Annotated in this window: 72 protein-coding genes, 1 tRNA gene and 1 other RNA gene; 29 read left to right on the top strand and 45 right to left on the bottom strand. The window is 73.0% G+C overall.

Going from position 1 to position 87,678, the window contains the following annotated elements:
• Positions 1-205: 205 nt before the first annotated feature.
• The 4 genes from GGD88_RS12060 to GGD88_RS12045 form a co-directional block, all read right to left on the bottom strand.
• A complete protein-coding gene (locus tag GGD88_RS12060) occupies positions 206-355 on the bottom strand; it encodes a hypothetical protein (protein ID WP_184435778.1) in 150 nt (49 codons plus the stop codon).
• 216 nt (positions 356-571) lie between these two features.
• Positions 572-1,195: a methyltransferase family protein gene (locus GGD88_RS12055; RefSeq protein WP_184435776.1), complete on the bottom strand. Its 624-nt coding sequence runs from the start codon at positions 1,193-1,195 to the stop codon at positions 572-574.
• 65 nt (positions 1,196-1,260) lie between these two features.
• Positions 1,261-2,763: a D-glycero-beta-D-manno-heptose-7-phosphate kinase gene (rfaE1, locus tag GGD88_RS12050; RefSeq protein ID WP_184435774.1), complete on the bottom strand. Its 1,503-nt coding sequence runs from the start codon at positions 2,761-2,763 to the stop codon at positions 1,261-1,263.
• Between the two features lie 44 nt (positions 2,764-2,807).
• A complete protein-coding gene (locus GGD88_RS12045; RefSeq protein WP_184435772.1) occupies positions 2,808-3,038 on the bottom strand; it encodes a hypothetical protein in 231 nt (76 codons plus the stop codon).
• Between the two features lie 204 nt (positions 3,039-3,242).
• On the opposite strand from GGD88_RS12045, the gene GGD88_RS12040 reads away from it, so the two are divergent.
• Positions 3,243-3,824 (top strand): DUF2937 family protein, encoded by a 582-nt coding sequence (locus tag GGD88_RS12040; RefSeq protein WP_184435770.1) that lies wholly within the window; start codon positions 3,243-3,245, stop codon positions 3,822-3,824.
• 98 nt (positions 3,825-3,922) lie between these two features.
• Here the strand turns inward: GGD88_RS12040 and GGD88_RS12035 are convergent, their stop codons facing one another.
• Entirely contained in the window at positions 3,923-4,444 is a 522-nt protein-coding gene (locus GGD88_RS12035; protein WP_184435768.1) for a glycine cleavage system transcriptional repressor, read from the bottom strand.
• A 496-nt stretch (positions 4,445-4,940) separates the two neighbouring features.
• Here GGD88_RS12035 and GGD88_RS12030 point away from each other — a divergent pair, with 496 nt between their 5' ends.
• On the top strand, positions 4,941-5,306 hold the full coding sequence (locus tag GGD88_RS12030) for a hypothetical protein (RefSeq protein WP_184435766.1): 366 nt from the start codon (positions 4,941-4,943) through the stop codon (positions 5,304-5,306).
• 187 nt (positions 5,307-5,493) lie between these two features.
• On the opposite strand, the gene GGD88_RS12025 is transcribed toward GGD88_RS12030, so the two are convergent.
• The 3 genes from GGD88_RS12025 to GGD88_RS12015 form a co-directional block, all read right to left on the bottom strand.
• A complete protein-coding gene (locus tag GGD88_RS12025; protein WP_184435764.1) occupies positions 5,494-5,949 on the bottom strand; it encodes a winged helix DNA-binding protein in 456 nt (151 codons plus the stop codon).
• 124 nt (positions 5,950-6,073) lie between these two features.
• Positions 6,074-6,865 carry a RadC family protein gene (radC, locus tag GGD88_RS12020; protein WP_246423721.1) on the bottom strand — a complete coding sequence of 264 codons (792 nt, stop codon included), beginning with the start codon at positions 6,863-6,865 and terminating at the stop codon, positions 6,074-6,076.
• Positions 6,866-7,093: 228 nt separating this feature from the next.
• Positions 7,094-7,780 (bottom strand): septation protein A, encoded by a 687-nt coding sequence (locus GGD88_RS12015; RefSeq protein WP_184435760.1) that lies wholly within the window; start codon positions 7,778-7,780, stop codon positions 7,094-7,096.
• A gap of 266 nt (positions 7,781-8,046) precedes the next feature.
• On the opposite strand from GGD88_RS12015, the gene GGD88_RS12010 reads away from it, so the two are divergent.
• The 4 genes from GGD88_RS12010 (at position 8,047) to GGD88_RS11995 (ending at position 11,989) form a co-directional block, all read left to right on the top strand.
• A complete protein-coding gene (locus GGD88_RS12010; protein ID WP_184435758.1) occupies positions 8,047-8,346 on the top strand; it encodes an acylphosphatase in 300 nt (99 codons plus the stop codon).
• A 24-nt stretch (positions 8,347-8,370) separates the two neighbouring features.
• On the top strand, positions 8,371-9,039 hold the full coding sequence (locus tag GGD88_RS12005) for a LysE family transporter (RefSeq protein WP_184435756.1): 669 nt from the start codon (positions 8,371-8,373) through the stop codon (positions 9,037-9,039).
• Between the two features lie 108 nt (positions 9,040-9,147).
• Positions 9,148-10,149: a sulfur carrier protein ThiS gene (thiS, locus tag GGD88_RS12000; protein WP_184435754.1), complete on the top strand. Its 1,002-nt coding sequence runs from the start codon at positions 9,148-9,150 to the stop codon at positions 10,147-10,149.
• Positions 10,150-10,750: 601 nt separating this feature from the next.
• Positions 10,751-11,989: a flagellar hook protein FlgE gene (locus tag GGD88_RS11995; protein ID WP_184435752.1), complete on the top strand. Its 1,239-nt coding sequence runs from the start codon at positions 10,751-10,753 to the stop codon at positions 11,987-11,989.
• Between the two features lie 25 nt (positions 11,990-12,014).
• Here GGD88_RS11995 and GGD88_RS11990 read toward each other — a convergent pair whose 3' ends face one another.
• Positions 12,015-12,584 (bottom strand): L,D-transpeptidase family protein, encoded by a 570-nt coding sequence (locus tag GGD88_RS11990; protein ID WP_184435750.1) that lies wholly within the window; start codon positions 12,582-12,584, stop codon positions 12,015-12,017.
• 14 nt (positions 12,585-12,598) lie between these two features.
• Positions 12,599-14,110 carry a hypothetical protein gene (locus tag GGD88_RS11985; protein ID WP_184435748.1) on the bottom strand — a complete coding sequence of 504 codons (1,512 nt, stop codon included), beginning with the start codon at positions 14,108-14,110 and terminating at the stop codon, positions 12,599-12,601.
• Positions 14,111-14,446: 336 nt separating this feature from the next.
• On the opposite strand from GGD88_RS11985, the gene GGD88_RS11980 reads away from it, so the two are divergent.
• The gene (locus GGD88_RS11980) at positions 14,447-15,124 is read left to right on the top strand and encodes a LolA family protein (RefSeq protein WP_246423720.1); all 678 of its coding nucleotides are present in this window, start codon (positions 14,447-14,449) and stop codon (positions 15,122-15,124) included.
• A 30-nt stretch (positions 15,125-15,154) separates the two neighbouring features.
• On the opposite strand, the gene GGD88_RS11975 is transcribed toward GGD88_RS11980, so the two are convergent.
• Positions 15,155-16,243 carry an SPFH domain-containing protein gene (locus GGD88_RS11975; protein WP_184435746.1) on the bottom strand — a complete coding sequence of 363 codons (1,089 nt, stop codon included), beginning with the start codon at positions 16,241-16,243 and terminating at the stop codon, positions 15,155-15,157.
• Positions 16,244-16,528: 285 nt separating this feature from the next.
• Between GGD88_RS11975 and GGD88_RS11970 the strand changes: the two genes are divergently transcribed.
• Together GGD88_RS11970 and GGD88_RS11965 are read left to right on the top strand one after the other, a co-directional pair.
• Complete coding sequence (locus GGD88_RS11970; protein WP_184435744.1) at positions 16,529-20,851, top strand: PAS domain S-box protein; 4,323 nt, start codon at positions 16,529-16,531, stop codon at positions 20,849-20,851.
• On the top strand, positions 20,848-21,909 hold the full coding sequence (locus GGD88_RS11965; RefSeq protein ID WP_184435742.1) for a GGDEF domain-containing protein: 1,062 nt from the start codon (positions 20,848-20,850) through the stop codon (positions 21,907-21,909). Before GGD88_RS11970 ends, GGD88_RS11965 begins: the two co-directional genes overlap by 4 nt.
• A gap of 745 nt (positions 21,910-22,654) precedes the next feature.
• On the opposite strand, the gene hpnH is transcribed toward GGD88_RS11965, so the two are convergent.
• Positions 22,655-23,890 (bottom strand): adenosyl-hopene transferase HpnH, encoded by a 1,236-nt coding sequence (gene hpnH / locus GGD88_RS11960; RefSeq protein WP_184435740.1) that lies wholly within the window; start codon positions 23,888-23,890, stop codon positions 22,655-22,657.
• A gap of 77 nt (positions 23,891-23,967) precedes the next feature.
• Entirely contained in the window at positions 23,968-25,038 is a 1,071-nt protein-coding gene (gene ispH, locus GGD88_RS11955; protein ID WP_425502592.1) for a 4-hydroxy-3-methylbut-2-enyl diphosphate reductase, read from the bottom strand.
• A gap of 219 nt (positions 25,039-25,257) precedes the next feature.
• On the opposite strand from ispH, the gene hpnA reads away from it, so the two are divergent.
• The 4 genes from hpnA (at position 25,258) to GGD88_RS11935 (ending at position 31,265) form a co-directional block, all read left to right on the top strand.
• Entirely contained in the window at positions 25,258-26,247 is a 990-nt protein-coding gene (gene hpnA / locus GGD88_RS11950; RefSeq protein ID WP_184435738.1) for a hopanoid-associated sugar epimerase, read from the top strand.
• Complete coding sequence (locus tag GGD88_RS11945) at positions 26,244-28,874, top strand: MMPL family transporter (protein WP_184435736.1); 2,631 nt, start codon at positions 26,244-26,246, stop codon at positions 28,872-28,874. The genes hpnA and GGD88_RS11945 overlap by 4 nt, the downstream gene beginning before the upstream one ends.
• 114 nt (positions 28,875-28,988) lie before the next feature.
• Positions 28,989-29,576: a DUF2889 domain-containing protein gene (locus GGD88_RS11940; protein ID WP_184435735.1), complete on the top strand. Its 588-nt coding sequence runs from the start codon at positions 28,989-28,991 to the stop codon at positions 29,574-29,576.
• A gap of 96 nt (positions 29,577-29,672) precedes the next feature.
• Positions 29,673-31,265 carry a gamma-glutamyltransferase gene (locus tag GGD88_RS11935; RefSeq protein WP_184435733.1) on the top strand — a complete coding sequence of 531 codons (1,593 nt, stop codon included), beginning with the start codon at positions 29,673-29,675 and terminating at the stop codon, positions 31,263-31,265.
• Between the two features lie 87 nt (positions 31,266-31,352).
• Here GGD88_RS11935 and GGD88_RS11930 read toward each other — a convergent pair.
• The 3 genes from GGD88_RS11930 to GGD88_RS11920 all read right to left on the bottom strand — a co-directional run bounded on the left by GGD88_RS11930 (position 31,353) and on the right by GGD88_RS11920 (position 32,901).
• Positions 31,353-31,429 (bottom strand) — tRNA-Asp (locus GGD88_RS11930).
• A gap of 130 nt (positions 31,430-31,559) precedes the next feature.
• Positions 31,560-32,264 (bottom strand): Crp/Fnr family transcriptional regulator, encoded by a 705-nt coding sequence (locus GGD88_RS11925; RefSeq protein WP_343056348.1) that lies wholly within the window; start codon positions 32,262-32,264, stop codon positions 31,560-31,562.
• Positions 32,265-32,487: 223 nt separating this feature from the next.
• Positions 32,488-32,901: a DUF2000 domain-containing protein gene (locus tag GGD88_RS11920; RefSeq protein WP_184435729.1), complete on the bottom strand. Its 414-nt coding sequence runs from the start codon at positions 32,899-32,901 to the stop codon at positions 32,488-32,490.
• On the opposite strand from GGD88_RS11920, the gene GGD88_RS11915 reads away from it, so the two are divergent.
• The 3 genes from GGD88_RS11915 (at position 32,900) to GGD88_RS11905 (ending at position 37,264) form a co-directional block, all read left to right on the top strand.
• Entirely contained in the window at positions 32,900-33,838 is a 939-nt protein-coding gene (locus GGD88_RS11915) for an AraC family transcriptional regulator (RefSeq protein ID WP_184435727.1), read from the top strand. The genes GGD88_RS11920 and GGD88_RS11915 overlap by 2 nt on opposite strands.
• 244 nt (positions 33,839-34,082) lie before the next feature.
• Entirely contained in the window at positions 34,083-35,117 is a 1,035-nt protein-coding gene (dusA, locus tag GGD88_RS11910; protein WP_184435725.1) for a tRNA dihydrouridine(20/20a) synthase DusA, read from the top strand.
• A 341-nt stretch (positions 35,118-35,458) separates the two neighbouring features.
• Positions 35,459-37,264, top strand: a complete 1,806-nt coding sequence (locus GGD88_RS11905) for an ABC transporter substrate-binding protein (protein WP_184435723.1) — start codon at positions 35,459-35,461, stop codon at positions 37,262-37,264.
• A gap of 290 nt (positions 37,265-37,554) precedes the next feature.
• Here the strand turns inward: GGD88_RS11905 and GGD88_RS11900 are convergent, their stop codons facing one another.
• The 3 genes from GGD88_RS11900 to ptsN form a co-directional block, all read right to left on the bottom strand.
• Entirely contained in the window at positions 37,555-37,920 is a 366-nt protein-coding gene (locus GGD88_RS11900) for a DUF1318 domain-containing protein (RefSeq protein WP_184435721.1), read from the bottom strand.
• A gap of 90 nt (positions 37,921-38,010) precedes the next feature.
• On the bottom strand, positions 38,011-38,241 hold the full coding sequence (locus GGD88_RS11895; protein ID WP_184435719.1) for a YnbE family lipoprotein: 231 nt from the start codon (positions 38,239-38,241) through the stop codon (positions 38,011-38,013).
• A 78-nt stretch (positions 38,242-38,319) separates the two neighbouring features.
• Positions 38,320-38,784, bottom strand: a complete 465-nt coding sequence (gene ptsN, locus GGD88_RS11890) for a PTS IIA-like nitrogen regulatory protein PtsN (RefSeq protein WP_184435717.1) — start codon at positions 38,782-38,784, stop codon at positions 38,320-38,322.
• 598 nt (positions 38,785-39,382) lie between these two features.
• Here ptsN and GGD88_RS11885 point away from each other — a divergent pair.
• A complete protein-coding gene (locus tag GGD88_RS11885; protein ID WP_184435715.1) occupies positions 39,383-40,111 on the top strand; it encodes a DUF2459 domain-containing protein in 729 nt (242 codons plus the stop codon).
• Positions 40,112-40,160: 49 nt separating this feature from the next.
• Here the strand turns inward: GGD88_RS11885 and ligA are convergent, their stop codons facing one another.
• The 20 genes from ligA to GGD88_RS11785 form a co-directional block, all read right to left on the bottom strand.
• Positions 40,161-42,278: an NAD-dependent DNA ligase LigA gene (ligA, locus tag GGD88_RS11880; RefSeq protein ID WP_184435713.1), complete on the bottom strand. Its 2,118-nt coding sequence runs from the start codon at positions 42,276-42,278 to the stop codon at positions 40,161-40,163.
• Positions 42,275-44,020 carry a DNA repair protein RecN gene (gene recN / locus GGD88_RS11875; RefSeq protein WP_184435711.1) on the bottom strand — a complete coding sequence of 582 codons (1,746 nt, stop codon included), beginning with the start codon at positions 44,018-44,020 and terminating at the stop codon, positions 42,275-42,277. Before recN ends, ligA begins: the two co-directional genes overlap by 4 nt.
• Before the next feature lie 50 nt (positions 44,021-44,070).
• The gene (locus tag GGD88_RS11870) at positions 44,071-44,925 is read right to left on the bottom strand and encodes an outer membrane protein assembly factor BamD (RefSeq protein WP_184435709.1); all 855 of its coding nucleotides are present in this window, start codon (positions 44,923-44,925) and stop codon (positions 44,071-44,073) included.
• Between the two features lie 155 nt (positions 44,926-45,080).
• Positions 45,081-46,100 (bottom strand): UDP-3-O-acyl-N-acetylglucosamine deacetylase, encoded by a 1,020-nt coding sequence (lpxC, locus tag GGD88_RS11865; protein WP_184435707.1) that lies wholly within the window; start codon positions 46,098-46,100, stop codon positions 45,081-45,083.
• Positions 46,101-46,656: 556 nt separating this feature from the next.
• Positions 46,657-48,642 carry a cell division protein FtsZ gene (ftsZ, locus tag GGD88_RS11860; RefSeq protein ID WP_184435705.1) on the bottom strand — a complete coding sequence of 662 codons (1,986 nt, stop codon included), beginning with the start codon at positions 48,640-48,642 and terminating at the stop codon, positions 46,657-46,659.
• Between the two features lie 221 nt (positions 48,643-48,863).
• A complete protein-coding gene (gene ftsA, locus GGD88_RS11855; RefSeq protein ID WP_184435703.1) occupies positions 48,864-50,168 on the bottom strand; it encodes a cell division protein FtsA in 1,305 nt (434 codons plus the stop codon).
• 5 nt (positions 50,169-50,173) lie between these two features.
• Positions 50,174-51,247 carry a cell division protein FtsQ/DivIB gene (locus tag GGD88_RS11850; RefSeq protein ID WP_184435701.1) on the bottom strand — a complete coding sequence of 358 codons (1,074 nt, stop codon included), beginning with the start codon at positions 51,245-51,247 and terminating at the stop codon, positions 50,174-50,176.
• A complete protein-coding gene (locus GGD88_RS11845; RefSeq protein ID WP_184435699.1) occupies positions 51,235-52,161 on the bottom strand; it encodes a D-alanine--D-alanine ligase in 927 nt (308 codons plus the stop codon). The genes GGD88_RS11850 and GGD88_RS11845 overlap by 13 nt, the downstream gene beginning before the upstream one ends.
• On the bottom strand, positions 52,158-53,129 hold the full coding sequence (gene murB, locus GGD88_RS11840) for a UDP-N-acetylmuramate dehydrogenase (protein ID WP_246423719.1): 972 nt from the start codon (positions 53,127-53,129) through the stop codon (positions 52,158-52,160). Before murB ends, GGD88_RS11845 begins: the two co-directional genes overlap by 4 nt.
• A complete protein-coding gene (gene murC, locus GGD88_RS11835; protein WP_184435697.1) occupies positions 53,126-54,568 on the bottom strand; it encodes a UDP-N-acetylmuramate--L-alanine ligase in 1,443 nt (480 codons plus the stop codon). The genes murB and murC overlap by 4 nt, the downstream gene beginning before the upstream one ends.
• Positions 54,565-55,719, bottom strand: a complete 1,155-nt coding sequence (gene murG / locus GGD88_RS11830; protein WP_184435695.1) for an undecaprenyldiphospho-muramoylpentapeptide beta-N-acetylglucosaminyltransferase — start codon at positions 55,717-55,719, stop codon at positions 54,565-54,567. Before murG ends, murC begins: the two co-directional genes overlap by 4 nt.
• Complete coding sequence (gene ftsW / locus GGD88_RS11825; protein WP_184435693.1) at positions 55,716-56,888, bottom strand: putative lipid II flippase FtsW; 1,173 nt, start codon at positions 56,886-56,888, stop codon at positions 55,716-55,718. The genes murG and ftsW overlap by 4 nt, the downstream gene beginning before the upstream one ends.
• Positions 56,889-56,938: 50 nt before the next feature.
• The gene (gene murD / locus GGD88_RS11820) at positions 56,939-58,408 is read right to left on the bottom strand and encodes a UDP-N-acetylmuramoyl-L-alanine--D-glutamate ligase (RefSeq protein WP_184435691.1); all 1,470 of its coding nucleotides are present in this window, start codon (positions 58,406-58,408) and stop codon (positions 56,939-56,941) included.
• Between the two features lie 22 nt (positions 58,409-58,430).
• Positions 58,431-59,516, bottom strand: coding sequence for a phospho-N-acetylmuramoyl-pentapeptide-transferase (mraY, locus tag GGD88_RS11815; RefSeq protein WP_184435689.1), 1,086 nt, complete (start codon positions 59,514-59,516; stop codon positions 58,431-58,433).
• A 72-nt stretch (positions 59,517-59,588) separates the two neighbouring features.
• Entirely contained in the window at positions 59,589-61,031 is a 1,443-nt protein-coding gene (locus GGD88_RS11810) for a UDP-N-acetylmuramoyl-tripeptide--D-alanyl-D-alanine ligase (protein ID WP_184435687.1), read from the bottom strand.
• On the bottom strand, positions 61,028-62,503 hold the full coding sequence (locus tag GGD88_RS11805) for a UDP-N-acetylmuramoyl-L-alanyl-D-glutamate--2,6-diaminopimelate ligase (RefSeq protein WP_184435685.1): 1,476 nt from the start codon (positions 62,501-62,503) through the stop codon (positions 61,028-61,030). Before GGD88_RS11805 ends, GGD88_RS11810 begins: the two co-directional genes overlap by 4 nt.
• Positions 62,504-62,555: 52 nt before the next feature.
• Entirely contained in the window at positions 62,556-64,331 is a 1,776-nt protein-coding gene (locus GGD88_RS11800; RefSeq protein WP_184435683.1) for a peptidoglycan D,D-transpeptidase FtsI family protein, read from the bottom strand.
• The gene (ftsL, locus tag GGD88_RS11795) at positions 64,328-64,741 is read right to left on the bottom strand and encodes a cell division protein FtsL (RefSeq protein ID WP_184435681.1); all 414 of its coding nucleotides are present in this window, start codon (positions 64,739-64,741) and stop codon (positions 64,328-64,330) included. The genes GGD88_RS11800 and ftsL overlap by 4 nt, the downstream gene beginning before the upstream one ends.
• Positions 64,738-65,754 carry a 16S rRNA (cytosine(1402)-N(4))-methyltransferase RsmH gene (gene rsmH, locus GGD88_RS11790; RefSeq protein WP_184435679.1) on the bottom strand — a complete coding sequence of 339 codons (1,017 nt, stop codon included), beginning with the start codon at positions 65,752-65,754 and terminating at the stop codon, positions 64,738-64,740. Before rsmH ends, ftsL begins: the two co-directional genes overlap by 4 nt.
• Positions 65,751-66,227: a division/cell wall cluster transcriptional repressor MraZ gene (locus GGD88_RS11785; RefSeq protein WP_184435677.1), complete on the bottom strand. Its 477-nt coding sequence runs from the start codon at positions 66,225-66,227 to the stop codon at positions 65,751-65,753. Before GGD88_RS11785 ends, rsmH begins: the two co-directional genes overlap by 4 nt.
• 1,172 nt (positions 66,228-67,399) lie before the next feature.
• Between GGD88_RS11785 and GGD88_RS11780 the strand changes: the two genes are divergently transcribed.
• From GGD88_RS11780 to GGD88_RS11760, 5 genes are all read left to right on the top strand, one after another.
• Positions 67,400-69,448, top strand: a complete 2,049-nt coding sequence (locus GGD88_RS11780) for a vWA domain-containing protein (protein WP_184435674.1) — start codon at positions 67,400-67,402, stop codon at positions 69,446-69,448.
• 280 nt (positions 69,449-69,728) lie between these two features.
• Positions 69,729-70,256, top strand: coding sequence for a TRAP transporter small permease subunit (locus GGD88_RS11775; RefSeq protein ID WP_184435673.1), 528 nt, complete (start codon positions 69,729-69,731; stop codon positions 70,254-70,256).
• Positions 70,253-71,575: a TRAP transporter large permease gene (locus GGD88_RS11770; RefSeq protein WP_184435671.1), complete on the top strand. Its 1,323-nt coding sequence runs from the start codon at positions 70,253-70,255 to the stop codon at positions 71,573-71,575. Before GGD88_RS11775 ends, GGD88_RS11770 begins: the two co-directional genes overlap by 4 nt.
• A 100-nt stretch (positions 71,576-71,675) precedes the next feature.
• Positions 71,676-72,752, top strand: a complete 1,077-nt coding sequence (locus tag GGD88_RS11765) for a TRAP transporter substrate-binding protein (protein WP_184435669.1) — start codon at positions 71,676-71,678, stop codon at positions 72,750-72,752.
• 917 nt (positions 72,753-73,669) lie between these two features.
• The gene (locus tag GGD88_RS11760; protein ID WP_184435667.1) at positions 73,670-74,212 is read left to right on the top strand and encodes a DUF1269 domain-containing protein; all 543 of its coding nucleotides are present in this window, start codon (positions 73,670-73,672) and stop codon (positions 74,210-74,212) included.
• A gap of 61 nt (positions 74,213-74,273) precedes the next feature.
• Here GGD88_RS11760 and purN read toward each other — a convergent pair whose 3' ends face one another.
• Together purN and purM are read right to left on the bottom strand one after the other, a co-directional pair.
• Complete coding sequence (gene purN / locus GGD88_RS11755) at positions 74,274-74,948, bottom strand: phosphoribosylglycinamide formyltransferase (protein ID WP_184435665.1); 675 nt, start codon at positions 74,946-74,948, stop codon at positions 74,274-74,276.
• The gene (purM, locus tag GGD88_RS11750; RefSeq protein ID WP_184435663.1) at positions 74,945-76,087 is read right to left on the bottom strand and encodes a phosphoribosylformylglycinamidine cyclo-ligase; all 1,143 of its coding nucleotides are present in this window, start codon (positions 76,085-76,087) and stop codon (positions 74,945-74,947) included. The genes purN and purM overlap by 4 nt, the downstream gene beginning before the upstream one ends.
• A 58-nt stretch (positions 76,088-76,145) precedes the next feature.
• Here purM and GGD88_RS11745 point away from each other — a divergent pair, with 58 nt between their 5' ends.
• Genes GGD88_RS11745 through GGD88_RS11735 form a run of 3 tightly spaced genes read left to right on the top strand, consistent with a single transcriptional unit; the run spans position 76,146 to position 78,663 of the window.
• On the top strand, positions 76,146-77,354 hold the full coding sequence (locus GGD88_RS11745) for a DUF2066 domain-containing protein (RefSeq protein ID WP_184435661.1): 1,209 nt from the start codon (positions 76,146-76,148) through the stop codon (positions 77,352-77,354).
• A complete protein-coding gene (locus GGD88_RS11740; protein WP_184435659.1) occupies positions 77,351-77,920 on the top strand; it encodes a CDP-alcohol phosphatidyltransferase family protein in 570 nt (189 codons plus the stop codon). Before GGD88_RS11745 ends, GGD88_RS11740 begins: the two co-directional genes overlap by 4 nt.
• Positions 77,917-78,663 (top strand): HdaA/DnaA family protein, encoded by a 747-nt coding sequence (locus GGD88_RS11735; protein WP_221237122.1) that lies wholly within the window; start codon positions 77,917-77,919, stop codon positions 78,661-78,663. Before GGD88_RS11740 ends, GGD88_RS11735 begins: the two co-directional genes overlap by 4 nt.
• Here the strand turns inward: GGD88_RS11735 and GGD88_RS11730 are convergent.
• Positions 78,632-79,150, bottom strand: a complete 519-nt coding sequence (locus GGD88_RS11730; protein WP_184435657.1) for a SixA phosphatase family protein — start codon at positions 79,148-79,150, stop codon at positions 78,632-78,634. The genes GGD88_RS11735 and GGD88_RS11730 overlap by 32 nt on opposite strands.
• Before the next feature lie 310 nt (positions 79,151-79,460).
• Between GGD88_RS11730 and GGD88_RS11725 the strand changes: the two genes are divergently transcribed.
• Both GGD88_RS11725 and GGD88_RS11720 read left to right on the top strand, forming a co-directional pair.
• On the top strand, positions 79,461-81,671 hold the full coding sequence (locus GGD88_RS11725) for an RNA degradosome polyphosphate kinase (RefSeq protein WP_184435655.1): 2,211 nt from the start codon (positions 79,461-79,463) through the stop codon (positions 81,669-81,671).
• Positions 81,672-81,715: 44 nt separating this feature from the next.
• Positions 81,716-83,299: a Ppx/GppA family phosphatase gene (locus GGD88_RS11720; protein WP_184435653.1), complete on the top strand. Its 1,584-nt coding sequence runs from the start codon at positions 81,716-81,718 to the stop codon at positions 83,297-83,299.
• 57 nt (positions 83,300-83,356) lie between these two features.
• Here GGD88_RS11720 and rnpB read toward each other — a convergent pair.
• The 3 genes from rnpB to GGD88_RS11705 all read right to left on the bottom strand — a co-directional run bounded on the left by rnpB (position 83,357) and on the right by GGD88_RS11705 (position 85,578).
• An RNA gene (rnpB, locus tag GGD88_RS11715) (RNase P RNA component class A) lies at positions 83,357-83,787 on the bottom strand.
• 34 nt (positions 83,788-83,821) lie between these two features.
• Positions 83,822-84,349 (bottom strand): D-glycero-alpha-D-manno-heptose-1,7-bisphosphate 7-phosphatase, encoded by a 528-nt coding sequence (locus GGD88_RS11710; RefSeq protein ID WP_246423718.1) that lies wholly within the window; start codon positions 84,347-84,349, stop codon positions 83,822-83,824.
• Complete coding sequence (locus GGD88_RS11705; protein ID WP_184435649.1) at positions 84,346-85,578, bottom strand: glycosyltransferase family 4 protein; 1,233 nt, start codon at positions 85,576-85,578, stop codon at positions 84,346-84,348. Before GGD88_RS11705 ends, GGD88_RS11710 begins: the two co-directional genes overlap by 4 nt.
• A 153-nt stretch (positions 85,579-85,731) precedes the next feature.
• Between GGD88_RS11705 and GGD88_RS11700 the strand changes: the two genes are divergently transcribed.
• Entirely contained in the window at positions 85,732-86,721 is a 990-nt protein-coding gene (locus GGD88_RS11700) for a UDP-glucuronic acid decarboxylase family protein (RefSeq protein WP_184435647.1), read from the top strand.
• Complete coding sequence (locus GGD88_RS11695) at positions 86,714-87,583, top strand: glycosyltransferase (protein WP_184435645.1); 870 nt, start codon at positions 86,714-86,716, stop codon at positions 87,581-87,583. The genes GGD88_RS11700 and GGD88_RS11695 overlap by 8 nt, the downstream gene beginning before the upstream one ends.
• Positions 87,584-87,678: the final 95 nt, after the last annotated feature.

Here is an 87,678-nt window from a genome sequence, read left to right as displayed (position 1 = left end):
TCAAGGTCATCAAGCGGATGGCCTACGGTTTCCGGGATGACGCCTACTTCTTTCTCAAGATCCGCGCCGCCTTCCCCGGAATTCCGTGATGAACCCAAAAAAAGCCGGCGGTCCGCCAGCCTCGTACACGTGCCGTCGGTCCGCCGGCTTCAGGGACTGAGCCGTCGCTGTGGTCTTGCGCTACGCATAGGGCCTCGCGCTTGGGTTACATCGCCGGCTTGGGTGTGCCGGCCGCCGACGCCATCGCGTCGAGCACCCGGCGTTTGAAGGCCTGCTGTTCCGAATCCACATGATCGTCGATGTGGGGCGAACGGCACGTCATCCCGTACCGAAAAAACACAAGGAAGCGCAACATCGCCGCGTCCTCCCCTTTCGAAGTGGGCCATCCGGCGGCACCCGCCGATGACACTAAGGTAACAACGCCCATCGCCCCCCGCAACGAAAAAAGCGCACAGAGTGCGCAGATTCGGCCAACCGCGTTTTAGACCAATCCCCTACTCGTGCGCCCCCTAAAGGTTTAATGCACAAACAAAGCTCTATATGCGCGCGATCGGCCCGCGCCGGGGCGCGCCTACTCGCCGGCCGGAAGCGGCCGTCGACCCAGCAGCGGCGCCGGGATGAAGCCGGGAATGCGGCGGCGGTAGGCCGCATAGGCCGCCCCGTAGCGCCGGAGCAGGCGGCGTTCCTCGACGGCGGCGCCGATCACCAGATAGGCCGAGGCCCACAGCGCGGTTGCCAGCCCGAACGGGCTCAGCGCCAGGCCCCACACGATCAGCAGGCCGCTGGCGTAGAACGGGTGGCGCACGAAGCGGTGCGGCCCGTCCAGGCGCAGCGCCTCGTCCTCCGGCGCGTCGGGCTCGCGGATCTGGCGCAGCCCGGCCAGCCGCGCCATGTCGTAGTAGCGCGACGACCACAGCAGCAGAGCGACCCCGAGCACCGCCCCGCCCAGCATCGCGCCCCGGACGATCCCGGGCAGGTCGAAGGCCGGCGCGTCACCCAGCAACCAAAGGCCGAGCCCGAACACCAGCCCGATATGCACGGTGGCGATGGCGTTGTAGGCCAGCCGGTACCAGCGCCCCAGGCCCGCCAGCCGGCGCTTGACGCCGCGGTTGGCGAACACCGAGTGGCCGAGCCCGAAGCTGGCCCACAGGGCGACGTAAAGGGCGTGCGCGCCCCACGGCACGGTGGCGTCCATGGCGATGTCCTTCCGATGGTTCGCAACGGGCCGGAGCGGACGGCGCCCCGGTCAGGCCGTGACCCTCACGACGGGCGGTCCAGGGTGATCCGTTCCAGGGTCGCCGTGGTGGACTGCCCCGCCTCCAGCCGGGCCAGCAGCACCCGGCCACCGTAGCCCTGCACGACGTCGGCACCCACCACCGTGTCGATCGTGTAGTCCGCCCCCTTTACCAGTACGTCCGGGCGCAGGGCGTTGATGAGGCGCAACGGCGTGTCCTCGCCGAACAGCACCACCCGGTCGACGTCGGCCAGCGAGGCCAGCACGGTGGCCCGGGCCGCCTCGCCCTGCACCGGCCGACTCGGTCCCTTGAGGCGGCGCACGGAGGCATCGGCATTGAGGCCGACGACCAGACGATCGCAGGCTGCGCGCGCCTGCGCCAGCAACGAGACATGCCCGGGGTGCAGAAGGTCGAAACAGCCGTTCGTGAAGCCGATGCGCAGCCCGCGCCGGCGCCAGCGCTCGACGGTCTCCAACAGGGTCTCCAGCCGCACCACCTTGTCCTCGGCCCGGGCCAGATCCTGGTGGTGCAGCGCGGCGGCCAGGTCCTCGGCCCGCACCGCAGCGGTGCCGACCTTGCCGACCACCAGGCCGGCGGCCGCGTTCGCCAGCCGCGCGCCCACCGACAGCGGCGCGCCCGCCGCCTGGGCCGCGGCCAGAGTCGCCACCACGGTGTCGCCGGCGCCCGAGACGTCGAACACCTCGCGCGCCTCGGTGGGCAGATGCTCGGCGGGGCCGTCGGCGGTGACCAGGGTCATCCCCTCCTGACTGCGCGTCGCCAACACCGCGCCCAGGCCGCACGTGCCGATCAGGTGGCGCGCGGCGGCCTCGATGGCGGCGTCGCCGTCGGTCGGGTGCCCGCCCGTGGCCTCGGACAGCTCCGCACGGTTGGGCGTCACCACACGGGCGCCGGCATAGCGACGGTGATCGCTGCCCTTGGGATCGACGATCACAGGCACCCCGGCCGCCCGGGCCAGGGCGATCAGCTCGGCCGTCACCGCCGGCGTCAAAACCCCCTTGCCGTAGTCCGACAGCACCACCGCGCCGCAGCCCGCGAGGTGATCGCGCGCCGCCGCCAGCAGGCGGCCGGCGCCGGCCTCGGTCACCGGAGTCGTGTGTTCCGCATCGGCCCGCAGAAGCTGCTGCCCGCCCGCGACGAAGCGGGTCTTGAGCGTGGTGGGCCGCCCCGGTTCCGTCACCAGCACGGTCTCGACCCCGGGCAGCGCGTCCAGCATCGCCCGCACCTCGGCCCCGGCGGTATCGTCGCCGCCCACCGACAGGAACACGACATCCGCCCCCAGACCGACGAGGTTGCGGGCCACGTTGCCGGCACCGCCGAGCATCGCCGTCTCGCGCTGGATTCGGAGCACGGGAATCGGCGCCTCGGGCGAGACCCGGTCGACGGCCCCGTGCACGTAGCGGTCCAGCATCACGTCGCCGACACACAGAACACGAGCGGCGGACAGGCGGTCGACCCAGTCGATCAGGGCGGCGGCCTCGGTGGGTGCGGCGGGGTCGGCGGCGGGCATGGCGTGGGGGTCCTCGTGATCGGTCGCGGCGGCCGCTGCTCTTATCACAGCCCGCCCGGTCCGCCGAGCCCGCGCGGCGTGATCGGCCGTCCGGTCAGCAGGCTGCCCAGGTGGGCCAGCAGGCCGAGCAGCAGCACCAGCGCCAGTGCCATGACGGCGTGCCAGGGCACGCGCCAGATGCGGCCCGGCTGCCAGGGGCGGTGCGCCCGCCAGACGGCCACGGCCAGCACGCCCGTCACGGCGGCCAGCGCAACCAGCGTCTCGGTCAGGTCCACGGCGAAACGAGCCCCGGGCGGTCGAGCGACCGGAGGCGCCCGCGGGGGTGCCGGGGCTTGCGGGCTTGGGGCCGGGCGCCCAGGGTTGTACAAGGGGCGGCGGCGCGGCCAAAGGCCCGGGCCGGGTCGACAGGCGGCGGCTTGGCGGTCGTCACGAAGCGGAAGGAGCCCGGACCGGCGCGGGGTCGGGCGGGGAGCGAGTCGATGCCAGCGGGCTGGGTTCTGCGCAAGGTGGATTCCCTGGGTGGCGCGGTGGTCGCCGCGCTCGGGGGCGGCGCGGCCTCGCAGTGGCGCGAATTCCTCCAGCAGTACCTTCAGCGCCTCGGCGGTCATCTGGACGAGGCGCGGCGCCAGGTGGAGAGTCTGAATGCGCGGCACGACACTGCGGACCCCGCACACCAGACCGTGTTGGCCGACATGCTCTACGACAGCCAGGCCCGCGCCGCCAGCTTGACCGAGGCGCTGCGGCGCCTGACGGACGCCGATCCGGTGACCCAGCCGCTGGTGTTCCTGCGCCACATGGAGCCGGCGGTGGCCCGGGCCACCCTGGAGACCTTCCAGCCGGCGCTGCCCCTGGATCCCGCCTCGCTGGGCTGGGCAGGCGCCGGCCTGGTGCTGGCCTTGCTGCTCTACGAACTGGCCAAGGGCGTGCTGTGGGCGCCGCTGGCCGTGGCGACGGGGGCCGTCCGGCGCCGCCACCGCAGGCGACCGGCCGGCGGCGATGCCCCGGCGGGGCGGAGCCGCCCGCGCGGCGGACGGCACGACCGCGTGGAGCCACGCCTTTAGCCGGGGAGCCGGGTCCGCTGGTCCGCCGGTCCGCACCCCCTACAGCCGATTGCGACAAACCGGACTCGCGGCGCGATTCTATTTAGGCACTATCTACTTTAAGGAGCCTCCACTCGGTAGTTCAGCCCCAGCGCCTGGGCGGTGTTGGAGACGGTGGCGAGGCAGGCATCGGTCCGCCCGGGCGGGATGGCGACGGCAAACCGGATGACATACTGCCCGGCCTCGCGCGGCACCGGATAGGCGTTCAGCGTCATGATGTTGGCGTCGAAGTCGCCGAACACCTCGGCCAGCCGGGTCACCAGCCCGGGCCTGTCGCCGCCCGAAACGTAGACGTGATGGGTCACGGCCGAGCCGTCGTCCGGCTTCGTCCAGGCATCGTATGCCGTGACGGTGATCTCGGCCTCGCGCGCCTCGGGCGTCCCGGCCAGCGCGGCCTGCACCTGGTCGGCGGTGACGTCGTCGGCCACCGTCACCACCGCCGAGAACTCCGCCCCCTGCCCCAGCACCGAGAACCGGGTGTCGCCCAGGTTGGCGCCCAAGTCGAACAGGGTGCCGGTGAGGCCGGCGACCAGACCCGTGCGGTCGGGACAGAACACCTGGACATGCAGGCTGTGGGGCATAGCGGACTCTCCCTCGACTCGGACAGACGGCGCCACGCCCCGCAGTCCGGACGCGGCGGCGCCATCGTAGAGCGGTTCGCTCCAAAAGGGAATCCTCGCCCGTCAGCAAGCCGGACGCCCCGCCGCCGCCGCGCTTAAGGCTTCGTTAACCGAATGCCATTGACGCCACCGCGCGCCGCGCGCAGACTGGAAGAAAGATGCAGGCTGGTGGGGTGTGCCCGCAGCCGAATGTCTTCTGTGTCCGGACGCAGGCGCCTCGTGCGCCTCTCGGCGCATCGGACGGCGAGGCCCACCGTGACGGCCCCGGGACCGCTCCGGGCCGCGGGGTCGTGTGATCGGGGGGCGCGACACGGCGGGTGCGGACCGTGTCGGGGAGTGAAGAATGGCCGCAACGGCATCGCCAGTCGGATCGGTTCCGGTTCCGTCCTCGGTCTCGCGAGGGGCGACGGTCCGGCCTGGCCCGTCGGCGGGCGGCGGCAACGGCAGCCTCTCCGCCATGGTCGAGGCCATCGTCGGCGGCGCCCCGGTGCACAGCCGCGGCTCCGGCGAGCGTCCGTCGATGGACGACTTCGGCGCCCACGCCGGCGACCATGGCGATCAGGGCGCACACGCGACCCGCGCCCAGGCCCGAGGACGCGACGCCGCACGCGAGGCCGGCGGCGCGGAGCCGGGCGCGTTCGTCGTCACCCCCTTCCTGGTGGACCAGATCGCCGGCCGGACCGCCGCCGGCGACGCGGCGGTGCCCCTGCCGGTGCTCAGCCAGATCACCTACGGCATCGGCGTCTACGACCGGGCCGTCCAGGCCGTGGCCGGCCACCAGTCTTCGGATCTCCTCGGGCGCCGGCTCGACCGGGCGCTGTAAACGCACCCCGCCCGCGCCGCGCCCCTTTCCCCGCGCCTCGGCCTTCGCCCCCCCAGTCCGGCCCCCAGTCCGGCCCCCAGCCCGGCCGCCAGTCCGGCCGCCAGGGCGCCGTCGCGTCGGCCGGTATGACGGGCGGCGTGTGCGGGGATGATCGCGGGTTTCCCCCGCCAATCCAGCCTAGTCCAGCCTAATCCCGGCCGTAGCGGATGTAGTCGGTCCAGGTGCGCTCGATGCAGGCCAGCGCCTCGGCGGCCTCGCGCAATGTCTCTTCGGTCACGTCACGCCGCCTCAGGTTGGCGACGAGCGATTCCTGCAAGGCGCCCACGGTGTGGCAGACCACGAACCCGCGGTCGGTCAGACGCAGGCGGGTGGCGCGCCGGTCGTGCGGACTGCGCTCCTGCGTCAGGTAGCCCATCTCTGTGAGCTTCTTGATGTTGTAGGAGACATTCGACCCATGGTAGTAGCCGCGATCACGCAAATCGCGGATCACGACGTCCTCCTGCCCGATGTTGAACAGCAGGAGAGCCTGGACGGCATTCACGTCATCGTTGCCGACCCGCCGCAATTCCGTGCGCAAAACGTCCAGAAAGTGGCGGTGCAGGCGCTCAACGAGCTGGACGATGGAAGAGTAGGCCTCGTACACGCGCGCCGCGCCCCCTGCCGGATCATGGTGTCAAGTGATGTTGGTCGAGAGTGTCCATCCAAATCCGGCCACAATTCAAGCAAAACCTTGCGGTTTCATCCCGTAATACGTGTACTCTTCCGATCTATAGCAAGCCTTGCGCCTTGAACGAGACGTGGCCGCCACGACCCACGATCACGTGGTCGTGAACCGTAATCCCCACCGCGTGCGCGGCATTGCGGATCTGGTGCGTCATCTGGATGTCGGCCTTGCTCGGCGTCGGGTCGCCTGAAGGGTGATTGTGGACCAGGATCAGGGCGGTGGCATGCACCTCCAGGGCCCGGCGCACCACCTCGCGCGGATAGACGGGGGTGTGGTTGACCGTGCCCTTCTGCTGCGGGTCATCGGCGATCAGGCGGTTCTTGGTGTCCAGGAACAGGATGCGGAACTGCTCGACCTCGCGATAGGCCATGGCGGCGCGGCAGTAGTCCAGCAGGCGGTCCCAGGAGGACAGCACCGGCTGCTCCCGCACCCGCTCGCGCAGCAGCCGCACCGCGGCCGCCTCCGCGGTCTTCAGCGCCGCCACGCCGGCCTCGCCGAGCCCCTTCACCGTCCGCAGGTGCGCCGGGTCCGCCGCGATCACCTCGGCGAAGCTACCGAACCGCGCCAGCAAGGCCTTCGCCAGCGGCTTTACGTCGCCGCGCGGCTGCGCCAGAAAGAGCAGGAGTTCCAGGACCTCGTAGTCCGGCAGCCCCTCCGGATTGGCCAGGAAGCGCTCGCGCAGCCGGGCCCGGTGGCCGGCGTAGTGCGGCTTGCCCACGCCCGGCGTGCCGGCGCCCGATCCCGGCTCGCCGTCGGCGCCAGGTCGGCGCCGCGCCGCCCCCTCCAGAGGCAGCGCGGGGTCATCGGAGGGGGAGCGGCGTCGTGACGAGGGCATGGCCTGGCGTGCCGGCAAGAGGAGCGCGGACAGGGTCGGGCTCCGGCCCGCCCGCCCGCAAACCGTCAGGGGCGGGGTCATGGGATCCGCAGGCGATGGCCGGCGGGCTCCAACGGCCCGGTCGGAGTCCGCCCATTCATCGCGCCGTCGCGCCCGCGCCCCCTTATCCGCGCACTGTGGCACATCCGCCCGCACCCGTACAGGGACGGCGGAGACGGCGGCGGGGGATCAGCCCGCCGGGGCGCGCGCGCCGGCCGCCGCCTCGCTGCCCTCGGCCGGCGCCGCGCCCTCCTGCGCGTCCGGCGTGCCGGCTCCGTCCGCCTCCTCCAGCCGGTGGCGCAGCAGCAGCGGGATCTGCGACAGGCTGAACAGCACGGTCAGGGGCAGGATGCCGAAGACCTTGAACGCCACCCAGGTGTCGCTGGAGAAGCCGCGCCAGACCACCTCGTTGATCACCGCCAGCACGACGAAGAACAGGCTCCAGCGCAGGGTCAGGACGCGCCAGCCGCGCTCTGTGAGCTGAAAGGCGCCGTCGAACACCAGCTTCAGGAAATGCCGCCCGCTCGCCAGTCCCACCGCCAGGATGGCCGCGAACAGCAGATTGACGATGGTCGGCTTGATCTTGATGAACAGGTCGTCGTCGAGCAGCACCGTCAGGCCGCCGAACACGATCACGAACACGCCGCCGACCAGCGGCATGACCGGCACCCGCCCCATCAGCAGGCGCGAGGCGATCAGCGACGCCACCGTCGCCACCACGAAGGCGGCGGTGCCCGGGATCAGGCCGAAGGCGGCATTGGCCACGAAGAACACCAGGAGCGGCCCGGCTTCCAGCAGCAGCTTGAGCCACTGGCCGGCGCCTTGGTCGGCCCCCTGTGCGGTTGAAGAGGCCGCGTCGGTCGGGGCAGCGGTCATGGTGGGGTCGCCTCCTGGCGCGAAAGGGAAAACAGAGGGAGGACGGAACCACAGCCCACCCGGATTCGTCCAGCGCATCGGACGGCCGAGGGAACGCCCCGGGCGGACGCGGCGCCACGCCTCGGCGCGCGCCCCTGTTGCGCGACCGATGCCGAAGGATGTATGGCCTGGGGGCTGCCACGTCCAGGGGCGGAGCCGGCGGACGTCGGTCGCCGAGCCCTTCACCGCCGAACCCTTCACGCTCACCGCCGTACCCGGGAGGCGCCATGACGGAGCAGGCCGACGACACGACCACCGTGCGGGTGTCCATCACCGGGCGCGTGCAGGGTGTCGCCTACCGCGCGTGGACCGAGCAGACGGCCCGGCGCCTGGGCCTCGATGGTTGGGTGCGCAACCGCGCCGATGGCTCGGTTGAGGCGGTATTCCAGGGACCGCCGCCGGCGGTCGGCCGCATGGTGGCGGCCTGCCATGACGGCCCGCCGGCCGCCCGCGTGACCGGGGTCACCCAGACCCAGGCCGCCCCGCTGACCGAGCGCGGATTCCGCCAGCGCGCCACCGCCCCCTAGAGGCCGCCACAGGGAGGATCGCCCATGGAGTCCATCGCATCCGGTGCGTCGGCGCTGGCCGGGGTGGACTGGTCGGCCTGGGCCATGATCGCCGGCATCAACCTGGTGGCCATCCTGAGCCCGGGGCCCGACTTCGCCATCACCCTGCGCACCGCCATGGCGCGCGGCATCCGGGCCGGCGTGCTGACCGCGGCCGGCATCGCCTGCGGCCTGTCGGTGCACGTGCTCTACACCCTGGCCGGGCTGTCGGTGGTCATCGCCCAATCGGTGGTGCTGTTCACCGTCATCAAGGTGCTGGGCGCGGCCTGGCTGATCTGGATCGGCACCCAGGCCCTGCGCGCCCGTCCGCAGACGGTCAGCGCGGCGGCGCCGGACCCCTCCCCTGCGCCGCGCGCCCGCGCCGCCTTCCTGGCCGGGTTCCTGACCAACGTCCTGAACCCCAAGGTGGCGCTGTACTTCCTGGCCCTGTTCACCCAGGTGATCGACCCCACCACCTCGCTGGTGGAGAAGGGCCTCTACGGCGCCACCATGATGACCCAGACCTTCCTGGTGTTCAGCACCGTCGCCGTGCTGGTGGGGCAGGCGCCGATGCGCCGCGCCTACCAGGGGGCGGCGCACTGGATCGAGCGCGTCGTGGGCGTTGTCTTCATCGGTCTGGGCGTGCGCCTGGCGTTCGCCAAGGCGCTGGAATAGCCCGGCCGGGCGCGGTTGAATCCGCCCCGGCCGCGACCCATACTCTCGGCCGGTGGTCGCCGCGGCGACCGCCCCCCGTTTCCTTTTGCCCTGGACCCCGACAAACCCATGCAGGTGACCATCAACGGCGAACCCCGCCCCCTCGACGCCCCCATGTCCGTCGACGCGCTGCTGACCACGCTCGGCCTCGATGCCCGCAAGGTGGCTGTGGAGCGCAACCGCGAGATCGTGCCACGCGGCCAGTACGCCGACACCGCCGTGACCGACGGCGACGCGCTGGAGATCGTGCACTTCATCGGCGGCGGCGCGCCCGACACCACCGCCGGGCCGGTGACGGAGGACGACGACGGCTTCGTCGTGGCCGGGCGCCGGTTCCGCTCGCGCCTGCTGGTGGGGACCGGCAAGTACAAGGACTTCACGGAGACCGCCCGCGCCCTGGAGGCGTCGGGGGCCGAGATCGTCACCGTGGCGGTGCGGCGGGTCAACGTCGCCGACCCGTCCCAGCCCATGCTGATGGATTACGTCGACCCCAAGGTCTACACCTACCTGCCCAACACCGCCGGCTGCTTCACCGCCGACGACGCCGTGCGCACGCTGCGCCTGGCGCGCGAGGCCGGCGGCTGGGATCTGGTCAAGCTGGAGGTCCTGGGCGACCAGAAAACGCTTTATCCGGACATGCCGGAGACCTTCAAGGCCGCGGAAGCCCTCATCAAGGACGGCTTCCAGGTGATGGTGTACTGCAACGACGACCCCATCGCCGCCCAACGCCTGGAGGAGATGGGCTGTGTCGCCATCATGCCGCTGGGCTCCATGATCGGCTCCGGGCTGGGCATCATCAACCCGGTCAACATCCGCCTCATCAAGGAGAACGCATCGGTCCCGGTGCTGGTCGACGCCGGCGTCGGCTGTGCCTCCGACGTGGCGGTCGCCATGGAACTGGGGGTGGACGGTGTGCTGCTCAACACCGCCATCGCCGGGGCGAAGGACCCGATCCTGATGGCGCGGGCCATGAAGCTGGCGGTGGAAGCCGGACGGCTGTCCTATCGGGCCGGCCGCATGCCCAAGAAGCGCTACGCCGATCCCAGCTCGCCGCTGGCGGGGTTGATCTAGGGGTTGGGCGCCCCCGCGGGAGCGGGGGCGCGAGATCCCCTCTCTCGGTCCCACGCTCCCGCGTGGGACAGCACACACACGCCCCCGCGGGAGCGTGGGCGTAAGAAGACCCCCCTTTTCTCTCTCGGTCCCACGCTCCCGCGTGGGACCGTCTCTCCAGCCCGAGCGCCCCCGCGGGAGCGGGGGCGCGAGATCCCTTCTCTCGGTCCCACGCTCCCGCGTGGGACAGCACACACACGCCCACGCGGCAGCGTGGGCGTAAGAAGCCCCCCCTTCTCGGTCCCACGCTCCCGCGTGGGACCGCACGCACACGCCGACGCGGGAGCGTGGGCGCGAGATCCCCTCTCTCGGTCCCACGCTCCCGCGTGGGACCGTCCCTCCAGCCCGGGCGCCCCGCGGGAGCGGGGGCGCGAGATCCCTTTTCTCGGTCCCACGCTCCCGCGGGGGACCGGTCGGCCCGGCCCGGCAAGTCCGGCCCCGACCCGGCAGAGTCTGCCGGGTGCCCGCGAGCGGGGCGGCCGGAGTCCGGGCGGTCCCGCCTGGCACGCCGCATGCTTCGGTCCGGCTCGGAAGAGTCCGCGCCGCCATTCGGAGCCCGACCATGAGCGTGTTCGCCGCCCTGCATACGTCGTCCCAGGCCATGAGCACCCAGTCTCATGTCATGGAACGCATCAGTGGCAATGTCTCCAACGTCAACACCACGGGCTACAAGGCGTTCGACGCCCACCTGCGCGAGTCGGTCAACCACGTCACGCCGAAGGGCAGCTTCGTCGGCGTCAATGCCGTCGATATCCGCCACATGGACCGGCAGGGCTCCGTCCTCGCCACCGGACGCGGCCTCGACCTGGCGCTGAACGGCCCCGGCTTCTTCGTCACCAACCCGGCCTTCGACGGCTCCGGCACCCAGCACTTCACCCGCAACGGCGCCACGACCGGCCGCGTCGGTGAGGACGGCAACAGCTACCTGGCCACCGTGTCGGGCCAGTACATCCTGGGCTGGGCGGCCGACGCCAGCGGCGCCATCGACACCGAGAGTGCGCTGGTTCCGATCCAGCTCGACAGCACCGAGGGGCTGGCCGGGGAACCCACCACCCGGATCGCGTTCGAGGCCAACGTGGAGGCCGGCAGCACCCAGGGCCATTCCTTCGAGGTCGGGGTCTGGTCCAGCCCCGGCGAAAACGGCGAGAACGCCCGCTATTCCCTGGTCATGTCCTGGACCCCGGGCGCCATCGGCAGCAACACCTGGACGGTCGGCTACGGCGTGCGCGGCCCCGACGGCGCGGTGACTCCGCTGGAGGACACCACCGAGGTGACCTTCAACAGCGACGGCACCTACGCCACCCCGACCGAGACCCCGGTGCTGACCGTGCCGCTCGGCGAGGGCGTCAGCAACGACATCGAGATCGACCTGTCCGGCATGACCCAGTACGGCGAGACCGGCTTCGTCGAGCGCCGCCAGGAGGTGGACGGCTTCCCCTCGGGCCGCGTCTCGAATGTCCAGTTCGACGGCTTCGGCCGCCTGACCGCGGATTACAGCAACGGCCAGACGCGCACCCTCTATCAGCTCGCCATCGCCGATTTCCCGGCGCCGCAGAACCTGACCGACGTCGGCAACTCGATGTTCACCTACGACACCGACGCCGGCGAACCGCTGTTCTTCGCGGTGGAGAATCAGTTCTCGCGGACCTCGGTGCAGCCCGGCTCGCTGGAGGCCTCGACCGTCGATCTGGCGTCGGAGTTCTCGCGCATGATCACGACGCAGCGTGCCTACTCGACCTCCGCCACCGTCTACCGCACCAGCGACGAAATGATCCGCACCGCCGCGGCGCTGAAGCAGTAGCGCCGCGGCGACCGCCCCGCGCGCATCAGGGCGAAGGCGCGGCCGTGACCGTCAGCGCCGGCCGCTCCGGCAACGCGGCCAGCACCGTCAGGAGATCGGCCACCGGCAGCGCCACGCAACCGGCGGTGGGGCGCAGGCCGTGGCGGGCGCCCGCCTCCGGCAACGCGCAATGCAGGAAGATGGCGCTGCCCCGCCCGGGCCGGGGCGGGCTGTCGTTGTGGCCCAGCACCACCACCACATCGTATAGCGCATCGTCGCGCCACAGGACCTCGTGGGAGGCCGGATGCGGCCGCACGATCAGCCGGTTGTAGTCCGGGTGCAGGGGATCGTCGCACCACCCCAGGACCGGGGTGATCGGGCCCACATCCAGCCCGGAGCGGCCCACGGCCGGCGGACCGTCGAGCCGGTCCGGGCGGTAGAACACCCGCCGCAGCGGCCAGGTGCCGGCCGGCGTGGCCCCGTCGCCCTCGCGCTTGGCAACGGCGACGCCGGCACGCCCCAGGGCGCAGGCCAGGCGGTGCGGCCCGAACCGCAGCCAACCATCCGCCGACACCCGCAGTCCGGCCGTCGCCGCAGGGTCGTCCGCGTCGGCCACCACCGCCCCCTCCCCTACGAGGCGGCGGCGCCGGCCTCGCCGGCGCGGGCCGCGTCGTACCGGCGCATGGCATCAAGGACGCGCTGCGAGAACCAGGGCTGGGTCGCCACCGGCCCGTCGCCGGTGCCGGCGGGGCGCCCGGTGGCCTCGGTGGGGGCGCCGCCAACCGGTCCGTCGACCGGGAGGGCGCGGAAGGCCCCGGCCGGCGGGGCGCTGTCCGGCGCCGGCGTGACCGGAATGGTAAGGCGCGCGGCCGTGCCGTCGGCGGCCCGGCGGGCGCGATCATCGGCAGCGGCCGCGACCCGCTCGCCGCGCTGCAACAGCCCCGCCATGGCGGCCGCGTCCGGCAGCACCCCGGCCGGCGCCGCCCCGACCGCCGCCGGCGGCGGCGTTGCGCGCCCCTCGCCGGCGCGCGGATTGGGGCGAGCGCGATAGTCGGCCAGGGTCATGCCGGTGGGCCGGCCATCGGCCGACGCACCGCCCGGCATGCCGTCCGCGCGGGCATCCGACTCGGCGCGGGCGGCCGCCAGGCGGGCACGCAGGGCCTCGCGGCCCTGCCTGATGTCGGCCGGCAGGCCGTCGTCCGCGCGGGCGGCGGCAGAGGATGCGGCCGCGCGGTCGCTGTCGTCGCGGGCGGGGTTCTGCTGCGGGTTCTGGCTCATGTCCTCGCTCTGCTGGTCCATGCTGCTGTCGGTCGGACCGGCGACGCCGGCGCGCGCGGCGCCGTCGAGTGCCGCCGGCGCGGCGATGCCGCCCCCGCGCGCCGCCCCCTCGCCGCGCGGTCCTCCGGTGTGGTGGGCGACGAAGGCGGCCAGCGCCGCCGACTGGGCGCCGTCCAGGGTCGGGACGGGCTCGCGCACGCCGCGCGCGGCCGCCTGATCGGCGGCGACCCGCCCGGCCTCGTTGGCCAGGAGCAGGCCGCCCAGGGGCACCGCGGCGTCCGTCGCCAGCATCGCCGACGCGGTCGCCGGCATGCCACCCACGGTGACCCCGCCGAACACCCCGCCCGGCGCCTGGGTGGCGGCCCCGGCGGTCGCCGGCAGCCCGGCCAGGGCCGGCGCGCCCGTCTGCGCCCCGGCCTGCGCGCCCGGCCCCAGGTCGGCGAGCAGATCGGCGCCGATCGGCGCGGACGCCGCCAGGGTCTCGACATCGGCGGTGCCGCCCAGCCCCGCCGGGCTGTCGAGGTCCTCGGTGAAGGCGGCCATGACGAGTTGCGCCGCGTCCTTGCCGGTGCTCTCGCGGACCACCATGTTGGCGACGCCGAAGATGGCGCCCATGGGGCCGCCGAACAGGGCTCCGCCGGCCACCTGGGCGAACGAGCCGATCTGGTCGCCCGTGATCTCGCGGTAGAGATGGTTGACCAGCGGGATGTGTTGCAGCGGGTTGATAATGTCGACGAGGTCCCAGAAGCTGAACTCCTCGACCACCTCGTCGAACGTGTAGTAAGGCTGGCCCTCGTAGACGGGCCGCGGCGCTTCGCGGTAGCGCGGGGCGGCGGCGTCGGGCGCAACGGCGTCGATGGCCATGGGGCGGTCCTCCTCACCGCCGACGGCAGCAAGCCCCGTGCCACGCGCGCCGGCTCCGGACTCGCACGGCGTCCCGCGGACTCGCTGGAGTCTGGCCGCCCGGCCCGGGCGCCGCAGGGACGCGGGCGGTCCGACACGGCCCCCGCCCCGGCCGCGCCCGGCAACCGTTGCCGGGTCGGCGCCGTCGTCCCGCGCGGACCGTGCCGCTCCCTTTATCGCGCCACATTCGCTGGATAGGGTGGCGGTGCGATGGGGGCCGAGCGCGGAACCCGCACGAGCCCGTCCCGCACGCGGCCCCGATCGCGGCCCTGCAGGAGACTCCCCGAAGGAGACCCGATGCCTCAGTTCACGCGCCGCGCCTGGCTCCGGCATGCCGTCGCCGCCCTCGCGGTCCTCGCCCTGGTCCCGCCGGCGGTCGCGCCGGCCCCGGCCCAGGCCCAGGACGGCCGCCTAAACCCCTACCTAATGACCACACAGGAAGCGGTCCTGCTCAAGCAGGCGGCCGCGTACCTGAACGACATCCAGTCCATGCGGGCCCGGTTCACGCAGACCTCGTCGAGCGGCAACTACGCCAAGGGCACGGTCTACATGAGGCGGCCGGGGCGCATGCGCATCGAGTACGACCCGCCGGCCGAGGTGCTGGTGGTGGCGAACGGCTCCTACGTGATCTACGAGGACGGCGAGCTGGATCAGGTCAGCTACATCGGCTTGGGCGATACCCCGCTCGGCATCCTGCTGCGGGAGCAGGTGGAGTTCACCGACCCGGCGATCACGGTGACCGGCATGCGCCAGCGCGGCGGCCTGCTGGAGATCGACCTGGTCGAGACCGAGGAGCCGGGCCAGGGCACACTCACCCTGGTGTTCTCCACGGGGCCGATGGAGCTGCGGCAATGGAAGGTGCGCGACGCCCAGAACATCGAGGTCACGGTCACCCTCATCACGCCCCGCTTCGGCGTCGACCTCGACCGCGAGCTGTTCACCTATACCGAACGGTCGGGCTTCAGCCGGAACTGACGGCTCGCGCCGCGTCGCCCCCGCGCCCCCTCACGAGGAGGGCGCGGCCCACGGCCCGAAGGCCGGCGTCTCGGGCAGGCCCATCGACGGCACCGACGGCATGACCGACCCGGCCATCGACCCGCCGGCCGCGCCCGCCCCGGGCGGGGTTGGCGGCGCCGACGGCGCCATCGGGCGGCGATCGCGCGCCGGCGGACGCATGCCGCCGCCGCCGTTGCCGGCACCGCCGGCGGGCGGGTCCGGGCGCAGCGCCTCCTTGGCGATCTCGGTGATGCCGGCCAGCGACCCCAGCACGCCCGTGGTCTCCATCGGCAGCATCAGCACCTTCTGGTTCGGGGCCACGGCCAGGCTCTGCAACGCCTCCACGTATTTCTGGGCCACAAAGTAGTTGACCGCGCCCATACCGCCCTTGCCGATCGCCTCGCTGACCAGGGTGGTGGCGCGGGCCTCGGCCTCGGCCAAGCGCTCGCGCGCCTCGGCGTCGCGCCAGGCCGCCTCGCGCCGGCCCTCGGCCTCCAGGATGGTGGCCTGCTTCTGGCCCTCGGCGACCAGGATGGCGGCGCGCTTCTCGCGCTCCGCCTTCATCTGGCCGGCCATGGCGTCCACCAGATCCCGCGGCGGCGAGATGTCCTTGATCTCGATGCGGGTGACCTTGACCCCCCAGGGGTTGGTGGCGAGGTCGACGGTGGTCAGGAGTTGGGCGTTGATCTGATCGCGCTGCGACAGCAGTTCGTCCAGATCCATGCTGCCCATGACGGTGCGCAGGTTGGTCATGGTCAGGTTGAGGATCGCCAGTTCAAGCTGGCGCACCTCGTAGGCCGCCTTGGGGGCGTCGAGCACCTGATAGAACACCACCCCGTCCACGGTGACCATGGCGTTGTCGCGGGTGATGACCTCCTGCTCGGGAACGTCCAGGACCTGTTCCATCATGTTCATGCGGGCGCCGATCTGCTCGACGAAGGGCACGATGAGATGCAGGCCGGGGCCCAGGGTCTTGGTGTACTGCCCGAACCGCTCGACCGTGTACTCCCAGCCCTGGGGGACGATCTTCACGCTCAGGACGATGAACACGAGGGCCAGGACGACCAGCGTGATCACCAGGATCGTTGTTTCCATCATCCGCCGTTTCCCCCACGCGAGGCTTCCCGCTGCACTCTAGCACCGGGCTTCGAACCGGCCCAGCGCGTTACCGGCGCGTTGCAGAATGGCGGTCACGGTGCGCCGAGCCGGCCGCGCGGGACCAGCCCGCCCCCTCCGACTCGGCGGAATCGCGGGTCGGATCAGTTGCTATCGGTGGCGTGACTCTTGCTTGTTGCCGTAGACTCGGCGTCATGGCCCGGGCCCGGGGCAGCCGCGCGTCCGCCCCCGGCCTGATGCCTTCTTTTCCGGCGGCATGAGGACTCCATGGGCAGGGACCCGATCCAAGGCGCACGTGCGGCGGATGATCGCACCCGGCGCGCCCGGCAGGGCATCCTGGTCGCGGCCGCCCTGTTCATGGTGCTCATTACCGGCGTGGTCGGCTATGGAACCTGGCAGAGCTACCATGTCGCTATGACGCGGGCGCGCGAGGTGACCGAGAGCTTCGCGCTGACCTATCGGGCGTTCACCGAGCAGACGCTGGAGAACCTGTCCGGCGCCCTGCACGAGATCGCCACCTTCCGGGAGGGCCGCCGGCCCATCGCCGCCCCACCCGACCTGGGGGCGTTCCTGCGGCTGCGGCGCGACCAGTCGCCGCTGGCGCGCGACATCCTGATCGCCGACGCCGAGGGAACCGTGGAATTCTGGACCGGCGTCTGGCCCCCGCCCGACATCGCCCGCGACCCGGCCTATCGGGCACACCGCGCCCGCAGGCAATCGGTGGATCGCGACTGGCTGAGCCCGGTCTACCGCGACCCGCAGGCCGACGGGCGCTTCACCTTCGCGCTCGCCCACACCATGCGCGACGAGTCGGGCACTCCCACCGGCAGCGTGATCGCCCTGATCGACCAGGCCACGTTCGCGGCCGCCTACAATTCTCTGGTCGAGTCCGAACAGGCCTCTGTCGCCTTGGTACACATCGACGGCACCATCATGGCCCGGCTGCCCGACCCGGGAAACGTCGTCGGCGAGGTCATCGAGTCGGTGGCGAACCGCTCCACCCTGGGGCCGGTGCGGCGCACGCAGCTGCTGCCGTCGCCCGTCGACAGCAAGATGCGCATCATCGCGGAGTGGCGCCTGTCCGGGTACCCACTGATCGCCGCCGCGACCATCACCCGCAACTCCGTTCTCGCCCCGTGGCGCCAGGACGTGGCCTGGGGCCTGGGCGTATTGCTGCTGGCCGGGCTAGGGGTGACCGCGCTCACCTACGGCCTGATGCGCCAACTCCGGCTCCAGGCCGAGGCGCAAGCGGTCGTGCAGCGTCAGAACACCGTTCTGGTGGCACAGCAACAGACCTCGACCGACGGCATCCTGGTGGTCGACCGTCACGGCCGCATCCTGTCGTGGAACCAGCGCTTTGCCGACCTGTGGGGCTTCTCCGACCAGGACATGGCGGGCGGTGATTCGGACCGGCTGCGCGCCCTGGCCCGGGCGCGCGTGGTCGACCCCGACGCCTTCGACGCCCGGGTCGGCGAGTTGTACGCCAAGCTGGACATCGACGAGCTGGACGGCACCGAGATCCGGTTCCGGGACGGGCGGATCCTGGAACGGTACTCGCGCGCCCTGCGCAGCGAGAGCGGCACCGCGTGGGGCCGGGTGTGGTTCTTCCGGGACGTCACCCAGCGCCGCCACGACGAGCAGGCCCTGCGCGACAGCGAACAGCGCTTCCGGGACGTCGCCAACGCCGCCGACGAGTACATCTGGGAGGTGGACGCGGAAGGCCGCCTGACCTTCATGACGGAGCGGGCCCAGGACATCCTCGGCTACCCGGTCTCGGCGATGCTGGGCCGGTACCCGATGGACTTCGTCGCCCCGGAGGATGCCCCCTGGGTCCAGGCACGGCTCGACGACGCCCAGGCCCGGCGCGGCAAGCTGGAGATCGCCGAATTCCGCAGCGTGCGCCGCGACGGCACCACCGTGTGGCAGCGCGCCTGCGCCGTGCCGGTGCTGGACGACGCCGGCAACCTGGTGGGCTATCGCGGCACGTCGATGAGCATCGACGACATCAAGGCGCGCGAACTGGAGGCCCAGGAGGCCTCCGCGCGCCTGGAAGACCAGGCGGTGGCCCTGGTCGGGCTGGCCGAACAGCTCGACACCTCGAACCGAGAGATGCGCCGGGTGCAGGAGCGGTTCGATCTGGCCATGCGGGGCACCACCGACGGCATCTACGACTGGGATCTGCTCACCAACCGCATCTATCTGTCGCCGCGCTGGCGCGAGATGCTCGGGCTCGGCGACAGCGAGGCCGAGGTGTCGCCGGCCTACTGGACCCAGCGCATCCACAAGGACGACTACCTCGCCTCGGTGCGCGCGCTGTCGGCCCATCTGTGGGCGCAAACCCCGCAGTACCGCCATGTACACCGCATCCGCCACCGCAATGGACAATATCTCTGGGTGCTGGACCGCGCCCAGGTGGTGCGCGACGTGGAGGGCCAGGCGGTGCGCCTGGTGGGCACCCACGCCGACATCACCGAGATGCGGCGCTACGAGGAGGCGCTGCACCAGGCCAAGACCGAGGCGGAGGCCGCCAACGCCGCCAAATCGCGCTTCCTGGCGGTGATGAGTCACGAAATCCGCACCCCCATGACCGGGGTGCTGGGCATGGCGGACCTGCTGCTGGCGTCCGACCTGAGCGCGCGCCAGCGCAGCTACGCCGAGACCCTGAAACGCTCGGCCGACACGCTGCTTGGCCTGCTCAACGACATCCTCGACTTCTCCAAGGTCGAGGCCGGGCAGCTCGCGCTGGACGACGTCGACTTCGACGTCCCGACCGTCATGGAGGACGTGGCCCAGCTCTTCTGCGTCAATGCCTCGGAAAAAGGTCTGTCGATGGAGACCGTGCAGGCCGTCGCGCCGCCCCCGGCGGTGCGCGGCGATCCACACCGGCTGCGTCAGATCCTGTTCAATCTGGTCGGCAACGCCATCAAGTTCACCGAGAAAGGCGGCGTCGCGATCGTGCTGGAGGACAGCGACCGGACGCCGGACGGCGGCTACCGCCTCACCCTGGCGGTCCGTGATACCGGCATCGGCCTGTCGCCCGATCAGCGCCTGCGGCTGTTCCAACCCTTCATCCAGGCCGACAGCACCACCACACGCCGATTCGGCGGCACCGGGCTCGGCCTGGCCATCTGCAAGCGCCTGGTCGAGGCCATGGACGGAACCATCAGCGTCGACAGCACCCCCGGCGAGGGGTCGACGTTCCGGTTCACCATCCACGTCGGCGTCGGTGACCCCGCGGCCGTGGTTTCGGTCGCGCCGGGGACGACGCAGGGCCTGCCGAGCCCGCCGCCTCACCGGCGCCCCGCTCCCGGAACCCGCCTGCTGCTGGCCGAGGACACGACGGCGAACCGCCTGCTGATCGCCACCGTGCTGGAGCGGCTCGGCTACGCCGTCGACGAGGTGCACGACGGCGCCGAGGCCCTGGCCGCGGTCAAGGCCGCGCCGGACGCCTATGCCCTGGTGCTGATGGACATGCAGATGCCGGTCATGGACGGCGTGGAGGCGACCCGCGCCATCTGCGCGCTGCCCGGCGATCCGCCGCCGGTTGTCGGTCTCACCGCCGATGCCATGCGCGAAAACCACCCGGCCTATCTTGAGGCCGGCCTGCGCGAGGTGCTGACCAAGCCGGTGGACTGGGCGGCCCTGGAGACGGCGGTGGCCCGCCACGCCCGCGGCGTGACGTGGCTGGACGGCGCCGCGGACGCCCCGCCGACGGAGGACACGACGGCCGCCGCGGAGGCGGCAGACGCGGGGGACGCGCCAGACGCCGCAGAAGCCCCAGACGCCGCAGAAACCGCAGAAGCCGAGGACGACACCTCGACCCGCCCCGCGGTCGCGGACCCGGGCCCCGCCCCGACTCGACCGGCCGCGCCGCCCGGCCCGCCGGACGCGGAGGCGGAGTCCAAGGCGGAGCCCGCGCCGGCGCCGGCACCCGAGCCCGCCCGCGAGACCCCCCGCGAGACCGAAGACGCCCCCCGGGGCGAAACCGACGGCCGGGAGGCATCGGGCGCCGCCCCCCGCGCGGTCGCACGCGACGCGACCGTCCCGACAGCGCCCACCCCACCCGCGGCGCCCGTTGCCCCACCGCAACCGCCACCGACCCGGCCCGAAGGGCGCCAGCATCCGGCAGCGCCGCGCCTGCCGGACGTGACCCCGGCGCCGGGCACCGTGCCGGCGGCCCTGGTGGCCCGCTCGGACGAGATCACAGCGAGCCCGGCCGATGCCTTCGAAGCGGAGGGTCCGGTGTTCGACTCCGCCACCCTCGACGCCCTGCAGACGCGCCTCGGCTCCGCCCGCATCGCCCCGATCGTGCGCTCCATGCTCGCCAACATGGACACCCAGCTCGAGAACCTGCGCGCGGCGGTCACGCACGCCGACGCGGAGGCCATGGCGCGCGCCGGCCATTCCCTCAAGGGGCTGGCCGGTCAGTTCGGGGCGACACGCCTGTCCCGCGTGGGGTATCATATTCAACACGGAACCCTGGATGTCGCCGCGGTGGACCGCCTGCTCCCGGCTCTGGACGCCACCGCCGACTCCACACGGTCGGCCATCGAAGCATGGCTGGACAGCCACTTGGAGCCGTCGGCATGAGACCGGCCCTGCGCGACGCGCCACCCGACGAGGCGGCCATAGAGCCATTGCCGCCGCCGGCTCCCGCCACGGCCCCGCCCTCACCCCCGGCGCCGGGTACGGCGCCGGTCGATCCAAGCCTGCCCGACGCCACGCCGACGCGCATCGTGGTCGTCGACGACGTCGAGCCCAACGCGCAGATCCTGGCGGCGATGCTGGAGACCTTGGCAGGGGCCGGCGTCACCGTGTTCACGGATGCGGAACGCGCCGTGCGGTGGTGCGTCGCCCATGATCCGGACCTTGTGCTGCTGGATTACCGCATGCCGGAGCTGGATGGGCTGGCCTGCCTCGCCCGGCTGCGCGCCGTGACGAGCGAGAGCGAGACGCCGGTCATCATGGTCACGTCCGACGACTCGCGGGAGACGCTACGGGCGGCCTTCGAGGCCGGCGCCACCGACTTCCTGCGCAAGCCGGTGGAGGAAACCGAGTTGATCGCGCGGGCGCGCAACCTGTTGCGTCTGCGCCTGCGTCACCGGGCGCTGGTGCGCGCCAATGAGGCGCTGGCGCGGGCGGCCAACGAAGACGACCTGACCGGCGCGCTCAACCGCCGCCGGTTCATTGAACTGGCGAACATCGAAATAGAGCGGTGCCGCCGCCACCGCCGGCCGGTCAGCCTGATCGTGATCGACATCGACCACTTCAAGAGCATCAACGACACCCTCGGCCATGCCGCCGGAGACGCCGCCCTGACCGATTTCGCCGGGGCCTGCCGCGAGGCGTTGCGGGTCACCGACCTGCTCGGCCGCATGGGCGGCGAGGAATTCGCCGTGCTGCTCCCGGAAACCGCCATGGCGTCGGCCACCGACGTGGCGGAGCGGCTGCGCGCCACCATCGCCGAGCGCCAGGTGGCCCTCGACGGCGTGACGCTGACCATCACCGCCAGCCTGGGGGTGGCCCAGTGGAGCGAACCGGCCGAGACCCTGGATGCGCTGCTGCACCGTTCCGACACGGCCATGTACCTGGCCAAGACCGGGGGCCGGAACCGCGTCGTGGCGACGAAGCCGCCCCCGGAGGAATGACCGCGGGACCGAGACAGGCGAGGAGTCTCGCGCCCACGCGCCCCAGGGAGAGTCTTCTCGCGCCCACGCTCCTGCGTGGGCGCATGGGGGTCACGCTTGGTCCCCCGCGGGAGCGGGGGACCGAGAAGGGAGAGTCTTCTCGCGCCCACGCGCCTGCGGGAGCGCATGCGGGGGTCACGCGCGGTCCCCCGCGGGAGCGGGGGACCGAGGAAGGCTAGCAGTCTCTCTTCTCGCGCCCACGCTCCTGCGTGGGCGCATGCGGGGATTACGCGCGGTCCCCCGCCGGAGCGGGAGACCGAGAAGGGAGAGTCTTCTCGCGCCCACGCTCCTGCGGGGGCGCATAGGGGGGCTCGCGCGGCCCCCCGCGGGAGCGGGGGGACCGAGAAAGAAGGGAGAGTCTTCTCGCGCCCACGCTCCTGCGGGGGCGCATGCGGGGGTCACGCGCGGTCCCCCGCGGGAGCGGGGGACCGAGAAGGGAGAGTCTTCTCGCGCCCACGCGCCTGCGGGGGCGCATAGGGGGGCACGCGTGGTCCCCCGCAGGAGCGGGGGACCGAGAAAGAAGGGAGAGTCTTCTTGCACCCACGCGCCTGCGGGAGCGCCTGGGGGGGGTCACGCGCGGTCCCCCGCAGGAGCGGGGGACCGAGAAGGGAGAGTCTTCTCGCGCCCACGCTCCTGCGTGGGCGCATGCGGGGGACCGAGAAAGGCTGGGAGTCTCGCGCCCGCGGGAGCGCCCCGGCCGCGGCCCTCAGGCGGCGTCCTGGGCGGTCGTCTTGGCCTTGCCGCCGGCCCGATTGACGTGGCTGGCACTGCCGGCGCACCCCTTGGCCCCGCCGCCGGCCGCGGCCTTGGCGGCCTCCTCTTCGGCCTTGGCGGCGTCGGCCCGGCTCATCTGCTGCATCACCAGGTCGTCGAACACCCACTGCGCCGGCCGTTGGTTTTCGAACGACACTTCCGGCGCCATCGGCCCATCGGTGCGGATGCCGCGCAGGGCCACCTTCAGCGCCTTCAGCGGGTTGCGCACCGTGTCCTCGACCGCCGTCGCCTCATACCCGCAGTGCATCATGCAATTGGCGCACTTCTCGTAGCGGCCGGTGCCGTAGCTGTCCCAGTCGGTGGTTTCCATCAGCTCCTTGAAGGTGGCGACGGTGCCCTCGTTGAGCAGGTAGCACGGCCGCTGCCAACCGAACACGTTGCGGGTCGGGTTGCCCCACGGCGTGCAGTCGTAGGTCTGGTTGCCGGCCAGGAAGTCCAGGTACAGCGCCGACTGGTTCCAGCGCCACTTGCGGCCCTTGCCGCGCTGGAACAGGTCGCGGAACAGTTGCTTCGTGCGCTGGCGATTAAGGAACACCTCCTTCATCGGCGCGCGCTCGTAGGCGAACCCGGGGGCGATGGTCACCCCCTCCACGCCCAGGTCGTCGGTGGCGTAGCTGACGAAGTCGGCCACGCGGTCCACCTCCACGCCCTCGAACAGGGTGGTGTTGCACGTCACACGGAAGCCGCGCCGGCGCGCCTCCTTGATGGCGGCCGTGGCCTTGTCGAACACGCCGTCCTGGCAGACGGCGGCGTCGTGGTGTTCGCGGTCGCCGTCGAGGTGAATGGAAAACGTCAGGTACGGACTGGGCTTGAAGTCGTCCAGCCGCTTCATCAGCAGCAGCGCGTTGGTGCACAGATAGACGAAGCGCTTGCGCTTGGTCAGTTCCGCGACGATCTGCACGATCTGGCGGTGCAGCAGCGGTTCACCGCCGGCGATGGAGACGATGGGCGCGCCGCATTCCTCGGCGGCTCCCACGCACTCCTCGACGCTGAGGCGCTTGTTCAGGATGCTGTCCGGGTAGTCGATCTTCCCGCAACCGGCGCAGGCCAGGTTGCAGCGGAACAGCGGCTCCAGCATCAGCACCAGCGGATAGCGCTTGGTGCCGCGCAGGCGCTGCTTCATCAGATAGGAGCCGACGCGGACTTGCTGGATCAGGGGAACGCCCACGGTATCATCACTCCTGGGTCGGGACGGTTCGCGGCCGGGCGGGCGAGGCGGATCGGGGCGGTGGATCGGGGGGCGGCTCAGGCCACGTGCAGGTCGTGGCGGTCACGATCGCGCGGGCCTTCGGGGTCGATGCCGCGCTCGCGCATGGCATCCGACAGCACGCGCGGCAACTTGAACTGCATGTGCTCCTCGATCCCCTGAAGCTGCTCGGCCCGGGCCGGCGCGACCTTGTCGATGCGGGCCACCAGATCGCGCACCAGCCGCTCGGGCGCTGAGGCACCGGCGGTCACGCCCACCACCGAGACGCCGCGGAACCAGGCATCCTCGATCATGGTGGCATCGTCGATGAGATAGCTCGGCACCCCCATGGTGGTCCCGATCTCGGCCAGGCGGTTGGAGTTGGACGAGTTGCGCGCCCCCACCACGAGCAGCAGGTCCACCTGGCTCGCCAGTTCCCGGACCGCGGTCTGGCGGTTCTGGGTGGCGTAGCAGATGTCCTTGACGTCCGGCCCCTGGATCTTGGGGAAGCGGCGCTTGAGCGCCTCGATGACGTCCTTGGTGTCGTCCACCGACAGCGTGGTCTGGGTGACGTAGCCGACCATGTCGGGATCGCGGATCTGGAGCCGCTCCACGTCCTCCACCTGGCTGACCAGATGCACGCCGCCCGGCACCTGGCCGCGCGTGCCCTCGACCTCGGGGTGGCCCTCGTGGCCGATCATGATGACCTCGCGGCCCTTGCGGGCCAGGTTCTGGCCCTCGCGGTGTACCTTGGACACCAGCGGGCAGGTGGCGTCGATCACCGGCAGCGCGCGCCGGTCGGCCTCCTTGACCACGGCCTGCGGCACCCCGTGGGCGCTGAACACCGTGACGGCGCCGTCGGGCACCTCGGTCAGTTCCTCGACGAACACCGCGCCCTGATTGCGCAGGGTCTCGACCACATGCTTGTTGTGCACGATTTCGTGGCGCACGTAGACCGGCGGGCCGTAAATCTCCAGGGCGCGCTCGACGATCTCAATGGCCCGTTCGACGCCGGCGCAGAAGCCGCGCGGGCTGGCCAGGATGACGCGCAGGTGGGTGGGCATGGCATCGGGCGCGGTGCGCTCGGATGCGGCACCAGGGGCGGCGGGAGTGGCGGGCGTGTCGTCCACGGGCGCGATCCTCGGGCTGAGGGCTGGAAAAACTCCGCCATATCTAGAGCTTCGGCCCGGTCCGATGCAAGGTTGCGGTCCCCCCAATCGGTCCAGGGGTTCCGGCCTGCGACCGAATCGCAACAGCAACGGCCCCTTGCCCGCCCGACGGGGGAGCGGTAGGGATGAGCCCTCATCCTCCGCGTCCGCAGCCTCTCCGCCCGTCAGGGAGACCCGCCCATGCCCACGCTCGTCACCGGCGGCACCGGCTTCGTCGGCGCGGCCGTGGTCCGCGCCCTGCTCGCGCGCGGCGCGGCGGTGCGCTGCCTGGCGCGCCCGGGCGGCGACCGGCGCAACCTGGCCGGCCTGGACGTGGAGATCGTCGCCGGCGACCTGACCAACCCGGCCTCGCTGAAGGCGGCGGCGCGCGGGGTCGACGCCCTCTATCACGTCGCCGCCGACTATCGGCTGTGGATCCCCGATCCGGCGGCCATGGAGGCGGTCAACGTCGAGGGCTCCCGGGCCGTGATCCGCGCCGCCCTGGAGGCCGGCGCGCGCCGGGCGGTCTACACCAGTTCCGTCGCGGTGCTGAAGCCGAACGCCGACGGCACCCCGGCGGACGAGGACACGCCCACCACCGAGACCGACATGATCGGCGCCTACAAGGGCAGCAAGTTCCGCGCCGAGAGGGCCGTCCGGGCGCTGGTCGAGACCGAGGGCGCGCCGGTGGTGATCGTCAACCCGTCCACCCCCATTGGCCCGCGCGACATCAAGCCCACGCCCACCGGCCGCGTGATCGTCGAGGCCGCCGCCGGGCGCATGCCGGCCTATGTGGATACCGGCCTGAACGTGGTGCACGTCGACGACGTGGCCGCCGGGCACCTGCTGGCCTTCGATCACGGGACCGTGGGGGCGCGCTATATCCTGGGCGGCGAGAACCTGACCCTGGCCGACATCCTGGCCGAGGTGGCCCGCCTGCGCGGCCGCCGGCCGCCCCGGGTCAGACTGCCGCACGGCCTGATCCTGCCGTTCGCCCATGTCGCCGAGGCCATCGCCCGGCGCACCGGCCGGGAGCCGTTCGCCACCGTCGACGGCCTGCGCATGGCCCGCAAGCGCATGTTCTTCACCAGCGCCAAGGCCGAGCGCGCCCTGGGCTACCACGCCCGGCCGGCGGCCGACGCCATCGCCGACGCCGTCGCCTGGTTCGACGCCAACGGGTACCTGACATGATCGCCCGCCTGATCGCCGCCTGGGTCGAGGGCGCCCGCCGCCGCCGCTGGACGGTGCTGGCCGTGGCCCTGGTGCTCACCGCGCTGTCGCTGTGGGCGGCGGCCACGCGCATCGGGGTCTCTACCGATACCTCGGCGATGCTGGACCCCGACCTGCCGTTCCAACAGCAGAACCGGGCGCTGAAGGACGCCTTCCCGCAGTTCGGCGGCGAACTGGTGATCGTCCTCGATGCCGACACCGCCGCCCTGGCCGACGACGCCGCCCGCCGCCTGACCGCGGCACTGCGGGCGCGGGACGATCTGCTGGCCTTCGTCTCCGACCTCGCCGGCGACCCCTTCTTCCGCCGCAACGGGCTGCTGTTCCTGTCGCTGGACGAGTTGTACGCGCTGTCCGACACCCTGGCCGAGGCCCAGCCGTTCCTGGGCACACTGGCCGCGGACCCGTCGCTGCGCGGCCTGGCCGACTTGATGGACACCGCCGCCGACGGCCTCGCCGACGCCAACGCCGACGCGGGCGGCGGGCCGTTGCCGCTGGCCGACGTGCTGACCCGCATGGCCGAGACCACGGCGGCGCGGCTGGCCGGGGCGCCCGCGCGCCTGGACTGGCAGGCGCTGATCCAGGGCGACGACGGCCCGATGGCGGAGATGGGCGGCGCCCGCCGCCTGATCCTGGCCAAACCCGAGCGCCGCTTCGCCAGCCTGACCCCGGCCGGCGACGCCATGCGGCTGATCCGCACCACGGCGCGCGACCTGGGCCTGACCCCGGACCGGGGCGTGACCGTGCGCCTGACCGGCGCCGCCGCCATGGAGACCGAGGAACTCAAGAGCGTGCAGACCGGCATGGACATCGCCGGCGCCATCACGCTGGTGGCGGTGGTCACGCTGCTGATCGTGGGGTTGCGCGCGCCCCGCCTGATCCTGGCGACCGTGGTCACCCTGTTTGCCGGGCTGTGCTGGACCGCCGGGCTGGCGGCGGTGACCGTGGGCACGCTGAACATGATCTCGGTGGCCTTCGCGGTGCTGTTCATCGGCCTGTCGGTGGATTTCGGCATCCATTTCGCCCTGCGCTACAAGGAGGCCCGCGACACCGGCGCCGACAGTGCGACCGCCCTGGACGCGGCGGCGCGCGGGGTGGGGCCGGCGCTGGCCCTGTGCGCGGCGGCGGCGGCCATCGCCTTCCTGTCGTTCCTGCCCACCGACTACCGCGGGCTGGCGCAACTCGGGTTGATCTCGGGCCTGGGCATGGGGGTGGCCTTCGTGGCCAACCTGACGCTGCCGCCGGCGCTCCTGAGCCTGTTGCCGGTGCGGCCCGGCCGCGCCGGCGGCGCCGGCCTGTCGCGGCTGGCGATGCGGTTGGACGACGGCCTGCGCCGGCATGCCCGGGCGGTGGCCCTGGCGGCGCTGGCGCTGGCGGTGGGCGCGGCGGCGCTGGCCCCGACCGCGCGCTTCGACTTCGACCCGCTGAACCTGCGCGACCCCGACACCGAGTCCGTCGCCACCCTGTTCGACCTGCTGGCGGATCCGCGGGTCACGCCCTACACCATGGACATCCTGGCGCCCGACCTGGACGCGGCCGAGGTGCTGGCCGAGCGGGTCGCCACCCTGCCCGAGGTGGACAGCGCGATCACGGCCCGCGACCTGGTGCCCGACGCCCAGGACGAGAAGCTGTTCGTGATCCAGGACATGGCCCTGTTCCTGGCCCCGGCCCTGTCGCGCGCACCGGCCCCGCCGCCCGACGCAGCCGAACGCCGCGCCGCCCGCGACGCCCTGGTGGCGGCCCTGGACCGGCTGGCGACGGCCCCCGGCGCGGATGCCGAGACCCAGGCGGCGGCACAGCGGCTGGCGGCGGTCCTGGCGCGGGTGCCGGACGACGCCGCCCTGGCCGCCGTCGCAAGCGCGCTGACCGCCGACCTGCCGCCCATGCTGGAGCGGCTGCGCGACTCCCTGCAGGCGGCCCCGGTCGCCCTGGAGGACCTGCCGGACGCCCTGTTGGGGCGCTACCTCGCGCCGGACGGCCGCGCCCGGGTGGAGGTGCGCCCGGCCCTGGATCCGCGCGATCCCGACCAGCTCGCCCGCTTCGTCGACGCGGTGCGCGCGGAGGTCCCCACCGCCACCGGCTCCCCCGTGCTGATCCGCGAGTCGGGGCGCACGGTGATGCGCGCCTTCGCCGAGGCGGCGGCGCTGGCGCTGCTGGGCATCACGGTGCTGCTGGCCGTCACCCTGCGGCGGACACGCGATATCCTGCTGGTCTACGCCCCGCTGACCCTGGCCGGCCTGCTGACGGTGGCGACGGCGGCGCTGGCCGGGCTGGCGTTCAACTTCGCCAATGTCATCGTGCTGCCGCTGCTGTTCGGTCTGGGGGTGGCCAGCGCCATCCACCTGGTGCAACGCGACCGCGACGAGGGCGACGTCGCCCACACCATGACCAGCAGCACGCCCCGGGCGGTGGTGTTCAGCGCGCTCACCACCATCGGCTCGTTCGGCTCCATTGCCGCCTCCAGCCACCCCGGCACCGCCAGCATGGGGATCCTGCTCACCATCGCCATCGGCCTGACGCTGCTCTGCACCCTGGGGGTGTTGCCGGCCCTGCTGGCGCTGTGGCCGAGCCGTGGGCGGCCCCCCAGATAGGGGAGACAGTCGGATCGCCGCCGGGCTCTGGACGCCGACCATACGCCGGCGTATACATCGAGGCTGGTGCCCGCCCCACCGTCCGTGGGGATCGTTTCTCCGAAAGGTCCGCCTATGCCGCTGTCTCCGCCCGAACCGCGCCAGCACATCCACACCCGCCGGATCGACTGCCAGGGCTACCGCCGCGAGGATGGCCTATGGGACATCGAGGCCCGCATCGTCGACACCAAGACCTACACCTTCGCCAACCACGATCGCGGCCGCATCGCCGCCGGCGAACCGCTGCACGACATGGCGTTGCGGGTCACGGTCGACGATGACCTGGTGATCCGCGCCGTCGAGGCGGTCACCGACGCCTCGCCCTTCGGCATCTGCGGCCGGGTCACCCCCAACTTCCAGCGCCTGGTGGGCCTGACCATCGGCGCCGGCTTCTCCGGCAAGGTCAAGCAGGCCCTGGGCCGGGCCGAGGGCTGCACCCATCTGGTTGACCTGCTGAAGCCGCTGGCGGCGACGGCTTACCAGACCCTGCACGCCCGCCGCGAAGAGAAGCGCAAGGCCGGCAACACCGGCGAGCGGCCGCGCATCCTCGATACCTGTTACGCCCTGCGCTCCGACGGCCCCGTGGTGGCGCGCGAGTGGCCCGAGTTCTACACCGGCCCGGCCCTGCCGGTGGCGGCGCCGTCCGCCGGTTCGGAGGGTTAGCGACCGCCCGTCCCGGTTGCCAGCCGGCGCCCGCCTGGGCGATGCTGCCGCGAGGCACCCAGGGTGCACCCGACCGAGGGGGGAGTGCGGCGCGGCATGACGGGACAGACGACGGGCGCGGGCGGACACGCGGCGTGCGGACACGGGGCGGGCGGACGCGGCGCGGTGGCGGCGGGCCACCCGGAGACGGCGGCGGCGGCGGTCGAGATCCTGGAGGACGGCGGCTCCGCCTTCGACGCCGTGGTGGCGGCGCTGGCGGCCTCGTTCGTCGTGGAGCCGGCGCTCAGTTCCCCCGGCGGCGGCGGCTTCCTGCTGGCGCATCCCGCCGGGGCCGATCCGCTGGTGCTCGACTTCTTCGCCCAGACCCCGGGTCGCGCCGCCCCGGCCGACCGCGCCGCACTCGACTTCCTGCCGGTGGACGCGGACTTCGGCGCCACCACCCAGGAGTTCCACGTCGGCCGCGCCGCCGCCGCGGTGCCGGGCATGGTCCCGGGCCTGTGCGCCATCCACGCCGCGCTGTGCCGGCTGCCGCTGGCGCGCCTGCTGGCGCCAGCGGTGCGGCTGGCGCGGGCCGGGGTGCCGGTGGCGCCGTTGCAGGCCCACATCATCGGGGTCATCGCCCCCATCCTGCTGCTGACGCCCGAGGCCCGCGCGCTGTTCGGCGACCCGGCGGACCCGCGGCGCCCGGTGCCGGCGGGCACGGGCCAAGCCATGCCGGCCCTGGCCGACACCCTGGAGGCCCTGGGCCGCGAGGGCGAGCGCCTGTTCCGCGACGGCCCGGTGGGTCAGGCCATGGTAACGCTGTGCGCCGACGGCGGCCTGCTGACGGCCGCGGACCTGGCGCGCTACCGGGTGCTGCGTCACCGGCCGCTGGACCGACGCTTCCGGGGTGCGCGCGTGCTGACCAACCCGCCGCCGTCGTCGGGGGGCGCACTGATCGCCTTCGGGCTGGCCCTGGCGGAGGACGGGCCGCCGCCCGATCCGGTGCGGCTGGCGGCCCTCATGCAGGCCACCGGCGCGGCCCGCGACGCCGTCGGGCTGGCGGAGGGGGTGGACGAGGCCCGCGTCGCCCGCCTGCTGGACGACCCCGCCCTGCGGCGCTGGGCGGCGACCCTGGACGCCCCGCGCGCCCGCAAGGCCGGCGGGACCACCCACGTCTCGGTGCTCGACGCCGCCGGCAACGCGGCCGCCTGCACGGTGTCCAACGGCGAGGGCTGCGGCCACATCGTGCCGGGCGCGGGCTTCATGCTGAACAACATGCTGGGCGAGGAGGACCTCAACCCGGGCGGCTTTTTCCGCTGGCGGCCGGATACGCGGGTCTCGTCCATGATGGCGCCGACCCTGGCCGAGCGCCCGGACGGGACCCTGCTGGCGCTGGGCTCGGGCGGGTCGAACCGCATCCGCACGGCGCTGTTGCAGGTGCTGTGCGGGGTGCTGGCCCACGACCGCCCGCTGGCGGCGGCCGTGCAGGCGCCCCGGCTGCACATGGAGCGCGGCCACCTGGACATCGAGGCCGGCTGGGACGACGCCACCGTGGCGGCGCTGGCGGCAGCCTTCGCCGACCATCGGGTCTGGCCCGACCGCTCCATGTTCTTCGGCGGGGTGCACGCGGTCGCTCGCGATCCCGCGGGGGCCTTCGAGGCGGTCGGCGACGCCCGCCGCGGCGGGGCGGCCCGGCTGGCCGGATAGGCGCCGCCGTTGCCCAAAACGCGAAACGGCCCCGCGAGGGGGCCGTTTCAACAGGGCACATCTGGCGGTGGGTCCAGTGTGCCGATCTGGCGCGAGTGACGGGACTTGAACCCGCGACCTCTGGCGTGACAGGCCAGCGCTCTAACCAACTGAGCTACACCCGCTCGGTGTGTCCGCCATCAGCGGAGGCCGGGTATGTATCAGGGCGGGCGGAGGGGCGCAAGGGCTTTTTCGCCGGCCGGCACCGATTTCCCGGCACCCGTGATGCCCGCCCCGGCGCACCCGGACCCCGTGTCAGGTCCCGGCGATCCGGCCCAGGGCGGCCACGTCGCAGGCATAGCGGTTCGGCCCCAGCTCGGTGAGGATGCCCTCGCGGCGGAACTCGGCCACGATGCGGCTGGCGGTCTCGGTCGTCACCCCCAGCATGGCGCCCATGTCCTCGCGCCCGAACAACTCGCACTCGGTGGCGGCGCCCTCGTCCATCAGCAGCAGGAGCAGGCGCGCCACCCGGGCCTTGGCGCCGCCGGTGGACAGGCTGGTCAGCCACGCGTCGGCCTGCTGCACCGACCGCTGCCACCGCTGCATGAGCTGGGCGTGCATGCGCGGCGTCCCCTCGGCCAGCCGGTTGACCACCTCGCGCGGAATCCGGCACGTCAGGGTGGGACGCAGGGCGATGGCGGTGTGCTCGTACTCCTGGCCCAGCACCGCCTCCAGGCCGGCGGTGTCGCCGGGCCGCAACAGGCGCACGATGCGCTGGCTGCCGTCCGCCAGATAGCGCACGAGTTTCACCAGGCCGGTGCGGACGGTGAACACGGCCTGCCCGGGGTCGCCGACGTGGTACAGGGCCGCGCCGGGCTCGAACTGGATCTCGTCGATCGGAAGATGAATCAGCGCGAAGTCCGCCTCGCGCAACGCGGAGAACAGAGCCGTTTCGCGCACCCCGCAGGCGTGGCATTCCGCCTGACCCCGCCACGCCGCCTCGATTGATTTCCCGCGCACCGCGGTCCCTCTTCCGTTCGCCATCACCGCGCCATCCCGGTGGATGTGGGGCCGGCCGGCGGACGGCGCAATCCGGCCGCACGCTCCCCACCCCGAACGGCTAGCGTAACGGAAGCGCGCGCGCCCGTCCACGCGTGCTACCCACGCGCACGCTGGACCCGGCGCGCGGCCGAGCCGGCGCGTGACGGAGCCGGTGCGTGACGGAGCGGGGGCGCGATCGGGCCTAGCCGTGCAGCGCCAGCCCCTTGACCGTCTTGTCGACATCGGCCCGGGGGCCGTGGACCGCCAGACCCACGAGGTCGAGCGCCGGGGTCGGCACCGCGGCGACCGCCGCCCTGTTGGCGTCGTCGGCCCCGGTCGCGAACAGATCCGCCGTGTAGATCGACGGCGTCAGGCCGCGCCGCACCGCCCGGGCCAGCGCGGTGGCCAGAGCGGCGGCATCGGCGGCGGCGAAGACGAGCACGGGCTGGCGGATCAGCGGGCCGTACAGGCCGCCCGAGGCATCGCTGTAGCGCGCGCCGGCCAGATCCGGATAGGATCCGACCAGGCCGCCGGCCAGGAAGCCGACGACGTTGAGCTTCTGCCACACCCTGAGGTCGTCGCGGACGACGACGGCAATCTTGGTCTCGTGTCGCATGGGAACACCTGTCGCTTCGGGATCGCAGCCCGAGCCCATACGCCGCGCGCTGCCGCCGGGTCTTGAACGATCCTGCGGCGGCGACCGGCTGACCCTGGCCCCGCCCGGCGACGGCCTGCCCCGCCTGGAGGGGGCCTTCTCGGGCCGCGCCTACGGCCCGCACCGCCATGACAGCTATGCCCTTGGCGTGACTCTGGCCGGGGTCCAGGGCTTCCGGTATCGGGGCGCCTGGACCGCCAGCACGCCCGGCCGTCTGATGGTGCTGCATCCGGACGAGGTTCATGACGGCGAGGCCGGCACGGCAGGCGGCTTCCGCTACCGCATGGTGTACCTGGCGCCGCACCGCGTCGCGGCGGCGCTGGGCGCGCGGGCGCGCGGCCTGCCATTCGTTCGCGTGCCGGTGAGCGGCGATCCCCGCCTCGCCCTCGCCGTCGGGGCGGCGGTGGCGGACCTCGATCACCCGCTGGAGCCGCTGGCACGCGATCAGGTGGTCATGACCCTGGCCGAGGCGCTGCTGGCCCTCGACCCCTCGGCGGCGCGCGGCGGCCGCACCGCGCCGACCTGCCCCCGCGCCGTGGAGCAGGCCCGGGCGTTCCTGGAGGCGCACTGCACGCGCCGTGTCGACGCCACGGACCTGGAAGCCGTGACCGGACTCGACCGCTACACCCTGGCCCGCCAGTTCCGCGCCCGCCTCGGCACCAGTCCCTATCGGTACCTGACGCTGCGGCGTCTGGACCGGGCGCGGGCGGCCCTGTGGCGTGGCGCGCCTTTGGCGGACGCCGCCTGCGGCGCGGGGTTCGCCGATCAAAGCCACATGACCCGCCAGTTCACGCGCACCTACGGGCTGCCGCCGGGGCGCTGGCGGGCGTTGGCTGGTGGGGCTGGCGCAGCCGACCTCAGCCGACCAGGGCGTGGCCGACGATCGACCACAGAATGAGCGTCAGGAACAGGGTGGAGAGGGCAGCCCCCTCGCGCAGCAGGACGGCGACGGTCATGGCAGGAGCCTCCGTGAACCGGGAGCCGGGCGCCGGACCGGGCGCGCGTTCCCGTTTTGGTCCCATGCCAGGAATGAGAACATAGAAAGAACGCACGGTCAACCCGCAACGCCACTGCAATGACGGGGCGGGACGGTGCAGCGGTTCGGGGATGCATCGCGGCGCCGGGCGCCCTATCCTTCCGGCATGACCGGACCCGCCGCCGCCCATACGCCCGCGCCGCTCGATCGCCGCCTGTCCGTCGCCCCGATGATGGATTGGACCGATCGGCACGACCGCTACTTCCTGCGCCGCATCACCCGGCGCACGCTGCTCTACACCGAGATGGTGACGACCGGGGCGCTGCTGCACGGCGATGCCGCCCGCCACCTGGATTTCGATGCGTCCGAGCACCCGCTGGCCCTCCAACTCGGCGGCAGCGATCCGGACGCGCTGGCAGCCTGTGCCCGGCTGGGCACCCAATGGGGCTACGACGAGATCAACCTCAACGTCGGCTGTCCGTCGGACCGGGTTTCCAGCGGTCGCTTCGGGGCCTGCCTGATGGCCGAACCCGCGCTGGTGGCGGACTGTGTGGCGGCCGTGATCGCCGCCACCGACCGGCCGGTGACCGTCAAGCACCGCCTGGGGATCGACGACCTGGACAGCGACGATCACCTGCACCGATTCGTCGACCACCTCGCCGCCGCCGGCTGCCGCACCGTGATCGTGCACGCCCGCAAGGCTTGGCTGTCCGGCCTGAGCCCGAAACAGAACCGGGAGGTCCCGCCCCTGCAGCCGGAGCGGGTGCGGCGCCTGAAGGCGGCGTTTCCCGGGGTGAGCGTGGTCTACAACGGCGGCGTGCGCGATCTGGCGGCGGCGGCGGCCCTGATGGCGGGGCCGAACGCCCTTGACGGCGTGATGATCGGCCGCGCCGCCTACGAGACACCCTGGATGCTGGCCGGGGCCGACCGGGTCGTGTTCGGCGATGCCGCCGCGCCGCCCCCGGAGCGGGCCGCCGTGGCCCGCGCCATGGCCGACTATGCCACCCGCCGGCTGGCCGAGGGTGTGCCCCTCCAGGCCATCACCCGCCACATCCTGCCGCTGTTCCACGGCCGGCCCGGGGCGCGCGCCTGGCGCCGCCACCTGAGCGACCACGCCCATCGCCCGGGCGCCGGCCCCGACGTGATCCTGACCGCGCTCGCCGCGGTCGAGGCCGCCGCCGGGGTGGCCGCCGCGGCCTGACCCCCGCCCGGAGTCCGGCCCCGATCCCCACCCCTGGGCGCCGGCCTGTGGCGACGATCACACGATGCCGAGAAAGATGCCGGGACAGCGCCCCGCCCCGGGGCGGGCGCTGGCCGGGCCGCGCCGCCGTCGGTATCCTGCCTCGGCGATCGGCGTCAACGGCTCCGGTTAGAGCGGAACGCCCGAATACGGACTCGCATGGTGATTTCGAATTCGGGCGTTCCGCTCTGAAACCAACTGATCGCGCCGAGTCACGCTCGAAATTGGCCCACCCCGGTGGTTCCGATTTCGAGCGATCGGCGCTAGGCCACGACCCGACCCAAGAGAAGGGAGACGGCGGCATGCTCCAGCACGCGCAGACACCGGACCTGACCGGGTCCCGCCCGCCGCCGGCACGGCCGCGCGGGCCGACCCGGCGCCGGTGGGCGGACCGCCTCCGGCTGCCGGCCCTGGGCTTGGCCACGGCCCTGCTGGCGGGGTGCGCGGCCGCGCCGGGCGGTCCCGGCACGGCCACCGCCCCGATCCCGGACCCGCCACCGCCCCCCGCCCCCGAGGCGGCCGCCCCGGTCCCAGAAACGCCGCGCGGACCGCTGTCCGTCGCCCTGCTGGTGCCCCTGTCGGGGCCCGAGGCCGACACCGGGCGCGCCCTGGAGGCGGCCGCGCGCCAGGCGCTGGGGCCGGCGCGTGCCCCAGGGCGGGCCGAGGTCCTGCGCCTGAGCGTCCACGACACCCAGGGCACACCGGAGGGGGCGCGGGCCGCCGCCGACACCGCGGTCGCGAACGGGGCGGCCCTGCTGCTTGGGCCGCTGTTCTCGGTCGGGGCCCAGGCGGTCAAACCGGTGGCCGCGGCGGCCGGTGTGCCGGTGCTGACGTTCTCCAACAACCGCGCGGTGGCCGGCGAGGGGTTGTTCGTGCTGGGTCACCGGCCCGGGCCGCAAACGACGGCCCTGCTCGCCCACGCCGCCGCCGAGGGGCACGGCCGGGTGGTGGTGGTCGGGCCCGATACCGCCTACGCCCGCCTGGTCGCCAGTGCCGCCGCCTCGGCCGCCCAGACCGGCACGGTCCAGGTCCTGGCCAGCCGCCTGTTCGCGCCGGACACCCCCTACAACAGTCAGGTCGAGATCGTGCGCGCGTTGGCCCGCCTCGACCTCACCGGTGCGGTGATCCCCACCACCGGCATGACGCTGGTCGGCCTGTCGGCGCTGTTCGAGTACTACGACGCCACGCTGCCCCGGGTGCGCCTGCTGGGCACCGACCTGTGGGAATGGCCGGGCACCTTCGCGGAGGGGTCGCTGCGCGGGGCCTGGTACGTCAGCACCAGCCTGCCGCCGGACCAGCGGCCCGGCATGCCGGAACCGCGTGAGACGGAGCCAGAGAGGGAGACCGCCGCGACGGATGCCGCAGCACCGAACGAGGGGACGAACGAGGGGACGAACGGGGGGGCGGCCGACGCGGCCGGGGCCGCGCCGAGCGGACCGCCGCCGCGCGCCGCCCGCAAGCCGGAGGCCCCGGACCGCCCCGCCCCCGGACCCGAGCCGGCCGTGCGGACTGCGGCCGGCCCCGGCAAGCTGGAGCGGCTGGCGATGGACGCCGTGGCGCTGGCCGCCGCCTGGGCGGCCGAGGGCCGGTCCGAAGAGGGGGCCGAAGAGGGGGCCGAAGAGGGAGCCGACGATAGGGCCGATGTCACCGCGTTCCTGACCGACCCGGCCGGCTTCCAGGGCTACGCGGGCCTGTTCCGGCTGCTGCCGTCGGGCCTGAACGAGCGCGCCATGCATGTCCTGGAGGTCACGGCGCAAGGCCCGCGCCTGATCCGGCCGGCCCCCGAAGCCTTCGCCCCCGGCCAGGCCGCGACCCGGCTGGTCGGCCCCGACGACTTCGCCCGCTTCCCGTGGCTCGCGCGTGAATACGGTGTGGACGCGCCTGCGGGGCGGTCCCCCCCGGACTCGCCGGCCTCCCCCGCGGCCCCGGTCGGGCCGGTGGCGGCGCCGGTGGACGGCCCGGCGCCCGGGCCGGACGGGACGCCGGAGGCCATCCCGGCCGCGACGCCGGGCGCTCCGGCGGCGCCGGCCGACGACGGCTGTCGCTGGGTGCGGGAGTGTTCCGGCGGGTCGTGCCGGACGACGCGGGTCTGCCCGCCGGCGTCCTAGAGCCGATCGTTTGAAATCGGAACCGGAACTGCGTTCCGATTTCAAACGTGAATCGGCTCTACATTATTGATTTTACAGCCGATTATCGCGACAAACCGACGTCGCGCCGCGGTTCCGGTTTGTCGCAATCGGCTGTATTGATTCGAGAGCAGATTCACGCACCAAAATGGGATCACGGCGCGATTCCATTTTGGTGCGATCTGCTCTCGGGCGGATCGCACCACCTCTTGATCGTGTTGGTCCTGTCTTTGATCACGAGGTGGTGCAGGATTCCGCGCCGCGACGGACGGCTACGGACAGCCCCCGTACTTGGCCTGGAGCTTCTCGCCCGAAACCACGCGGACCTGCTCGATGGTGGTGTTGGTCTCGCGCGCCAGACGTTCGTAGGCCGCCAGGCGCTCGCGGTTGATGGTGTCCACCTGCTGGCGCACGGCGGCGTCGCCGCTGAGCGCCCGCAACAGGCCGTCCGGCCGCTCACACACGGCGCCGCTGGCGCGGAGCTGGTCGAGGCTCTGCGCCGCCGCCGGGGGCGTGCCGAGCGCGACCAGAGTGGCCAGCGCCAGCACCGCCGCGCCCGCGCGGCGCACGGCGGTCCGGCGGCGGCGTCCGGCGGAGGGGGGAGCGGAGCCGTCGGCCCCGCGCGCTTGCCCTGTCATGACCCGTCTTCCCTCATCCCTTTCGCGACATCCCTGCGGCGGCGTGCGGATCGGCCGGCCTCGGGCCTGCGGACCCGGCGGCGGTCACACTCAGAAGATGTCCGGATTGCCCTCCAGGACCTCCTCGACGCCCTTTTCCAGGCGCACCCGCACATCCTGTTCGATTTTCACGTTCAGGTTGATGACGATGGGTTTGTCGGGCGCCTGCACCTTCACCGACGGCTGGCAGGCGGCGAGCCCGGCCAGCAGCAGCGCCGACGCAAGGGTCGCGCCGGCACGGCGGCACCAGGGGCGGAAACGCACGGTCGGGACGGTGTCCATGCCGCCTCCACATCGGTCGGGGCGTCGCGCCGCCCCACCGGTCAGTGAACGGGGTGATTGTGGCATGGGCGGGGCGGCTCAGGCGGCCTGGCTGGCGCGGTGGGAGATCAGCAGGCCGTACAGCGCCTCCGGGGTATCGGTGCCGCGCAGCTTTTCGCACATCGACCGGTCGCGCAGCAGGCGCGAGACCCGGGCCAGGGCCTTGAGGTGGTCGGCCCCGGCGGACTCGGGGGCCAGCAAGAGGAAGATCAGGTCGACCGGCTGGTCGTCGATGGCATCGAAGTTGATCGGGCGCGCCAGCCGCGCGAACAGGCCGTGCATGCCGGTCAGGCCCGGCAGCCGGCCATGCGGGATGGCGATGCCGTTGCCGACACCGGTGGTGCCCAGCCGCTCGCGCTCCAGCAACACGTCGAAGATGGTTCGCTCGTTCAGCCCCGTGATCTGGGCGGCGCGCCGGGCCAGGGCCTGCAGCGCCTGCTTCTTGCTGGTGACCTTGAGGGGAACCATCACGCTGTCGGGCGTGATCAGATCGGCAATGTCCATCACTGGCCTTTCGGAACAGACACGCGACGCCGCCCGCGACGCGCCGTGGCGCCACCCAGGGGGCTTGACGGATCCGGAGGGACGGCACCAAAGCGCGGCCGACGGCACCCGTCAAGCCTCCTGGCGGCCCCCGGTTCGCGGTCCTGCGGGCTGTCGTCGCGGATGATCCTCGATTCACACGATAGGGACCCGACGGTAACCGGGTCACACGACTGGAGACCGGGCACGGCGACCTCCTCCGGACGTGGATTGATCCGGAAGGTCCGGGGCCGCGCGGTCCCGGGCGGGATCCGGCACCATCCCGGGGGCGTCCGCCTCTCGCGGAACCCGCCGCCAACGCGATCCGGCGGCCGGCGCACGGATGCGGATGCTCCCAGGCCTCCCACGCCACGGCACACCGGGCACCGGACACCAGGAGAAGCCTGGATCCACACTGCGACCGCCCCGTCTTCGGCGCAAGCGAAAAACGCCGCGATGCTGCACTGCGTTCCCTGCGGTCGCGGCCCGGGCGCGGCTCCAGGGGGTGGCGCCCGCCCGCTGGACGGCCGGCCGGTGCCCGCCCACATCTGCGGTCGGACCCCTGAAGCGGGAGCGTTGCATGATCGACCGCCGCCGCCTGCTGACCGGAGTCGGCGCCGTGCTGCTGGCGGCGGCGGCCTCCGGCTGCGCGCCGCCCGGCCCCAAGGGGGCGCCCGCCGCCCCCGGTCCGGCGGGACCGGCGCGCGCCGAGACCCAGCCGATCCACGTGATCGCCACCGGCTGGCACAGCGGCCTCGTGATCCCGCGCGCGGCCGTGCCGGCCGGGCTGTTGCCCGAGGCCGCGGATTTCCCCGATGCGCGCTACCTGGAGGCGGGCTGGGGGGACCGGGCCTATTACCCCAACCCGCGCGCCTCGCTGGCCGACGCGCTGGCCGCGGGGCTGGTGCCGGGACCGTCGATCCTGCACCTGGCCGGTCTCGCCGCCCTGCCCGCGCCCACGGCCGACCGCGCGGTCTGGCGGGTGCCGATCGCGGCGCCGGGCCTGGCGCGGCTGGTGCGGGCGATCCACGACACCGTGGAGCGTCCACCCGGCGGCGGCCGGGTAGCGCCGGTCGCGCCCGGCCTGACGCCGGCCGGACGCTTCTACCCCGCCCACGGCCGGTTCCACCTGTTCAACACCTGCAACACCTGGGTGGCGCGCCAGCTCGGCCGGGCCGGTCTGGCGATCGCGCCCGGCGGCATCATCACGGCGGAAAACCTGGCCGACCGGCTGGACGCGCTGCCCGGCGCCCGGCGCCTGTCGGCCGACGCGGGCGCGGGGGCGAGCGCGGGCGCGGGCGCGGGATGAGGGGGGCGACCCGAGCGCGGCGACCAGGGCCGGCCGGGCCTCGGGGCCGTCAGGACTGGAGGGCCAGGAACTCGTCCTCGGTCAGCGTGGTCACGCCCAGGTCGCGCGCCTTGGCGGCCTTGCTGCCGGCGTCGGCGCCCACCACCACGTAGTCGGTCTTGGCCGACACGCTGCCCGTCACCTTGGCCCCCATGGCCTGGGCACGGGCCTTGGCCTCCGCCCGCGACAGAGTCTCCAGGCTGCCGGTGAACACCACCGTCTTGCCGGCCAGCGGGCTCTCCGCCGCCCCCGTATCCGGTCGCTCGAACGGCTGGACGTCGAGCAGCGCCGCCAGATCGTCCAGCACCGTCTGATTGTGCTCTTCGTGGAAGAACGCCAGCAGATCCCGCGCCACACTGGTGCCCACATCGTTGATGTTGACCAGCGTGCGGTAGGCTTCGGACTCCGGATCCTGCGCCGCCGCCATGGCGTCGCGCAGCGCGTCCAGCGTGCCGTAGTGCGCCGCCAGCAGGCGCGCCGTCGCCTGGCCCACCTGACGGATGCCGAGCGCATAGATGAACCGCTCCAGGGGGATGGTGCGCCGCTCGCGGATGGCGCGGAACAGGTTCTCGGCCGATTTCTCGCCCCAGCCCTCGCGGTTCTTCAGCCGGGTCAGGCCCTGGCGGTCCTTTTCCTCCAGGCGGAAGATGTCGGCCGGCCCCCGGATCAGGCCGTCGGTGTAGAAGGACTCCACCGCCTTGGCGCCCAGACCCTCGATGTCGAAGGCATCCCGGGAGACGAAGTGCTTGAGCCGCTCGATCGCCTGGGCCGGACAGATCAGGCCGCCGGTGCAGCGGCGGATGGCCTCGCCCTCGGGGCGTGGCGCCTCGGATCCGCACACCGGGCAGTGGTCGGGAAAGGCGAACGGTTCGGTCCCGTCGGGCCGGGCCTCGGTCACCACCGAGACCACCTGCGGGATCACATCGCCGGCGCGCTGGATGACGACGGTGTCGCCCTCCCGGATGTCCTTGCGGCGGATTTCGTCCTCGTTGTGCAGGGTGGCGCGCGCGACCACGACGCCGCCCACGGTGACCGGCTCCAGGTCGGCCACCGGGGTCAGGGCGCCGGTGCGCCCGACCTGGATGCGGATGGCCGTCAGCACCGTGCGCGCCTGCTCGGCCGGAAACTTGTGCGCGGTGGCCCAGCGCGGCGCCCGGCTGACGAAGCCGAGCCGCTTCTGCCAGTCCACCCGGTCCACCTTGTAGACCACGCCGTCGATGTCGTAGGGCAGGCTGGCGCGCCGTTCCTCCAGGGCCTCGTAGACCGCCAGCACGGCGTCCAGATCCTGGCACAGCCGGGTCTCCGGGTTGACCGGCAGGCCCCAGTCGCGCAGCCGCTCCAGGAACCCGTGGTGGCTGTCGAACGCGGCACCCCGCACCTCGCCCCAGGAATAGGCGAACAGCCGCAGCGGCCGGCGCGCGGTGACCGCCGGGTCGAGCTGGCGCAGCGAGCCGGCGGCGGCGTTGCGCGGATTGGCGAACGGCTTGGCGCCCGCCTCCACCTGACGCTCGTTGAGGGCCAGGAAAGCGTCGCGGGTCATGTAGATCTCGCCGCGCACCTCCAGCACCGGCGGCACGTCGGCGCCGGTCAGCCGCTCCGGCACGTCGTCCAGGGTGCGCACGTTGGCGGTGACGTCCTCGCCCTCGGTGCCGTCGCCGCGCGTGGCGGCCTGCACCAGGCGGCCGTCCTCGTAGCGCAGCGACACCGACAGGCCGTCGATCTTGGGTTCGGCCACCAGGGCCAGCGGCTCGTCCTCGCTCAGGCGCAGAAAGCGCCGGATGCCGGCGGTGAACTCGGCCACGTCGGCGCGGTCGAAGACGTTGCCCAGCGACAGCATGGGCACCCGGTGCACCACCTTGCCGAAGCCGGACGCGGGCGCCGCCCCCACCCGCTGCGACGGGCTGTCGGCGCGGATCAGCTCCGGAAAGCGCGCCTCGATGGCGTCGTTGCGCGCGCGCAGGGCATCGTAGGCGGCGTCGCTGATCTCGGGCGCGTCCTGCTGATGGTACAGGGCGTCGTGGCGGGCGATCTCGGCGGCCAGCCGCGCCAACTCGGCGGTGGCCTGGTCGCGGCTCAGGGCCTCGACGGCCACGTCGGGGTGGCCCGCGGGAACGGTCTCTTCGGTCATGGGGTCTCGGGTCCGGCGGAATCGGGCAACGGGCTGTCCAACGGCATCTCCATCTGGGACGCCGCGCCGCCCTGCAACAGGGTGGTGGCGGCGGCCCGGGCCTCGGCTGTGATGGTGGCCCCCGAGAGCATGCGGGCGATCTCCTCGCGGCGGTCCTCGGGCGACAGCACCGACACGCGCGTCTCGGTGCCCGCCTCGCCGTCACCGCCGCTCCCGCTCTTCTCGACCCGCCAGTGATGATGCCCGGTGGCAGCCACCTGCGGCGAATGGGTGACCACCAGCACCTGGACGTCGCGCGCCAGCCGGGCCAGCCGCTCGCCGACCGCCGCCGCGGTGGCACCCCCGATGCCGGTGTCGACCTCGTCGAACACCAGCGTGGGGACCGTGGACGCCCGCGCCAGCACCACCTTGAGTGCCAGCATGAAGCGCGCCAGTTCGCCGCCCGAGGCGATCTTGTGGATCGGCCCCGGCGCGGCCCCGGGGTTGGTGGCGACCTCGAAGGCGACGCGGTCCAGGCCCTCCGGCCCCCAGTCGCGCTCGGTCAGCGGGTCAACGCGGGTCTCGAAGCGCGCCTTGTCCAGCTTCAGCGGCGGCAGTTCGGCGGCCACCGCCCGGTCGAGCCGCGCGGCCGCGGCCCGGCGGCCGTCCGACAGCGCCCGGGCGGCGGTGATGTAGGATTCGCGGGCCGCCTGTTCGGCGCGGGCCAGGCGGGCCACGTCGGCGCCGCCGCCCTCGACCGCCGCCAGCCGGTCGCGGGTGGCCTCCATCAGGGCGGGCAGCGCGTCCGGCTCCACCCCGTGCTTGCGCGCCAGCCCGCGCAGCGCGAACAGGCGTTCCTCCACCTGGTCCAGGTGGCGCGGGTCGAGGTCGATGTCGGCCGCCGCATGATCCAGCGCGTTGCGGACCTCGGCCAGTTCGATCGCGGCCCGCTCCAGCCCCTCGACGATCGGCGCCACGGTCGCCCCGGCCAGATCGCTGAGACGTTCCAGGGCGCGCTGGGCCGCACGCAGGGCGGTGTCCACGTCGGCCGGCTGGCTCAGCGCCGCCAGCGCCGCGTTCAGGCCCTCGGCCAGCTTCTCCCCGTTCATCAGCCGGGCGCGCATCTCGGCCAGCCCGGCGTCCTCGCCCGGCTTGGGGTTGAGCGCCTCCAGCTCCTCCAGGGCGGCCCGCAGCTCGGCCTCGTGCGCCTGGGCCTGGGCCAGGTCGCGGCGCGCGTCCGCATGGGCGCGGGCGGCGGCGCGCCATGCCTCCCAGGCGGCGCGACAGTCCGCCCGCGGGGCCGTCAGCGCGCCGTGGGCATCCAGCACACCACGATGGGTCGCGGGATCGAGCAGGCCGTGGCTGTCGAACTGACCGTGCACCTCGACCAGGGTGTCGCCGAGCCGGCGCAACAGGCCGACGCTGGCCGGCTGGTCATTGACCCGGGCCCGGCTGCGGCCGTCGGCGCTCACCGTGCGCCGCAGCACCAGGGTCTCCTCGCCGGTGTCCAGATCCTGCTCGGCCAGGAGGACGTGGGCCGGATGGCCGGCGGGGATCTCGAAGGCGGCGGTGACCGACAGCCGGTCCGCCCCGGCGCGCACCAGGCCACTGTCGGCGCGCGCGCCCAGGGCGAGACCCAGGCTGTCCAGCAGAATGGACTTGCCGGCGCCGGTCTCGCCGGTCAGCACGCCGAGTCCGGCGCCGAACGTGAGATCGAGGTGCCGGATCAGCACCACGTCGCGGATGGACAGGGAGACGAGCATGCCAGCGGGTCCGGCGGAAGACGAAAGGCACCCCGGTCAGGGCGGTGCCACTAGATCCAGTCGAACAGACCGTCGTACCAGGCGGTGTCGGCGTCCGGGTCGCGGATCTGTTCGCCGGTCACGAGTTGATAGGCGTCCACGTACCAGTCGCTGCCCGGGTAGTTGTGGCCGAGGACGGCGGCCACCTTGCGGGCCTCGCCCTCCAGGCCCAGGATGCTGTTGATTTCAACGATGCGGTACAGCGCCTCCGGCACGTGGGTGGTCTGCTCGTACTCCTCCACCACGCGCTTGAAGCGGTTCAGGGCGGCCAGGTAATGCTTCTCCCGCAGGTAGAAGCGGCCGACGCTCATTTCCTTGCCGGCCATGTGGTCGCGCGCCAGGTCGATCTTGAAGCGGGCGTCGCGGGCGTACTTGGTGTCCGGAAAGCGGTTGATGACCTCGCGCAGGCCCTCCATCGCCAGGCGTGTGATCTCCTGGTCGCGGCGCACGTCGGCGATCTGCTCGTAGTAGCTCAGGCCCTTGAGATAGTACGCATAGGCGATATCGCGGTTGCCCGGGTGGAGCTGGATGAAGCGGTCCAGGGCGATGATCGCCTCGTCGTAGTCGTTGTCCTCGTAGTGGCTGTAGGCCGCCATGAGCTGGGCCTTGGTCGCCCACACCGAATAGGGGTGCTGGCGCTCGACCTCGTTGAAGGCCTCGGCCGCGCCGTCGTAGTCCCCCTCCTCCAGCAGGCTGACCGCCTCGTTGTAGAGTTGTTCGACCGGGCGTTCCTGGTAGGCCGGTTCGTCGGAGCCGGTGCCGCAGGCCGCGAGGGCGAGCACCGCCGCCAGGGCGACGGCGGCCGCGGTCGCACGGCGGGCACGCGGGGCGCACGGCGACGGCGGAACGGGAAGCGGGCTCTTCATGGTACGGGCGACGATCCTGACGGTCCGTGGGGGACGAGTCCGGGGGCGCGCGGCAGACAGCCGCCCGCGCGCCGGCCCCGAAGCCTCGCACTATACCATGGCACCCGGATGTGTCACCTGCCCGGCTGACCGGCCGCTGCCGGGCCGGGCCGAGCTCAGGCGCGGCGGCGGTCGCCGGCGTGGCGCGCGGCGTCACCGGCGCCGGCGGTGCTCAGCGCCGGTTCAAACCGCCACGCCTGGGGCTGCGCGAACAGCGCCCGCAGCAGCAGGTTGTTGAGGCGGTGGCTGGGTCGGTGACCGCTGTAGGCACCGATCACCGGATGCCCGGCCAGCGCCAGGTCGCCCAGCACGTCGAGCGCCTTGTGACGGACGAACTCGTCGTCGTGACGCAGGCCCTCGGGGTTGAGGATGGCGTCGCCATCGACCACCACGGCGTTGTCGAGCGAGCCGCCGCGGGCCAGCCCCATGGCGCGCAGCCCCTCCACCTCGTGGCGGAAGCCGAAGGTGCGCGCGTCCGCCAGGTCACGGCGGAAACTGTCGGGGGTGACCGAGACCACGCGGTGCTGGCGGCCGATGGCGGCGCTGTCGAAGTCGATGGTGGCGTCGATGCTCAGGCCGCGCGGCGCCGGCCGCAGACTCGCCACGCTCTCGCCATCCTCCACGGTCACGGTATCGACCAGGCGCACGGCATGGCGCGGGGCGCCCTGGGCGATCGTGCCGGCGGTCTCGACCAGGGCCACGAAGGCGGCCGAAGAGCCATCCATCACCGGCAGTTCCGGCCCGTCGACGACGAGTTCCGCGTTGTCCACGCCGAGCCCGGCCAGGGCGGCCATCAGGTGCTCGACGGTGGCGACGGTGACGCCGGCCGCGTTGCCCAGGGTGGTGCACAGCCGGGTGTCCACCACGTGGTCCCAGCGCGCCGGGATCATGGGGTCGCGGTCGGTCACGTCGGCGCGGCGGATCCAGATCCCGCTGTCGGCGGCGGCGGGGCGCAGCGTCAGGGTAACGTCGACGCCGGAATGCAGCCCGATGCCGGTCACGGTGGCCGGCCCGGCCAGGGTGCGTTGCGCGGCCGCGGTCAGCGGCCACAGGCCGGGACCGGCGCTGATGCCGGCGGGCGCCACGTCCGATGCGGCGGCGAGGGCTTCGGCTTCGTCCAGGCTGGCGTCCTTCATGATCAAGCGTCCCCGTCAGTCTGGGCCGGTCCGGCGCGAACCCCACAGGCGGGGGGGCGCGAGACCCGTGATGGCTGAAGCGGTCGATCCGGGGTGGTCCCGGCGGCCGGTGGACCCGGCCCGGGACCGGACACCGCCACACGGTCTCGGGGTCTCCGTCCAACCCCACCCGCGGCTCGACTATTTGCTTGATCCAGACTTAGCGGCGCAGCGGGGACCGTGCAAATCAATCATTGTTTCAGAATGTTGCGACTGCTCTGTCCGGAATTATGCCGCTCCTGCAATCCCTTGCGCGGCGTCATCCAGGGCTTGCCGGGGTCCGGCCACCAACCGGTCTCTCGCCCGGCCCGCACCCCAACACGACCGCGCAACCCTTTGATAAAAAATATTTTATCCGCGACCCAGCCGACCAACCCGCGGCGGCGACCGGCGCCCGGTCCGCCCGCCTCCCGCACCGGACCCCGGAGGGACCGGACGGGAGGACGGGACGGACGGTCCGGCGCGATGGCAGAGTGTGCGGCTCTGGGACCGGCGGTCACCCGCCGGCCCGACGCCGTCAATTCGCTTGCCGGCGCAGGAAGGCCGGGATCTCAAGCTGATCCTCGCGGTGCGACGACGCCGGGCGGTCCTCCGGATTGACCGTCATGGCGCGCGGCGCGCCCCCCGGCTCCTCGGTCGCGCGGCCCGGCTCGGCGCGCCGCGGCGGCTCGCGCTCCTCCTCGCCGCCGCGCGCGCGACCGAATCCGGTCATGCGCTGGAACAGCGACGGCCGGTCCCGGCGCTCCTCCTCGCCGCGCGGACCGTGCGGCGCCTCGCCGCGGCGGCCGCCGGGATCACCATGGGCCGGATGCGGGCTATGGCTGGCCACCCGGACACCCGGCTGAAGCGTCGGCCGGCGCGTCTCATGGCCCTGGTGGGCCGCGTGCTCATGACCATGATAGCGCGGATCCAGCGCGGTCTGACCGCGCACCGGGGGGGCCGCCTCGGCGTGACCCAGGGTGTGCGGCCGGCCGCCGGCCCCGGGATCGACGGGCGCCCCACCTGCGCCGGGGTGCGCCGGGGCGGTGGGGGCCGCCGGGGGCGGATCCAGACGCGCGGTGGCGGCCGCCGGGGGCTGGGCCGGGCGCTGCGGGATGAAGCGGTTGCCCTCGGCCCCGCCCTGCAGCGGCGGCAGCGAGGTCCCGGGCCGGGCCTGAAACGACGACGACCCCGCCGGGTGTCCGGACGGCTGCCGCGACCCGGCTGTCGGCCCGGCCGGCCGACCGGGCGTGGGCCGCGGTGCCGCGGCGCCACCGGCCTGGGCCGCCGGGCGGGGGGCACCCGTCTCGGCGCGGGGGTCCTCGTCCAGCGCCGCGGCCGGCGCGACCAGACCGTCGTGGGTCAGGTCGGCCGCGGTGTCGTCGAGCACCCCGTCGTCGGCAGCGCGGGCCGTGGCGGCGCTTGCCTCGCGCGCGGCGGGCGGGGCGGTGCGCTCGGCGCCGCCCGTGGCGACCTTGCGGGCGGCCGCCAGGCCGAGCCCGAAGCCGCTGCCCTGAGCCTCCTGGCTGTCGTGCGGACGCGCCTGACTGACGGCGTCGATGCCGCTGGCCACCACCGAGACCCGCATGGTGCCGTCCAGCGAGGCGTCCAGGCAGGACCCGAAGATGACATTGGCATCCTCGCACTTGATCTCCTCGCGGATGCGGTTGGCCGCCTCGTCCACCTCGTACAGCGTCAGGTCGTTGCCGCCGGTGATGTTGATGAGCACCCCCCGCGCCCCGCGCATGGAGGTCTCTTCCAACAGCGGGTTGGCGATCGCCGCCTCGGCAGCCTCGATGGCGCGGTTGTCGCCGCCGGCCTCGCCGGTGCCCATCATGGCGCGGCCCATGTCCATCATGACCGTGCGCACGTCGGCGAAGTCCAGGTTGATGAGACCCGGCATGATCATCAGGTCGGTGACCGAGCGGACACCGGCGTAGAGCACGTTGTCCGCCATCTTGAAGGCATCGGCGAAGGTGGTCTTCTCGTTGGCGACGCGGAACAGGTTCTGGTTCGGGATGATGATCAGGGTGTCGACGTACTGGGCCAGTTCCTCGATGCCGCCGTCGGCCAGCCGCATGCGGTGGGTGCCCTCGAACTGGAACGGCTTGGTCACCACCCCGACCGTCAGGATGCCCATGTCGCGGGCGCAGCGCGCCACCACCGGCGCGGCGCCGGTGCCCGTGCCGCCGCCCATGCCGGCGGTGATGAAGCACATGTGGCTGCCCTTCATCTCGCTGGAGATGGCCTCGTAGCTCTCCTCGGCCGCCGCCCGGCCGATGTCGGGGCGCGCGCCGGAGCCGAGCCCGTGGGTGGTCTCGCTGCCCAGTTGAATGCGCCGGTCGGTGCGGGCCTGGGCCAGGGCCTGGGCATCGGTGTTCGCGACCACGAAGTCGACGCCCTCCAGGCGGGCCTCGATCATGTTGTTCACCGCGTTGCCGCCGGCGCCACCGACCCCGATGACGGTGATCCGGGGCTTCATCTGGGGTTCAATGTCGTCGGGCACGCCAAGATTGATGCTCATCGCAGTTGCCTCCGTCCTTGTCTGGTCCCGTGACGGGCGCGCCGCGGCGGGCCCTTCACCGTGCGGGTCGTCGTCGTGCAGTGGGGGGTGCGACCCCGCGGGGGTCGCCGGTCGGTGGTCCGACTCTTGGCCTCTGGGGCGGATTGTGGACGGGATGGACCCATCGCCCGCCGGCGGCGCTCCGGCGGCGGGGAACGGGTCGTCGTCGCCGTGACGGGTCATCAGAAGTTCTCCTTGAGCCAGCGGCCGATGCGCTCGACCGGACCGAACAGGCCGCCCGGGCGGGGCGGGTCCGCGAGCATGGGCCGTTCGACGTGGTCCTGGACGGCGTGGCGCAACAGGCCGGCACAGGTCGCGAACGCCGGACCGGCCACGCCCTCGGCCAGTCCGCGCAACCGCAGCGGCCGTCCTGGCCGCACCTGCTTGTCCAGGATCTGCTCGGCCAGTTCCCGCACCCCGGGCAACTGGCTGGCGCCGCCGGTGAGGACGGCGCGTCGGCCGGCGACGCGATCGACGCCGGCGGCCTCCAGGTGGGCGCGCACCAGTTCAAGGGTCTCCTCCACCCGCGGGCGGATGATCTGGACCAGGTAGGAGCGCGGAATATCGAGCGACGGCTGCTCCTCGTCCTCGCCCACCAGGGGGACCTTCAGGGTCTCGCGGGTGTCGGCGGGCGAGGCCAGGGTGCTGCCATACATGGTCTTGAGCCGCTCGGCGTTGGCCAGCGGCGTCGACAGGCCCTGGGCGATGTCGTTGGTGATGTGGCCGCCGCCGATGGGGATGACACCGACGTGGATCACGTGTCCGCCCAGGAACACGCCCACCGAAGTGGTGCCGCCGCCCATGTCGATGACGGTGGCGCCCAGCTCGCGCTCGTCCTCGACCAGGCTGGCGAGGCCGGCGGCATAGGGCGCGGCGACGCGGCTGTCGACGTCCAGGTGACAGCGCTCGATGACGGTGGACAGGTTGCGCAGCGGGCCGGCCGCGGCCGAGACCAGGTGCATGCGCGCGCCCAGGCGCTCGCCGTACATGCCGCGCGGGTCCAGCACGCCGTCGGTGCCGTCGATGGTGTAGCCGACCGGGATGCAGTGCAGCAGTTCGCGGTCCGGGTCGCTCGGCTGTTGACGCCCGCAGGCCAGGATACGGCGCACGTCGGCGTCGCGGATCTCGTGGCCGGCGACCATCATCTCGACGTCGATGCGCTGGCTTTCCGGCGCGCCGCCGGAGACCGCGACCACCACCCCGTCGATGCGCTCTTCGGCCATCTCTTCGGCGGAGTCCACCGCGGTGCGGATCGCGGCCTCGACCTCGTCGAGGTTCGCCACCCGGCCGCCGCGCACCCCCATGGAGCGGTGATGCCCGATGCCCAGCACCCGCAGGGTGCGGTCCTCCTCGCCGGCGCGCGCGATGAAGCAGGCCACCTTGGTGGTGCCCACGTCGAGCGCGCAGATCAGCCCGCCGCGGCGGCGCAGCGGCGAAGGCGCGCTCTCACGCGGCCGATCCCGATCGGTGCGGCTGAACAGCAGCATGGGCCTCAGGTCTCCTGTCCGGGTCCGGACACCGGCACGCGGCGCGTGCCGGTGGCGGTCGATGGCGCGCCCGGTCCCGGCTCCGGGGCGGTGCGGGGCCGCACCACCAGACGGTCGGGCAGACGCAGATCCACCACCTCGATGTCACGCGCCAGCAGGCGCGCATCGCGCTCCAACTGTGCCAGCCGGCGCCAGGCGGCGGCCGGGTCGCCCTCCGGCAGGCGCACGTCAATGCCGGTCTCGATATCGTCCAGGCGCAGGGTCCAGCGCCGCCCCGCCACCCGGGTGGCCGCGCGCACCCGGCGGGCCAGATCGGGTTCGGTCGCCAGCAGCGCCATCAGCGCCGGCACCGCCGCCGGGGCATCACGGCCGACGATCACCGGCAGATCGGCATAGGGCCGGGTGTCCACCTCCACCGGCACGCCGGTGCGGTCGATCACCGCGAAGTCGCCGTCGGGCGCGCGCTGCCACAGGGCCAGCGGCTCGCGCTCGGTCAGCACGACGTGGATGGCATCGGGCAGGCGCCGCTCGACGCGCGCGCCGGCGACCCAGGGCAGAGCCTCGACCCGGGTTCGGGCGGCGTGCGGATCGAAGCCCAGGATGGGCTCGCCGCGCCCGGTCCGCAGCGCCGCCAGCAGGCGGGTGGGATCGGTCCGCACCCGCCCCTCCACGGTCACGGAGCGCACCACCAGCCCACCCCGGGCGGCGAACCGCTCCAGGGCCTCGCCGGCGGCGGCGACCTGACGGCCGACGATCCCGGACTGCCACACCCAGGCCGCGCCGCCGCTGAGCGCCAGCAGCAGCAGGAACCCGGCCCCCAGACGCGCACCGCGCCACAGCGCGGCCCCGCTCGGTCGCGTCCGGCGCGCCGGCATCCGGCGCCCGGCACCCCGGGCGGTCGTCTTGGGGGCGGCCTTGGCACCGCTCCCCTTGGCGCCGCTCCCCTTGGCGCCGGTGCCCTTGGTGCCGGTGCCGGTGCGGCCCGCCTTGGCGCCCCGCGCCGCGGCGCCGCCGGTCGACCGCCCGCGGGAGGGGGCCGCCGGGCCGTCACGGGACGGACCGAGACCTAGCCATCGCATGTCGCCGCCTCCACCATCCAGGCACACAGGTCAGGAAAGGGGATGCCCACATGGGCGGCCTGCTCCGGCACCAGCGAGGTCGCCGTCATCCCCGGCTGGGTGTTCACCTCCAGCACGTACAGGGTCTCGCCGTCGTAGCGCAGATCGGTCCGGCTCACGCCCCGGCAGCCGAGCGCCCGGTGCGCCCGCACCGCGAGGTCGAGGCTGGCCGTGGCCACGTCCGGCGCCAGATCGGCCGGCAGGGTGTGCACCGAGCCCCCGGCCACGTACTTGGCGTCGTAGTCGTAGAAGCCGCGCGCGGTGGTGATCTCGGTCACCGCCAGCGGGCGGATGTCGGCGCCCTGCCCCATCACCGCCACCGTCAGCTCACGCCCGGGGATGAACCGCTCCACCATCGCGCGGGAGCCGAACGGCCAGTCCTGGCGCAGGGCCGCCAGGGCGTTGGACCCCTCCAGGATGACGTGAACATGCACGCTGGAGCCCTCGTTCAACGGCTTGATGACGTAGGGCCGGGGCATCGGCTCGACGCCGGGGTCGGCGAACGCCTCGGCGCCCACCACCACATGCTCGGCGATGGGGATGCCGTGGTCGGCGAACACCGCCTTGGCGGTCGGCTTGTCCATGGCCATGGCACTGGCCAGGGCACCCGAGTGCGTGTAGGGCAGCCCCAGAATGTCCAGGATGCCCTGGATGCGACCGTCCTCACCGAAGCGGCCGTGCAGGGCGTTGAACACCACGTCGGGACGGCTCTCGCGCAGCACCCGCAGCAGCGCGTCCAGGTCTCGGGTGACGTCGTGGACCGTCACCGTGTGGCCAGAGGCGCGCAGCGCCTCCGTCGCGGCGGCGCCGCTGTTCAGCGACACGTCGCGTTCGGCGGAGAACCCGCCCATCAGGACCGTAACACGGCGGGTCATGGCGTCTCTCCCGTTCTGGTGGCGCCGGACGCCGGGACCGGATCGCCGATGCGCCGAATCTCCCATCGCAGATCGACGCCGCAGGTCTCGTGCACGCGCCGGCGCACGGTCTCCCCCAGGGCCTCCAGATCGGCGGCGGTGGCTTCCCCGGTGTTGATGAGGAAGTTGCAGTGCTGCTCCGAGACCTGCGCGCCGCCCACGCGAAGGCCGCGACATCCGGCCTGCTCGATCAACTCCCAGGCGCGCGCGCACGGCGGGTTGGCGAAGGTCGAGCCGCCGGTGCGGCCGCGGATCGGCTGGCTGGCGGCCCGCGCGTCGCGGATGGCGTCCATGCGCGCGGCGATCTCGATCGGGTCCCCCGGGGTCCCCTGAAGCACGGCCCCGACGAAGACCCAGTCGGGCGGCGCGGTGCTGTGGCGGTAGGACAGGCCCAGGTCGGCGGCCGCCACGTCGAAGACCCGCCCGTCGCGGTCGACCACCCGGGCGGAGACCAGCACGTCCTTGATCTCGCGGCCGTAGGCCCCGGCGTTCATGCGCAGCGCCCCGCCGATGCCGCCGGGGATGCCGGACAGGAACTCCAGCCCGGCCAGCCCGGCGTCGCGCGCCACCTTGGCGACCGTGGCGTCGAGCGCGCCGGCCCCGGCGACCACGCGGTCGCCCGTGACGTGAACGTCGGCGAAGCCGCCGGCGAGGCGGATGACCAGGCCACGCACGCCGCCGTCGCGCACCAGCAGGTTGGAGCCGACGCCGATCACCGTGACCGGCACATCGGCCGGCAGCGCCGCCAGCAGGGCGGCCAGATCGTCGGCATCGGCCGGGCGGACCAGCACTTCGGCCGGGCCGCCGACCCGGAACCAGGTCACGGCGGACAGCGGCGCCTCGGCGCGCACGCGGCCGCGCACCGGCGGCAACCGCGCGATCAGCGGCACGTCGGGCCGGGTCTGGGGGGCGCGGGGCGCGGGCATCATGGGCGGCCCCCGGCGGCTGTCGGCGCCTGGGCGGCCAGGTCGCGGAGCTGGCCGGGCAGCGCGTTGGCCCAGCCGGAGATGGAGCCCGCCCCCAGGCACACGACCATGTCGCCCGGGCGCGCCAGGCGGGCCACCAGGGCGGCCAGGTGCTCCGGCCCCGGCAGCGCGGTCACGGTGCGGTGGCCACGGCTGCGCAGGCCGTCCACCAGCGCCTGCTTGTCGACGCCGGGGAGCGGCGCCTCGCCGGCCGGGTAGACGTCGGCGACGATGACCTCGTCGGCGTCGTTGAAGCAGGTGCAGAAGTCGTCGAACAGGTCCCGCAGCCGGCTGTAGCGGTGCGGCTGCACCACCGCGATGACCCGCTTGTCGCCGACCACGTCGCGCGCCGCGCCCAGCACGGCGGTGATCTCCACCGGGTGGTGACCGTAGTCGTCGACGACCGTCACCCCGCCCACCACGCCGGTGCGGGTGAAGCGCCGGCGCACGCCGCCGAAGCGGGCCAGGGCGGTGCGCAGGACGGTGTTGTCCAGCCCCATCTCGCGGCCGATGGCGAGCGCGGCCAGCGCGTTCTGGACGTTGTGGCGCCCGAACATGGGCAGCCGGATCCCCTCCAGGGTCTCGACGTGACCGCTGATGCGGTCGGTCAGCGTCAGGTCGAAGCGCGCCCCCTCGGGACCCAGGTCGACGTTGACCGCGCGCACGTCGGCTTGCGGGCTGAAGCCGTAGGTGACGATCTTGCGGTCCAGCACCTCGGGGATCAGCGACTGCACCTCGGGGTGGTCGATGCACAGGGTGGCGAAGCCGTAGAAGGGCAGGTTCTGAACGAACGCCTTGTAGGCCTCGCGCATGCGCTCGAAGCTGCCGTAGAAGTCCAGGTGCTCCGGGTCCATGTTGGTGATCACGCCGATGGTCGCCGGCAGCTTGGTGAAGGTGCCGTCGCTCTCGTCGGCCTCCACCACCATCCAGTCGCCCTCGCCCAGGTAGGCGTTGGTGCCGCGGGCGTTGATGATGCCGCCGTTGATGACCGTGGGATCGAGCCCGGCCCCCTCCAGCAGCGCCGCCACCAGCGACGTGGTGGTGGTCTTGCCGTGGGTGCCGCCGATGGCGATGGCCCACTTCAGGCGCATCAACTCGCCCAGCATCTCGGCGCGACGCACCACCGGGATCAGGTGGGCGCGGGCGGCGGCGACCTCCGGGTTGTCGGCCTTCACGGCGGAGGAGATGACCACCACCTGCGCCTCGCCCAGGTTGGCGGCGTCGTGGCCGACGGCGATCGGCACCCCCAGCTCGCGCAGGCGGGCGACGTTGGCGTTGGCCGCCATGTCGCTGCCCTGCACCGCATAGCCCAGGTTGTGCAGCACCTCAGCGATGCCGCTCATGCCGATGCCGCCGATGCCCACAAAGTGGATGGGGCCGATATCGAGGGGCAGGGCTCTCACGGGGCACTCTCCCGGGGCTTGGCGTGGTCCAGGTCGGTGGGGGGCGGGGCCGTCGCGGGTGTGGCCAGCGCCAGCGCCAGATCGGCCAGCCGCGCGGCGGCGTCCGGGCGCCCCAGGGTGCGGGCCTGGGCGGCGGCGCTCTCCAGCCCGGCCGGATCGCCCAGCACGTCGGCCAGCCGCCGCGACAGGCCGAGCGCGTCGAGCCGGGACTGCGGCAGCAGCCAGCCGGCGCCGGCCTCGGCCAGCACCCGGGCGTTGGCGGTCTGGTGGTCGTCGATGGCGGACGGCAGCGGGATCAGTACCGCCGGCCGGCCGACGCAGGTCAGCTCCGCCACCGTGGAGGCCCCGGCGCGGCAGATCACCAGGTGCGCCTGGGCCAGCCGCGCCGGAATGTCGTCGAAGAAGGCCGCGGTCTCGGCGGCGATGCCGGCGTCGGCGTAGGCATCCCGGGCCCGCGCCAGATCCTCCGGCCGGCACTGCTGGGCCACCCGCAGGCGGGCGCGCAGCGGCTCGGGCAGCGCCGCCAGCGCCGCCGGCACCAGGTCGGTGAGGGCGCGGGCGCCCTGGCTGCCGCCGGTGACCAGCAGCCGCACCGGGCCGTCGCCGGTCGGCGCGGCATAGGGCACATCGCGCGCCGCCAGGGTGGCCGGCCGCACCGGGTTGCCAACGTGCCGGCCCTTGCCGGCGGGCAGGTGCACCACCTCGGGCAGCGCGGTGGCGATGCGGTCCACCCGCCCGGCGAGCAGGCGATTGGCACGCCCCAGGACCGCGTTCTGTTCGTGAATCAGGGTCGGGCGGCCGCGCAGGTTCGCCGCCACCATGGTCGGGAACGCCGCATAGCCGCCGAAGCCCACCACCAGGTCCGGCCGCAGGCGCCCCACCAGCCGCCAGGCCTGGAGCAGGCCCCAGCCCAGCCGCAGCGCCCCGGACAGCCGGCCGCGCAGCCCGCGACCGGCCAGCCCGCCGGCCTGCACCCGCCAGGTCTGCAACCGGCCCAGGGCGCCGCCGTGGGTCTGCCCGCGGGCATCGGTCACGAACCCGAGCCGGCAGCCGCGCGCCTCCAGCGCCGCCGCCAGGGCCTCGGCCGGGAACACGTGGCCGCCGGTGCCGCCGGCCGCCAGCAGGATGAAGGGTGCCGACGTCGCGGTCATGGCCGACCCTCCGTGCGGGCACGGCGCCGGGTCAGCGCCAGGATCATCCCGGTCGCCAGCGCCACACCGACCATCGACGAGCCGCCGTAGCTCAGGAACGGCAGCGTCATGCCCTTGGTCGGCATCAGGTGCAGGCTGGAGGCCATGTTGATGACCGCCTGCATGGCAAGCTGCACCGACAGCCCGCCCACGGCCAGCATCACGAACAGGTCGCGCGTGCCCATGGCGCGGATCAGCGCGCGCAGGATCAGGAGCGCGAACAGCGCCACCACCAGCAGGCACAGCCACAGCCCGAATTCCTCGCCGGCGACGGCGAAGATGAAGTCAGTATGGGCGTCCGGCAGATACTCCTTGACCCGGCCCTCGCCGGGGCCGCGGCCGAACAGCCCGCCCTCGGTGAACGCCTTCATGGACTGGACCACCTGGTAGGTGTCGCCGCTGTCCGGATCCAGGAAGCGGTCGATGCGCGAGGCCACGTGCGGGAACAGGAAATAGGCCCCCACCAGGGCGCCCAGCCCGAGGATGCCGATCAGCACCACCCACACCAGCGACAGCCCGGCCATGAAGACCTGCGCGCACCAGATGGCCGCCACCACCAGGGTCATGCCGACGTCGGGCTGGGCCAGCAGCAGGGCGGCGACCGCGGCCGTCAAGACGATCGTGACCAGGGTGCCCGGCACCTCCTCGGCCTGGGTGCCGGCGGCCAGCATCCAGGCCACGGTGACGGCGAACAGGGGCTTCAGAACCTCGGACGGCTGGAGCGTGAAGCCGGGCAGCGGCAGCCAGCGCGTGGCGCCGTTGATCTCCGGGCCGATCAGCGGCGTCAGCGCCAGCAGCCCGAGCGTGATCCCGAACCCGACCACGCCCAGACGGCGCACGCCGCGCGGCGACAGCAGCGACACCGCGAAGATGATCGCCAGCCCGAGCGGCACGAACATCATCTGGCGCCGCACGAAGTGGAAGGTCTCGGCGTCGATGCGTCCGGCCGCCGGCGGCCCCGCGGCCAGGATCAGCACGATGCCGATGATGACCAGGAGCGTGACCGTCGCCAGCATCAGGTGGTCGATGGAGGACCACCAGCGCCCCATGACGCTGCCGTCGCCGGCGCGGAAGCGCACCCGGCGCGCCGGCCCGACCGCGCCGGCGGCGGGGGCCGGCGGCGGCGCCATGCCCCCTCCCGGGCCGGCCGCGACGGATCGCGTCTGTGGCGGTCGACGGGTCATCGGTCGGTCTCGTCCTCGTCGGTCATGGGTTCGACAGTCGGCGCGTCCGCCCCGCCGTCGGCATCATCCGACACGGTGTCCTCGATCTCGGCGGCGAGGTCGGCCACCAGCGCCTTGAAGGCGTCGCCCCGGGCCTCGAAGTTGGCGAACTGGTCGAACGAGGCGCAGGCCGGCGACAGCAGCACGACCGGGTTCTCCTCGTCGTCCTCGCAGGCATGCTGGAACGCCAGGTCCACGGCCGCCTCCAGGGTGCCGCACAGCGAGTACGGCACCTCGTTGCGGTCCAGCACGGCGGCGAACGCCTCCGCCGCCGCGCCGATCAGGTAGGCGTGGACGATGCGGTCCAGGTGCGGCTCCAAAGCGTCGATGCCGCCCTCCTTGGCCTGACCGCCGGCGATCCAGTAGATGTCGTCGTGGCACAGGATCGCCTTCTCGGCGGCCTCGGCGTTGGTCGCCTTGCTGTCGTTGACGAACAGCACGCCGTCCACGGTGGCGACGATCTCGTGCCGGTGCGGCAGCCCGGGGAAGGTCTTCAGCGCCGCCGCGATGGTTGCCGGCGGCACCCCGCGCGCCCGGCAGGCGGCATAGGCGGCGGCGATGTTCTGCCAGTTGTGCTCGCCCGGCAGCGCGCGCAGGCCGGTCAGGTCCGCCACCCGCGCGCCCTTGCCGTCGATGTCGTCGACCAGCACGCCGTCCTTGGTGCTGACCCCACGCGGCACCGCCCGGGCGGCCGAGAATGGGATCAGGTCGCGGCTGTCGGTGCGCGTCAGCTCGGCGTGGATGTTGCGGCAGATGGTGTCGTCGAGCCCGATACAGACCTTGCGCGGCGGCAGCACCCCCTGGAGGATGCGGCGCTTGGCGGCGATGTAGCCCTCCATGCCGCCGTGCCGCTCCAGGTGGTCGGGCGAGACGTTGAGCAGCACCGCCACGTCGCACACCAACGACGGCGTCAGGTCGAGCTGGTAGCTGGACAGCTCCAGCACATAGGTGCCGAACGGCCCCACTGGGTCCAGCGCCAGCGCCGGTGTGCCCAGGTTGCCGCCCACCTGGGCGGCCTGACCGGCGTGGTGCAGGATATGCCCGATCAGGCTGGTGGTGGTGGACTTGCCGTTGGTGCCGGTGACCCCGACCACGAAGGCGGCCGGCTGCGCGCCCAGCAGCAGTTCGACGTCCGAGACCAGGGCGGCGCCGGCGGCGCGGGCGCGCTCGGCGACCGGATGCGGCGCCGGGTGGGTGTGCGCAATACCGGGGCTCCAGACCACGGCGCGCACCCCGGTCAGGTCGGCCGTGGTGAGATCGACCACCGGCATGTCCTCGGCCGCCGCCGCCGCGCGCCGGGCCGGATCGTCGTCCCAGGCCATCACGCGCGCCCCGGCGGCCAACAGGGCCCGCGCGGCCGCGAGGCCGGAGCGGCCCAGGCCCATCACGGCCACCGGTTCCAGGGCGTAGGCATAGACGGGAATCACAACGGCACCCTCCGGAGTGGTCTCAGCGCAGCTTCAGGGTCGACAGGCCGATCAACGCCAGGATCATGGCGATGATCCAGAAGCGGATGACGATGGTGGGTTCGGCCCATCCCTTTTTCTCGAAATGATGGTGCAGCGGCGCCATGCGGAACACACGCTTGCCGGTCAGCTTGAAGCTGGCGACCTGAACGATCACCGAGACCGTCTCCAGCACGAACAGGCCGCCGACGATCGCCAGCACGAACTCGTGCTTGGTGACCACGCTCACCGCACCCAGCGCACCGCCCATGGCGAGCGAGCCGGTGTCGCCCATGAACACCATCGCCGGCGGGGCGTTGAACCACAGGAATCCGATGCCGGCGCCGATCAGGGCGCCGCAGAACACCGCCAGTTCGCCGGTGCCGGGCACGTGGTGGATCTGGAGGTAGTTGGAGAACACCGCATTGCCGACCAGATAGGCGATCAGGGTGAACACCGCCGCGGCGATGATGACGGGCACGATGGCGAGGCCGTCCAGGCCGTCGGTCAGGTTGACGGCGTTGGAGGCGCCGACCATCACCAGCGCCGCGAAGGCGACATAGAACCAGCCCAGGTCCAGCAGCAGGTCCTTGAGGAACGGGAACGCCAGCCCGGTGCTCTCGGCCGGATCGCCCAGGCTGACGATCCACACCCCGGCGATCAGGGCGATCGCGAACTGCCCGATCAGCTTGGAGCTCCCCGGCAGGCCGGCATGATGCCGGCGCGTAACCTTGAGGAAGTCGTCCGCGAAGCCGAGCCCGCCGTAGCCCAGGGTCACCAGCAGCACGGCCCAGACGTAGCCGTTCGACAGGTCGGCCCACAGCAGGGTGGCGACGGCGACGCCGAGCAGGATCATCACCCCGCCCATGGTCGGCGTCCCCTGCTTGGTCAGCAGGTGGCTTTCCGGCCCGTCAGCGCGGATGGGCTGGCCGTTGCTCTGGCGGCTGCGCAGCCAGCGGATGATGCGCGGACCGAACACGAACGCGACCAGCAGCGCGGTCATGACCGCGCCGCCGGTGCGGAACGTCAGGTAGCGGAAGACGTTCAGCGCCCCCAACTGGTCCGAGAATTGATACAGCAAGTATAGCATGCGTGGTGGCGTCCCGCTTGTCCGTTCCGTTCGTTTCGATGTATCCGCGTATCCCCCTGGCCGGCCCGGGCGTCAGGCCGCCGTCTCGTCGTCGGCGCCGTCCGCGTCGGCCGGGGCCAGGATCGCCTGGACCACCACCGCCATGCGGCTGCCCAGCGACCCCTTGACCATGATCACGTCCCCCGGCCGCAGCGCCGCGGTCACCACCGGCGCCAGCGCCGCCGCCGACGCCGCGTGACCGCCGCGTCGGCCGGCCGGAAGGGCCGCCTGCAGGTGCGCCATCAGCGGCCCGGCGGTGAACACCAGGTCGATGCCGTGCCGCTCCAGCGGCGCCGCCAGGCCGGCGTGCAGCATCGGCGCGGCGTCGCCCAGCTCCAGCATGTCACCCAGCACGGCCACCCGCCGGCCGCCGGGACCGGGCCGCGTCAGCGCAAGGGTGGCGACGGCGGCGTCGACCGCGGCCGGGTTGGCGTTGTAGCTCTCGTCGATCAGGGTCACGGACCCGCCGGCCCGGGCGACCACGCGCCGCTGGCCGCGCCCGCGCGGCGCCGCGACGGCGGCGAAGGCCGCCAGCACGCGCGCCGGGTCGGCGCCCAGGGCCTTGACCACGGCCACCACCGCCAGGCTGTTGATCGCCCAGTGCCGGCCGTCCGCGCCCAGGCGGTAGCTCAGCGTGGCGTCGTCGGCGATCATGAACACGCGCGCGTCGCCCGGATCCAGTGCCACGTCGAGCAGGCGGGCGTCGGCCTCGATATGGGCGCCGAAGCCCACCGTGCGGCCGGCCCCGGCGGCCCGCGCGGCCGCCCGCAGGCGGCGGAAGTGACGGCTGTCGCGGGGCAGGACAGCGGTGCCGCCGGGGGCCAGGCCCTCGAAGATTTCGGCCTTGGCGGCGGCGATGGCCGACTCGCTGCCCAGGGCCTCGATATGGGCCGGGGCAATGGCAGTGATGACGGCCACGTCGGGGCGGGCCAGGCGCGACAGCGGCCCGATCTCGCCGGCGTGGTTCATGCCCATCTCGATGACGGCGAAGCGGGTGTCGGCCGGCATGCGCGCCAGCGTCAGCGGCACGCCCCAGTGGTTGTTGAGATTGCCCTGGGTGGCATGGGTCGGGCCCAGGCGGGCACAAGCCAGCGCCAGCATCTCCTTGGTGCCGGTCTTGCCCACGCTGCCCGTCACCCCGACCACGCGCACGCCCGTCGCCCGGCTGCGGGCGAACCGGCCCAGCGCCCACAGCGCCGCGTCGGTGTCCGTGACGACCAGCAGGCGCGCGGTGTCCACGCCCGCCGGCGCGTGGTCCACGACCGCGGCGGCGGCGCCGGCCGCCAGCGCCTCGGCGACGAAGGCGTGGCCGTCGAAGCGCGGGCCGCGCAGGGCGACGAACAGGTCACCCGGCCGCAGGCTGCGGCTGTCGATCGACACCCCGCCGGCACGCCAGCGCCCGGCGGCGCGGCCGCCGGTGGCGCGCACGGCCTCGTCGGCGGTCCACAGGGGGGGGGCAGTCGCGGCGGCCGTCATGGTCCCCCCTCCCCCGCCGCACGGGCGGCGACGGCGGCGCGCACCTGCTCGGCGTCGTCAAACGGCAGCACCCGGTCGCCGACGATCTGGCCCGGCTCGTGCCCCTTGCCGGCCACCAGCAGCACGTCCCCCGGGCCCAGCATGTCTACCCCGGCGCGGATGGCGGCGGCGCGGTCGCCGATCTCAAGGCCGCCCGGGCAGGCCGCCAGGACGGCGGCGCGGATCGCGGCCGGGTCCTCGGTCCGGGGGTTGTCGTCGGTGCAGATCGCGATATCGGCACACCGCGCGGCGATGGCGCCCATGACCGGCCGCTTGGTGCGGTCGCGGTCGCCACCGCAGCCGAACACGCACACCAGCCGCCCGGCGGCGTGCGGCCGCAGGGCCGCCAGCACGGTCTCCAGCGAGTCGGGCGTATGGGCATAATCCACATAGACCACTGCGCCCTGGTCCAGGGTCGCCACCTTCTGCATTCGGCCGGGCACGCCGGTCAGCGTCTCCAGCGCCGCCACCGCGGCGTCGGGGGCGGCGTCGGGGGCGGCGCCGGTCGCCAGCACCAGGCCCAGCGCGGCCAGCGCGTTCAGGGCCTGGAAGCCGCCGGCCAGCGCGAGGCGCACGCCATAGGGCTGCCCGAGCACGGTCAGGCGCAGGTCCTGGCCGTCCGGTGTCGGCGCGGCGGCGTCGAGGCGCAGGTCGGCATCGGCGGCGCAGCCGTAGCGCAGCACCCGATGGCCCCGCCCCCGGCACAGGTCGGCCAGCGCCGGCGTCTCGGGTGCGTCGGCGTTCAGCACCGCCACCCCGCCGGCCGGCATCACCTCGGCGAACAGCCGCGCCTTGGCGGCCCGGTAGGCGTCCATGGTGCCGTGGTAGTCGAGGTGGTCGTGGCTCAGGTTGGTGAAGGCCGCCGCCGCCAGCCGCACGCCGTCCAGGCGGCACTGGTCGAGGCCGTGACTGGACGCCTCCATCGCCAGGTGATCGCAGCCGGCCGCGGCCATCTCGGCCAGGACCTGATGCAGCAGCACCGGGTCCGGCGTGGTCAGCGCCCCCGGTCGCTCGAACCCCGGCGCGGAGGCGCCCAGGGTACCGAGACTGCCGGCCGCATGGCCGAGAGCGGCCCAGATCCGGCGCGTGAACAGAGCCGTCGAGGTCTTGCCGTTGGTGCCGGTGACGGCGACCACGGTGTCCGGCTGGCGGGCGTGGAAGCGGGCCGCCAGCAGGGCGAAGGCACGGCGCGGGTTGTCCGCCGTCAGCACGGGGACGGCGGGCGCCGGGTCCAGACTCGTGTCGGCCGGCGCCAGCACCGCCGCGGCGCCCTTCGCCACCGCCTCCGGGATGAAGGCCCGGCCGTCGGCGCGCGTGCCCGGCAAGGCCGCGAACAGGACACCCGGCGCGACCCGGCGCGAGTCGGCCGTCAGGCCCGTGATCTCCACGGCCGGATCGACGCGGTCCGATGCGACGTGCAGGGCCTGGCCCATGGCGGTGTCCGTCTCTCCTTGGGGTTGCGATGTCGGGGCCACGCCCAACAGGTCACTGAACCGCACGGTCGGCGCCTCCGGCCGCGGCCAGCCGCACGCCGTCCGGGCCGACCGGACCCAGGGTGTCCGGACGGACCCCCAGCAGCGGCGCGATGCGGGCGATGATGGCGCCCACCGTGGGCGCCGCGTTCCAGCCGGCGGTGGCGTAGCCGTGGGTCTCGGGCAGCCCCTGCGGTTCGTCCAGCAGCGCCAGAACGACGTACTGCGGATCGTCCATCGGGAAGGCAGCCACGAAGGACGAGCGCAGCTTCTTGCGCATGTAGCCGCCGCCGCCGGCCTTCTCGGCGGTCCCGGTCTTGCCGCCGACGCGGTAGCCCGCCACGTCCGCCTTGCCGCCGGTGCCCTCGGTCACGACCTGACGCATCAGGCTGCGCATGGCCTCGGAGGTCTGCGCGGAGAGCACGCGCCGCCCCGGCACCGGCACATGGGGCGCCCGCCGCAACAGCGTCGGCGTGCGCAGCACCCCGCCATTCACCAGCGCGGACACGGCATTGACCATGTGCAGCGGCGTGACCGACAGGCCATGGCCGTAGGAAATGGTCACCGTATTGATAGGGCGCCATGGCTCCGGATACTGCGGCCGGCCGACCTCCGGCAGTTCGACGCCCAGCGGCGACAGGAGCCCGAGGCGGTCCAGGAACGCTTTCTGGGCCGCGCCGCCAACCGACAGCGCCATCTTGGCCGAGCCGATGTTGGAGGAATGGATCAGGATCTCGGGAATCGTCAGCCAGCGTCCCTCGCCGTGGAGGTCGTTGATGGTGAACCGGGCCACGCGCAGCGGACGGCTGGCATCGAAGCCGTCCGACAGGCTGTAGCCGCCCACTTCCAGGCCCAGCGCCGTGTTGAACAGCTTGAACGTGGACCCCATCTCGAACACGCTCAATGTGGCCTGATTGCGACGGGCCTCGCGGTCCTTGGGATCGAAGGACCCCGGCTCGTAATCCGGCAGGCTGACCATCGCCAGGATCTCGCCGGTGTGCGCGTCGGCCACCAGGCCCACGCCACCCTTGGCGTCGAACCGCGCCACGGCCTCGCTGAGCACTTCGTGCACCGCGTGCTGCACCCGGATGTCCAGCGACAGCGCCAGCGGGCGGTTGTCCTGGCCCAGGCGGCTGTCAAACGCGCGCTCCACGCCGGCCAGACCGTCGTTGTCCACGCTGGTGGCGCCCAGCACGTGTGCCGCCAATCGGCCGTGCGGATAGACCCGGCGTTCGGCGGCCTCGAACTCCAGGCCGGGCAGCCCCAGACGGTTGACCTCGGCCTGCTCCAGCGGGGTGAGGCTGCGGCGCAGGTAGATGAAGCTGCCGCCGGAGGCCAGCTTGGCGCGCGTTTCCTCGAACGGCAGATCGGGCAGCACCGTCACCAGCCGGGCGGCGGTGTCGTCGGGGTCGAGCACCTTCCGGGCGTCGGCATACAGGTTCACGGTCGGCAGGTTGGTGGCGAGCACCACACCGTTGCGATCCAGGATGTCGCCGCGGTGCACGACCGCCTCCGCGCCCGGCCGGTCGGCCGCCGCCCGCCGCACCGCCTCGCCGCCGCTGAGTGCCATCAAGTCCACCAGCCGCAGCGCGATGACGCAGAAGGCGAGCGCAAACACTCCGGCCGTGACGGCCAGCCGGGTGCGCCCGACATCGACGGCGGCCTTGGCCTGCCCCTCCATGCTGACGTGCGCCGGCCGGCGCGCGCCACTGCCCGGCAAATCGCGGATCTCGGCGCCCGGGTACAGGAAGGCGCGGCGACGGCGGCGGGAGAGCAGCAAACCGATCATGAGTCCGTCCTCACGTCCGCCACGAAGGCCGGCTTGCGGCCGGGCACCGGAATAGCGTCGGCCCGGCCCGGGTTGAGCACGCGCGGCGGCAGCACCAGCGGCCGCGCCACCGGCTCGGCGCCGTCCGCCGGCGGCCGGAAAGGCAACGCCTCCAGCGCGGCCATGCGGTCCGGCGTCACTGGCACCAGGCCCAGATGCCGCGCCGCCAGGCGGTTCAGCCGCCCGGGCTCGTTCATGTAGCTCCACTCGGCGCGCAGCACGTGGATGGCGCGCCGGTCGCGCGCGATACCCCGCTCCAGCGCCGCCAGGTCGTCCTCCAGCGCGATGACCTCGTACTTCAGCAGGAACAGACCGGTGGCCGCGGCCACCGCCAGAACGCCCCAGAGCACGGCAACCCCCCGCATCTTCATGGGCCGCCTCCCGCCAGCGCGCGGGCGGGGCCGGGGGCCGGTGCGTCGGTGCGCTCGGCCACCCGCAGGCGGGCCGAGCGGGCGCGCGGATTGGCCATCACCTCGGCCTCGCCGGGCCGCAGGGCGCGCCGGCCCACGGCGCGGAAGGTGGGGGCCGGCGCCGAGCCGTCGTTGGCGGCGGCCGGCTGATGCCGCGACGGGTTGGGCCGATCGCCCGACCGGTCGCGCATGAACGCCTTGACGACCCGGTCCTCAAGCGAATGGAAGCTGACCACCACCAGGCGGCCGCCGGGCGCCAGCAGCCGTTCGGCTGCGGCCAGCCCGGCGGTCAGCTCGCCGGCCTCGTCGTTCACGTGCAGCCGCAGCGCCTGGAAGGTGCGGGTCGCCGGGTCGATGCCCTCGCGCGCCTGCTGGCGGGCGGCGCCGGGGATGGCGGCGCGCACCACCTCGGCCAGCCGGGCGGTCCGGGTGATGGGGGACTCCGTCCGCGCCGCCACGATGGCGCGGGCAACGCGGCGGGCGTGGCGCTCCTCGCCCAGGCGGCGGATGACGTCGGCCAGGTCGGCCTCGCCCAGGCCGTTGACCACGTCGGCGGCGGTCTCGCCGTCCTCGCCGCCGGCCCCCATGCGCATGTCGAGCGGGCCGTCGTGCTGGAATGAAAAGCCGCGCCCGGGATCGTCGAGCTGGAGGGAGGACAGTCCGAGATCAAGCGCGACGCCGGCCACTGACGTCACGCCGTGCGCGGGAAGCAGGCGGTCCATGGCGCCGAAGCGGCCGGGGACCAGGTGGAAGCGGCCCGGATGGTCGGCCGCCACGGCGTCGGCAAAGGGCGCGACCACCGGGTCGCGGTCGAGCGCCCAGACGACGCAGCCGGAGGCGGCGGCCAGGATCGCGCGGCTGTAGCCGCCGGCGCCGAAGGTGCCGTCGACATAGACGCCGCCGTCGCGCACCGCGAGCGCCTCGACCACCTCGGCGGCCATCACCGGGGCATGGGACAGGGCGACCGACGTCATGACGACGCGCCCCGCGGCGCGACGTCGGCCAGCGCAGGCGCCGACGGCGGGTCGGCCAGGGCCGCCGCTTCCAGGTCGGCTTCATAGGCGGCGTGGCGGTCCGGTTGCCAAAGCTGGAAGGTCTTGCCGAGCCCGACGAAGGCAGCCTCGGTGGTGATGCCGGCGCGCTCCATCAGCTTGGCCGGCAGCACGATGCGGCCGGTCTGGTCGTAGGGAAGCTGGACGCTGCGCGCGAACACCAGACGATTGAGCTTGCCCCGCTCCGCCGAGAAGGCGGGCAGTGTCTCAAGTCCGGCGCTCAAGCGTTCCAGGAAGTCCATCCCACACCCCTCAACACACGGGTCGGTGAAGGACGGATAGAGGACGACCCCCTGGAACTCCTGCTCCTTCAGGGCCGCGCGGAACGTGGCCGGGACCGACACCCGCCCCTTGCTGTCCACCTTGTTGATGAATGTGGACAGGAACAGCCCCATGGCCGTTCGCCTTCCATGTCCGCGTTTTGTCCGGTTTTTCGTCCTGCCGTCGTGCTCCCCGCTCCGGATACACCACGCGCACCGACCCGATCATTTGGGTCAGTATGGTATAACGTGGGAAAACATGGGGGTCAACGCCTTGGAAGGCGTTGATCATGGGTTAGCAAGTGTGCGCACCGTCACATCAAGATATTGATGAAGAAGCTGAAAGATTTATGGCAAGATGCTGTCCCTATGGTGGGAATCGCGGTTTTCCAGAGTTTCGTCCCCAGCCCCTGTTCTTCTTATGTTCTACTCATGGGCCGCGCCCCCCGGCCGGGCCGCCGGCCGGTCGCACGTTTTCGCTCAAGTCATTGACTCACAACGGACTCCAGCCTCCCGGGCGGCACCGACCCAGGCGCGGGGCGGGTCCCGACCATGGCATCCCATCCCCGCCCCATGCCCCGCCGTCCGGGGACCATGCCGGCGCGGCGCGGCCCTACCGCGAAGGTCCCATGCGCGCGGATCAAGGGCTCAATCGGACCGCTTAAGAAAGAATGCAGTCAAAATGCCCGCAAGTCCGCGGCGGGTCAGGCGAATGACGCAACCGCCCGCGCGGCGGCCGACGGCGGATCGCGGTCCCCTGTGCCCCCCAAAACGGCTCGCAGGGGACGCGTGACTCCGCCCCAACCCCTTTAATTGAGAGCCGAGTCACGCGATCGCACGGACGCGGTTCGGCGATTCAGTATAAGTCAAAATAATCGCAATCGCGCCTGGGGAGATCCTGGGGCGGATCCTGACGCGGTTCCTGACGCGGTGCCTGGGGCGCGTCGACCGAACGCGATGCCGCCCAGAATGACCACCGGACCGATCAGAGACGTGGGCGCAATGACTTCGGTCAGGACCATGGCGCCGAGGGCACCCCCCATCACCGGGACCAGACCGTTGTGACCGGCGGCGCTGGTCGCCCCCGCGCGCCGCGCCGCACCAGGGCGGCCACGGACTCGGTCTTTAGGGGCGGCATCCCGTGGGGTCATCACGGCCGGCCCGGCGACGAGACTCGAGACCACCCCCGAGACTCGCGGCCGACGGGGGGATGGTCACGCTGACGGTCGCGATCACCTTGACACCCGCCCGCGGCCTCGCGCACCGTTTCGGACCCGGGTTCCTGTCGTCGCCACGGAGGTCGTCCGATGTCCCCCCGCCGCGCCTGTCCGGGTCGCGCCGCGCGCGCCGCCCTCGCCGCCCTGACCGCTGCCCTTGCGCTCGCCGCGGCCCCCGCCCCGGCGCGCGCGCAGAGCGACGACGCCGCGCGCACCGTGCTGGTCCTGGATGCCTCCGGGTCGATGTGGCAGCAGATCGCGGGCGGCCACAAGATCACTGTCGCCCGCCAGGTGGTCGGCGACCTGCTCGATAGCATGCCGGCCGACCAGACCCTGGGCCTGTGGGCCTACGGTCACACCCGCAAGGGGGACTGCGGCGACATCGAGGAACTGGTGCCGGCCGGCACGGGCAACCGCGACGCCATCCGCGCGGCCGTGGAGGGGCTCAACCCGAAGGGCAAGACGCCGCTGTCCGACGCCGTGCGGCGCGCCGCCGAGGCCCTGCGCTACGAGGAAAACCCGGCCACGGTGGTGCTGATCTCTGACGGCCGCGAAACCTGCGACCGCGACCCCTGCGCCGTGGCCGACGACCTGGAGGCGGCCGGCATCGCGTTTACCGCCCACGTGGTCGGCTTCGACGTCAACGCGCCGGAGGACCAGGCGCAGCTCCGGTGTCTGGCCGAGAACACCGGCGGCACCTTCCGCACCGCCGCCGACGCGGCGTCTCTGAAGGACGCGCTGGTCGCGGTCACTGCCGCGCCGGCCCCCACGCCCGAACCGGAGCCGGAGCCGGAGCCGGAGCCGGCCCCGCCCGAAATCACCCTGACGGTACCGGAGACCGCCACCGCCGGCTCGCGCTTCATGGTCGAGCGCAGCGCCACCGTGAAGGGCTCGGACTATCTGACCATCGTGCCCATGGGCACGCCCGAGGGCGAACTGGGCAACTACAGCCGGGTGCGCGACGACAACCCCCTCGACCTCCAGGCCCCGGCCGAGCCCGGCCTGTACGAGGTGCGCTACGTGCTGGAGGAAGGCCGCCGCACCCTGGGCCGCGCCCCCATCGAACTGACCGGCGCCGAAATCACCCTGACGGTGCCGGAAACCGCCACCGCCGGCTCGCGCTTCATGGTCGAGCGCAGCGCCACCGTGAAGGGCTCCGACTACCTGACCATCGTGCCCATGGGCACGCGCGAGGGCGAACTGGGCAACTACAGCCGGGTGCGCGACGACAACCCCCTCGACCTCCAGGCCCCGGCCGAGCCCGGCCTGTACGAGGTGCGCTACGTGCTGGAGGAAGGCCGCCGCACCCTGGGCCGCGCCCCCATCGAACTGACCGGCGCCGAAGTCACCCTGACGGTGCCGGAGACCGTGCCGGCGGGCGGCCCCCTGGATGTGCGCCGCAGCGCCACCGTGAAGGGCTCCGACTATCTGACCATCGTGCCCATGGGCACCGCAGAGGGCGAGCTGGGCCCCTATGCCCGGGTGCGCGACGACGACCCGCAACGGCTGACGGCGCCCAACGATCCCGGGCTGTACGAGGTGCGCTATGTGCTGGAGGAGGGCCGCATCACCGCGGGCCGCGCGCCGGTCGAGGTGGTGCCGGTCTCGGCCACCCTCACGGCCCCGGCCGAGGTGGTGACGGGGGCGGCCCTGGACCTGTCCTGGGAGGGACCGAACCGGCGCAAGGACCGCATCGAACTGGTGCCGGCCGGCGCCCCGCCGGACGCCGAACCGCTGGCCCAGACCCGCGCCGACCGCGGCGACAGCGCCCGCTTCACGGCCCCGGACGCCGAGGGCGCCTACACCCTGCGCTACCGGCTGGGCGAGACCGGTGCGATTGTCGCCAGCGTCGACGTGGCCGTCAAAGCGGTGGCGGCCTCGCTGACCGCCCCCGAGACAGCCGCCCCGGGCGCGACGGTGCGGGTGCGCTGGACCGGCCCGGGGGGCGCGCGCGACCGCATCGCCGTCGCCGCCGCCGATCAGGGACCGTTCCAGTGGCTGGCGGCGGTCGGCGTGCGCACCGACGAGGGAGACGGCGTGGCGCTCGCACTGCCCAACGACGCGGGCCAGTACGAGGTGCGCTATGTCGACGTCGCCAACGGCGTGGTCCTGGCCACCCGGCCGATCACGGTGCAGTGAGGACAACGACCCCCCAACCATTGGGCATACGCGGCCACCCCAAGACCTTAATAGGCGAGCGCCGCCGGAGCGCCAGTCGCCGCCAAGACACTGTGTCGCGCGCTCAAGCACAACGCCGCCGGGGCCCCTGCCTCATTTCTGGGCACACCCGGTTCTTGTCGATGAATCTTGACACACTCGCGCCGGGCGGGGACCTTTACCGCCTTGTGACCGGACCGCGCCCGGCGCCCAAGGCGCGCGTTCGTCCGGCGCCCCTCAACCGGCAGCCACGGACGGAGCCATGCCGAAGGCGATCAGGCACTACGTCAGGGTCATGGACGCAACCAGCCGGATCACCGGCCGGCTCACCATGCTGTTGATCTTCGCCATGATGGCGGTGCTGTTCTGGTCGGCGGTGTCGAAGAACACCCCCGGGCTGCTGCCGTCGATCTGGACGCTGGAGGTGGCCCAGTTCCTGATGGTGACGTACTTCCTGGTGGGCGGCGCCTATGCGTTGCAGACCGAGAGCCACGTGCGCATGGACCTGCTCTATGGCATGTGGTCGCGCCGCACCAAGACCTGGGTCGACGTCTTCACCATCTTCTTTCTGATTTTCTACCTGAGCGTTCTGCTCTACGGCGGCCTTTCCTCGACCAGCTATGCGCTGGAGTACGGCGAGCGCAGCTACTCCGCCTGGCGGCCGTACATGGCGCCCATCAAGATCATCATGTGCCTCGGCATCACCCTGACGCTGCTGCAGGCCTTCGCCGAACTGTTCAAGGACATCGCCCGCCTGCGCGGTGAGCGGCTCGGGGAGCCCGCCCCATGAGCTACGAGCTCATCGCCCTGCTGATGTTCGCCTCGATGATGCTGATGCTGCTCACCGGGCAGCGCGTGTTCGCGGCCATCGGCTTCGTCGCGGTCGCCTCGGCGCTGCTGCTGTGGGGCGACGGCGGCGCCGAGATCGGCTTCAGCGCGGCCATGAAGCTGATGAAGTGGTATCCGCTGCTGACCCTGCCGCTGTTCATCTACATGGGCTACATGCTGTCGGAGTCGGGCATCGCCGACGACCTCTACCGCATGTTCCACGTCTGGTTCGGGCCGGTCCGGGGCGGCCTGGCGATCGGCACCATCGGTCTCATGGTCGCCATCTCCGCCATGAACGGCCTGAGCGTCGCCGGCATGGCCATCGGCGCCACCATCGCCCTGCCGGAGCTGCTGCGCCGCAACTACGACAAGATCATGGTCACCGGCGTCATCCAGGCCGGCAGTTCGCTGGGCATCCTGGTGCCGCCGAGCGTCGTCCTGGTCCTGTACGGCATGATCGCGCGCCAGCCGGTGGGCCAGCTCTGGCTGGCCGGCATCACGCCGGGCCTGATGATGGCGGCGCTGTTCATCCTCTACATCGCCCTGCGCTGCTGGGCGCAGCCGTCGCTCGGCCCGGCGCTGCCGAAGGACGAGCGCGACGTCTCGGTGCGCGAGAAGCTGCTGCTGCTGCGCGCCGGGGTCCTGCCGCTGATCATCTTCTTCCTGATGATCGGCCTGTTCGTGCTGGGCTACACCTCGCTGGTGGAAAGCTCCGCCGTGGGCGCCCTGGCTGCCACGGTGGCGGCGGTCATCCGGCGCCGCCTGACATCGCGGGTGATGGGCGAGGTGCTGCGCAAGACCCTCGGCGTGACCTGCATGTTCATGTGGATCATCCTGGCCGCGCTGTGCTTCGGCGCGGTGTTCGACGGCCTGGGCGCGGTGCGCGCCATCGAGAGCCTGTTCGTCGACCGCCTCGGCCTGGGGCCGTGGGAAATCCTGATCCTGATGCAGCTCTCGTTCCTGCTGATGGGCACCTTCCTGGACGACACCGCGATGCTGGTCATCGTGGCCCCGTTGTACGTGCCGCTGGTGGGAGCGCTGGGATTCGATCTGGTGTGGTACGGCGTGCTGTACACCATCACCTGCCAGATCGCCTACATGACGCCGCCGTTCGGCTACAACCTGTTCCTGATGCGGGCCATGGCGCCGCCCCAGGTCACCCTGATGGACATCTACCGCTCGATCGTGCCGTTCGTGCTGGTGATGGTGGTGGGGCTGGCACTGGTCATGGCCTTCCCGCAGATCGCCCTGTGGCTGCCCGATCTGGTGTACGGCCGCTGACGCGGCCGGCGCCGGGCCGTGAGGGCAGCCGCGGGTGTATGGCCGGCGGCCGGCCCACGGCCGCGAACAGCTCGGATCACAATGACAGGGAGCTTCCGGGATGACGACACCCCCCACCGACGCCACCGGCAACAGCCGCCGCGCCTTCCTCAAGACCGCCGGCCTGGGCGCGGCCGCGGCCGGCGCCACCACCCTGGCGGCTCCGGCGGTGCATGCGCAGTCCACCATCCGCTGGCGGCTGCAGACCTACGCCGGCCCGGCCCTGGCCGAGCACGTCATCAAGCCGTCCATCGACGCCTTCAATAAGGTGGCCGGCGACCAGATGCAGATCGAACTCTACTTCGCCGACCAGCTCGTGCCGACCGGCGAGCTGTTCCGCGCCATGCAGCGCGGCACCATCGACGCGGTGCAGAGCGACGACGACTCCATCGCCGCACCGGTCGACGTGTCGGTGTTCGGCGGCTACTTCCCGTTCGCCACCCGCTACAGCCTGGACGTGCCGGTGCTGTTCAACGAGTACGGCCTGCGCGAGATCTGGGAAGAGGCTTACGGCGAGGTCGAGGGGGTGACCTGGTTGTCCGCCGGCGCCTGGGACCCCTGCCACTTCGCCACCGTCAACCCGATCCGCAGCCTGGACGACCTCAAGGGGCTGCGCGTCTTCACCTTCCCGACCGCCGGCCGGTTCCTGTCGCGCTTCGGGGTGGTGCCGGTGACCCTGCCGTGGGAAGACGTCGAGGTGGCGGTGCAGACCGGCGAGCTGGACGGGATCGCCTGGTCCGGCATCACCGAGGACTACACGGTGGGCTGGGCCGATGTGACCAACTACTTCCTCACCAACAACATCTCCGGGGCCTGGTGCGGCTCGTACTTCGCCAACTCGGAACGTTGGGAAGAGCTGCCCGACAACCTCAAGACCCTGTTCCGGCTCTGCATGGACAGCAGCCATTACTACCGCCAGCACTGGTATTGGGGCGGCGAGGCCAAGCTGCGCGTCATGGGCGAGAAGCTGGAACTGACCACCATCCCCGAGTCCGAGTGGCAGCAGGTCGAGGACGAGGCGATGAAGTTCTGGGACGAGATCGCGGCCGAGAGCGACCGCACCGCCCGTGTGGTCCAGATCCTCAAGGACTACCGCGAGGTGATGCGCAAGGCCGGTCCGCCCTACAGATACGGCTGATCCCGGCGTTCCCTGGGTCCCACTCGGTCCCACGCAGGAGCGTGGGACCGAGAAAGACGCGAACTCTCGCGCCCACGCTCCCGCGTGGGCGCCTCGCCCCGAGAGGGACCGGAACGGTCCCACGCAGGAGCGTGGGACCGAGAAAGACGCGAACTCTCGCGCCCACGCTCCCGCGAGGGCGCCTCGCCGCCAGAGGGACCGGAACGGTCCCACGCAGGAGCGCGGGACCGAGAAAACGGGAGTCTCGCGCCCACGCTCCCGCGTGGGCGCCTCGCCGCCAGAGGGACCGGAACGGTCCCACGCAGGAGCGTGGGACCGAGAAAGACGCGAACTCTCGCGCCCACGCTCCCGCGTGGGCGCCCCGCCCCGAGAGGGACCGGAACGGTCCCACGCAAGAGCGTGGGAGCGAGAAAACGGGAGTCTCGCGCCCACGCTCCCGCGTGGGCGTCTCGCCGCCAGAGGGACCGGAACGGCCCCACGCAGGAGCGTGGGACCGAGAAAACGGGAGTCTCGCGCCCACACTCCCGCGTGGGCGTCTCGCCGCCAGAGGGACCGGAACGGTCCCACGCAGGAGCGTGGGACCGAGAAAACGGGAGTCTCGCGCCCACGCTCCCGCGAGGGCGTCTCGCCGCCAGAGGGACCGGAACGGTCCCACGCAGGAGCGTGGGACCGAGAAAGACGCGAACTCTCGCGCCCACGCTCCCGCGAGGGCGCCTCGCCCCGAGAGGGACCGGAACGGCCCCACGCAGGAGCGTGGGACCGAGAAAACGGGAGTCTCGCGCCCACGCTCCTGCGTGGGCGCCTCCCTCCCGCCGTCATGAAACCCGCGCCGACCGTCATGCGTTGAGACCGAGAGCGCCGCCGCCCCGCGAGCGGGCCGGCGGCACCCCGGGATTCACCGCAAGGGAGACTCTCGCATGACGGAACTGGTGTGCGTGGCCTTCGACGACCCCAAGACCGCGGACCGCGCGCTGGCGGACGTCGAACGGCTGGAGAAGGAATACCTGATCGACGTGGCCGACGCCGCCGTCGCCGTGCGGCGCCCGGACGGCCGGGTCAAGGTGCGCCAGACGGTCAACCTGGTCGGCACCGGTGCGGCCGGCGGCGGCACCTGGGGCGCCCTGTGGGGTACGCTGATCGGCCTGCTGTTCCTGAACCCGCTGGCCGGGTTGCTCACCGGCGGCGTGCTCGGGGCCGGCGCGGGAGCGCTCAGCGGCGCGCTCAGCGACTACGGCATCGACGACGACTTCATCAAGCGCCTGGGCGAGACCATCACGCCCGACAGCTCGGCGCTGTTCCTGCTGATCCGGGACGCCAAGCCGGACCGCGTGCTGGAGGAGATGCAGGGATACAAGGGCACGATCCTGCGCACCTCGCTGAGCCGCGAGCAGGAAGAGAAGCTGGCCCGCTTCCTGGCGGACAGCAAGGCCGACATGGACGCCGAGGCACGCGCCGCCTGATGCAATGCGGCCCGGCCCGGGTCCCGACTCGTCGGAACCAGGGTCGTATGCCGCGCCCCGGTTATCCCACCGGGTTGACCAGCGCCGCCTCCGGTGCGGTCGCGTCGCGCACGTGACAGACGGCACCGGAGACGCGCAACCGCCCCTGCGCCAGCAGCCGCAGCGCCAGCGGATAGATGCGGTGCTCCTGCGCCAGCACCCGCGCCCCCAGCGTCTCGGGCGTGTCGTCCGCCCGCACCGGGACGGCAGCCTGGGCCACGATGGGGCCGGAGTCCATCTCCGGGCGCACCAGGTGCACGGTGCAGCCGTGCAGCTTGACCCCGGACTCCAGCGCGCGCTCGTGGGTGTGCAGGCCCTTGAAGGCCGGCAGCAGCGACGGATGGATGTTCAGCACCCGGTCGCCCCAGCCCTGCACGAACGCCGGGGTCAGCAACCGCATGAACCCGGCCAGACACAGGATGCGCACCCCGGCGGCGCGCAGGCGGGCGTCCAGGGCGGCGTCGAAGTCCGCGCGGCTGTCGTACTGGCGATGGTGCACGACCGCGGTCGGCAGTCCCTGATCGGCTGCCCAGCCCAGGCCGGGGGCGGCGGGCTCGTTGCTCAGCACCAGGGCCACCCGGGCGGGGAAGGTCGGATCGGCGCAGGCGGTCGCCAGCGCTTGCATGTTGCTGCCGCGCCCGGAGATCAGGATCGCCACCGGCACGCGCGCGTCGTGGCTCGGCCCGGTCGCGGTCATGCCCAGGCCTCGTCCAGGCCGTCCAGCCGCACCGCCGGCCCATCCTCGCGCGCCGCGACGCGTCCGATCACGCGCGCCGCCTCGCCGTGGCCGGCCAGCCGGGTCAGGGTCTCGTCGACGCGGTCCGGCGCCACCACGGCCACCATGCCGATGCCGCAGTTGAAGGTCCGCGCCATCTCCGTCGGGGCGATGCCGCCGGCCTGCTGCACCCAGCGGAACACCGGCGGCAGCGGCAGCGCGTGCACGTCCAGCGCCGCGGCCAGCCCCGCCGGCAGCACGCGCGGGATGTTCTCCACGAAGCCGCCACCGGTGATGTGCGCCAGCGCGTGCACCGCCCCGGAGCGCACCGCGTCCAGGCAGGCGGCGACGTAGATCCGGGTCGGCGCCAGCACCGCCTCGCCCAGCGACCGGCCGGGCTCGAACGGGGCCGGCGCGTCCCAGGCCAGGCCGCGGTCCGCCACCACCCGGCGCACCAGCGAGAAGCCATTGGAGTGCAGGCCGCTGGCGGCGAGCCCGAGGAGCACGTCGCCCGCCGCCACGCGGTCGCCGGTCAGGAGTTGGTCGCGCTCGACGGCGCCGACGGCGAAGCCGGCCAGGTCGTAGTCCCCGGCCGCGTACAGGCCCGGCATCTCCGCCGTCTCGCCGCCCACCAGGGCACAGCCGGCCTGGCGGCAGCCGTCGGCGATGCCCGCCACCACCGCGCGCGCGGTCTCGACATCGAGCCGCGCCGTAGCGTAATAGTCCAGGAAGAACAGGGGCTCGGCGCCCTGCACCACGAGATCGTTGACGCACATGGCCACCAGGTCCTGGCCGATGCCCGCATGGCGCCCGGTCTCGATGGCGATCCGCAGCTTGGTGCCGACGCCATCGGTGGCGGCGACCAGCAGGGGGTCGCGGAACCCGGCGCCGGCCGGATCGAACACGGCGCCGAAGCCGCCCAGCGCGGCCTCGGCCCCGGGGCGGGCGGTGGCGCGCGCCAACGGCGCGATGGCCCGCACCAGCGCGTCACCGGCGGCGATGTCGACGCCGGCGGCCTTGTACGTCAGGCCCCCGTCCCGGGGACCGTCGCTTTGGAAGGGAGTGGAAATGGCGGCCTCGCGAACGCTGACAGAGGGACCGGATCGGGACGGGCGAACCATAGCCGAACCGGCCGCCGATGCAACAGCGGCCCCGGCCGCACCGGGGGTGGTCGGGACCGTGGCGCGCCTGCTGCTGGCGGTGGTGATGGTCATGGTCCTGGGGGTGGTCCCGGGCCGGGCCGACGCGCAGGGGCCGGGCCAGGGCGAGGACGGCGCCTACACCGCGCGCGCGGTGCCGATCGAGGCCACCGCCGCCGACGCCGCGCAGGCCCGCGACCAGGCCGTCGCCCAGGGCAAGGTGGCCGCGTTCCAGACCATGCTGCGTCGCATCACCGACCCGGCCGACCATGGCCGGCTGCCGCAGCCGTCGGGCCAGCAGGTGCGGGCCATGGTGGAGACCTACAGCCTGTCCGCCGAACGCACCACCGACACCACCTACAAGGCGCGCATCACCGTGCGCTACGACGGCACCGCCGTGCGCCGGCTGTTGCAGCAGCACGGCATCGGACACGCCGCCAGCGCCTCGCAGCCGGTCCTGGTGGTGCCGGTCTACCAGCCCGGCCCCGACGCCGCCGCGATCCTGTGGGAGGACACCAATCCGTGGCTGACGGCCTGGCGCCGACAGGACAGCGGCAACGTGCTGATGCCGCTGGAGGTGCCCACCGGCGACCTGCGCGACGTCACCAGCCTTACCGCCGAGGAGGCGCTGGCGCCCGACAGTGATGCCCTGGCCCGGCTGCTGGATCGTTACGGCCGCGCCCAGGTCCTGGTCGCCCACGCGGTGCGGAGCAGCCCGGACCGCCTGGAGGTCTCCCTCAACTACGGTAGCCCGCGCGCCATGGCGAAAACGGCGCGCAGCGGCATCACCCGCATGGCCGGCGAGGACGATGCCGCCTTCCTGACCCGGGCGGCCCGGGAACTGGCCCGGCGCATGGAAGAGGACTGGCGCAACGCCACCATGGTGCAGACCGGCGCGGCCCGCCGGGTCACTGCGCTGGTGAGCCTGGGCGGCTTCTCCGACTGGGTGGCGACCCGCCGTGCGCTGGAGCGCTCCCCGCTGGTGCGCGACCACACGGTGCAGGCCATGAGCCGCCAGACGGCCCAGCTCACCCTGACCGTGCTCGGCGATGCCGAGCGCGTGGGCGCGGGGCTGGCCTCGGAGGGCCTCAACCTGTCCGTGCGCGATGGCTACTGGCTGATCCGCCGCACCGCCGCGCCGGCCGCCGCGACCCCGGGGACGGCGGGGACGGCGGGGGCGTCCGCCACGGTCGGCGCGACCGGCCTCGGCGGGGCGCTCGGCCCGGCAGGAGGGACTCGACCGGAGTGACCCTGGCCGCCCTTCCCAACGCCCTGACCGCGCTCCGCTTCGTCCTGGTGATCCCCACGCTGTGGTGCATCGCCGATGACCGGACCCTGGTGGCGCTCGTGCTGTTCGTCGTCGCCGGCCTGACCGACGCCCTGGATGGCACGTTGGCGCGGCGCCTGAACGCCCGCACCGCCCTGGGGGCAACGCTCGATCCGGTCGCCGACAAGGCCCTGTTGTCCGGCGTCTACATCATGCTGGCGCTGGTCCAGGTGCTGCCGGCCTGGCTGGCGCTGCTGGTGGTGGCGCGCGATTTCGCCATCCTGCTGGGCGCCGGTGTCATCCGGCTGTGCGGCGGCGCCTATGTCCCGGTCCCATCGCGGCTGTCGCGGTTCAACACCGTCGCCCAGGTGACGCTGGGGGCTGGGGTGCTGGCCACCGAGGCCCTGGCCCCGGACATGACCCGGCAGCTGGCGGCCGTCCTGGTGCCGGTGGTGGCGGTCACCACGGTGACCTCCGGGCTGGCCTATGCCTGGGCGGCGGCGCGGGGACCGCTGCGGCGGCGGCGCGCCGATGGAGGCCGGTCATGAGCGATCCCGGCGAGGATCCGGCCGCTGCCCCCGGCGGCGCCCAGATGGCGTTCGACTTCCCGGCCCGGCCGGCCCTGGGCCGGGCCGATTTCCTGGTGGCGCCGTGCAACGCCGCCGCCGTGGCCTGGATCGACCGCTGGCCGGACTGGCCCGGCCCGGCGCTGGCCCTGGTCGGCCCCGAGGGCTGCGGCAAGACCCACCTGGCGCATGTGCTGGCGGCCCGCGCGGGCGCCCGGGTGCTCGACCGGCCGGACGCGGAGGCCCTCAACGCGGCCCTGATCGCCGGCGAGCGCGGGCCCCTGGTGGTGGAGCTGGCGCCCGGTACGCCCCGCCTCGACCCCGCCGCCGAGGAGGCGCTGGTGCACGTCCTCAACCTGGCGCGCGAGCACGGCGACCACTGCCTGCTGACCAGCACCGCGCCCCCGGCCCGCTGGCGGGTCGCGCTGCCCGACCTGCACTCGCGCCTCGCGGCGCTGCCGGTGGCCGAGATCACGCCGCCGGACGAGACCCTGCTGGAGATGGTGCTGGTCAAGCTGTTCGCCGATCGCCAGGTGATCGTCCCGCCCGACGTGATGCGCTTCCTGGCGCGCCGCATCGACCGCTCGTTCGCGGCCGCGCGCGATATCGTGGCGCGCCTGGACGCCCTCGCCTGGGGGCGCGGCCGGGCCATCACCCTCCCGCTGGCCCGCGAGTTGCTCGGCCGGCCGGACGTCAGCCGCCGTCGAGATCCGCCGGCCGGATGAAGCCGGCGAGACGACCGCCCCCGGCCGCGATGTCGCGCCAGTGCGCGACCGGAAGGTCCAGGGTCACCAGGGCGGCGGTCGGCAGCTTGCGCCGCAGGCGCGCCATGGCGGGACCGTCGTCGTCCCGGGCCAGATCCTGCACCAGCAGTTCCAGGGCCGGGTTGTGGCCCACGACCAGCACGGCGCCGACGGCATCGTCGAGCGCCTCCAGGCGTTGGCGCAGGGGCAGCGGCTCGAAGGTGTACACGGCCGACTCGATCTCGACCGGACCGTCGGGCAGGCCGGCCCGGACAAGCTCCAGGGTCTGGCGCGCGCGCACCGCGGTCGAGCACAGCACCAGATCCGGCGGCGGATCCAGCGCGGCGACCGCGGGGGCCATGGCGCGGCCGGCGCGCTCGCCGCGCGGCGCCAGCGGGCGGTCGTGATCTTCCAGATTGGGCTGATCCCAACTGGATTTGGCGTGCCGCAGCAGGTATAGCCGCCTCATCGGTGTTCCCCCGTGGTCCCCGGTAGGCCTGGACCGGACGCGGTGCGGCCGGCGCGCCGGACCGGGGCGCACCCGGGCCGCCCGCCCTCGTGCCGCTCCGGTCGAGACCCCGGTCGTGACCCCATTCGTGCCCCCGTTTGTGCCCAAAGCGGCGGCCCTTGAAAAGGATGGCGCGCCGGCCCGACGGACACGACCATGCCGGCGCCCCGGCGCGGCGCCACAAATCGTCATTTGACGCGCGCCGGCGGGCCGGCCTCAATCGGTTGGGACTCGAGGCACGCCGACCCGGGAAGAGGCAAAGGAGACGGTCATGAGCAGCGCGCGGGACGAGGCCCTGGCGTCCACCGAAACCCCCGGCACCGTGGCGGAGATCGCCGCGGCCGCGGCGGCCCGCGCCATCACGCTCGACTCGCCGGAACGGTTCATCAACCGCGAGCTGTCGTGGCTGGGCTTCAACTTCCGGGTCCTGGACGAGGCGCGCAACCAGCGCCATCCGGTGATGGAGCGGGTGCGCTTCCTGTCCATCTCGGCCTCGAACCTCGACGAGTTCTACATGGTGCGCGTGGCCGGCCTGAAGGGGCAGGTGAACGCCGGCGTCAACAAGATCAGCCAGGACGGCCGCACCCCGGCCCAGCAACTCCTGGAGATCAACCGCATGGCCCGCGAACTGCTGGAGGAGCAGCAGGCCATCTGGACCGAGGTTCATGCCGACCTGCGCGCCCGCGGCGTGCACGTGCTCAGCGTGGGCGAGGTGACCGCCGACGACCGGCGGTGGCTGGAGCGGCATTTCAACGAGCAGATCTTCCCCATCCTGACGCCCCTGGCCATCGACCCGGCGCACCCCTTCCCGTTCATCCCGAATCTGGGCCATGCCCTGGTGATGCAACTTAAGCGCGAGGGCGGCGGCGAAAGCCTGCGCGCCCTGGTGCCGCTGCCCGGGCAGGTCGACCGCCTGATCCGCCTGCCGGGCGACGGTCACCGCTACCTGTTCCTGGAAGACCTGGTGGGCCTGTTCATGGGCCGCCTGTTCCCCGGGTTCCACGTCGACCAGGGCGGCCACTTCCGGGTCATCCGCGATTCGGAAGTGGAGATCGACGAGGAGGCGGAGGATCTGGTCCGCAGCTTCGAATCGGCCCTCAAGCGGCGCCGGCGCGGCCACTGCATCCGTCTGACCCTGAACGCCGACATGCCGGAACCGCTGATCCGCCTGATCTGCGAGGAAATGCAGGTGGCCGAGGAGGACCTGTTCCGCCTCGACGGCCCGATCGGCATGGCCGACCTCAAGCAGCTCATCGCCGACGACCGCCCCGACCTTCAGTTCGTGCCCTACACGGCGCGCTTCCCCGAGCGTATCCGCGACTTCGGCGGCGACTGCCTGGCGGCGATTCGGGAGAAGGACATCGTCGTCCACCACCCCTACGAATCGTTCGACGTGGTGGTGCAGTTCCTGCGTCAGGCCGCGGCCGACCCGCAGGTGGTGTCGATCAAGCAGACGCTGTACCGCACCTCGAACAACTCACCCATCGTGGCGGCGCTGGTGGAAGCGGCGGAGAGCGGCAAGACCGTCACCGCCATGGTGGAGTTGAAGGCCCGCTTCGACGAGGAGGCCAACATCCGCTGGGCGCGGGACCTGGAGCGAGCGGGCGCGAACGTGGTCTACGGCTTCATGGACCTGAAGACGCACGCCAAGATCTCTCTGGTGGTGCGTCGGGAGAGCGGCCAGTTGCGCTCCTACGTACACTTCGGCACCGGCAACTACCACCCGATCACGGCCAAGATCTATACCGACCTGTCGTTCTTCACCGCCGATCCCGCGCTGTGCCGCGACGCCGCCACCGCGTTCAACTACATGACCGGCTACGCCCGGCCCAAGGGCCTGGAGAAGCTCGATCTGGCGCCGCTGACGCTCAAGGACCGCCTGTTGGAGCTGATCCAGGCCGAGGTGGACCACGTCACGGCCGGGCGGCCCGGCGCCATCTGGGCCAAGATGAACAGCCTGGTGGACGGCGCCATCATCGACGCGCTGTATCGCGCCTCGCAGGCCGGGGTCCAGGTCGACCTGGTGGTGCGTGGCATCTGCTGCCTGCGGCCCGGCGTGCCCGGCCTGTCGGACAACATCCGGGTCAAGAGCATCGTCGGGCGCTTCCTGGAACACTCCCGCATCGCCTGCTTCGGCAACGGCGCCGACCTGCCGTCCCCGCAGGCCCGGATCTTCATCTCGTCGGCGGACTGGATGCCGCGCAATCTCGAGTCCCGCGTCGAGACCTGCGTGCCGATCGAGAACGAAACCGTGCGCACCCAGATCATGAACCAGATCATGGTCGCCAACCTGAACGACGAACAGCAGAGCTGGTACCTGATGGCCGACGGCACCTTCCAGCGCGTCGATTCGGCCGAGGATGCCTTCAACGCCCATACCTACTTCATGAACAATCCCAGCCTGTCGGGCCGCGGCAGGGCGCTGGACAAGGCCAGCAAGGAAATCCCCCAACTCATCCTGAAGCGCCGCGCCCCGCAGTGACCCGCACCCGCGCCGGCACGGCCCCCAGCAACGGACGGGACCCCATGGACGACCGCCCCCGCCCCCCCGCTCAAGCCCCCGGCCAGCCCCGCCGCGCCGCCGATCGCCCCGGCTGCGACGGCCTGGGGGTCGGCGCCGGCCCGGACGCCGACCCGGTGGGCATCGTCGACATCGGCTCCAACTCGGTCCGCCTCGTGGTCTACCGCGGCGGCGCCCGCATCCCGGTGCCGCTGTTCAACGAGAAGGCCGTGTGTGCCCTGGGCCAGGGCTTGGGCGCCAGCGGCCGTCTCAACCCGGACGGCCGCGCGCTGGCGCGCGCCGCCGTCGGCCGCTTCGTCGCCCTGGGCCGGGCCATGGGCGTTTCACGGCTCGACGTGCTGGCCACCGCCGCGGTGCGCGACGCCGCCGACGGCGCCGCCTTCGCCCAGGAGCTGGAGCGCGACACCGGCGTGCGGGTGCAGGTGCTGGACGGCATCGAGGAGGCCGGCCGCGCCGCCCAGGGGGTGCAATGCGCGGTGCCCGACGCCGAGGGCGTGGTCGCCGACCTGGGCGGCGGCAGCCTGGATCTGGTGCGCATCGCGGACCACCGTTTCGTCGATTTCGCCAGCTTCCCGCTCGGCCTGCTGCGGCTGGCGGAGGCATCGGACGGCGGCCAGCCGGACCTTGCCGAGCGCATCCTGGACGAGGCCCTGGCCCGGCAGCCGTGGCTCGCCCAGGCGGCCGGTCAGACCGTCTATGCCGTCGGCGGGGCCTGGCGCGCGCTGGCGCGGGTGTGCATGCACCGCATGGGCTACCCGCTGCACGTCCTCGACAACTACACCCTCAGCCACACCGACGCCCGCCCGCTGCTGGACTGGGTGGCCGCGACACCCGTCAAGCAGCTCGCCCAGGTGCCGCGCCTGAGCAAGAAGCGGGCGCCGATGCTGCCGCTGGCGGCCGTGGTGCTGGCGCGCCTGATGGTCGCAGTGCGACCGCGCCGGGTGGTGTTCTCGGTCTATGGCGTGCGCGAGGGCCAGTTCATGCAGGGCCTGCCCGCCGACATGCAGCGCGAGGACCCGCTGCTCGCCTCCATGACGGTGATGGCGCGCGAGGCCGGCCGCTTCCGCCAGCACGGCGACGAGGTCGCGGACTGGATGGCGCCGCTGTTCCCGGCCGAGCCGCCCGAACTGGCGCGGCTGCGCCTGGCGGCCTGCATCATCGGTGACATCTTCTGGAACGAGCACCCGGACTACCGCGCCGAGCAGGCGTTCCACCGCGTGCTGCGGCTGCCGTTCATGGGGCTGGACCACCGCGACCGCGCCGGCCTCGCGCTGGCGATCTACCACCGCTACACCGGCGATACGGACGCGGCCCTGGTCGGTCAGGCGGAGGCCCTGCTGGACGATCCCGCGCGCGTGCGCCGGACCCGCATCATCGGCGCGGCCCTGCGGCTGGCGCACACCCTGAGCGGGGGGGCGCCCGGCGTGCTGCATCGCACGCGGCTGGACCGGACGCCGGGCGGGACGCTGACCCTGACGGTGCCCGCCGGCGACCCGCTGTTCGATCCGCGGTTCGTGGAGCGGCGCCTGGACAAGCTGGCCCGCGTGCTCGACCTCGCGCCCGCGGTGGCGGTGGCCTCGGCGGAGTGACGCGGGAGCAGAGCACGCGGAACGAAGCACGCGAAGAGGACCACGCGGGGCAGAAACGGTGTCAGATGGCCTGTAAGCCGGGTTCTGTCCCCGCCCCGCCGGCGCACCGGCGGCGCGATGGATGGCCATTCGTCTGGGACGCCCGTCGCCGGACGCCTCGCGCGACATACCCGAGCGGCGGCGCGAAAACCCGCCTGGCCCCCACCCCCGGACCGAAATCCAGGGGCTGGGCCGGCCGCTCCTACTCCGTCTTGCTCCCGGTGGGGTTTACCATGCCGCCCCCGTCGCCGGGGGCGCGGTGCGCTCTTGCCGCACCCTTTCACCCTTGCCCGCCGGCGCTCCCCGCGGGGAGGCGGACGGGCGGTTTGCTTTCTGTGGCACTTTCCCTAGGGTCGCCCCCGCCGGACGTTATCCGGCACCGTGTTTCCGTGGAGCCCGGACTTTCCTCCCCGGTCCCAGGGGACCAGGGCGGCCATCCAGCCATCTGACACCGGTGTCAGGATAGTCCGCGCGCCAGCCAGGTCAACCGCCGCGCTCGGCCAGCAGCCGCGCCACCAGCGCATCGACGTTGCCGCCCTCGTACAGCACGCCGGTCACCCCGGCGGCCGCGCCGGCCTGCACGTCGCGCGGCCGGTCGCCCAGCATAAACGAGCGCCCCGCATCGACCGGGAAGTCGGCCATCGCCCGCAGCAGCAGGCCGGGCGCCGGCTTGCGACAGTCGCAGGCCAACCGGTAGCGCCCGACCCCCTGAGTGGCGTGGTGCGGGCAGTAGTAGAACGCATCCACCCGCGCCCCCTGTCGCGCCAGATCGGCCGCCATCCAGGCGTGCAGCGCCCGCACCGTCGCCTCGTCGAACATTCCGCGCGCCACCCCGGACTGGTTGGTAACCACGAACACCCACCAGCCGGCCGCGTTCAGCCGCCGCAGCGCCGCCACCGCCCCGGGCAGCCATGTGATCTGGTCGGGGCGGTGGGCATAGTCCACGTCCACGTTGAGCGTGCCGTCGCGGTCCAGGAAGGCCGCCGGGCGCGGTCGCCGCGCGCTCATCATGCCGTCCCCCCGGCCACCCGCTCCAGCAGCGCCCCCTGGCGGCGCAGGCAGTCGGCGCGCTCAAACCGCTCGACCACCGTCCGCCGTGCCGCCGCCCGCAGCGGGGCCAGGGCGTCCCGTTCGGTCAGGGCCTCGGCCACCCGCCGGGCCAGCGCCGCCGGGTCGTGGAACGACGTCAGCAGGCCGTTGACACCGTCCTCGATCACCTCGGTGACCGGCGCGGTGTCGGAGGCCACCACCAGGGCGCCGCAGCTCATCGCCTCCAGCATCGACCAGGACAGCACGAAGGGATAGGTCAGGTAGACATGCACGGCCGAGACCTGGAGCAGGCGGCGGTAGGTTTGGTAGGGCAACCGGCCCGTGAAGATCACCCGCTCCGGCGGCAGCCGCTCCGGTCCCACCTCGGCCAGCATGTGGGCGCGCCAGGTCCTGTCCGGGGCGCCGGGCGGCGGGCCGCCGTAGCTGACGTCGTCGCCACCGACGATAACGACACGGGCCTGCGGCCGCGCCGCCAGCAGGTCCGGCAGCGCCCGCATGAGGATGTGGAAGCCACGGTAGGGCTCCAGGTTGCGGGCCACATAGGTGACGATCTCCTCGCCGGCGCGCAGCGTCACCCCGCCGTCCAGGGTCACGGACGCCGCCGGGTCGGGCGCCATGTGGGCGGTGTCGACACCCTCGTGGATCACCGACACCTTGGGCTGGAGCAGGGCCGGATGCAGGCTCTTCTGCCACAGGGTCGCGGTCACGGCGTGGTCGCAGGCCATCAGCGCGTGCAGCAGGTGCGTATTGCGCAGGCGGGTGCGGGCGGCGACGTCGAGGCCAAGCGGCTGGGCGGACTCGAACCCCACGTCGGCGCCACGGGCGTGGTAGAAGAACTCGCTGTAGAGCAGCAGCGGCACGCGCGGGACCACGTCCTTGACGAACAGCGCCTCGCCCCAGCCCGAGTGCGCGACGATCAGATCCGGACGATGACCGCGGTCGCGCAAGGCCACCAGCACACGCGCCGCCGCCTGACCGTATAGAACCGCCCGTTCGGCGCGCACCAGGTAGGGGTGGGTGTCGGGGCTGGGGTCGCGGTGCAGGCTGTAGGCCACCGTCCGCACGCCGGGAATGCGGCGATCGCGGCGGGTGCCGATCATGGTGATGTCGTGACCGCCGGTCGCGGCCAGGTGCTGGACGAGCGGGCCGAACTGGCCCGGCGTGTTCTGGTGGATGAAGACGAGGCGCATGGTCCGGCGGGATCGAGGGGGTGGGCGCGGGCGCAGCATCCCGGCCTTGCAGGCGGATTTCAAGCGGCTGTCGCGCCCGGGCATGAGGCGGTATGGTCGCGACCGGCGCGCCGGCAGCCGGTCGCGCGCCCGGGCGGCAGGGATGGAGCGGGGATGAAACGCAGTCTGGTGACGGGGGGCGCGGGCTTCATCGGCTCGCATCTGTGCGAACGCCTGCTGGCGCGCGGCCACGAGGTGCTGTGCGTCGACAACTACTTCACCGGCCGACGCGCCACCATCCATCACCTGATGGGCAATCCGTTCTTCGAGGTCATGCGCCACGACGTGACCTTCCCGCTATACGTCGAGGTCGACGAGATCTACAACCTCGCCTGCCCCGCCTCGCCGGTGCACTATCAGGTCGACCCGGTGCAGACGACCAAGACCAGCGTGCACGGCGCCATCAACATCCTGGGCCTGGCCAAGCGCACCGGCGCCCGGGTGTTCCAGGCCTCGACGTCCGAGGTCTACGGCGACCCGGCGGAGACGCCGCAGACCGAGGCCTACTGGGGCAACGTCAACCCGATCGGGCCGCGCGCCTGCTACGACGAGGGCAAGCGTTGCGCCGAGACGCTGTTCTTCGACTACCACCGCCAGCACCGGGTAAGCATCAAGGTGGCGCGCCTGTTCAACACCTACGGCCCGCGCATGCACCCGGACGACGGCCGCGTCGTCTCCAACTTCGTCCTGGCGGCACTGCGCGGCGAGCCCCTGGTGCTGTATGGCGACGGCGCCCAGACCCGCGCCTTCTGCTACGTGGACGACCTGCTGGACGGCATCGACCGTTTCATGGCCGCGCCCGATGCCTTTGTCGGGCCGGTCAACCTGGGCAACCCGGCGGAGATCAGCATCCGCGGCCTGGCCGAGACGGTGTTGCGGCTGACCGGGTCGCGGTCCACCATCGTGACGCGCCCGGCCCAGGCCGACGACCCGCGCCGGCGCTGCCCGGACATCACCCTGGCCCGCGAGGCCCTGGGCTGGGCGCCGTCGGTGGCCCTGGACGAGGGCCTGACGCGCACCATTGCCTATTTCGACCGCCTGCTGACGGCCGGCCCGGCGGCGGCGGTCTGCACCGGCGCGGCGGAGGCCGGGGCCGATGCCTGAGGCGGCGGCCGGCGTCTCCGTGGTGATCGTCTGGTACGGCGGCGACGAGATCGGCGCCGTGGTGGACGCGGTGCGGGCCGAGCCCGCCGTGACCGAGGTGATCGTGGTCAACAACCGGTCCGCGCCGCCGTGGCCCCCGGCGCTGGGGACGCCGCCGGCCCCCACGCCGCACCTGCGGTTGGTGCACGGCCAGGGCAACGTGGGCTTCGGCGCCGGCTGCGCCCTGGGCGTGGCGGAGGCCCGGGCGGAGCTGGTGCTGCTGCTCAACCCGGACTGCCGGCCGGCGCCCGGATGCCTGGACGGGCTGCTGCGGATCGCCGCCACCCAGCCCGACGACGCGTGGCTGATCGGGCCGCGGCTGCTGAACCCGGATGGCTCGGAACAGGCCGGGGCGCGGCGCAACGCCGGCACCCCCGGGCAGTGGCTGGGCGAGGCCCTGGGCGGCCCGGTCGCGGCGCGGCTGGGGCGGGTCAACCGTCAGGGGGAGCCGCTGCCCGACGCGGACGCGGTGCCGATGCCGGCGGTCTCCGGCGCCTTCATGCTGCTGCCCCGGGCCTTCTACCACCGTCTGGGTGGGTTCGACCCCGGCTACTTCCTGCATTTCGAGGACCTGGCGCTGTGCCGCGCCGTCTGGCGCGCCGGCGGGCGGGTGTTGTTCGCGCCGCGCCTGACCGCCACCCACCTGAAAAGCCGGTCGCCGGTCTCCGGGCTGTTCGTCACCCGGCACAAGATCCGCAGCTTCCGCCGCTACCTGATGACCGAATTCGCGCCGGAGGGCGTGCCGCGCTGGCGCCTGTGGGCGATGTGGGCGCTGCTGTCCGCCGGCCTGCTGGCGCGAACGCTGCTGAGCGATCCGCGCTAACAGGCTGCGGAAAAAGCGGTGTGGTTTCCCCCTTTCCCCATCGACAGCGGCGAAAATCGGTGCTGTCGGTGAGGTTAGGACCGCCGTTTCCGGCG

It is taken from the genome of Roseospira goensis, assembly GCF_014197795.1.
GTDB lineage: Bacteria > Pseudomonadota > Alphaproteobacteria > Rhodospirillales > Rhodospirillaceae > Rhodospira > Rhodospira goensis.
This window is presented reverse-complemented; position numbering and strand designations above follow the sequence as displayed.

Excerpts from the sequence above, each read along its gene's own strand:
- dusA (WP_184435725.1), top strand. The coding sequence starts at position 34,083 with ATGACCGGACCCGCCGCCGCCCATACGCCCGCGCCGCTCGATCGCCGC.
- GGD88_RS11695 (WP_184435645.1), top strand. The coding sequence starts at position 86,714 with ATGCCTGAGGCGGCGGCCGGCGTCTCCGTGGTGATCGTCTGGTACGGC.
- GGD88_RS11785 (WP_184435677.1), bottom strand. The coding sequence starts at position 66,227 with ATGGGGCTGTTCCTGTCCACATTCATCAACAAGGTGGACAGCAAGGGG.
- GGD88_RS11730 (WP_184435657.1), bottom strand. The coding sequence starts at position 79,150 with ATGAGGCGGCTATACCTGCTGCGGCACGCCAAATCCAGTTGGGATCAG.
- GGD88_RS11710 (WP_246423718.1), bottom strand. The coding sequence starts at position 84,349 with ATGATGAGCGCGCGGCGACCGCGCCCGGCGGCCTTCCTGGACCGCGAC.
- GGD88_RS11805 (WP_184435685.1), bottom strand. The coding sequence starts at position 62,503 with ATGGGCCAGGCCCTGCACGTCGCATCGGACCGCGTCGATCCGGCCGTG.
- mraY (WP_184435689.1), bottom strand. The coding sequence starts at position 59,516 with ATGCTATACTTGCTGTATCAATTCTCGGACCAGTTGGGGGCGCTGAAC.
- GGD88_RS12010 (WP_184435758.1), top strand. The coding sequence starts at position 8,047 with ATGACGGAGCAGGCCGACGACACGACCACCGTGCGGGTGTCCATCACC.
- ftsW (WP_184435693.1), bottom strand. The coding sequence starts at position 56,888 with ATGGCGCCGCCGCCGGCCCCCGCCGCCGGCGCGGTCGGGCCGGCGCGC.
- GGD88_RS11870 (WP_184435709.1), bottom strand. The coding sequence starts at position 44,925 with ATGAAGAGCCCGCTTCCCGTTCCGCCGTCGCCGTGCGCCCCGCGTGCC.
- GGD88_RS11945 (WP_184435736.1), top strand. The coding sequence starts at position 26,244 with ATGATCGCCCGCCTGATCGCCGCCTGGGTCGAGGGCGCCCGCCGCCGC.
- GGD88_RS11985 (WP_184435748.1), bottom strand. The coding sequence starts at position 14,110 with ATGGCCATCGACGCCGTTGCGCCCGACGCCGCCGCCCCGCGCTACCGC.
- ptsN (WP_184435717.1), bottom strand. The coding sequence starts at position 38,784 with ATGGACATTGCCGATCTGATCACGCCCGACAGCGTGATGGTTCCCCTC.
- hpnA (WP_184435738.1), top strand. The coding sequence starts at position 25,258 with ATGCCCACGCTCGTCACCGGCGGCACCGGCTTCGTCGGCGCGGCCGTG.
- purN (WP_184435665.1), bottom strand. The coding sequence starts at position 74,948 with ATGACCGCGACCGGGCCGAGCCACGACGCGCGCGTGCCGGTGGCGATC.
- GGD88_RS11920 (WP_184435729.1), bottom strand. The coding sequence starts at position 32,901 with ATGCGACACGAGACCAAGATTGCCGTCGTCGTCCGCGACGACCTCAGG.
- GGD88_RS11940 (WP_184435735.1), top strand. The coding sequence starts at position 28,989 with ATGCCGCTGTCTCCGCCCGAACCGCGCCAGCACATCCACACCCGCCGG.
- lpxC (WP_184435707.1), bottom strand. The coding sequence starts at position 46,100 with ATGAAGGACGCCAGCCTGGACGAAGCCGAAGCCCTCGCCGCCGCATCG.
- radC (WP_246423721.1), bottom strand. The coding sequence starts at position 6,865 with ATGCCCTCGTCACGACGCCGCTCCCCCTCCGATGACCCCGCGCTGCCT.
- GGD88_RS11775 (WP_184435673.1), top strand. The coding sequence starts at position 69,729 with ATGCCGAAGGCGATCAGGCACTACGTCAGGGTCATGGACGCAACCAGC.
- GGD88_RS11900 (WP_184435721.1), bottom strand. The coding sequence starts at position 37,920 with ATGACAGGGCAAGCGCGCGGGGCCGACGGCTCCGCTCCCCCCTCCGCC.
- thiS (WP_184435754.1), top strand. The coding sequence starts at position 9,148 with ATGCAGGTGACCATCAACGGCGAACCCCGCCCCCTCGACGCCCCCATG.
- GGD88_RS11765 (WP_184435669.1), top strand. The coding sequence starts at position 71,676 with ATGACGACACCCCCCACCGACGCCACCGGCAACAGCCGCCGCGCCTTC.
- ftsL (WP_184435681.1), bottom strand. The coding sequence starts at position 64,741 with ATGAAGATGCGGGGGGTTGCCGTGCTCTGGGGCGTTCTGGCGGTGGCC.
- GGD88_RS11965 (WP_184435742.1), top strand. The coding sequence starts at position 20,848 with ATGAGACCGGCCCTGCGCGACGCGCCACCCGACGAGGCGGCCATAGAG.
- GGD88_RS11770 (WP_184435671.1), top strand. The coding sequence starts at position 70,253 with ATGAGCTACGAGCTCATCGCCCTGCTGATGTTCGCCTCGATGATGCTG.
- GGD88_RS11720 (WP_184435653.1), top strand. The coding sequence starts at position 81,716 with ATGGACGACCGCCCCCGCCCCCCCGCTCAAGCCCCCGGCCAGCCCCGC.
- rsmH (WP_184435679.1), bottom strand. The coding sequence starts at position 65,754 with ATGACGTCGGTCGCCCTGTCCCATGCCCCGGTGATGGCCGCCGAGGTG.
- recN (WP_184435711.1), bottom strand. The coding sequence starts at position 44,020 with ATGCTCGTCTCCCTGTCCATCCGCGACGTGGTGCTGATCCGGCACCTC.
- GGD88_RS11915 (WP_184435727.1), top strand. The coding sequence starts at position 32,900 with ATGGGAACACCTGTCGCTTCGGGATCGCAGCCCGAGCCCATACGCCGC.
- GGD88_RS11760 (WP_184435667.1), top strand. The coding sequence starts at position 73,670 with ATGACGGAACTGGTGTGCGTGGCCTTCGACGACCCCAAGACCGCGGAC.
- GGD88_RS12015 (WP_184435760.1), bottom strand. The coding sequence starts at position 7,780 with ATGACCGCTGCCCCGACCGACGCGGCCTCTTCAACCGCACAGGGGGCC.
- GGD88_RS12055 (WP_184435776.1), bottom strand. The coding sequence starts at position 1,195 with ATGGACGCCACCGTGCCGTGGGGCGCGCACGCCCTTTACGTCGCCCTG.
- GGD88_RS11895 (WP_184435719.1), bottom strand. The coding sequence starts at position 38,241 with ATGGACACCGTCCCGACCGTGCGTTTCCGCCCCTGGTGCCGCCGTGCC.
- GGD88_RS11725 (WP_184435655.1), top strand. The coding sequence starts at position 79,461 with ATGAGCAGCGCGCGGGACGAGGCCCTGGCGTCCACCGAAACCCCCGGC.
- GGD88_RS11800 (WP_184435683.1), bottom strand. The coding sequence starts at position 64,331 with ATGATCGGTTTGCTGCTCTCCCGCCGCCGTCGCCGCGCCTTCCTGTAC.
- GGD88_RS11850 (WP_184435701.1), bottom strand. The coding sequence starts at position 51,247 with ATGCGATGGCTAGGTCTCGGTCCGTCCCGTGACGGCCCGGCGGCCCCC.
- GGD88_RS11970 (WP_184435744.1), top strand. The coding sequence starts at position 16,529 with ATGGGCAGGGACCCGATCCAAGGCGCACGTGCGGCGGATGATCGCACC.
- GGD88_RS12060 (WP_184435778.1), bottom strand. The coding sequence starts at position 355 with ATGTTGCGCTTCCTTGTGTTTTTTCGGTACGGGATGACGTGCCGTTCG.
- GGD88_RS11905 (WP_184435723.1), top strand. The coding sequence starts at position 35,459 with ATGCTCCAGCACGCGCAGACACCGGACCTGACCGGGTCCCGCCCGCCG.
- rfaE1 (WP_184435774.1), bottom strand. The coding sequence starts at position 2,763 with ATGCCCGCCGCCGACCCCGCCGCACCCACCGAGGCCGCCGCCCTGATC.
- GGD88_RS12030 (WP_184435766.1), top strand. The coding sequence starts at position 4,941 with ATGGTCGAGGCCATCGTCGGCGGCGCCCCGGTGCACAGCCGCGGCTCC.
- GGD88_RS12035 (WP_184435768.1), bottom strand. The coding sequence starts at position 4,444 with ATGCCCCACAGCCTGCATGTCCAGGTGTTCTGTCCCGACCGCACGGGT.
- ftsA (WP_184435703.1), bottom strand. The coding sequence starts at position 50,168 with ATGCTGCTGTTCAGCCGCACCGATCGGGATCGGCCGCGTGAGAGCGCG.
- GGD88_RS11975 (WP_184435746.1), bottom strand. The coding sequence starts at position 16,243 with ATGATGGAAACAACGATCCTGGTGATCACGCTGGTCGTCCTGGCCCTC.
- GGD88_RS11705 (WP_184435649.1), bottom strand. The coding sequence starts at position 85,578 with ATGCGCCTCGTCTTCATCCACCAGAACACGCCGGGCCAGTTCGGCCCG.
- GGD88_RS11700 (WP_184435647.1), top strand. The coding sequence starts at position 85,732 with ATGAAACGCAGTCTGGTGACGGGGGGCGCGGGCTTCATCGGCTCGCAT.
- GGD88_RS12005 (WP_184435756.1), top strand. The coding sequence starts at position 8,371 with ATGGAGTCCATCGCATCCGGTGCGTCGGCGCTGGCCGGGGTGGACTGG.
- ligA (WP_184435713.1), bottom strand. The coding sequence starts at position 42,278 with ATGACCGAAGAGACCGTTCCCGCGGGCCACCCCGACGTGGCCGTCGAG.
- GGD88_RS12040 (WP_184435770.1), top strand. The coding sequence starts at position 3,243 with ATGCCAGCGGGCTGGGTTCTGCGCAAGGTGGATTCCCTGGGTGGCGCG.
- murB (WP_246423719.1), bottom strand. The coding sequence starts at position 53,129 with ATGATGCCCGCGCCCCGCGCCCCCCAGACCCGGCCCGACGTGCCGCTG.
- murG (WP_184435695.1), bottom strand. The coding sequence starts at position 55,719 with ATGACCGCGACGTCGGCACCCTTCATCCTGCTGGCGGCCGGCGGCACC.
- GGD88_RS11980 (WP_246423720.1), top strand. The coding sequence starts at position 14,447 with ATGCCTCAGTTCACGCGCCGCGCCTGGCTCCGGCATGCCGTCGCCGCC.
- GGD88_RS11810 (WP_184435687.1), bottom strand. The coding sequence starts at position 61,031 with ATGACGGCCGCCGCGACTGCCCCCCCCCTGTGGACCGCCGACGAGGCC.
- GGD88_RS11735 (WP_221237122.1), top strand. The coding sequence starts at position 77,917 with ATGAGCGATCCCGGCGAGGATCCGGCCGCTGCCCCCGGCGGCGCCCAG.
- GGD88_RS11780 (WP_184435674.1), top strand. The coding sequence starts at position 67,400 with ATGTCCCCCCGCCGCGCCTGTCCGGGTCGCGCCGCGCGCGCCGCCCTC.
- GGD88_RS11935 (WP_184435733.1), top strand. The coding sequence starts at position 29,673 with ATGACGGGACAGACGACGGGCGCGGGCGGACACGCGGCGTGCGGACAC.
- ftsZ (WP_184435705.1), bottom strand. The coding sequence starts at position 48,642 with ATGAGCATCAATCTTGGCGTGCCCGACGACATTGAACCCCAGATGAAG.
- GGD88_RS11995 (WP_184435752.1), top strand. The coding sequence starts at position 10,751 with ATGAGCGTGTTCGCCGCCCTGCATACGTCGTCCCAGGCCATGAGCACC.
- GGD88_RS11845 (WP_184435699.1), bottom strand. The coding sequence starts at position 52,161 with ATGACCCGCCGTGTTACGGTCCTGATGGGCGGGTTCTCCGCCGAACGC.
- GGD88_RS11885 (WP_184435715.1), top strand. The coding sequence starts at position 39,383 with ATGATCGACCGCCGCCGCCTGCTGACCGGAGTCGGCGCCGTGCTGCTG.
- purM (WP_184435663.1), bottom strand. The coding sequence starts at position 76,087 with ATGGTTCGCCCGTCCCGATCCGGTCCCTCTGTCAGCGTTCGCGAGGCC.